Origin of the sequence: Comamonas koreensis (genome assembly GCF_014076495.1) — a bacterium.
Classification (GTDB): Bacteria; Pseudomonadota; Gammaproteobacteria; order Burkholderiales; family Burkholderiaceae_C; genus Comamonas; species Comamonas squillarum.
In genome coordinates, this window is record NZ_CP043575.1 from 4,523,325 (window position 1) to 4,633,471 (window position 110,147).

General features: G+C 64.2%; 111 protein-coding genes and 1 tRNA gene (1 of these 112 only partly in view). 32 read left to right on the forward strand and 80 right to left on the reverse strand.

All coding sequences use genetic code 11. From position 1 onward, the window contains the following. The 8 genes from F0Q04_RS20645 to F0Q04_RS20680 form a co-directional block, all read right to left on the reverse strand. Window positions 1-570, reverse strand: partial view of an electron transfer flavoprotein subunit alpha/FixB family protein gene (locus tag F0Q04_RS20645; protein WP_182343248.1) — the 5' portion only. 363 nt of this gene lie to the left of the window's left edge; 570 of the gene's 933 nt are visible here — the first part of the coding sequence; its start codon is at window positions 568-570; its stop codon lies off the left edge, out of view. 43 nt (window positions 571-613) lie between these two features. Beyond that, window positions 614-1,363, reverse strand: a complete 750-nt coding sequence (locus F0Q04_RS20650; protein ID WP_116927872.1) for an electron transfer flavoprotein subunit beta/FixA family protein — start codon at window positions 1,361-1,363, stop codon at window positions 614-616. 68 nt (window positions 1,364-1,431) lie between these two features. Continuing rightward, on the reverse strand, window positions 1,432-2,658 hold the full coding sequence (locus F0Q04_RS20655; protein ID WP_116927791.1) for a CaiB/BaiF CoA transferase family protein: 1,227 nt from the start codon (window positions 2,656-2,658) through the stop codon (window positions 1,432-1,434). Window positions 2,659-2,727: 69 nt separating this feature from the next. Next, complete coding sequence (locus tag F0Q04_RS20660; protein ID WP_182343250.1) at window positions 2,728-3,537, reverse strand: oxepin-CoA hydrolase, alternative type; 810 nt, start codon at window positions 3,535-3,537, stop codon at window positions 2,728-2,730. Continuing rightward, window positions 3,537-4,694, reverse strand: coding sequence for an acyl-CoA dehydrogenase family protein (locus F0Q04_RS20665; protein ID WP_116927789.1), 1,158 nt, complete (start codon window positions 4,692-4,694; stop codon window positions 3,537-3,539). Before F0Q04_RS20665 ends, F0Q04_RS20660 begins: the two co-directional genes overlap by 1 nt. 156 nt (window positions 4,695-4,850) lie before the next feature. Then, on the reverse strand, window positions 4,851-6,047 hold the full coding sequence (locus tag F0Q04_RS20670; RefSeq protein WP_116927788.1) for an acyl-CoA dehydrogenase family protein: 1,197 nt from the start codon (window positions 6,045-6,047) through the stop codon (window positions 4,851-4,853). Window positions 6,048-6,187: 140 nt separating this feature from the next. After that, entirely contained in the window at window positions 6,188-7,384 is a 1,197-nt protein-coding gene (locus tag F0Q04_RS20675) for an acetyl-CoA C-acyltransferase (protein ID WP_182343252.1), read from the reverse strand. Between the two features lie 166 nt (window positions 7,385-7,550). Next, window positions 7,551-9,671, reverse strand: coding sequence for a 3-hydroxyacyl-CoA dehydrogenase NAD-binding domain-containing protein (locus tag F0Q04_RS20680; protein WP_116927786.1), 2,121 nt, complete (start codon window positions 9,669-9,671; stop codon window positions 7,551-7,553). A gap of 121 nt (window positions 9,672-9,792) precedes the next feature. Between F0Q04_RS20680 and F0Q04_RS20685 the strand changes: the two genes are divergently transcribed. From F0Q04_RS20685 to F0Q04_RS20705, 5 genes are all read left to right on the forward strand, one after another. Next, the gene (locus F0Q04_RS20685; RefSeq protein ID WP_116927785.1) at window positions 9,793-10,704 is read left to right on the forward strand and encodes a LysR family transcriptional regulator; all 912 of its coding nucleotides are present in this window, start codon (window positions 9,793-9,795) and stop codon (window positions 10,702-10,704) included. Between the two features lie 188 nt (window positions 10,705-10,892). Beyond that, window positions 10,893-11,330, forward strand: a complete 438-nt coding sequence (locus F0Q04_RS20690) for a tripartite tricarboxylate transporter TctB family protein (RefSeq protein WP_116927784.1) — start codon at window positions 10,893-10,895, stop codon at window positions 11,328-11,330. A 24-nt stretch (window positions 11,331-11,354) separates the two neighbouring features. Continuing rightward, window positions 11,355-12,899, forward strand: coding sequence for a tripartite tricarboxylate transporter permease (locus tag F0Q04_RS20695; protein ID WP_182343254.1), 1,545 nt, complete (start codon window positions 11,355-11,357; stop codon window positions 12,897-12,899). A gap of 92 nt (window positions 12,900-12,991) precedes the next feature. Continuing rightward, window positions 12,992-13,693, forward strand: a complete 702-nt coding sequence (locus F0Q04_RS20700) for a response regulator transcription factor (RefSeq protein WP_116927782.1) — start codon at window positions 12,992-12,994, stop codon at window positions 13,691-13,693. Next, on the forward strand, window positions 13,690-15,120 hold the full coding sequence (locus F0Q04_RS20705; protein ID WP_182343256.1) for a sensor histidine kinase: 1,431 nt from the start codon (window positions 13,690-13,692) through the stop codon (window positions 15,118-15,120). Before F0Q04_RS20700 ends, F0Q04_RS20705 begins: the two co-directional genes overlap by 4 nt. On the opposite strand, the gene F0Q04_RS20710 is transcribed toward F0Q04_RS20705, so the two are convergent. The 5 genes from F0Q04_RS20710 to F0Q04_RS20730 all read right to left on the reverse strand — a co-directional run bounded on the left by F0Q04_RS20710 (window position 15,083) and on the right by F0Q04_RS20730 (window position 21,415). Beyond that, window positions 15,083-15,994, reverse strand: coding sequence for a bestrophin family protein (locus F0Q04_RS20710; protein WP_116927780.1), 912 nt, complete (start codon window positions 15,992-15,994; stop codon window positions 15,083-15,085). The two genes, F0Q04_RS20705 and F0Q04_RS20710, sit on opposite strands and share 38 nt — an antisense overlap. A 79-nt stretch (window positions 15,995-16,073) precedes the next feature. Further along, on the reverse strand, window positions 16,074-17,714 hold the full coding sequence (locus F0Q04_RS20715) for a GMC family oxidoreductase (RefSeq protein ID WP_182343271.1): 1,641 nt from the start codon (window positions 17,712-17,714) through the stop codon (window positions 16,074-16,076). Continuing rightward, window positions 17,711-18,304, reverse strand: a complete 594-nt coding sequence (locus tag F0Q04_RS20720; RefSeq protein WP_198424338.1) for a sugar dehydrogenase complex small subunit — start codon at window positions 18,302-18,304, stop codon at window positions 17,711-17,713. Before F0Q04_RS20720 ends, F0Q04_RS20715 begins: the two co-directional genes overlap by 4 nt. 5 nt (window positions 18,305-18,309) lie before the next feature. Further along, window positions 18,310-19,749: a cytochrome c gene (locus F0Q04_RS20725; RefSeq protein WP_232539704.1), complete on the reverse strand. Its 1,440-nt coding sequence runs from the start codon at window positions 19,747-19,749 to the stop codon at window positions 18,310-18,312. Between the two features lie 358 nt (window positions 19,750-20,107). Next, the gene (locus F0Q04_RS20730; RefSeq protein ID WP_116927777.1) at window positions 20,108-21,415 is read right to left on the reverse strand and encodes a replication-associated recombination protein A; all 1,308 of its coding nucleotides are present in this window, start codon (window positions 21,413-21,415) and stop codon (window positions 20,108-20,110) included. A 392-nt stretch (window positions 21,416-21,807) separates the two neighbouring features. Here F0Q04_RS20730 and brnQ point away from each other — a divergent pair, with 392 nt between their 5' ends. Both brnQ and mqo read left to right on the forward strand, forming a co-directional pair. Next, window positions 21,808-23,127 (forward strand): branched-chain amino acid transport system II carrier protein, encoded by a 1,320-nt coding sequence (gene brnQ / locus F0Q04_RS20735; RefSeq protein ID WP_182343273.1) that lies wholly within the window; start codon window positions 21,808-21,810, stop codon window positions 23,125-23,127. 225 nt (window positions 23,128-23,352) lie between these two features. Beyond that, the gene (gene mqo / locus F0Q04_RS20740) at window positions 23,353-25,080 is read left to right on the forward strand and encodes a malate dehydrogenase (quinone) (protein ID WP_182343275.1); all 1,728 of its coding nucleotides are present in this window, start codon (window positions 23,353-23,355) and stop codon (window positions 25,078-25,080) included. Window positions 25,081-25,192: 112 nt separating this feature from the next. Here mqo and lolA read toward each other — a convergent pair whose 3' ends face one another. Both lolA and F0Q04_RS20750 read right to left on the reverse strand, forming a co-directional pair. Continuing rightward, window positions 25,193-25,825 carry an outer membrane lipoprotein chaperone LolA gene (lolA, locus tag F0Q04_RS20745; RefSeq protein ID WP_182343277.1) on the reverse strand — a complete coding sequence of 211 codons (633 nt, stop codon included), beginning with the start codon at window positions 25,823-25,825 and terminating at the stop codon, window positions 25,193-25,195. 145 nt (window positions 25,826-25,970) lie between these two features. Beyond that, complete coding sequence (locus F0Q04_RS20750; protein WP_182343279.1) at window positions 25,971-28,379, reverse strand: DNA translocase FtsK; 2,409 nt, start codon at window positions 28,377-28,379, stop codon at window positions 25,971-25,973. Window positions 28,380-28,894: 515 nt separating this feature from the next. On the opposite strand from F0Q04_RS20750, the gene trxB reads away from it, so the two are divergent. The 3 genes from trxB (at window position 28,895) to rpmG (ending at window position 30,529) form a co-directional block, all read left to right on the forward strand. Then, window positions 28,895-29,848, forward strand: a complete 954-nt coding sequence (gene trxB, locus F0Q04_RS20755; protein WP_021026860.1) for a thioredoxin-disulfide reductase — start codon at window positions 28,895-28,897, stop codon at window positions 29,846-29,848. A gap of 265 nt (window positions 29,849-30,113) precedes the next feature. After that, the gene (rpmB, locus tag F0Q04_RS20760) at window positions 30,114-30,347 is read left to right on the forward strand and encodes a 50S ribosomal protein L28 (protein ID WP_021026859.1); all 234 of its coding nucleotides are present in this window, start codon (window positions 30,114-30,116) and stop codon (window positions 30,345-30,347) included. An 11-nt stretch (window positions 30,348-30,358) separates the two neighbouring features. Beyond that, a complete protein-coding gene (rpmG, locus tag F0Q04_RS20765) occupies window positions 30,359-30,529 on the forward strand; it encodes a 50S ribosomal protein L33 (RefSeq protein ID WP_021026858.1) in 171 nt (56 codons plus the stop codon). A gap of 118 nt (window positions 30,530-30,647) precedes the next feature. On the opposite strand, the gene F0Q04_RS20770 is transcribed toward rpmG, so the two are convergent. Next, a complete protein-coding gene (locus tag F0Q04_RS20770; protein ID WP_420093965.1) occupies window positions 30,648-32,183 on the reverse strand; it encodes a PLP-dependent aminotransferase family protein in 1,536 nt (511 codons plus the stop codon). A 258-nt stretch (window positions 32,184-32,441) separates the two neighbouring features. Between F0Q04_RS20770 and F0Q04_RS20775 the strand changes: the two genes are divergently transcribed. Continuing rightward, entirely contained in the window at window positions 32,442-32,822 is a 381-nt protein-coding gene (locus F0Q04_RS20775) for a hypothetical protein (RefSeq protein ID WP_182343281.1), read from the forward strand. A 64-nt stretch (window positions 32,823-32,886) separates the two neighbouring features. Here the strand turns inward: F0Q04_RS20775 and F0Q04_RS20780 are convergent, their stop codons facing one another. Next, window positions 32,887-34,158, reverse strand: coding sequence for an RsmB/NOP family class I SAM-dependent RNA methyltransferase (locus F0Q04_RS20780; protein ID WP_182343283.1), 1,272 nt, complete (start codon window positions 34,156-34,158; stop codon window positions 32,887-32,889). Between the two features lie 45 nt (window positions 34,159-34,203). After that, entirely contained in the window at window positions 34,204-36,168 is a 1,965-nt protein-coding gene (locus tag F0Q04_RS20785) for a M48 family metallopeptidase (RefSeq protein WP_182343285.1), read from the reverse strand. Between the two features lie 125 nt (window positions 36,169-36,293). Here F0Q04_RS20785 and F0Q04_RS20790 point away from each other — a divergent pair, with 125 nt between their 5' ends. Next, complete coding sequence (locus tag F0Q04_RS20790) at window positions 36,294-36,539, forward strand: DUF1653 domain-containing protein (protein WP_116927002.1); 246 nt, start codon at window positions 36,294-36,296, stop codon at window positions 36,537-36,539. 16 nt (window positions 36,540-36,555) lie between these two features. Here the strand turns inward: F0Q04_RS20790 and purN are convergent, their stop codons facing one another. After that, window positions 36,556-37,137 (reverse strand): phosphoribosylglycinamide formyltransferase, encoded by a 582-nt coding sequence (gene purN, locus F0Q04_RS20795; protein ID WP_116927003.1) that lies wholly within the window; start codon window positions 37,135-37,137, stop codon window positions 36,556-36,558. A gap of 120 nt (window positions 37,138-37,257) precedes the next feature. On the opposite strand from purN, the gene F0Q04_RS20800 reads away from it, so the two are divergent. Beyond that, on the forward strand, window positions 37,258-38,577 hold the full coding sequence (locus F0Q04_RS20800) for a methyltransferase (protein WP_116927004.1): 1,320 nt from the start codon (window positions 37,258-37,260) through the stop codon (window positions 38,575-38,577). Window positions 38,578-38,661: 84 nt separating this feature from the next. Here the strand turns inward: F0Q04_RS20800 and F0Q04_RS20805 are convergent, their stop codons facing one another. Beyond that, entirely contained in the window at window positions 38,662-39,219 is a 558-nt protein-coding gene (locus F0Q04_RS20805) for an HNH endonuclease (protein WP_027010515.1), read from the reverse strand. A 202-nt stretch (window positions 39,220-39,421) separates the two neighbouring features. Here F0Q04_RS20805 and F0Q04_RS20810 point away from each other — a divergent pair, with 202 nt between their 5' ends. The 6 genes from F0Q04_RS20810 to F0Q04_RS20835 all read left to right on the forward strand — a co-directional run bounded on the left by F0Q04_RS20810 (window position 39,422) and on the right by F0Q04_RS20835 (window position 47,383). Then, window positions 39,422-40,462, forward strand: a complete 1,041-nt coding sequence (locus F0Q04_RS20810) for a bifunctional riboflavin kinase/FAD synthetase (RefSeq protein ID WP_116927005.1) — start codon at window positions 39,422-39,424, stop codon at window positions 40,460-40,462. A 149-nt stretch (window positions 40,463-40,611) separates the two neighbouring features. After that, window positions 40,612-43,467, forward strand: coding sequence for an isoleucine--tRNA ligase (gene ileS / locus F0Q04_RS20815; protein WP_182343287.1), 2,856 nt, complete (start codon window positions 40,612-40,614; stop codon window positions 43,465-43,467). Further along, a complete protein-coding gene (gene lspA, locus F0Q04_RS20820) occupies window positions 43,467-43,985 on the forward strand; it encodes a signal peptidase II (RefSeq protein WP_116927007.1) in 519 nt (172 codons plus the stop codon). The genes ileS and lspA overlap by 1 nt, the downstream gene beginning before the upstream one ends. Window positions 43,986-44,188: 203 nt before the next feature. After that, window positions 44,189-45,847 (forward strand): Na/Pi cotransporter family protein, encoded by a 1,659-nt coding sequence (locus F0Q04_RS20825; RefSeq protein WP_116927008.1) that lies wholly within the window; start codon window positions 44,189-44,191, stop codon window positions 45,845-45,847. Window positions 45,848-45,915: 68 nt separating this feature from the next. Continuing rightward, window positions 45,916-46,003: transfer RNA gene (locus F0Q04_RS20830), tRNA-Ser, on the forward strand. Window positions 46,004-46,180: 177 nt separating this feature from the next. Continuing rightward, entirely contained in the window at window positions 46,181-47,383 is a 1,203-nt protein-coding gene (locus F0Q04_RS20835) for a tyrosine-type recombinase/integrase (RefSeq protein WP_182343289.1), read from the forward strand. Here the strand turns inward: F0Q04_RS20835 and F0Q04_RS20840 are convergent. The 17 genes from F0Q04_RS20840 to F0Q04_RS20920 form a co-directional block, all read right to left on the reverse strand. Next, entirely contained in the window at window positions 47,373-47,591 is a 219-nt protein-coding gene (locus F0Q04_RS20840; RefSeq protein WP_182343291.1) for a helix-turn-helix transcriptional regulator, read from the reverse strand. The two genes, F0Q04_RS20835 and F0Q04_RS20840, sit on opposite strands and share 11 nt — an antisense overlap. Before the next feature lie 78 nt (window positions 47,592-47,669). After that, window positions 47,670-48,149, reverse strand: coding sequence for a hypothetical protein (locus F0Q04_RS20845; protein WP_182343293.1), 480 nt, complete (start codon window positions 48,147-48,149; stop codon window positions 47,670-47,672). A gap of 223 nt (window positions 48,150-48,372) precedes the next feature. Further along, complete coding sequence (locus F0Q04_RS20850) at window positions 48,373-49,164, reverse strand: hypothetical protein (protein ID WP_182343295.1); 792 nt, start codon at window positions 49,162-49,164, stop codon at window positions 48,373-48,375. Window positions 49,165-49,166: 2 nt separating this feature from the next. After that, window positions 49,167-50,087 (reverse strand): DNA cytosine methyltransferase, encoded by a 921-nt coding sequence (locus F0Q04_RS20855; protein WP_182343297.1) that lies wholly within the window; start codon window positions 50,085-50,087, stop codon window positions 49,167-49,169. Between the two features lie 3 nt (window positions 50,088-50,090). Further along, window positions 50,091-50,297 carry a hypothetical protein gene (locus F0Q04_RS20860; protein WP_182343299.1) on the reverse strand — a complete coding sequence of 69 codons (207 nt, stop codon included), beginning with the start codon at window positions 50,295-50,297 and terminating at the stop codon, window positions 50,091-50,093. Between the two features lie 21 nt (window positions 50,298-50,318). Beyond that, complete coding sequence (locus tag F0Q04_RS20865) at window positions 50,319-50,540, reverse strand: hypothetical protein (protein ID WP_182343301.1); 222 nt, start codon at window positions 50,538-50,540, stop codon at window positions 50,319-50,321. 18 nt (window positions 50,541-50,558) lie between these two features. Continuing rightward, entirely contained in the window at window positions 50,559-50,771 is a 213-nt protein-coding gene (locus tag F0Q04_RS20870) for a hypothetical protein (RefSeq protein ID WP_182343303.1), read from the reverse strand. 10 nt (window positions 50,772-50,781) lie between these two features. Continuing rightward, complete coding sequence (locus tag F0Q04_RS20875; protein ID WP_182343305.1) at window positions 50,782-51,000, reverse strand: hypothetical protein; 219 nt, start codon at window positions 50,998-51,000, stop codon at window positions 50,782-50,784. Between the two features lie 17 nt (window positions 51,001-51,017). Beyond that, entirely contained in the window at window positions 51,018-51,287 is a 270-nt protein-coding gene (locus F0Q04_RS20880) for a hypothetical protein (RefSeq protein WP_182343307.1), read from the reverse strand. 5 nt (window positions 51,288-51,292) lie between these two features. Beyond that, window positions 51,293-51,556 (reverse strand): hypothetical protein, encoded by a 264-nt coding sequence (locus tag F0Q04_RS20885; protein WP_182343309.1) that lies wholly within the window; start codon window positions 51,554-51,556, stop codon window positions 51,293-51,295. Then, complete coding sequence (locus F0Q04_RS20890; RefSeq protein WP_232539425.1) at window positions 51,553-53,460, reverse strand: replication endonuclease; 1,908 nt, start codon at window positions 53,458-53,460, stop codon at window positions 51,553-51,555. The genes F0Q04_RS20885 and F0Q04_RS20890 overlap by 4 nt, the downstream gene beginning before the upstream one ends. 73 nt (window positions 53,461-53,533) lie before the next feature. Further along, window positions 53,534-53,998, reverse strand: coding sequence for a hypothetical protein (locus F0Q04_RS20895; RefSeq protein ID WP_182343313.1), 465 nt, complete (start codon window positions 53,996-53,998; stop codon window positions 53,534-53,536). 10 nt (window positions 53,999-54,008) lie between these two features. After that, window positions 54,009-54,161: a hypothetical protein gene (locus F0Q04_RS20900; protein ID WP_021025320.1), complete on the reverse strand. Its 153-nt coding sequence runs from the start codon at window positions 54,159-54,161 to the stop codon at window positions 54,009-54,011. Window positions 54,162-54,272: 111 nt separating this feature from the next. Next, entirely contained in the window at window positions 54,273-54,710 is a 438-nt protein-coding gene (locus tag F0Q04_RS20905; RefSeq protein ID WP_182343315.1) for an ogr/Delta-like zinc finger family protein, read from the reverse strand. Between the two features lie 52 nt (window positions 54,711-54,762). Then, a complete protein-coding gene (locus tag F0Q04_RS20910) occupies window positions 54,763-55,233 on the reverse strand; it encodes a hypothetical protein (RefSeq protein ID WP_182343317.1) in 471 nt (156 codons plus the stop codon). Next, window positions 55,208-55,444: a hypothetical protein gene (locus F0Q04_RS20915; RefSeq protein WP_116927382.1), complete on the reverse strand. Its 237-nt coding sequence runs from the start codon at window positions 55,442-55,444 to the stop codon at window positions 55,208-55,210. Before F0Q04_RS20915 ends, F0Q04_RS20910 begins: the two co-directional genes overlap by 26 nt. 36 nt (window positions 55,445-55,480) lie before the next feature. After that, entirely contained in the window at window positions 55,481-55,696 is a 216-nt protein-coding gene (locus tag F0Q04_RS20920; protein WP_182343319.1) for a hypothetical protein, read from the reverse strand. Between the two features lie 109 nt (window positions 55,697-55,805). On the opposite strand from F0Q04_RS20920, the gene F0Q04_RS20925 reads away from it, so the two are divergent. Together F0Q04_RS20925 and F0Q04_RS20930 are read left to right on the forward strand one after the other, a co-directional pair. Continuing rightward, a complete protein-coding gene (locus F0Q04_RS20925) occupies window positions 55,806-56,558 on the forward strand; it encodes an XRE family transcriptional regulator (RefSeq protein ID WP_182343321.1) in 753 nt (250 codons plus the stop codon). Window positions 56,559-56,584: 26 nt separating this feature from the next. Then, the gene (locus F0Q04_RS20930) at window positions 56,585-57,124 is read left to right on the forward strand and encodes a zinc ribbon domain-containing protein (protein ID WP_182343323.1); all 540 of its coding nucleotides are present in this window, start codon (window positions 56,585-56,587) and stop codon (window positions 57,122-57,124) included. 72 nt (window positions 57,125-57,196) lie between these two features. Here F0Q04_RS20930 and F0Q04_RS20935 read toward each other — a convergent pair whose 3' ends face one another. The 29 genes from F0Q04_RS20935 to F0Q04_RS21075 form a co-directional block, all read right to left on the reverse strand. After that, window positions 57,197-58,276 carry a contractile injection system protein, VgrG/Pvc8 family gene (locus tag F0Q04_RS20935; RefSeq protein ID WP_182343325.1) on the reverse strand — a complete coding sequence of 360 codons (1,080 nt, stop codon included), beginning with the start codon at window positions 58,274-58,276 and terminating at the stop codon, window positions 57,197-57,199. 8 nt (window positions 58,277-58,284) lie between these two features. Continuing rightward, window positions 58,285-58,785 (reverse strand): phage tail protein, encoded by a 501-nt coding sequence (locus F0Q04_RS20940; RefSeq protein WP_182343327.1) that lies wholly within the window; start codon window positions 58,783-58,785, stop codon window positions 58,285-58,287. Window positions 58,786-58,797: 12 nt separating this feature from the next. After that, the gene (locus F0Q04_RS20945) at window positions 58,798-61,323 is read right to left on the reverse strand and encodes a phage tail tape measure protein (RefSeq protein WP_182343329.1); all 2,526 of its coding nucleotides are present in this window, start codon (window positions 61,321-61,323) and stop codon (window positions 58,798-58,800) included. Window positions 61,324-61,336: 13 nt separating this feature from the next. Next, a complete protein-coding gene (locus F0Q04_RS20950) occupies window positions 61,337-61,477 on the reverse strand; it encodes a GpE family phage tail protein (RefSeq protein WP_332839214.1) in 141 nt (46 codons plus the stop codon). A 14-nt stretch (window positions 61,478-61,491) separates the two neighbouring features. Beyond that, window positions 61,492-61,818 (reverse strand): phage tail assembly protein, encoded by a 327-nt coding sequence (locus F0Q04_RS20955; protein WP_182343331.1) that lies wholly within the window; start codon window positions 61,816-61,818, stop codon window positions 61,492-61,494. Window positions 61,819-61,942: 124 nt separating this feature from the next. Next, a complete protein-coding gene (locus F0Q04_RS20960) occupies window positions 61,943-62,452 on the reverse strand; it encodes a phage major tail tube protein (protein WP_182343333.1) in 510 nt (169 codons plus the stop codon). A 47-nt stretch (window positions 62,453-62,499) separates the two neighbouring features. Next, complete coding sequence (locus F0Q04_RS20965; protein ID WP_420093990.1) at window positions 62,500-63,690, reverse strand: phage tail sheath subtilisin-like domain-containing protein; 1,191 nt, start codon at window positions 63,688-63,690, stop codon at window positions 62,500-62,502. 191 nt (window positions 63,691-63,881) lie between these two features. Then, window positions 63,882-64,415, reverse strand: coding sequence for a hypothetical protein (locus F0Q04_RS20970; RefSeq protein WP_182343337.1), 534 nt, complete (start codon window positions 64,413-64,415; stop codon window positions 63,882-63,884). Beyond that, window positions 64,415-64,933 (reverse strand): hypothetical protein, encoded by a 519-nt coding sequence (locus F0Q04_RS20975; protein ID WP_182343339.1) that lies wholly within the window; start codon window positions 64,931-64,933, stop codon window positions 64,415-64,417. The genes F0Q04_RS20970 and F0Q04_RS20975 overlap by 1 nt, the downstream gene beginning before the upstream one ends. Window positions 64,934-64,935: 2 nt before the next feature. Further along, entirely contained in the window at window positions 64,936-65,409 is a 474-nt protein-coding gene (locus F0Q04_RS20980) for a hypothetical protein (RefSeq protein ID WP_182343341.1), read from the reverse strand. Between the two features lie 10 nt (window positions 65,410-65,419). Further along, a complete protein-coding gene (locus F0Q04_RS20985; RefSeq protein ID WP_182343343.1) occupies window positions 65,420-66,469 on the reverse strand; it encodes a virulence-associated protein in 1,050 nt (349 codons plus the stop codon). Then, complete coding sequence (locus F0Q04_RS20990) at window positions 66,459-68,630, reverse strand: DUF4815 domain-containing protein (protein ID WP_182343346.1); 2,172 nt, start codon at window positions 68,628-68,630, stop codon at window positions 66,459-66,461. Before F0Q04_RS20990 ends, F0Q04_RS20985 begins: the two co-directional genes overlap by 11 nt. 16 nt (window positions 68,631-68,646) lie before the next feature. After that, on the reverse strand, window positions 68,647-69,150 hold the full coding sequence (locus F0Q04_RS20995) for a hypothetical protein (protein WP_182343348.1): 504 nt from the start codon (window positions 69,148-69,150) through the stop codon (window positions 68,647-68,649). Window positions 69,151-69,155: 5 nt separating this feature from the next. Beyond that, a complete protein-coding gene (locus F0Q04_RS21000; protein WP_182343350.1) occupies window positions 69,156-70,118 on the reverse strand; it encodes a phage tail protein in 963 nt (320 codons plus the stop codon). Between the two features lie 2 nt (window positions 70,119-70,120). Then, window positions 70,121-70,972, reverse strand: coding sequence for a baseplate J/gp47 family protein (locus F0Q04_RS21005; protein ID WP_182343352.1), 852 nt, complete (start codon window positions 70,970-70,972; stop codon window positions 70,121-70,123). After that, window positions 70,969-71,325, reverse strand: a complete 357-nt coding sequence (locus F0Q04_RS21010; RefSeq protein WP_182343354.1) for a GPW/gp25 family protein — start codon at window positions 71,323-71,325, stop codon at window positions 70,969-70,971. The genes F0Q04_RS21005 and F0Q04_RS21010 overlap by 4 nt, the downstream gene beginning before the upstream one ends. Then, a complete protein-coding gene (locus F0Q04_RS21015; RefSeq protein ID WP_182343356.1) occupies window positions 71,325-71,921 on the reverse strand; it encodes a phage baseplate assembly protein V in 597 nt (198 codons plus the stop codon). Before F0Q04_RS21015 ends, F0Q04_RS21010 begins: the two co-directional genes overlap by 1 nt. A gap of 85 nt (window positions 71,922-72,006) precedes the next feature. Then, on the reverse strand, window positions 72,007-72,483 hold the full coding sequence (locus F0Q04_RS21020) for a phage virion morphogenesis protein (RefSeq protein ID WP_182343358.1): 477 nt from the start codon (window positions 72,481-72,483) through the stop codon (window positions 72,007-72,009). A gap of 6 nt (window positions 72,484-72,489) precedes the next feature. Then, window positions 72,490-72,864, reverse strand: coding sequence for a hypothetical protein (locus F0Q04_RS21025; RefSeq protein ID WP_182343360.1), 375 nt, complete (start codon window positions 72,862-72,864; stop codon window positions 72,490-72,492). Window positions 72,865-72,877: 13 nt separating this feature from the next. Beyond that, complete coding sequence (locus F0Q04_RS21030; RefSeq protein ID WP_182343362.1) at window positions 72,878-73,393, reverse strand: phage tail protein; 516 nt, start codon at window positions 73,391-73,393, stop codon at window positions 72,878-72,880. A 1-nt stretch (window position 73,394) separates the two neighbouring features. Then, window positions 73,395-73,955, reverse strand: a complete 561-nt coding sequence (locus tag F0Q04_RS21035) for a DUF2514 family protein (RefSeq protein WP_182343365.1) — start codon at window positions 73,953-73,955, stop codon at window positions 73,395-73,397. Then, entirely contained in the window at window positions 73,952-74,503 is a 552-nt protein-coding gene (locus tag F0Q04_RS21040; RefSeq protein ID WP_021024760.1) for a lysozyme, read from the reverse strand. The genes F0Q04_RS21035 and F0Q04_RS21040 overlap by 4 nt, the downstream gene beginning before the upstream one ends. Beyond that, window positions 74,496-74,939 carry a hypothetical protein gene (locus tag F0Q04_RS21045; RefSeq protein WP_182343367.1) on the reverse strand — a complete coding sequence of 148 codons (444 nt, stop codon included), beginning with the start codon at window positions 74,937-74,939 and terminating at the stop codon, window positions 74,496-74,498. The genes F0Q04_RS21040 and F0Q04_RS21045 overlap by 8 nt, the downstream gene beginning before the upstream one ends. Further along, window positions 74,936-75,604, reverse strand: a complete 669-nt coding sequence (locus F0Q04_RS21050) for a hypothetical protein (RefSeq protein WP_182343369.1) — start codon at window positions 75,602-75,604, stop codon at window positions 74,936-74,938. The genes F0Q04_RS21045 and F0Q04_RS21050 overlap by 4 nt, the downstream gene beginning before the upstream one ends. Before the next feature lie 7 nt (window positions 75,605-75,611). Beyond that, a complete protein-coding gene (locus tag F0Q04_RS21055) occupies window positions 75,612-75,833 on the reverse strand; it encodes a tail protein X (protein WP_182343371.1) in 222 nt (73 codons plus the stop codon). Continuing rightward, window positions 75,830-76,318, reverse strand: a complete 489-nt coding sequence (locus F0Q04_RS21060; RefSeq protein ID WP_182343373.1) for a head completion/stabilization protein — start codon at window positions 76,316-76,318, stop codon at window positions 75,830-75,832. Before F0Q04_RS21060 ends, F0Q04_RS21055 begins: the two co-directional genes overlap by 4 nt. A 126-nt stretch (window positions 76,319-76,444) precedes the next feature. Further along, window positions 76,445-77,152, reverse strand: coding sequence for a phage terminase small subunit (gene gpM / locus F0Q04_RS21065; RefSeq protein ID WP_182343375.1), 708 nt, complete (start codon window positions 77,150-77,152; stop codon window positions 76,445-76,447). Window positions 77,153-77,243: 91 nt separating this feature from the next. Continuing rightward, complete coding sequence (locus F0Q04_RS21070) at window positions 77,244-78,275, reverse strand: phage major capsid protein, P2 family (RefSeq protein WP_182343377.1); 1,032 nt, start codon at window positions 78,273-78,275, stop codon at window positions 77,244-77,246. A gap of 67 nt (window positions 78,276-78,342) precedes the next feature. Beyond that, window positions 78,343-79,170, reverse strand: coding sequence for a GPO family capsid scaffolding protein (locus F0Q04_RS21075; protein ID WP_182343379.1), 828 nt, complete (start codon window positions 79,168-79,170; stop codon window positions 78,343-78,345). A 141-nt stretch (window positions 79,171-79,311) separates the two neighbouring features. Here F0Q04_RS21075 and F0Q04_RS21080 point away from each other — a divergent pair, with 141 nt between their 5' ends. Next, window positions 79,312-81,300 carry a terminase large subunit domain-containing protein gene (locus F0Q04_RS21080; protein ID WP_182343381.1) on the forward strand — a complete coding sequence of 663 codons (1,989 nt, stop codon included), beginning with the start codon at window positions 79,312-79,314 and terminating at the stop codon, window positions 81,298-81,300. Further along, window positions 81,297-82,370: a phage portal protein gene (locus F0Q04_RS21085; protein WP_182343383.1), complete on the forward strand. Its 1,074-nt coding sequence runs from the start codon at window positions 81,297-81,299 to the stop codon at window positions 82,368-82,370. Before F0Q04_RS21080 ends, F0Q04_RS21085 begins: the two co-directional genes overlap by 4 nt. A 450-nt stretch (window positions 82,371-82,820) precedes the next feature. Here the strand turns inward: F0Q04_RS21085 and F0Q04_RS21090 are convergent, their stop codons facing one another. The 4 genes from F0Q04_RS21090 to F0Q04_RS21105 form a co-directional block, all read right to left on the reverse strand. After that, window positions 82,821-83,150 carry a hypothetical protein gene (locus F0Q04_RS21090; protein ID WP_182343386.1) on the reverse strand — a complete coding sequence of 110 codons (330 nt, stop codon included), beginning with the start codon at window positions 83,148-83,150 and terminating at the stop codon, window positions 82,821-82,823. Between the two features lie 299 nt (window positions 83,151-83,449). Continuing rightward, a complete protein-coding gene (locus F0Q04_RS21095) occupies window positions 83,450-86,017 on the reverse strand; it encodes a TonB-dependent siderophore receptor (protein WP_232539426.1) in 2,568 nt (855 codons plus the stop codon). A gap of 116 nt (window positions 86,018-86,133) precedes the next feature. Next, window positions 86,134-87,108, reverse strand: coding sequence for a FecR domain-containing protein (locus tag F0Q04_RS21100; RefSeq protein WP_182343390.1), 975 nt, complete (start codon window positions 87,106-87,108; stop codon window positions 86,134-86,136). Next, a complete protein-coding gene (locus tag F0Q04_RS21105; protein ID WP_116927011.1) occupies window positions 87,105-87,620 on the reverse strand; it encodes a sigma-70 family RNA polymerase sigma factor in 516 nt (171 codons plus the stop codon). Before F0Q04_RS21105 ends, F0Q04_RS21100 begins: the two co-directional genes overlap by 4 nt. Window positions 87,621-87,993: 373 nt before the next feature. Between F0Q04_RS21105 and F0Q04_RS21110 the strand changes: the two genes are divergently transcribed. Together F0Q04_RS21110 and F0Q04_RS21115 are read left to right on the forward strand one after the other, a co-directional pair. Further along, on the forward strand, window positions 87,994-90,450 hold the full coding sequence (locus F0Q04_RS21110) for an IPTL-CTERM sorting domain-containing protein (RefSeq protein ID WP_182343392.1): 2,457 nt from the start codon (window positions 87,994-87,996) through the stop codon (window positions 90,448-90,450). Between the two features lie 159 nt (window positions 90,451-90,609). Continuing rightward, the gene (locus tag F0Q04_RS21115; protein ID WP_133248193.1) at window positions 90,610-90,915 is read left to right on the forward strand and encodes a hypothetical protein; all 306 of its coding nucleotides are present in this window, start codon (window positions 90,610-90,612) and stop codon (window positions 90,913-90,915) included. 34 nt (window positions 90,916-90,949) lie between these two features. Here F0Q04_RS21115 and F0Q04_RS21120 read toward each other — a convergent pair whose 3' ends face one another. Continuing rightward, window positions 90,950-91,873, reverse strand: a complete 924-nt coding sequence (locus F0Q04_RS21120) for a LysR family transcriptional regulator (protein WP_182343395.1) — start codon at window positions 91,871-91,873, stop codon at window positions 90,950-90,952. Between the two features lie 150 nt (window positions 91,874-92,023). Between F0Q04_RS21120 and F0Q04_RS21125 the strand changes: the two genes are divergently transcribed. The 3 genes from F0Q04_RS21125 to F0Q04_RS21135 are packed head-to-tail and all read left to right on the forward strand — an operon-like array spanning window position 92,024 to window position 95,249. Continuing rightward, window positions 92,024-93,208 carry a CaiB/BaiF CoA transferase family protein gene (locus tag F0Q04_RS21125; protein WP_232539427.1) on the forward strand — a complete coding sequence of 395 codons (1,185 nt, stop codon included), beginning with the start codon at window positions 92,024-92,026 and terminating at the stop codon, window positions 93,206-93,208. Window positions 93,209-93,222: 14 nt separating this feature from the next. Then, on the forward strand, window positions 93,223-94,239 hold the full coding sequence (locus F0Q04_RS21130) for an NADPH:quinone oxidoreductase family protein (protein WP_182343399.1): 1,017 nt from the start codon (window positions 93,223-93,225) through the stop codon (window positions 94,237-94,239). Then, window positions 94,236-95,249, forward strand: a complete 1,014-nt coding sequence (locus tag F0Q04_RS21135; RefSeq protein ID WP_116927017.1) for a Bug family tripartite tricarboxylate transporter substrate binding protein — start codon at window positions 94,236-94,238, stop codon at window positions 95,247-95,249. Before F0Q04_RS21130 ends, F0Q04_RS21135 begins: the two co-directional genes overlap by 4 nt. 25 nt (window positions 95,250-95,274) lie before the next feature. Here F0Q04_RS21135 and F0Q04_RS21140 read toward each other — a convergent pair whose 3' ends face one another. Beyond that, entirely contained in the window at window positions 95,275-96,558 is a 1,284-nt protein-coding gene (locus tag F0Q04_RS21140; protein ID WP_182343401.1) for an MFS transporter, read from the reverse strand. 88 nt (window positions 96,559-96,646) lie between these two features. Between F0Q04_RS21140 and F0Q04_RS21145 the strand changes: the two genes are divergently transcribed. Then, complete coding sequence (locus F0Q04_RS21145; protein ID WP_182343403.1) at window positions 96,647-97,234, forward strand: TetR/AcrR family transcriptional regulator; 588 nt, start codon at window positions 96,647-96,649, stop codon at window positions 97,232-97,234. Between the two features lie 111 nt (window positions 97,235-97,345). On the opposite strand, the gene aldA is transcribed toward F0Q04_RS21145, so the two are convergent. From aldA to F0Q04_RS21165, 4 genes are read right to left on the reverse strand one after another with little or no spacing between them, the layout of a single operon-like run. After that, on the reverse strand, window positions 97,346-98,779 hold the full coding sequence (gene aldA / locus F0Q04_RS21150; protein ID WP_116927020.1) for an aldehyde dehydrogenase: 1,434 nt from the start codon (window positions 98,777-98,779) through the stop codon (window positions 97,346-97,348). A 10-nt stretch (window positions 98,780-98,789) separates the two neighbouring features. Then, window positions 98,790-99,590 (reverse strand): HpcH/HpaI aldolase family protein, encoded by an 801-nt coding sequence (locus tag F0Q04_RS21155; protein WP_116927021.1) that lies wholly within the window; start codon window positions 99,588-99,590, stop codon window positions 98,790-98,792. Between the two features lie 59 nt (window positions 99,591-99,649). Then, the gene (rhmD, locus tag F0Q04_RS21160; protein WP_182343405.1) at window positions 99,650-100,837 is read right to left on the reverse strand and encodes an L-rhamnonate dehydratase; all 1,188 of its coding nucleotides are present in this window, start codon (window positions 100,835-100,837) and stop codon (window positions 99,650-99,652) included. Window positions 100,838-100,861: 24 nt separating this feature from the next. Next, a complete protein-coding gene (locus F0Q04_RS21165; protein ID WP_182343407.1) occupies window positions 100,862-102,160 on the reverse strand; it encodes an MFS transporter in 1,299 nt (432 codons plus the stop codon). Between the two features lie 272 nt (window positions 102,161-102,432). Between F0Q04_RS21165 and F0Q04_RS21170 the strand changes: the two genes are divergently transcribed. Further along, on the forward strand, window positions 102,433-103,401 hold the full coding sequence (locus F0Q04_RS21170) for a LysR family transcriptional regulator (RefSeq protein ID WP_232539428.1): 969 nt from the start codon (window positions 102,433-102,435) through the stop codon (window positions 103,399-103,401). A 13-nt stretch (window positions 103,402-103,414) separates the two neighbouring features. Here F0Q04_RS21170 and F0Q04_RS21175 read toward each other — a convergent pair whose 3' ends face one another. After that, the gene (locus F0Q04_RS21175) at window positions 103,415-104,308 is read right to left on the reverse strand and encodes a dihydrodipicolinate synthase family protein (protein ID WP_182343411.1); all 894 of its coding nucleotides are present in this window, start codon (window positions 104,306-104,308) and stop codon (window positions 103,415-103,417) included. Between the two features lie 125 nt (window positions 104,309-104,433). Here F0Q04_RS21175 and F0Q04_RS21180 point away from each other — a divergent pair, with 125 nt between their 5' ends. Further along, on the forward strand, window positions 104,434-105,924 hold the full coding sequence (locus F0Q04_RS21180) for a PLP-dependent aminotransferase family protein (RefSeq protein ID WP_182343413.1): 1,491 nt from the start codon (window positions 104,434-104,436) through the stop codon (window positions 105,922-105,924). Here the strand turns inward: F0Q04_RS21180 and ygiD are convergent, their stop codons facing one another. Continuing rightward, window positions 105,925-106,812: a 4,5-DOPA dioxygenase extradiol gene (gene ygiD, locus F0Q04_RS21185; protein WP_182343415.1), complete on the reverse strand. Its 888-nt coding sequence runs from the start codon at window positions 106,810-106,812 to the stop codon at window positions 105,925-105,927. A 138-nt stretch (window positions 106,813-106,950) separates the two neighbouring features. Further along, a complete protein-coding gene (locus tag F0Q04_RS21190; protein WP_182343417.1) occupies window positions 106,951-107,994 on the reverse strand; it encodes an NAD(P)-dependent alcohol dehydrogenase in 1,044 nt (347 codons plus the stop codon). Between the two features lie 652 nt (window positions 107,995-108,646). Between F0Q04_RS21190 and F0Q04_RS21195 the strand changes: the two genes are divergently transcribed. Then, window positions 108,647-109,444 (forward strand): hypothetical protein, encoded by a 798-nt coding sequence (locus tag F0Q04_RS21195; RefSeq protein ID WP_182343419.1) that lies wholly within the window; start codon window positions 108,647-108,649, stop codon window positions 109,442-109,444. On the opposite strand, the gene F0Q04_RS21200 is transcribed toward F0Q04_RS21195, so the two are convergent. Further along, entirely contained in the window at window positions 109,441-109,923 is a 483-nt protein-coding gene (locus F0Q04_RS21200; protein ID WP_182345836.1) for a GreA/GreB family elongation factor, read from the reverse strand. The genes F0Q04_RS21195 and F0Q04_RS21200 overlap by 4 nt on opposite strands. Window positions 109,924-110,147: the final 224 nt, after the last annotated feature.

A 110,147-nucleotide genomic window follows, 5' to 3' on the forward strand; every position in this document is an offset into this window, starting at 1 on the left:
TTCCGGGCGGTCGTTCTTGGTCACTTCGCGGCCCACAAAGCTGCTCTTGCCGCTGTCAGCAACGGCTGCCGCGTTCTCGACCGCGGCCGAGCCGCCGGTGGCCGCTGCGGCATCAAAGCCGGTGCCGCGCACGGTGATGACCTTGGTGGCATCGATCGATTGCACGGTGGCAATGGCATTGCCCGCGTAGATGGGGCGCTCGAAGGTGTCGGCGCTCACCACCTTGGTGATGTCGCTGATCTGGGCGACGTCGAGCTTGGCTGCCACGCGTGGCGCCACGTTCTTGCCCGAGGCGGTGGCTGGCGCCAGGATGTGGCTGTAGTTGCCGGCAATGGCCAGCACTTGCGCGGCCAGGTTTTCGGCCAGGCCGTCTTTCAGCGCCGGGCCATCGGCCAGGATGACTTTGGCAACGCCTGCGATCTGGGCTGCGGCCTGGGCTGCGGCTGCTGCCCCTTCGCCCGCTACCAGCACATGCACATCGCCGCCGCAAGCCAGGGCTGCGGTGACGGTGTTGAGCGTGGCGGTCTTGATCGTTTGGTTGTCGTGTTCTGCAATAACGAGAGCGGTCATGTCTATCGTCTTTCCATTCAATGTGTCAGGTGTCGGGTCAAGGTCAGATGACTTTGGCTTCGTTCTTGAGCTTGTCGATCAGGGTCGCCACATCGGGGACCTTCACGCCGGCGCCGCGCTTGGCGGGTTCCTGCACCTTCAAGGTCTTCAGGCGCGGGCTCACGTCCACACCCAGGTCTTCGGGCTTGACGGTGTCGAGCTGCTTTTTCTTGGCCTTCATGATGTTGGGCAAGGTGACGTAGCGCGGCTCGTTCAGACGCAGGTCGGTGGTGATGACAGCGGGCATGGACAGAGACAGGGTCTCCAGACCGCCGTCCACTTCGCGCGTGACGCTCACCTTGTCGCCAGCGACCTCGACCTTGGAGGCGAACGTGGCCTGGGGCAGATCAGCGAGCGCTGCCAGCATCTGGCCGGTCTGGTTGGCGTCGTCGTCAATCGCTTGCTTGCCGCAGATCACGAGGCCCGGCTGCTCCTTGTCCACCAGCGCCTTCAGGAGCTTGGCGACCGCCAGCGGCTGCAGCTCTTCGGCCGTTTCGACCAGGATGGCGCGGTCCGCACCAATGGCCATCGCCGTGCGCAGCGTCTCCTGGCACTGGGTCACGCCGCAGCTCACTGCGATGATCTCGGTGACCACGCCCTTTTCCTTCAAACGCACGGCCTCTTCCACCGCGATTTCATCAAAGGGGTTCATCGACATCTTCACATTCGCAATGTCCACTCCCGAGCCATCGCTCTTGACGCGCACCTTGACGTTGTAGTCCACCACGCGTTTGACGGGTACCAGTACTTTCATAGTCTCAGCTTTCTAACAATAAACTCTGGGCCCGCTGCGGCGTCGCTTGCCGCCTGCAGGCCACGGTATCAATCGGGCAAGGTCAGCACGCCTTGCGTCTGGAGTGCTTGCAGTTGCGAATCACTCAAACGCAGCAGATTTTGCAGCACTTCGCGTGTACCTTCACCGAGTGTGGGCGGCGCGCGGCGAATCGGCAGGCGCTCGCCATCCATGCGGATGGGCGGCGCCAGCACGGCGGTGTGGCCGGCCACCGGATGGGGCATGTTCTGCACCAGGCCGGCTTGCTGCACGCGCTCGGAGGTCAGCGCCTCGTGCAGGCCCAGCACCTCGCCACATGGCACGCCGCAGGCATTGAGCCGCTCGATCAGCAGCGCACGCGGGAAGCTGCGGATCGTCTCGATCATCAGCGGCAGCAAGAGCTTGCGGTCCTTGGCACGCTCCACATTGGTCGCGTACTTGGGGTTGTCGGCCAGGTCGGGGCGCTCGATGACATCGCGGCAGAAGCGCTCGAACTGCGAATTGTTGCCCACCGCAATGATCAGCGGGCCATCGGCCGCCTCGAACATGCCATAGGGCACGATCGAGGGGTGGGCATTGCCAAAACGCTCCGGGTCCTTGCCCATGAACAGCGCATCGAGCCCGTAGTAGCCGGTGATGCTGACGCCGTTGTCAAACAGCGCCATGTCGATCTTGCGGCCCTGGCCGGTGCGCTCGCGGGCAAACAGCGCGGCCAGCACGGCCTGGGCGGCGCTCATGCCGGTCATCAGGTCCACGACGGCCACGCCAAACTTCAGCGGCGGCTGCGAGGCCTCGCCGTTCATCGCCATCAAGCCGGCCTCGCCCTGCACCAAGATGTCGTAGCCCGGGCGGGCCGCCTCCTCGGTGTCGGTGGCATAGCCCGTCACGCTGCAGTAGATGATGTCCTGCTTCAAGGCCTTCAGTGCCTCGTAGCCCAGGCCCAGCTTGTCGGCGCCACCATGCTTGAAGTTGTGGATCACCACATCGAACTGCGGCAGCAGCGCCAGGATCAGCGCCAGCCCTTCGGGCTTTTGCAGGTCCACCGTGATGGACCGCTTGTTGCGGTTCATGCTGTTGTAGTAAGTCGTCTCGGTCTTGCCAATGCGCAAGCCCCAGTCCCGCGTGTCGTCACCCCGCTTGGGGTGCTCGACCTTGATCACCTCGGCCCCCAGATCGCCCAGCACCTGGCCGCACAGCGGGCCGGCAAAAACACGGGACAGGTCCAGGACCTTGACACCCGCCAGCGGCAGGGCCGCGGCGTTCTCTTGCTCACGCATACTTGTCTCCTCGGATCACCAGGGCGGCCGCAACACGGGCCCGCCCGGCGTCACTTTTTTCGATCCATCTCAGCGGCGCAGCGCCAGGTAGTTGGCGGAGCGCTTTTCCAAAAACGCGGCAATGCCCTCGGCCGATTCCGGTGTAGCCTGCGCCTGCACCATCAACTCGGCCTCCATGTCCAGCTGCGCTTCCAGGCTGTTGTCATAGGCGGCGCGGCACAGCGACTTGATGCTGGCCATGGCTTGCAAGGGGCCATCGGCCAGTTGCGCGGCCAGCGCGATGGCCTGCGCCAGCGCGTCGCCCGGCTCGGCCAGACGGTTGACCAGGCCCAGCTGCTGCATGCGCTCGCCGCTGACCCGGTCGCCCGTCAGGCACAGCTCGGTCAGCAGCTGGCGCGACAGGTGCTCGGCCAAAAAGGCCGTGGCGCCGCCGTCGGGCGACAGCCCCACCTTCACATAGGCCACAGAGAACGCCGCATTGCGCGCGGCGACCAGCATGTCGCAGGCCAAGGCCAGCGACAGGCCGGCACCGGCGGCTGCGCCCTCCACCGCTGCCACTACGGGCTTGGGGCAGTCGCGCAGTGCACGCACCAGGTCATGCAGGCCTTCGAGCAGCTCGCGGCGCTTTTCCACGGGCTGGTCCCGGCGCGTTGCAATGCGGCGCAGGTCACCGCCCGAGCAAAAATGCCCGCCGGCACCGGTGAGCACCATCGCGCCCACGGCCGGGTCGGTCGCAGCCTCCTTGAGCGCTGCGGTCAGGCCCAGGTAGAAGTCGGGCGAGAGCGCATTGCGCGCCGCCTCGTTGTTGTTGGTCAGCACCAGCACGCCGCCTTCGCGGCGCGCCAGCAGCGCGGGGGTGGCGGTGCTGGCGGTCGTCATCAGGCGGCCTTGGCTGCGGCGCGTTCCTGGGCCTGCAACGCCATGTAGCGCGCCAGGTGGTGGTCCATGTCGCCCAACTGGTGGTCAATCATGATGATGCGCTTGGCGTAGTGCGCCAGCGGCAGCTCCCAGGTCACGCCAATGCCGCCGTGCATCTGGATCGCCTCTTCGGCCATCAAGGTGCCAATCTGGCCCACGCTGTACTTGGCAGCCGACAGCGCTTTCTCGCGCTCAAGGTAGTCGGGGTTGTCAATCGCCGCTGCCGCGTTGATGACGGCCGAGCGCGCCTGCTCGGCTTCGAGCAGCAGATCGGCCATGCGGTGCTGCAGCGCCTGAAAGCTGCCAATGGGCACGCCAAACTGCTTGCGCGTGCGCAGGTATTCCAGCGTGTGGTTCTTGGCCACATCCATCGCGCCCAGCGATTCAGCCGCCAGCGCCAGCAGGCCAAAGCCGCAGATGCGTTCGAGCAGCGCATGGCCTTCACCCAGCGTGCCCAGCAAGGCATCGGCACCGACCTTGACGTTGGCCAGCACCAGCTCGGCGGCATGGCCGCCATCGATGCGGCCATAGCCCCGGCTGCTGATGCCTGCGGCATCGCCCGGCACCAGGAACAGCGAGATGCCGGCCTCATCGCCCACGGCGCCTGCCGTGCGGGCGGAGACCAGCAGCAGCTGCGCCTGGTCGCCAAACAGCACCACCGCCTTGCTGCCGTTGATCACCCAGCCATCGCCCTGGGTTTGGGCAGTGGTGGCCACGCGGCTCAGCTCATAGTGGTTCGCGGGCTCGTCATGCGCCAGCGCGGCAATCGTCTCGCCGCCGATGATGCCTTCGAGCTGCGCCTTTTGCGCCTCGCTGCCGGCCTCGGTCAGCGCGCGGCCCACCAGCAAGGCGCCCAGCAGCGGCTCTGCCACCAGGTGCGTGCCCAGTGCCTCGAACACCACGCTGATATCGACGCCATCGCCGCCAAAGCCGCCATCGGCCTCCTTGAACAGCGCGCCAATCGCGCCCAGTTCGGCCAGCTTGGCATAGGTCTCGGCGCTGAAGCCCTGGTCGCCATAGGCGGCCTTGTTGCGGTACTCGGTGCTGTACTGCTCGCTCAGGTAGCGGCCCAGCGCATCAGCCAGCATGCGGCGGTCTTCATCCAGTTGAAAGTTCATAAAAAATCTCCTTATCTAACCATGGCGCTTGCTGAGATCGCAGCGCCTGGAACCTGCAGGGCACAGCTGCGAGACGCCAGCAAGGGCCGCCCCGCAGCATAGGCGTCGTCCCCCTTCCAGGGGGAAGGCGCGCAGCGCCTCAGGGGGTGGCTTATTTCATAGGCCGAGAATCATCTTGGAGATGATGTTGCGCTGGATCTCGTTCGAGCCGCCGAAGATCGACAGCTTGCGGTAGTTGAAATAGGCCGCAGCGGCGGTGGCCGCTTCCTTGGGGCCCACGGGCGCGTCGGCGTATTCGGCAAACTGCGCCTCTTCGATAAAGGGCAGCGCGTACGGCCCCATCGCACGGCGGATCAGCGACAGCAGCTCCTGGCGCACGACAGTGCCCTTGATCTTGAGCATCGAGCTCTCGGCGCCCGGCACACCGCCGCCCGCGACCGAGGCGATCACGCGCAGGTTGGTGGTGGCCATGTTCAGCAGTTCGATTTCGACCTTGGCCATGCGGGTGGCAAACTGCGGGTCTTCGATCAGCGGCTTGCCGTTGCGCTGCACGCGCTGGGCAATCACCTTGAGCTTTTCCAGCCCGGCCATCGAAAAACCCACGCCGGCAATGCCGGTGCGCTCATAGGTCAGCAGGTACTTGGCATAGGTCCAGCCCTTGTTTTCCTCGCCCACCAGGTTGTCCAGCGGCACCTTCACATCGGTCAGAAAGACTTCGTTGACTTCCTTGTCACCGTCCAGGGTGCGGATGGGGCGCACTTCGACGCCAGGCTGGTTCATGTCGATCAGCACGAAGCTGATGCCCTGCTGCGACTTCACCTCCTTGTTGGTGCGCACCAGGCAGAACATCATGTTGGCGTGCTGGCCCTGGGTGGTCCAGGTCTTTTGGCCGTTGACGATGTAGTGGTCGCCCTGGCGCACGGCCGTGGTCTTGAGCGAGGCCAGGTCGGAGCCAGCGCCGGGCTCGGAGTAACCCTGGCACCACCAGTCATCGCCATTCAGAATGCGTGGCAGCCAGTGGCTTTTTTGCGCCTCGTTGCCATACTTGATCAGCACCGGGCCGAGCATGGACAAACCAAAGGGCACCAGGCGCGGGCCACCGGCCAGTGCGCACTCGTCGTCAAAAATGAACTTCTGCACCGGCGACCAGCCCGTGCCACCAAACTCTTGCGGCCAGTGGTAGGCCAGCCAGCCCTTTTTGTTCAGGATGGCATGCCAGTTTTCCTGGTCAAAGCGCGTCAGGCGCTGGCCGGCCTTGACCTTGGCGGCCAGGTCCTGGGGCAGGTTGTCTTTCAGAAACGCACGCACTTCGGCGCGGAACGCTTCTTCTTCGGGACTGAATTGCAAGTCCATGGCTATCTCCTCATTAACGTGGGCGGGCAAGGCCCGCACATCTCAAACTCTGCGCTGCGCGATCTGGGTGACGCCCAGCCAGGGCCGCCCCGTAGCGGCGGCTGCGTCCCCGGGGGGAAGGCGCGCAGCGCCTCAGGGGGTCAGAAAATCTCAAAGAGGCCTGCAGCACCCATGCCGCCGCCCACACACATGGTCACCACGCCCCACTTCACTTTCTCGCCCCGGGCCTTGCGGCGCTGGCCTTCGAGCAGGATGTGGCCGGTCAAACGCGCGCCGGTCATGCCAAAGGGGTGGCCGATGGAGATCGCGCCGCCGTTGACGTTGAGGCGCTCCATCGGGATGCCCAGCTTGCGCTGGCAGTACAGTGCCTGCGAGGCAAAGGCCTCGTTCAGCTCCCAGAGGTCGATGTCCTGCACCGTCAGGCCGTGGCGCGCCAGCAGCTTGGGCACGGCAAACACCGGGCCAATGCCCATCTCGTCGGGCTCGCAACCGGCAATGGCCAGGCCGCGGAAGGCGCCCAGCGGCGCCAGGCCCAGCTTGGCCGCTTCCTTGGCTTCCATCAGCACGCAGGCGGCCGAGCCATCGGACAGCTGCGAGGCATTGCCGGCGGTGACAAAGTTGCCCGCGCCCTTGACGGGTTCGAGCTTGGCCAGACCCTCGAGCGTGGTCGTGGGGCGGTTGCAGTTGTCCATGGTCGCGGTGACGTCCTTGTAGCTGACTTCACCGGTTTCCTTGTTCTTCTCGGCCATGCGCGTGGCGCAGGGCACGATCTCGTTGTCGAAGGTGCCATTGGCCTGGGCCGCTGCGGTGCGCTGCTGGCTCTGCAGCGAGAAGGCGTCCTGGTCTTCGCGGCTGATGCCGTAGCGCTTGGCGACCACATCAGCGGTGTCGATCATCGCCATGAAGAGGTCGGGCTTGTGCTCGACGAGCCAGGGGTCGGCATCCGAGGGGTTGGTGTTGCTCGAGCGGATTAGCGAGATGCTCTCGACCCCGCCAGCCACCATCGCCGGTGCGCCGTCAACGATGATGCGGCCGGCCGCAAAGGCAATCGCCTGCAGACCCGAGGCGCAAAAACGGTTGACCACGGTGCCGCCCACGCTGATGGGCAGGCCGGCACGCACCGCTGCCTGGCGGCCGATATTGCGGCCGGTCGTCCCCTCGGGGTAGCCGCAGCCCAGCACCACGTCTTCGATCAAGGCCGGGTCGATGCCGACGCGCTGCACCGCTGCGCTGATGGAAAAGGCCGCCAGCTGCGCACCGGGCGTGACATTGAACTCCCCACGGTGGGATTTGGCCAGCGGCGTACGCGCTGTCGAAACGATGACGGCTTCACGCATGCATGTCTCCTTGGGTCTGAGCGACCGTTGATTGTGATTTTTGCGGCCGCCAGCGCTTGTCACCCAAGCGCTAACAGCTATTTTTTATGTAGCAACCCGGGGTTTGGCTGTGCGAAAGCCCCGGGCTGCACTGCCGGCCCCGAGGGCCGGATGGGCGCGATGGCGCTCAGGCCGCCTTGTTCAGGCTCTCGAAGTTCTCGCCCTTGTCCACCAACTCCACCAAGAGGGGCGACGGCGTCCAGAACAGCGCGTCCTCTTTTGCAAACTCGCGGATGTCGGCGAGGATCTTGTCCAGGCCCACCATGTCGGCCCACTTCATCGGGCCGCCCCGGAAGCGCGGAAAGCCATAGCCGTAGAGGAAGGTCACATCCACATCCAGCGGGCGCAGCGCAATGCCTTCGCGCACCACATTGGCGCCTTCGTTGACCATCGCGGCCATGTAGCGGCGCATGATCTCGGCATTGCTGAAGCTGCGCGGCGTCACGCCAGCGCGCTGGCGCTCGGCATCCACAATGGCCAGCACTTCGGGGTCTTGCTCGCCCACGCGTGCGCCTTGCGGGTACAGGTAGTAACCGCGCTGGGTCTTCTGGCCAAACCAGCCCTTTTCGGCAATGCGGTCGGCAATCTGCACATAGCGGGCCTGGGGGTTGCGCGTGGCGGCCTTGCGCTTTCGCGTGGCCCAGCCAATGTCGCCACCGGCCAGGTCGGCGACCTGGAAGGGGCCCATGGGGTAGCCAAACTCGCGCACCGCCTCATCGATCTGGTAGGGCGAGGCGCCATCTTCGAGCAGGTAGTTGGCCGCCTCGCGGTACACGGCCAGAATGCGGTTGCCGATAAAGCCATCGCAGACACCGGCGCGCACGGGCACCTTCTTCATGCGGCGGGCCAGCTCGAAAGCGGTGGCCACCACATCGGCGCTCACCTTGGCGGGCACGACGATCTCCAGCAGCTTCATGATGTTGGCGGGGCTGAAGAAGTGCAGACCGATGACATCCTGCGGGCGCGAGATGCTCGCGGCAATCGCATCGATATCCAGGTAGGAGGTGTTGGTGGCAATCACGGCGCCGCTCTTGCAGACCTTGTCCAGCTCGGCAAACACCGCCTTCTTGACGCCCATCTCTTCAAACACCGCCTCGATCACCAGGTCCACCTGGGCGAGCGCGGCGTAGTCGGTGCTGCCGCTGTAGCGCGCCATGATGGCGGCCTTTTTCTCAGCGGTCATGCGGCCCTTGGCGATCAGGCCGTCGTAGACCTTTTCGACATTGGCGCGGCCCCGGGCGATGGATTCCTCATCGCGCTCGACCATTACCACCGGCAGGCCGGCATCGAGTGCCGCCACGGTGATGCCAGCACCCATCGTGCCGCCACCCACCACGCCGATGCTGTTCAGGGCGCGCGGTGCAGCGGCCTTGGCTTCGGGGATCTTGGCGGTTTCACGCTCGGCAAAGAACGCGTGGATCAGGCCGGCACGCTGCGGGCTCTCCAGGCACTGCACAAACAGCTTGCGCTCGTTTTGCATGCCCTGCTCAAACGGCAGATCGAGCGCGCCTTGCACGCATTCGATGATCTTGCCGGGCGAGAACAGGCCCCGGCTTTTCTTGGCCGACTCGGCCTTGGCGGCATCGAGCTCGGCCTGCGAGGTGGCCTTGTCGGCCAGCGCCGTCGCTTCGCGGGTGCGGCGCACCGGGGCGTTTTGCGCCAGCAGCGCGTTGGCGTAGGCCAGGCCTGCCGTGCGGGCATCGCTGCCTGCGGGCTCGACCTTGTCGACCAGGCCCATGGTCAGCGCTTCTTCGGCACTGGCGTGGCGGCCCGAGAGCATCAGATCGAGCGCAGCCTTGACGCCAATGAGGCGCGGCGTGCGCTGCGTGCCACCGGCGCCGGGCAGCAGGCCCAGCTGCACTTCGGGCAGGCCCAGCTTGGCGCCGGAGACCGCCAGGCGGTAGTGGCAAGACAGCGCCACTTCCAGGCCGCCGCCCAGGGCCGGGCCATGGATGGCAGCCACGACCAGCTTGTCGCTGTTTTCCAGCTGCACCAGCACATCGGGCAGGCTGGGCGGCATCGCAGGCTTGCCGAACTCACGGATATCGGCACCGGCGATAAAGGCCTTGCCACTGCCCACCAGCAAGATGGCCTGGACCTGCGCATCGCTGCGCGCCTGGGCCACGGCATCGGCCAGGCCCTGGCGCACGGCCTGGCTCAAGGCGTTGACGGGGGGGTTCTGGATGGTGACGACCAATACCTGCCCTTCGCGGGCAATGTCCACCACCGCAGCGTTCTCTGCGCTCATGCATGTCTCCTGGTTGTTCAATCGAAAACGGGTTGCGAACCATTGTCAATGCAACTAGGCTTATTTGACAATCACATAGAGGATTGACAGACTGTCAAAAGAATTTGGACAATCACACCCCATGGACCACAACGCCCTCACCCTGCTGGTGGAAATCATCGACTCCGGCAATCTCAGCCGGGCTGCCGCCAAGCTCAAGATGAGCCGCGCCAATGTCAGCTACCACCTGGGCCAGCTGGAGAAATCGGTGGGCGTGCAGCTGGTGCGCCGCACCACGCGCCGGGTCGAGCCCACCGAGGTGGGCCTGCGCCTGTATGAGCATGGCCGCAGCATCCGCAACGAGCTGGCCGCCGCCGCCGAGACCATCCGCAGCCTGGGCAAGGGCCTGCAAGGCCGGGTCGGGCTGGCGGTGCCCAGCGGCTATGGCCAGCTGGTGATGAGCGACTGGCTGATCGCCTTCAAGCGCCTCTACCCCGACATCGTGCTCGATGTGATCTTTGAGAACCGGGTCGACAACCTGGTGCGCGACGAGGTGGACATTGCAGTGCGCGTGCTGCCCACGCCACCGGACAACCTGGTGGCCCGCCACATGGGCGAGATGAACTATGTGGCCTGCGCCAGCATCGACTATGCCGGCCAGAACATGCTGCCCCAGCAGCCCGAGGACCTGCGCCATGTGCCGCTGATCACCAGCGGCGTGGTCGGCCAGCAGCTGCTGGTGCGCGCCTACCAGGGCGAGCTGCGCAAGGAGATCCGGCTCGAGCCCAGCCTCATCTCCGAGCATTTTCCGTTTCTGCGCCAGGGCATCATGGCCGGCCTGGGCGTGGGCATCGTGCCCGACTATGTGATCCGCGCCGAGGTCGAGCGCGGCGAGGTCGTCACCACCTTGCGCGACTGGCGGCTGAGCATTTTTGGCAACCACATGTACCTGCTGTGGATGCCCAACCGCCACCAGACCAAGGCCGTGCGCACGATGATCAGCTTTTTGCTCGAGCAGTCGCAGCAGGCCGGCAGCTTGGCTGCGTTGGGCTAAGCGTCGGGCCCCGTTTCAGCGGCCCTTCAAGGCTCAGCGCCGAGTCGCCCGCAGCACGCCTGCCAGCGCGACTTGCGCCCTTCAATCAGGTTCCCGTCAGGTAAGCGCCTTTAAGGTGGCGGCGCCTGCGTGTGTGCCCATCCTGGCTCCACTGCGCGCAGGCATGGAACCACACAGGATTGAACCGAATGAAAATGACAAGAGACATCCATGACATCGTCGGCGGCCTGCTGATGTCAGCAGCAGGCCTGTTCTTTGCGCTGTACGGGCGCGAATACAACTTTGGCAGCGCCGATCGCATGGGGCCGGGCTACTTCCCGGTCGTGCTGGGCTGGCTGCTGTTTGGCCTGGGCCTGCTGCTGGCCCTGCCCGCCTTCTGGCGCCAGGGCAGCCCCATCACGCTGCAGTGGGGCAACCTGTTCTGGTCCGTGGCCAGTCTGCTGGCCTTTGCGCTGCTGCTCTATCCGCTGGGCGTGGCGCTGGCCGCGCTGGTGGCCAGCCTGGTCGCACTGCTGGCCACCAAGATGCGCATCCGCACCCGCTTGCTGGTGAGCCTGGCCGTCGCGGCCCTGACCACCGTGATTTTTCCCATTGGCCTGCGCATGACGCTGCCCATCTGGCCCTGAGCCCGGCACTGACGAAGGATCTGTATGGATTTGCTTGGAAACCTCTGGATGGGCCTCAATGTGGTGGCCGATCCCTCGACGCTGTGGTACTGCTTTTTGGGCGTCTTTTTGGGCACCGTCGTCGGCGTGCTGCCCGGCATCGGTGCGCTCGCTGCCATCTCGCTGCTGTTGCCCTTTACCTACCATATGTCGCCCACGGCGGCCATCATCATGCTGGCCGGCGTCTACTATGGCGCGCAGTATGGCGGCTCCACCGCCTCCATCTTGCTGAACCTGCCCGGGTCACCGTCCTCGGCGGTGACCTGTCTGGACGGCTACCCGATGGCGCGCAAGGGCAAGGCCGGGGTGGCGCTCTTTGTCACCACCATTGCCTCGCTGGTCGGCGCGATGTCGGGCCTCATCCTGCTCGTGTTGTTCTCGCCGGCGATCTCCAAGATCGGCCTGCAGTTTGGCCCCACCGAGTTCTTCTCGATGATGCTGCTGGGCCTCGTCGCCGCCTCGTCGATGAGCGCCGGCTCGGCCACCAAGGGCCTGTGCATGGTGGTGTTTGGCCTGCTGCTGGGCATGATCGGTACCGATGTGAACTCGGGCGTGGCGCGCTACTCGTTTGACATTCCCGAGCTGATGGATGGCGTCAACCTGGTGGCGCTGGCGATGGGCCTGTTTGGCGTGGCCGAAGTGATCCGATGCATCAACCTGGCCGATGCCAACCAAAAGCCCGACAAGGTCACCCTGCGCTCGATGGTGCCTGAGCGCGAGGAGTTCCGCGCCACCGTCAAGCCGATGCTGCGCGGCTCGGCGCTGGGCTCGTTCCTGGGGGCGCTGCCGGGCGTGGGCCCGTCGATTGCGTCCTTCATGTCGTATGCGATCGAAAAGCGCGTGTCCAAGGACCCGAGCCGCTTTGGCCATGGCGCCATCGAAGGCATCACTGCGCCCGAGTCGGCCAACAATGCCGCTGCGCAAACCGCGTTTGTGCCTTCGCTGTCCATCGGTATTCCGGGTGACGCGGTGATGGCCGTGATGCTGGGCGCGCTGATCATCCACGGTATCCAGCCCGGCCCGATGTTGATGACCGAGCAGCCCGAGCTGTTCTGGGGGCTGATCGTCAGCTTTGCGATCGGCAATATTTTCCTGGTGATCCTGAACCTGCCCACCATCGGGCTGTGGGTGGCGCTGCTGCGCATTCCGTTTGCCTGGATGTACCCGGCCATCCTGGTCTTTGTCGCGCTGGGCGTCTACAGCGTCAACAACAACCTGTTCGACATCTACATGGTGGCCGTGCTGGGCATCATCGGATATGTGCTGATGGTGCTGCGCTTTGAAGCGGCGCCGCTGCTGCTGGGCTATATCCTGGGACCGATGCTCGAAGAAAACCTGCGCCGTGCGATGCTGCTCTCGCGTGGCGATGCCTCGGTGTTCTTCAATCGCCCGATCAGCGCCTCCTTGCTGGCGCTGACTGGCGCAATCTTGCTGTGGGCCATCTGGTCGGGCGTGCGCAAATCGCGCAAGGAAGCCCGGGCCTTTGCCCAGGCGCAAGACAGCGCTGTGCCCGCTGCAGCATCGTCTTGACCGTTTGCACTCCAGTGTGCGCCTGTTCTGGCCATCCGGCCTGAACAGGCTTTTTTCTGGCTGCGGTGCTTTGCTTTTGCTAGGCTTGGACCATGCGAATTCTTGTGATTGAAGACGACGCGGTGCTGCGCGATGTGGTGGTCAGCAGCCTGCGCGATGCAGGCCACCATGTGGACCAGGCGGCCGACCTGGGCGCGGCCGAGCACTGGTGGCGGGTGCAGCGCTTTGATGCCATCTTGCTCGACCTGAACCTGCCCTGCAGCGCCGTGCGCGGCAGTGCGATGGGCAGCGGCCTGGCGCTGCTGCAGCAGGTGCGCAGGCGCGGCGACAACACCCCCGTGCTGGTGCTCACCGCCCGCAACCAGACCCCCGAGCGCATTGCCGGCCTGGACAGCGGCGCCGACGACTACCTGGGCAAGCCCTTTGAGCTGGCCGAGGTCGAGGCCCGGCTGCGCGCGCTGGTGCGCCGCGCCATTGGCACGCAGGATGTATCGACCGTGGGCCAGCTCAGCCTGGAGCGCAACAACCGCCGCTTTCGCGTGGGTGCGCTGCCGCTGGACCTGCCCGCGCGCGAGTTCGAAGTGCTCTGGGAGCTGATGAGCCCGCCCGGCCGCGCGGTGAGCAAGCGCAGCCTGTCGGACAAGCTCTCGGACTTTGATGAGGCGCTGGGCGACAACGCGCTCGAAGCCTTTATCTCGCGCCTGCGCAAGAAGCTGCAGCACAGCGGCGCGGCCATCCGCACCCTGCGCGGCATTGGCTACCTTATCGAGGCCGACAGCGGCGATGCCCCATGAGCGCCGCGGCCCCCCACCCCGCCGCGCTGCCATCGCTGCGCATGCGCGTGCTGCGCCATGTGCGCTGGCCGCTGGTCTGGACCTGGCTGCTGGGCACCGTGTTCATGATGGGCCTGGCCAACCATTTCACCCAAAGTGCGTTTGACCGCGCGCTGCTCGACGATGCCTATGCGATTGCCTCGCACCTGCGCGCCGATGACGCAGGCGACGTGGCCCTGCAGCTGACCGACAGCGAACTCAAGGCTGCCCTGTTTGACCAAGCCGAGTATGTGTACTACGCGGTCTACCGCGCCGACGGCAGCCAGCTGGCCGGCGAGCCGCTGCCGCTCTTGCCCTGGGACGAGAGCGAGCCGGTGAGCTACCGCGAGACCCTGTACAACGGCCAGCTGGTACGGGCCGTGGCGCTGCGCAGCGCCGTGGGCGAGCAGCAGCTCAGCATCGTGATGATGCACACCACGCGGGTGCGCGACAGCCTGATCCAGCACCTGTTCCTCTATGCCGCGATCCCGCAGCTGAGCTTGCTGGTGCTGCTGCTGTGGTGGCTGCACCACCGCATTGGCCAGGACATGGCGCCGCTCGCGGCGCTGCAACGGTCGCTGTCGCGGCGCGATGCCCAGGATCTGGCGCCCATCCCCCCCAGCGCGCCGGCCACCACGCGCGAGATCGAGCAGCTGCGCCAGACCACCAATGCGCTGCTCGCCCGCATTGCCGACAACGTCGAGGCCCAACGCGAGTTTGCCGGCAATGTGGCCCATGAGGTGCGCACGCCGCTGGCCGGCATCAAGGCGCTGGCCGACTATGGGCTGGGCCATGCTGACCCTGCGGTGCAGCAGCAGCAACTGCAGCGCATCTCCGACAGCGTGGCGCGTGCCAGTCACCTGGTCGATCAGTTATTGCTGCTGGCGCTGAGCGACGAGGCCAGCGCCGTGCAGTTGCTGCCCGTCGCCCCCGCTGACCTGGTGCAGCAGGCGGTGCTGCGCCACTGGGATGCCGCCAGCCGCGCCCGGATCGACCTGGGTGCCGAGGGCCTGGACAGGCCCGAGTCCGAACAGCTGCGCATTGCCGCCGATGCCAACCTGCTCGCAGCCATGCTCGACAACCTGATCCTCAATGCGCTGCGCTATGGCGGCCAGTCGGTCACCGTGGCCTTGCAGGCTGCTGACGATGGCCGCAGCGTCGAGCTGGCCGTCATTGACGACGGCCCGGGCATGAGCGAGGCGCAATGCCAGGCCGCCATGCAGCGCTGGCAGCAAGGGCCCAGCGGCCAGTCGCTCGGCCAGGGCGCAGGCCTGGGCCTGGCGATCGTGGCCAAACTGGCCAATTTGCAGCAGGCACGGTTTCAGCTGGCGCCGCGCTCAGAGGGCGCAGGACTGCGCGCCAGTCTGGTGTTCAGTGCAGTACAAAATCGCGCACCTGGGGAGCTTTAGCCAACGGCGCCTCGCCCAGCATCTCCAGCACCGAGGACTCAATGCCGTAGACCATCGCATCGAGCGCCAGGTCATTGGCTTCCATGCCAAAGGGGTGCTCCAGCTCGGCGCCCAGCGCCTCCAGTGCAAAGAAGGTGTAGGCGACAAAGCAGACGATCACCGGCGTCATCGTGCCGATGGAGTCCAGCAAGCCAAAGGGCAGCAAAAAGCAGTAGATGTAGATGCTGCGGTGCAGGATCACCGAATAGGTGAACGGAATAGGCGTGCTGGCAATGCGCTCGCAGCCGCCCAGCGCACTGCCCAGGCGCGCCAGCGCCTGCTCGAACACGGGCACCACGGCCGGCGCAATGCGGCCCTGCTGGCATTGCTCACCCACCCAGCGCTGCACCAGCAGCATGGCCATCGCGCCCGGAAAGCGCGCTTCGCTGATCTGCTGCACCTCGCCCGGTGGCAGGAAGAGCGCCAGATCGGCACGCGCATCGCTGGCGCGCAGCTGGTGCTTGAGCGCATAGGCAAAGGCGCACAGGCGCAGCACCAGCACGCGCGCCTGTGCGCGGTCCTGGGTCAGGCTCAGCGCCTGGGCGGCCAGGTGCCGGCTCTCGACCAGGAGCACCCCCCAGAGCGTGCGCGCCTCCCAAAAGCGCGCATACGAGGTGCTGTTTCTGAAGCCCAGAAAGATCGCCAGGGTCAGGCCGATCAGCGAGAACGGCACAAAGTTGAGCGGCACCTTCCAGCTCAGAATGGAGCCATGCAGCAGCGTGGCCACCACCGCGAGGATGGTGATGAGGATCAGCTGCGGCGTGATCGCCGGCAGGATGGAGCCGCGCCACACAAACAGCATGCGCAGCCAATGCAAGGGAGGACGGACGATCATGGCCGGTATTGTCCTGCTCGGGGCTTATCCGAGGGGAATGGCTGGCCTCAGCGCCGGGCAGCGGCTGAGGCCGGGCTGCTTAGATTTCTTTCAGCAGTTGGTGCGCAATACGCACGCTCAAGGCGGCCCCCGTCAAGGTCGGGTTCATGCACGATGCCGAGGGCATCACGCTGGTACCGGCGATGAACAGGTTGGGATGGTCATGGGTGCGGCAGTCGCGGTCCACGACCGAGTTGCTCGGGTCGTCGCCCATGATGGTGGTGCCCATGATGTGCTGGCGGTCCTGGTGGTTGGTGTCCATCTTCAGGATGTCGGCTTGCAACAGGCCAGCCATGCGCTGCAGGTCCTTCACCGCAAAGTCGCGGCCGGCGTTCCAGTAGTCGTTGACGCTGTAGTAGATCTCGGGCACGGGGATGCCGATCGCGTCCATCTTGGTCTTGCTGGGGACCACGCGGTTTTGCGGCAGCGCCTCGGTCTCGAAGTCCACTGCCACGTTGAGCGAGCGGGCCGACTGGCGGCGAATTTCCTCGTCCAGCTTGCTGCCCAGCACGCCCTTGGCGATCAGGCTGGAGGTAATCTGCGAGGTCGTCACCGTATTGCGGAACTTGGTCTTGTAGCTCGGGATGTCCTTGCGGAAGGCGCCATCGCGGTAGTTCAGGTAGACCAGCAGCTCGGTCGGGCCCTGGCCCGGCCACACGTCCTCGTTCATCATGATGTTCATGCTGATGCCGGTGTGGCCCATCAGGTTGCGGCCCACCTGGTCGGACGAATTGGCAATGCCGTTCGGGTATTTCTCCGAGGTCGACATCAACAGTAGCTTGGGGCTTTCGATGCCATAGGCGGCCAGCACAAAGTGGCGTGCGGTGAGGCGCTGCGATGTGCCATCGGGCTTCTTGTAGTGCACGGCCGTGATCTTGCCGTCGTCACCCGCCTCGATCTTGTAGACCACGGCGTTGTCGAGCAGCTTGGCGCCAGCGCGCTCGGCCACATCGATGTGCATGGAGCCGTCGTACTTGGCGCCGATCGGGCAGACCGGGTTGCAGTTGTTGTTGCCGGCGCAGACCGGGCGGTTGCCGTAGGGGCGGCTGGCGCGGCCATGGGGCTCCAGCACTGGGTGGTAGCCACCGGGCTTGAGCATCTCGTCCATGCGTTGCATGAAGTAGGGCACGTTGAAGCCCTTCATCGGGAAGGGCTTGGAGCGCGGCGGATGCGCCTCGCCGCCGTGGCCGCTCTCGTCCTGGCCATCGTAGCCAGTCACGCCCAGTTCGGCCTCGGCCTCGCAGTAGTAGGGTTCGAGCTCGTCGTAGCCAATCGGCCAGTCGCGGCCACGCCCATACAGCGTCTGCAGCTTGAAGTCATTGGGGATCATGCGCCACAGCGCCGAGCCAAAGTGCCAGGTGGTGCCGCCCACCACGCGCAGGTACTTGGTGGGGTATTTCACCGGGCCGGTCTGCTGCAGGTAGTCGCCATAGGTGGAGGGGATATGCGGCGGATTGGGGAACGGCGAGCCCGCACCCTGCAGCTTCATATTGGCCAGCGAGAGCTTGATCGGCGCATTGCGGAAGGTCTCGACGATGTCGGCTCGGCGCACGCGCGGTCCCGCTTCCAGAATGATGACGGACTTGCCGGCCTGCGCCAGCTTGGCACCGATGATGCCGCCCATGACCCCGGAGCCGATAACGATCAGGTCGGCGTCGTATTGCGTTTGCTTGCTGCTCATGCTTGTGGGCTCTTTTTGTTGGGGCTGGCAGGCACGACGGGCTTTTCGCCCCAGGAATCGGGGCCACTGCCGTAGGTAGGAATATCGAGGATGCCGGCCGTGGGGCGGTACATCAGCGCATTGGCATAGCTGATCAGCACGGCGTCTGCGTCTTCGCCGACAACGCCCAGGTACCAGGCCGAGACGATCTGGGTGGCGGTGGCGCGCAGCGCCGGGTCCAGATCGGGCGCAGCGAGCAGGTCGTCGACATGGCTGATCTTCTGGCTGGCCACATGCTGGTGCAGCGCCTGCGCTGCGGCGGCAAAGGCCGCATCGCTCTTGGTCAGTGCCGCCAGGTAGCGCGTGGCCAGGGCTGCCGACAGCGGGCTGCCGCCGGTGACGAACTCCGACAGGCGCAGGAAATCATCGGCTGCCTCGCTGGCGGCAAAGGCATTGCTGGAGCCCAGCACGGCAAAGCCGCCGGCGGCAAGCGCCACACCGGTGGCAGCCGCAGCGCCCAGCAGGCGGCGGCGCGAGATGCCCGCAGGCATCGCAGGCACCAGGGGCTTGGCGCAGAGCACGGCGGATGAGGGGAAAGAGGACGAGGTCATGCGGGTCAGACTCCAGACGAGGCAGCGGCCTTGCGGCGCTGACGGATCACGATGAAGGCCAGCACCAACACCAGCAGCAGCACAGCGGCCGGCACGATGAGGGCGGGCAGCTGGGCGATCAGCGGCGGCTTGCCTCCGGCGCGTGCGGCAGCCACATCGGCGGCCTGCACCTTGACGGACGGGTTGCCGTACTGCGTGAGCACATAGTTGCTGACATCGGCGATCTCCTGGTCGCTGAGCCGGTCGGTGAAGGATGCGGCATCGCCAAACGCAGGCATGAAATGGGCACGCCCCTGCACCGTGCGGTCCACGCCGTGCAGGATGGTGGCGATGAGGTTGTCGGCGCGGTCGGCACCGGTCACGCTGTTGTGGAACAGCGAAGGGTATTCGCCATTGGCCGTGCCGCTGGCATTGGCCTGGTGGCAGTGGGCGCAGCTGCCGCTGAACACCTTCCAGCCGGCATCGGCGCCGTCGACCAGCCCGCGCTGCGTGTCTTCGGACTGCAGGCTGGCCTGGCCATAGCGGTAGCGCGGCTGGGTCTCTCCGCCTGCCACCGCCTTGGTTTGCTTGAGGTAGGACGCCATAGCCTGAATATCGCTGTCAGGCAGGTGCTGCAGGCTGTGCTCGATGGCTTCGGCCATCGGGCCGGCGGCCTGGGCCTTGCCGGGCATGCGGCCGGTCTTGAGGTACTGCACCAGCTCGGCCTCGGTCCAGCCGCCGATGCCATTGACCGCGTCCGACGTGATATTGGGCGCGTACCAGGCGCCCAGCGAGCCGCCCCCCAGGTAGCGGCTGCTGTCTTCGGCCATCAGCGCATTGCGCGGTGTGTGGCAGGTGCTGCAGTGGGCCAGCGCATCGACCAGGTAGGCGCCATGGTTCCACTCCGGCGGCTTGCTGGCATCGGGTTTGAAGCGCTGGTCCTTCAGGTAGAGCGCATTCCACACGGCCATCGACAGGCGGATGTTGAAGGGGAAAGGCAGGGCCGTTTGCGGCGCGGCCTGGTCCACCGGCTCGACGCCATGCATGAAGTAGGCGTAGAGCGCCTCGGTGTCTTCATCGCTGATCTGGGCATAAGCCGTGTACGGCATGGCTGGGTACAGATGGGCCCCGTCCTTGCGCAGCCCTTGGCGCAGCGCGCGGCTGAAGTCTTCGAGGCTGTAGCTGCCAATGCCGGCCGTCTTGGACGGGGTGATATTGGTGGCATAGATGCTGCCCAGCGGTGAGGCGATGGGGTAGCCACCGGCAAAACTGGCGCCACCCTTGGGCGCCGTGTGGCAGGCCGCGCAATCCGCAGCTACCGCCAGCTTGCGGCCCTTTTCCACCAGCAGCGCATCGCTAGAGGCCGTGGCCGCTACAGGCGCCGTGGCGGCCGACGCGGCTGCCGGCTGCGCAGCCGCTGCCGTCTGGGCCTGAGCCGCATGCATCCCCGCCCACACAGAAAACACCAAGCCGAAGGCAGTCCTGGACCAGGAGACGCCCGACTTTGACTTGCAAAACCGCATCGTGAGAGACCTTTGTTGTCATACGACTCCCGCGCATGCCCGCCATGCTCGCTAGAGTCTTTTGTCGTATCTGCGGCAAATTTTCGACAACTTGTACGACCTCTGCCGAGGTCCTCGGGTGTACCCCGGTGTTTTACTCACACTTCATCCAGCGCAATATGCGTTGCGCGAAGATGTGGTATCGGTTTCATGCGCAACTATCAGAGCGTGCTACGACAGGAGGCAAGGCCTTGGCAGCGGGTGCCCTACCACGCCGCTCAAACCGCCAGCAAGCCAATGAATGCGCTGGAAAAACCGGGCCTCAGTCCTGCCCGGCTTCCTCATCCCAGCGCTTGAGCTGCGCCAGCTTCTCGCCAATCTTGAGCTCCAGCCCCCGGGGCACGGGCTGGTACCAGCCGGGCGGGTCTATCCCATCTGGCAGATAGGTTTCTCCCGCTGCATAGGCATTGGGCTCGTCATGGGCGTAGCGGTATTCATGCCCATAGCCCAGCTCCTTCATCAGCTTGGTCGGGGCGTTGCGCAAATGCACCGGCACTTCGCGGCTCTTGTCCTGCTTCACAAAGGCCTTGGCCTGGTTGTAGGCGTTGTAGCCGGCATTGCTCTTGGCGGCCATGGCCAGGTAGATGACGGCCTGGCCCAGCGCCAGCTCGCCTTCGGGGCTGCCCAGGCGCTCATAGGTCAGCGCAGCATCGTTGGCAATCTGCATCGCGCGTGGGTCAGCCAGGCCAATGTCTTCCCAGGCCATGCGCACAATGCGCCGGGACAGGTAGCGCGCATCGGCGCCACCATCGAGCATGCGCGTGAGCCAGTAGAGCGCGGCATCGGGGTGCGAGCCGCGGACCGACTTGTGCAAGGCCGAGATCTGGTCGTAGAAATTGTCGCCGCCCTTGTCAAAACGGCGGCTGTTCAAGGTCAGCGCGTTCTGCAAGAACTCGGCCGTGATCTCCGCAACGCCTGAAGCCTTGGCTGCTGTGCTCGTTTGTTCAAGCAGGTTCAAAAATCTTCTGGCGTCACCATCCGCATACCCCACGAGGGTATCGACGGCCAGGTCGTCAAACGCCAGATCGTCAAGCGCATGTTCTTCCTGGGCCCGCTGGAGCAAGCGCTTCAGCTCCGCCTCTGTCAGCGACTTGAGGACATAGACCTGGGCCCGCGACAGCAGCGCCGAGTTGACCTCAAAGGAGGGGTTCTCGGTGGTAGCACCGATAAAGGTGAACAGCCCTGATTCCACATGCGGCAACAGGGCATCTTGTTGCGACTTATTGAACCGGTGGATTTCGTCTACGAACAAGATGGTGTTTTTGCCCTGCGCAAGATATTGCCTGGCCTGCTCCATGGCCTCGCGGATGTCCTTCACACCCGACAAGACCGCAGACAGGGCGATGAACTCGCACTGGAACGCCGTCGCCGTCAGCCGCGCCAACGTGGTCTTGCCCACGCCGGGTGGACCCCAGAAGATCATCGAATGCGGTTTGCCGGACTGGAAGGCCAGGCGCAGCGGCTTGCCTTCTCCCAGCAAATGGGACTGACCCACCACCTCGTCCAGGGTCTTGGGGCGCAGCGCTTCGGCCAGCGGCGCGGCCGGTTCCTGGCTGAACAAATCAGCCATGCAGGGCTCCGGAACCACGGCCTGGTGCCTGGCCAGGCGCCAGCCGCTGCGCCTCGGGGCGGGGCAGGTGCTTACTACGTTTGTGCGCTGCCACCCCACTAATCCCTGGGGTACATATGCCTTTGCTGATATGGGTCACGATTTTTCGCAGAAAATAAGGGTTTATACGGATTTGCGCCGCTTCAGATGACAGGGCTCTTATTGGCCCAGCCTATAACACCAGCCCGACATGGACGCCACGCGCTCCAGGCCTTTGCGCCGAGCCCGCAGCCAACGCTTTGCACAGCGCATGTCCCCCATGGGGCGATTTTTCTGATGCGCGTCTGCGCGAATCCATTCGCTGACGGCATCCACTACAAGTGGGCGCTAACCAGCAAGAACCAAGAGCCATTATGAAATCACTGAAAACCAGGGACATTATCGCCCTCGGCTTCATGACCTTTGCCCTGTTCCTGGGCGCGGGCAATATCATTTTCCCGCCGCTGGTTGGCCTGGCCGCTGGCGAGAACCTGGTGGGCGCCACCACCGGCTTCCTGCTGACCGGCGTGGGCCTGCCGCTATTGGGCGTCGTTGCACTCGCGCGCGTCGGTGGCGGCCTGGACCAGCTGACCCATCCGATTGGCCGCATTGCCGGCCTGGTGCTGGCCACCACGATCTATCTGACCATTGGCCCCTTCTTTGCCACGCCACGCACCGCCACGGTCTCTTTCGAGATGGGTATTGCCCCCTTTGTCGGCAATACCTCGATTGCGCTGCTGGTGTTCAGCATTGTCTATTTCTCGCTGGTGCTGCTGCTGTCGCTGTTCCCCGGCAAGCTGATGGACACCCTGGGCAAGCTCATCACCCCGCTGCTGATTGCCGCGTTGCTGGCTTTGGGCGGCATGGCGGTGCTGGCCCCTGTGGGCGGCTACAGCACGGCCAACCCCGACTATGGCACGCAGCTGGCCGCCTTTGCCCAGGGCTTTGTGCAGGGCTACCAGACCATGGACGCCCTCGCCTCGCTGGTGTTCGGCATTGTCATCGTCAACGCGATCAAGGATGCGGGCGTGACCGATGCGCGCCTGCACACCCGCTACGCCATCTATGCCGGGCTGATTGCTGCGGTGTGCCTGAGCCTGGTCTACATCTCACTGTGCTACCTGGGCGCCACCAATGGCGAGCTGGCACAGAACACCGTGACTGGCGTGCAGATCCTCAGCGCCTTTGTGCAGCACCGCTTTGGCAGCGCCGGCATCTGGCTGATCGCCGCCGTGATCCTGCTGGCATGCCTCACAACCGGCGTAGGCCTGGTGAGCGCCTGCAGCAGCTTTTTCAGCCAGCTCACCGGTTTCTCCTACCGCAGTGTCGCGCTGTCCTTGTGCATCTTCAGTGCCGCCGTGGCCAACCAGGGCCTGGCGCAGCTGATCGAGATCGCCGGCCCGGTGCTGGTCGCCCTCTACCCCCCCGCGATTGCGCTGGTCTCGCTCAGCCTGCTGCAGCGCTGGCAGCAGCCCGCTCGGGTCTACATCCCCGTCATGCTGGTGGCGCTGGTGTTTGGCCTGGTCGACGGCGCCAAGGCGCTGCAATGGACTGCTGCCCTGCCCACCTGGCTGGACCACCTGCCCGGCGCCGCGCTGGGCCTGGGCTGGGTTACGCCAGTGGCCGCCACCGTGGTCTGCGCGGGGCTGGCCGACTGGTTTTTGGCACGCCGCCAAATACCGGTGCGTCCTTGATGGCTGATTAACCACTTCCTGCTTAATGGATATGCAGAGCCACCCTTAATATCGGCCTCGGATATTCATTGACACCCTCATTCAGAACCGCCTACGCCAAGCAGCTCAATACCGTCAGAACAGGCACCCCAGAATCGGAGAGACATTGAGCCTGCTTAAACCATGGTTATTCATGGTCTTTTACGACAACACCGTCAAAATCCAAAAATTTGTGGAGTTTCAGCAATGACGAATCCAACAGAAAATCCCCAAGCGGCCTCCGCTGCCAAAGCGCCCAAGAAGGGCTTCACCCGCCGCAAGTTCGTCGCCTCGGCAGCGGCCGTCGGTGCGGGCGTGGTCGGTTACCAGTATTTCTTCGGTAGCCAATACCGCGCAGAAAAAGCAGACCGCCAGGTCGATGTGCTGCTGATTGGCGGCGGCATCATGAGTGCCACCTTGGGCGTTTATCTGCAGGAGCTCGAACCCGGTTGGAGCTATGAATTGTTCGAGCGCCTCGACCAGGTTGCCGAAGAAAGCTCCAATGGCTGGAATAATGCCGGCACCGGCCACTCGGCGCTGTGCGAGCTCAATTACACGCCGATGGATAAAAATGGCAATGTGCAGATTTCCTCTGCCATTAACATTAATGAAAACTTCCAGGTCTCGCGCCAATTCTGGTCGCACCAGGTGCGCGCTGGAGTACTCGGCAATCCGCGCGAGTTCATCAACTCCACGCCGCACATGAACCTGGTGTTCGGCGAGGAAAACCGCTCCTTCATCCAAAAGCGCCTGAAGGCCTTGGAAGCCTCGCCGCTGTTCACCGGCATGGAGTCGTCCACCGACCCAGCACAGATCAAGGAATGGATCCCGCTGATGATGGAAGGCCGCGACCCGGCCGAAGTGGTGACCGCCACCCGCTCGCCGCTGGGCACCGACGTGAACCTGGGTGAAATTACCCGCCAGTTCTACAAGAACCTGTCGTCCAAGCCCAACTTCAAGCTCAGCACCGGCCAGGAAGTGCGCTCCATCACGCGCAACAGCGACGGCTCCTGGCGCGTGTCGGCCTTCGACATGAAGGACAGCAGCAAGATCCAGACCGTGGATGCGCGCTTTATCTTTATCGGCGCCGGTGGCGCGGCGCTGCCGCTGCTGCAGTTGTCGGGCATTCCCGAGTCCAAGGTCTACGGCGGCTTCCCAGTCGGCGGCGAGTTCTTGGTCACCGAAAAGCCCGAGATCACTGAGCGCCACCTGGCCAAGGTCTATGGCCTGGCCGATACCGGCTCGCCTCCGATGTCGGTGCCCCACCTGGACACCCGCGTGCTGGACGGCAAGCGTGTGCTGCTGTTCGGGCCGTTCGCGACCTGGTCGAGCAAGTTCCTCAAGAACGGCTCCTACTTTGACCTGGCCAAGGCCACGACCTTTGCCAACGTGATTCCGCAGCTGCAGGTCGGCGTCAACGAGTTTGCGCTGGTCAAGTACCTGGCCCAGCAGCTGAGCCTGAACAAGGAGCAGAAGATGGACGCGCTGCGCCATTACATGCCCGAGGCCAAGGATGCCGACTGGCGCCTGTGGGAAGCGGGCCAGCGCGTGCAGATCATCAAGAACGACCCCGAAAAGGGCGGCATTCTCAAGCTCGGCACCGAGGTCGTCGTGGCCCAGGACCGTTCGCTGACCGCGCTGCTGGGCGCGTCGCCCGGGGGCTCGACCTCGCCAGCGATCATGCTGACCCTGCTGGAAAAGGCCTTCCCCGAGAAGGTAAAGAGCGCCGACTGGCAAGAGAAGATCCGCCAGATCGTGCCGAGCTACGGCGTCAAGCTCAACGAAAACCCCGCCATGCTGCAGCAGGAATGGCAGGCCACCGAGCAGGCGCTGAACCTGGCGATTGCCTCGCCCAGCCTGCACGGCGTGGAAGCCGGTGTGCAGCCCCAGGAAGACAAGGGCGCTGTCAAGAAGGTGCCGGACATGGCGCTGTAAGCCCTAGCTAGCTGCAGCCGTCCACGGTGGCTGCACAGCACAAAAGGTGTTCACCTATGCGTGAGCACCTTTTTTTATGTCCGCGCGGTTGGCATCACCGCTGGAATGCTGCTTACTGGCGAATCACTTCCGCACCGGACGGAATCGCAAACTCGAACGCCGAGCCTGGCAGCGAAGGCAGGGCCTTGAAGCCGACAAAGCGCAGCACCGAGCGCTGGCCAAAACCGTCCTCGATCTCCAAGGTCTGCAGCTCATCGCCCTTGAAGCCGACCTTGACCTGCTTGATCTGGCCGTCCTTGTTCTTCGGAATGGCCTGGGCCCATTGCTGGCCATCGGCCTCGGGCAAGCTGCTCACGTCGAACTCGGCCTTCAGCGCCTGCAAGCTTGAAGCGGACGCGAGCAGCGCGGCAGGCGTCTGGCCCAGGGCCTTGCTCTGCTGGCGCTGGGTGACCTGGTTCAGGTCGGCGTCATAGACGGTCAGCACCGCGCCATCGGCGACGATGGTCTGGTCAAACGGCTTTTGGTAGATGAACTTGAACTTGCCCGGCCGCTGGAAAGCAAAGCTGCCGCTGGAGGTCTTGACCCTGCCTGCCTGGCCCTGCTTGGCGGGCGAGGTGACCGTCTGCGTGAACTGGGCTTCACCGGCCTGCGAGCTGGTCATGAACTTTTCCAGGCTTTGCAGGCCATCGGCCTGTGCCCAACCGGTCAGGCTGACCAGGGCGGCTGCTGCGATCCATTGTTTCATCGTGAATCCTTTCGTGCTTTGCGAACAAAGCCAATGCATGGGCCACTTTCGGGCCAACAAGGGGTTTGGAGTGCGGCAGCGGGCCACAAGTGCCCGCTGTGGGCCGCCAAGGCGCTGGCTTTGCGAATGTTTACCCGCCGCTACGCTATTCTTCACCGCCGGGACGGTGGGCCACCAGCACTTCGCGCTGGCCGCTGCCGGTCAAGGCGCTCACCAGGCCGGCGCGCTCCATCTCTTCGAGCAGGTTGGCCGAGCGGTTGTAGCCGATGCGCAGCTTGCGCTGCACGTAGGAGATGCTGGCCTTGCGGTCCTTGAGCACGATCTCGACGGCCTGGTCGTACATCGGGTCCTTCTCACCGCTGCCGCCGCCCTCCTCATCGCCAAAGCCGGAATCACCCTCGCCGGTGCCGCCTTCGAGCACACCGTCGATATAGTCGGGCTCGCCCTGCTCCTTGAGGTAGCTGACCACGCGGTGCACTTCCTCATCAGACACAAAGGCGCCATGCACCCGCACCGGGAAGCCCGTGCCGCTGGCCATGTAGAGCATGTCACCCATGCCCAGCAGCGCCTCGGCGCCCATCTGGTCCAAGATAGTGCGGCTGTCGATCTTGGAGCCCACCGAGAACGCGATACGCGAAGGGATATTGGCCTTGATGAGGCCAGTGATCACATCGACGCTGGGGCGCTGAGTGGCCAGGATCAGGTGGATACCAGCAGCGCGCGCCTTTTGCGCCAAGCGTGCAATCAGCTCTTCGATCTTCTTGCCGACAACCATCATCAGGTCGGCCAGCTCGTCGATCACCACGACGATATGCGGCAGGCGCTGCAGGGGCTCGGGGGATTCGGGCGTCAGGCTGAACGGGTTGGGAATGCTCTCCTCGCGCGCCTTGGCCTCGTCGATCTTGGTGTTGTAGCCCGCCAGGTTGCGCACGCCCAGCTTGCTCATCAGCTTGTAGCGGCGCTCCATCTCAGCCACGCACCAGTTCAGGCCGTTGGCCGCCTGCTTCATGTCGGTGACCACCGGGCACAGCAGGTGCGGAATGCCTTCGTAGACCGACATTTCCAGCATCTTGGGGTCGATCATCATCAGCCGCACATCCTTGGCTTCGGCCTTGTAGAGCACGGACAAGATCATCGCATTGATACCCACCGACTTGCCCGAGCCGGTGGTACCGGCCACCAGCACATGGGGCATCTTGGCCAGGTCGGCCACCACGGGCTTGCCGATGATGTCCTTGCCCAGACCCATGGTCAGCAGGCTCTTGGCGTCGTGGTACTCGTGTGAGCCCAGGATTTCGGTCAGCCGAATGGTCTGGCGCTTGGCATTGGGCAGCTCCAGCGCCATATAGGTCTTGCCGGGGATGGTCTCGACCACGCGGATCGACACCAGCGAGAGCGAACGGGCCAGGTCCTTGGCCAGGTTGACGATCTGCGAGCCCTTGACGCCGGTGGCCGGCTCGATCTCGTAGCGGGTGATCACCGGGCCGGGTGCGGCCTCGACCACGCGCACCTCGACGCCAAAGTCCTTGAGCTTTTTCTCGATCAGGCGGCTGGTCATCTCCAGGGTTTCGTAGGAGACGCTCTCCTGCGTCTTGGGCGCCGCATCGAGCAGGTCCACCTGGGGCAGGCGCGTGTCGCGCAGCTCGTTGAACAGCGGCTTTTGCCGCTCCTTGACCACGCGGGCGCTGGGCTGCGCCTGGGGCTTGAGCGGCTGGGCGATATGCAGGCCCGAATCGACCGCTGCGCTGCGCGGCGCAGCGGGCAGCATGCTGTCCATGCCATCACCGGTTGGAACCAGGCGTGAGGCCATCGGCACAGGGGCTGCACTGCTGACCTCGGCCTCACGCGCCAGCGCTGCCTTCTTGCCCACGGCCTTGTCGGCAGCGGCTTCGCGGCGCAGCATCAGCTTTTGCAAAGTACGCTCGATCCCGGCACCGACCTTCTCGGCGATCTGGCCCCAGGAGAAGCCCAGAATCCAGGAAAGGCCCAGCAGCAGCAGCATCACGCCGACAATGCCCGAGCCGGTAAAACCCATCCAGCGCTCGGCCAACGGGCCGAGCAAAAAGCCCAGCACGCCGCCAGCAGCGCCGGGCAGGCTGGCCTCAAAACGGTAGAGGCGCGACCACTCCAGCGCAGCGCTGGCCAGCAGCAGCACCACCAGGCCGCCCCAGAACACCATGCGGCGCAGCCACAGCGGGCGCGGATCGTTGGGTGGCGCCTCACCGGCGCGCAGCCAGCGCGCCAGCGACGAGAACCAGGCCAGCACGGCGGCCACCACCAGCCACCATACGGAAAAACCCACCATGAAATAGCCGCCGTCAGAGACCATCGCACCCAGGCGACCCATCCAGTTGCTGACATGGCCAGCCATCTGCGTGCCCGAGGTGGACCAGGCCGGGTCCTTGGGCGAGTAGCTGACCATGGCCGCCACGCAAAACGCCATCAGCACAAAACTGACGATGAGCACCAGCTCGTGCCCAAAACGGCGAACCCCCATCACCAGCGAATGGCCGGTCTGGGGTGCTGTCTTTGATTTCTTTGATGAGTAAGCCATAACCTAAGAGCCAGAGCTTACCCTAAGCGGATTGCAAATTCGATAGCAGGCCAGGCGCCTGGGGCCGGGTGATGCCTTGGTGCGACGCGGTAGTTCAGGCAAAGTGCGGGCCTCCCTGCGGCACAGAGCGGGGCGCCCACGCAGCGACAGGCCGTGGCCATCAGCACAAATACCCAATAAAAACATAAATCTGATGCACGAAAAGCATGGCTCGCAACCGGTGCTAGGCCCCTGTCACCTGGCAATACGCAACATTTTGTAATCTACCTATCTTCCTACAATCCCACCCCTTGCGCCAGCACGCCGCAACGATTGTTGTCATTGGCGCGCAAATGCAGCGCCGGGCGTCCTCAGGTGCTGTGATGGCTTGCGACAATCAAGGACATTGACACAAGCCATCCACAGAGGGTGGCCAGTGTTTGATACTCTTTCATGTTTTGCTGAGCGCCATGCGCCAGCCTGCTCACTGATTCGCGGCTGCCCCGCAGCTGCCCCCTGAATGCGATAGGAGTTCTATGTCTGCCATCCACCAACATGCCAAAGTTTTGATCCTGGGCTCGGGCCCTGCGGGCTATACCGCCGCCATCTATGCGGCGCGTGCCAACCTCGATCCCGTCTTGATCACCGGCATGGCCCAGGGCGGTCAGCTGACGACCACCACCGAAGTGGACAACTGGCCCGCCGATGTGATGGGCGTGCAAGGCCCGGCGTTGATGCAGCGTTTTTTGGAGCATGCCGAGCGTTTCAAGACCCAGATCATCTTTGACCACATCAACCAGGTCGACTTCAGCAAGCGCCCCTTCACCTTGAAGGGCGACAGCGGCACCTACACCTGCGACAGCCTGATCATCGCCACCGGCGCATCGGCCAAGTACCTGGGCCTGCCCACCGAAGAGGCCTTCATGGGCCGTGGCGTGTCGGCCTGCGCGACCTGTGACGGATTCTTCTACCGCGAGCAGCCCGTCTGCGTGATCGGCGGCGGCAACACCGCCGTGGAAGAAGCGCTCTACCTGTCCAACATCGCCAGCAAGGTGACGCTGGTGCACCGCCGCGACAAGTTCAAGGCCGAGCCCATCCTGGTCGACAAGCTGATGGAGAAAGTCCAGGAAGGCAAGATCGAGCTCAAGACCCATTTCACGCTCGATGAAGTGCTGGGCGACCAATCGGGCGTCAACGGCATCCGCATCAAGAGCACGCAAGACGGCCACACCGAGGACATCGCGCTGCAAGGCTGCTTTATCGCCATTGGCCACCACCCCAATACCGACATCTTCCAAGGCCAGCTGGAGATGGAAAACGGCTACCTGGTGACCCAGATGGGCCGTGGCGGTTTTGCCACACAAACCAGCGTGCCCGGCATCTTCGCGGCTGGCGACGTGCAAGACCATGTCTACCGCCAGGCCATTACCAGCGCGGGCACGGGCTGCATGGCTGCGCTGGATGCCCAGCGCTTCCTGGAACAGGAATAAGCCCGCAAGCCAGGGGCATAGCCCGAATTTTGCTTTCAGGCTATAATCCTTGGCTTTGCTGCTTGCCGCCTTTTGCTAATTCGCAATCTTCGGCGCGTGAACAGGAAACTACGGCAGGTTTGCCAGCGGTCTTGCACCACTGAGCCGACCCGGCTGTGAACATGGGCTACCGCCACCCTTTGATTGGCGAGGTGAGGCTGCAAGCCGCGCTGCTTTTAACGAGGCGGACAGGGCAAGCAGCTGTTAAAACTTTCGGAGTGTCCTGATGGCACGCGTTTGCGAAGTAACGGGCAAGAAGCCCATGGTGGGAAACAACGTTTCCCACGCCAACAACAAAACCAAGCGCCGGTTCCTGCCGAACCTGCAATATCGCCGTTTCTGGGTGGAAACTGAAAACCGCTGGGTTCGCCTGCGTGTTTCCAGCGCCGCTCTGCGTCTGATCGACAAGAACGGTATTGATTCTGTGCTCGCAGACCTGCGCGCACGTGGCCAAGCTTAAGGAGTATCACCATGGCATCCAAAGGCGGACGCGAAAAAATCAAGCTGGAATCGACAGCCGGCACCGGTCACTTCTACACGACCACCAAGAACAAGAAGACAATGCCTGAAAAGATGTTGATCACGAAGTTCGATCCCAAGGCTCGCAAGCATGTGGATTACAAGGAAGTGAAGCTGAAGTAATCAGCCTGTACGCCGCCATTGACTTGGTGGCATGCAAACACCACAAAGGACACCTCGGTGTCCTTTGTGTTTTTTTGCGTCCGGTTTTTCTAGGCAGCACGCCCACGGCGCCTCGGCATCAAGCCCTGGGCGGCAGCCCCAGCTGCGCATGCATCATGCGCCCCAGGCTGCGATAGGCCTCGTCCACTGCGTCGGTAAACGGCATGCCGCAGCTCAGCCGCAGAAAGTGGTCGTAATGGCCAGTGTTGCTGAACATGTCGCCAGGCGCCACGCGGATGCCCACGGCCAGCGCCTCGTCGTACAGGCGGCTGGACGAGATTTGCTCGGGCAGCTCCAGCCAGATGCTCAGGCCGCCCGCGGGCAGGCTCAGGCGCGTGCCAATCGGAAAATAGCGCGCCACCGCCTGCGCCGCGGCCTGGCGCTGCACGCGCAGCTGCTGGCGCAGGCGCACCAGGTGCCGCATGTACGACGGTGACCCCACCGTGCGTGCGCCCAGCAGCTGGGGCCAGACCGGCAGGTTGCGCGAGCGTGCAAACTTGATCATCTGCACCCGCTCCTGCCAGCGCCCGGCATTCATCCAGCCCAGGCGCAGGCCCGGCGCATAGCTTTTGGACAGCGAGGAGCAATAGATCACCGAGCCATCGGTGTCCCAGGCCTTACAGGGCTTGAGCACCTCGTCGGATTCGACAAATTCGCGGTAGATATCGTCCTCGATCAGCGCGACCCGGTACTCGCGGCACAGGGCCACCAGGCGCCGCTTGTGGCTGTCAGGCATGGTGGCGCCCTGGGGCATCTGCAGATGGGGCACGACAACAACGGCCTTGAGGTTGGGGTGGGTGCGCAAGGCCAGCTCCAACGCCTCGATCGACATGCCCGTGTGCGGGCTCGACGGGATCTCCAGCGCCTGCAGCTTCTTGGCCTCGATCGCCTGCAGGATGCCGTAGAAGGTGGGCGACTCAATCGCCACCATATCGCCCGGCTGGGTCAGCGCATCGAGCGCCAAGTTCACCGCCTCGGAATTGCCAAAGGTCGCCGCAATGTCCATCGGCGCCAGGCGCACGCCAAAGCCCAGCGCGTAGCGCGCCATCGAGGCCTGAAAATCCGGATGGGTGAAAGGCGCCGAAGGGCCATGGACCAGGATCTGGGGCTGCTCGCGCAGCAAGGCCACGGCCAGCTGGTTGAGCAGTTTGGCATCGAACAGCTCGGGCGCGGGCATGGCGCTGCCCAGGTCTACCTTGAGCGGCCCTTTGAGGCGCGCCTTGTTCAGATACTCGGCCGCGCGCTCGCCAATGCCTTCAAAGCGGTGGTCCTGCATCGGAAAAGGGCCCAGCTGCAGCGGCTCGCGCGCCGCGGGCATCTGCAAAGCCCTGTCGCTGACAAAGTAGCCCACACGCGGCCGCGCCTCGATCAACCCGCGCGACTCCAGCACGCGCAGCACCTGCAGCGCCGTGCTGTGGCTGACATGGTGCTGGCGCCGGATATCGCGTACCGAGGGCATGCGCGCCCCCACACCCAGGGTCTGCTGGGCAATCGCCTGCTCAAAATGCGCGGCGATGCGCTCGTACAAAAACGCATCGTCTGCGGGCGGGCTGCCTGCCGCGTCTACGGAATGGCTCTCGGGGATGTCACACAGACTCTCATCTAACAGCTGCACAGCAGGACTCCTGGTTCCGGGAACCTGTCCATCACCCTTGTGCGCCACCGCAGTGGCCAGGGCCAGGTTCCCATTCGCAGCGCTATGGTCTCAGGTTCAACCCTGACAGAACAGATACAGAAACTGCGATTTTGAACCAGAACAGACCCTTTGTGCTTGCGCTGTTCCGCCCGACCCTGGTGCAGACTGTGTCTGTTGCGTTGCACTGCATTTTTTTACGCTAGAGCCCTGTTCTGCCACGCTCAGGAAAGCGCAAAAATGACCACCAGCACCACCGCCCGCCTCACCTCCGCCCTGCCAGGCAGCGCCGCCTCCCAGGCCCAGACCAGCGCCCCCGCGCAGCCAGGCATCCACAGCAGCAGCCTGGCCTTGCGTGCAGGCCAGGGCCAATGGTTGTATCTGGAGGCGGGCAGCAGCCTGTACTGCCGCGCCGGGCAGCTGCAGATCAGCTCGCCCTGGCACAGCGCGCTGCGCCTGGTGGCCGAAGACGCCCCGCACTGCAATGGCGCCCATGCGGGCTGGTACTGGCTGCAAGCACAAGGCGTGCAGCCCGCCCAATTGCTGGTGCAGGTGCAGGCCTATGCGGGCTGGCGCGCCGGTTGGCGCAGTGTGGCCGACTGGCTGGGCTGGAAAGGCTGACAGCTGAGGCAGCCTGCCAAGGCGCAATCGCCTTGGTGGCCTATGCCTTATTGGACTGACTGCCTTACTTGCGCTGCCAGACGGCGGCAAAGAAGCCGTCGGTCTGGTGCAGGTGGGGCCACAGGCGCAGGTAGAGGCTGCCGCTGTCGCCGCCGCTGCACAGGCTGGCGGCGTGCTCGACCTTCAGGCCTGCCAGCAGCTCGCCGGCATCCATCGGCACAAAGTCCGGGTGGGCGGCGGCAAAGGCCTCGGCAATCGCCTCGTTCTCTGCGGGAAGGATGCTGCAGGTGGCATAGACCAGGCGGCCGCCGGACTTCACCATGCGGGCACTGCTGGCCAGAATGGCGGTTTGCTTGGCCGTCAGCTCTTCAATCGCCTTGGGGCTTTGGCGCCATTTCAGATCTGGATTGCGGCGCAAGGTGCCCAGGCCCGAGCAGGGGGCATCGACCAGCACGCGGTCCATCTTGCCGGCCAGGCGTTTGACCCGCTCATCGCGCTCATGCGCAATCGCAGCCGGGTGCACATTCGACAGGCCCGAGCGGGCCAGGCGCGGCTTGAGCGCCTCCAGGCGGTGGGCCGACACATCAAAGGCGTAGAGGCGGCCGGTGCTGCGCATGGTGGCGCCAATGGCCAGGGTCTTGCCGCCGGCGCCGGCACAAAAATCGGTCACCATCTCGCCGCGCTTGGCGTCCAGCAGCAGGGCCAGCAGCTGCGAGCCCTCGTCCTGCACCTCGACCCGGCCTTTGACAAAGGCCTCCAGGCGCGAGAGCGCAGGCTTGTCGGCCACGCGCAGGCCCCAGGGCGAATAAGGGGTGGGCTCGGCCTTGATGCCCGCTTCCTTGAGTTCTTTTTGCAGCTCGCTGCGCTTGGTCAGCAGCGCATTGGCGCGCAGATCCAGCGGGGCCGTCTCCAGCATGCTGGCGGCCAGCTGCTCGAACTGCTCACCCACCTGGGCCTGCAGCGGCTCGACCAGCCACTCGGGCAGGTTGTGGCGGTGCTGGGGCATGAGGCTGGCCGGCGCAATCGCGTCGCAGTCGTCGAGCCATTGCACTTCCTGGTCGCTGAGCGCGCTTTTGACAAAGCTGCGCGGGCCGGCAAAGCCCAGGATGGCCAGGCGGCGCGCGCGCGCGCCGCTGCCCGAGCGGGCCAGCGATTCAAACAACGTTTTCTTGCGCAGCACGGTGTACACCGTCTCGGCCAGCGTGCCACGCTCGCGCGGGCCCAGGTTGCGGTGTTCACGGAAATAACGCGACACCACGGCGTCTGCCGGGTGTTCAAAGGTGAGGGCCTGCGCGACCAGCTCGGCGCAGGCATCTAAAAGGGCTTTGGGGTGCATAGCCGCTATTGTCCCACTGCGCCAGTATCCGGGCGCCAGGCCCGGCTAACCGGTGAGCGGCGCTGTGCCGCTGCTGGGCGCGCCACCGGGCTGCTCGGTGCGGTCATAGACCAGCCCCCAGGGCATGGCCGCCAGCTGGCGCAGCGCGGTGGGGCCCAGCTCCTCGACATGCGTGATCCATAGCGGCACTAGCTTGCACAGCAGCAGCTCGCGCTCCAAGTAGCCGCGCCACTGCAGCTCCAGACGCTTGTTGTCCTGGTAGTGCACGCCGGGCCGGTCGAGCACCAGCACCAGCGCATAGGCCCCCGGCAAGCTGCGCAGCGGCCGCGCCAGCAACCAGGCACGGCGCAAGCGCGGGCAGTGCTGCAGATGCAGCTGCAGTGCCGCGAGCTCCGAGGCCCACAGCGGATGCGGCAGCGCGGTGCAGGCGCGCGCGCCCAGCAGGCTGCCCTGCGCCAGGCGCTCATCGCGCAGCGCCTGCAGCTGCGTGCGGGCCAGCGCCTCGCGTGCGCGCCAGTCGCTGCGCAGCTGGCGTACCGAGGCCTCGTCAAAGTCCTCGTCTTCCAGCACATCGAGCACGCCCGAAGCCAGCTGGCACCAGGCCGCACCCATGGCCGGCAGCTGCGCAAAAGCCTGCGCCAGGTACTGCAGCTGCGCCTCCCAGTCCATGCCCATGTGCAGGCTGGCGCAGGCGGCCAGCGCACGGGCATTGCCCGGCTCCAGCTCCAGCGCGCGCTGGTAGATCGGCAAGGGGGCATCCTGGTGCTGCAAGGCGGTGCTTTGCAGCTGCCAGCCCAGCTCCACCAGCTGGTCGGCATCCAGGTAAGGCTCGCGCGGCATCAGCGCGGCCACGCGTGCGGCCGAGGCGCTCAGGATCTGGCGGTAGGCCACCCAGTCATGGCCATGGCGCACACACCAGCGCTGGTCGAGCAGCTCGATCCAGCGCTCCGAGCGCTTGCCCAGCCAGGCCAGGCAGTTGCTGCTGGACATGGGCGTGAGGCCCGGGGGCACATCCAGGCCCCGCAGGCGCTCGCGCAGGCTGGGGGGCGTGTCCTGGTAGCTGGCGGGCGCATGGTATTCCTGCTTCCAGCCCTGGTAGACCCAGTTGACATCCATGCTGTGGTTCATCACCCCGGCCATCAGGCTGAAGGGCCCGATCGGCGAGGCCAGCTCTCGCGCGCGCAACCAGTGCATGGTCCAGAACTGTTCGCGGAACCAGCGCCCGCGCACCGCCACCTCGGACAACGCCTCGCCCATCAGCGGCTTGCTGACCCAGCGGGCCGCCATGCGGTCGGCAACGGCCTCGTCCTGCCGCGCCACCACAAAGCTGGCCGCCCACCAGCGCGGCAAATACCAGCGCATGAAGCGCTCATTGGCCCAGCCCAGGTGCGTCATCTGGCGCGCATCGGCGAGGCGCTCATGCAGCCCCTGCAGGCGGCGGCGGGCGCGGTAGACCGCAGCCTGCAGCCAGCCCTGGCGGCGGCGCAGATGGCTGTATTCCTGCGCAATCAGGGCCACCAGGCGCGGCCGGTCAATCGCCATCGCCAGCGGCAGGCCCAGCAGCAGGTGGTAGCGCGCCGGCAGCAAGCCGCCCAGCCGCATCTGCTGCGCAATGCGCAGGCCATAGTCTTCGGTGATCACCAGCTGGGAGATACGGGGGCCGCGCACCTTCTGGCGCACGCGCTCGAGCGCCTCAAAGAGGCGCGGGCATTCAGCAGCGGGCACGGCGATGCCCTCGGGCGCGACCCAGTCGGAGCGCGTCAACCGCAATACGCTCAGCAGCAGTGCCAAGCCGGCAAACAGCCCAAAGATCTGCAATCCATGGAATCCAAGGTAGACAAAGGACAGCACTGACCAGGCCAGCAAGACCAGGCCCAGCAGCAGACCGCCCCAGATCCACAGCCCCGCTAGCAGCAGCATGCCAAAGACATGGCGGCGGAAGACCGCCGGCTCTGATGCAGCGGCGCGCGTATAGGCATCGACCCGCTGCACAAAATCTATCTGCTCCACCCCACCCTCCGAACAGGTTCTGGCCGCGCAGCGCTGGTACCTGGCGCGCACGGGCCATGTCGGCATGTGCAGGCGGGCGCATCTGCTAGGCTTGGTTATTTTTTCAGATTATGGAACAGCACCCGATGCCAGCACCAGCTATTTCGCCCGGACTCTACCGCCACTACAAAGGCCGGCTCTACCAGGTCTGGCAGCTGGCCCGGCACAGCGAGACACGCGAGTGGCTGGTGGTCTACCAAGCGCTGTATGGCGATTACGGCTGGTGGGTGCGGCCAGCGGCCATGTTCAGCGAAGAGGTCGAACTAGGCGGCCAGCGCCAGCCCCGGTTTGCGGCTTATACGCCACAGACCGAGACGCCTGACCAGGTGTGACCGCGTTGCGCAGCGCTCAGCGCGCCTGCAACAGCGCGCGCACCGCCTTGGGGTAGATCTGGTGCTCTTGCACCAGCACGCGCGCGGCCAGCAGCTCGGCCGTGTCGCCCGGCAGCACGGGCACCAGGCCCTGCTCCAGGATGGGGCCGGCATCCAGATCGGCGGTCACCTGGTGCACCGAGCAGCCGGCAAACTTGCAACCCGCATCGATCGCGCGCTGGTGGGTGTGCAGCCCGGCAAAGGCTGGTAGCAGCGAGGGGTGGATGTTGATGAGCCGGCCGCTGTAATGCGCAACAAAACCGGGGGTCAGAATGCGCATGAAACCGGCCAGTACCACCAGCGAAGGGGCATGGGCATCGATGCACTGCATCAGCGCTGCGTCAAAGCTCTCGCGGCTGTCATAGGCCTGGTGGTCTACCACGGCAGTGGCAATGCCCTGCTGCTGGGCAAACTGCAGGCCGCCGGCCTGCGCCTTGTTGCTGACCACCGCCGCCACCCTCGCCCCCAGGGTCTCCTGCCAGCGCTCTTGCTGCGCGGTTCGCACGATGGCTGCCATATTGGAGCCGCTGCCGGAGATCAGGATGACGATGTTTTTCATGGAGGCGGCATTATCGCAGGGCGGCGAACGTCCCGAAACACGCCGCGGCCTCAAATGGCGGATAATCAAAGGCTTTACTGAATTCACAGCCACGTTTACGGGCTCGCCCGCAGTTACTCCATGAGCGCAAAAGCACCTGTCGATCCGATTCGCAAATTCCTCGAAACCGCCCGCCACCAGATTTCTGTGGGCAACCTCACGGGTGCAGCCCAAACCCTTAACGACGCACGCCAGCGTGCGCCACGCGATGCACGCCTTTTTGTGCTCGCCAGTTTGATGGCAGAGAAATCGGGCAACCTCCAAGGTGCCTTTGATGCAATGCAGCGCAGTGTGACCTTGGCTCCCGACTGGGCGCCTGGCCTGCTGGAGCAAGCGCTGCTGTATGCACGCCATAACCGCGAGCACGAGGCCATGGCAGCGGCAGAGAAGGTCATTGCGCTGGAGCCCAACAATGCCCAGGTGATTGCCGGCGTCGTCGACATTGCACACCGCATTGGCAATACCGAGATGGCCATCCGCCACCTGCGACGCGCACTGCAGCTGATTCCTGGTGACCGCACCTTGCGCCGCCATCTGGCGGTTGACCTGGGCACCGTGCGCCAGTACGACGATGCGCTGGCCGTGTTTGGCCCGCTGATCGACGAAGATCCGAAAGACCACCTGGCCCGTATCGGCCGGGTGCAGATGCTGCAAGCGCGTGGCACCATGCAGGACGCCCTGCCCGATACCACGGCACTGCTGGCGCTGCAGCCCGATGACAAGATCTACCAGTACTACCACCAGTTGGCCCAGGGCCAGGTGCCCGCGCATGTGCCGGTCGAGCTGACCACCCACATGTTCGATGGCATGGCCTCGGTCTATGACATGCATATGGTGCGCCATCTGGCCTATAGCCTGCCCAAGCAGGTGGCCGACCAGCTGTTGCAGATCTTCCCGGACCGCCGCTTCAACCTGCTGGACCTGGGCTGCGGCACCGGCCTGCTGGGTGCGACGCTGGGCGCGATCGACGGCTACATCCTGGGTGTGGACATGTCGGCCAAGATGCTCGAGCAAGCGGCCAAGCACAAGGTCTACTACAAGTTCCACCAGGTCAACCTGCTCGAAGCGCTGGCGGCCACCCCGGCCAACACCTTCGAGGCCATCACCGCGCTGGATGTGCTGATCTATGTCGGCGACCTGCAGCAAACCCTGGCCGATGCCTACCGCGTGCTGACCCCCGGCGGCGTGCTGATCTTTTCGTGTGAGCACGGTGATGTCACCGGCCCGGACAGCCAGCTGCAGCCCTTTGGCCGTTACACCCACACCTTGAGCAGCACCGTGCGCCTGGCCAAGGCTGCCGGCTTTGACCGTGTCGACACGCGCGATGTGGAGCTGCGCATGGAAGCGGGCCAGGCCGTCGATGGCTTTGTGGTCACCGCCTACAAGCCCAAGGAGGCCTGATAGCCCACCGCTCTGAGAGTCCGCCAAAGGAAAAGGCCTTGTCTTGCGGCAAGGCCTTTTTGCTGGGGGTGGCGAAGACAGCACTCAAGCCGTCAGACGTGAGCTCTTGGGCACATGGGCCATCAAGAACTCCATCTGGTCGGTCAGGATGCGGCGGTTGCGCAGGATGAAGTCTTCCCAGAGGCTGGGGGTGTAGGGCGCATAGAGCAGCGGCATATGCGCCTGCTCGGGCGTGCGGCCGGCCTTGTGGTGGTTGCAGGAGGCGCAGGCCGTCACCACATTCATCCAGGTATCGGGCCCCTTTTGGGACACCGGAATGACGTGTTCACGGGTCAGGTGTTCTTCGTCAAAATGCTCGCCGCAGTAAGCGCAGATATGGCGGTCACGGCCAAACAGCTTGCTGTTGGTGAGCGTCATGCGCATCGCAAAGGGGTCGATACCAGGCTTGCCACGGGTGCCGATGATGCTGGCCACCTCGATGCGTGACTGCAGGCCGGTGATGGCGTTATGCCCGCCGCGGAAGCAGGCCACACTCGAGCCCGCCTCCCAGCGCACATCACCTGCTGCGTAGTGCGTCACCGCCTCCTGCAACGTGATCCAGGATTGCGGAACGCCACTTGCCGATAACTTCAACACCTTCACAATGGGCCTCCTGCGCATTGGGAATTGAACCGAAATACCGTTGACCCGCGCGGCGCCTGGCCACGAAAAATGCCGCGACCCACGCACATGCTGCACGCAGACCCGGGCACCAAGTCATAATGGTCAATATACACTTTTATTGTGAAATTGCACACCAGCGCGCGGCTCGAAAGCGCAAGCCGCTACAAAAAACAAAGCAAAGATGAAAATCTTCAGAGGACTTGACCACCCCGAGGTCACCCGGCACTGCGCCCTGACCATTGGCAATTTTGATGGGGTGCACCGGGGCCACCAGGCCATGCTGGCGCTGCTGCGCAGCGAAGCGCAGCGCCGGGGTCTGGCCAGCTGCGCGCTCACCTTCGAGCCCCACCCGCGCGACTACTTTGCCCAAGTGCTGAACAAGCCCGACCTGGCGCCCGCCCGCATCTCCACCTTGCGCGATAAGCTCGACCAGCTCGCCCAATGCGGCATTGACCAGGCGATTGTGCTGCCCTTCAATGCGCGGCTGGCTGCGCAGGCCCCGCAGGCCTTTATCGGCGATGTGCTGCTCAAGGGGCTGGGCACCGGCTACCTGCTGGTGGGCGATGATTTCCGCTTTGGCCACCAGCGCGCGGGCGACTACGCGATGCTGGTCGAGGCCGGCCGCAAACAGGGCTTTGATGTGGCGCGCATGAACAGCTACGAGTCCGATGGCCTGCGCGTGTCCAGCACGGCAGTGCGCCAGGCGCTGGGCCAGGGCGAGATGACGGCGGCGGCCAAGCTGCTGGGCTACCCCTATGCGATATCGGGCCATGTGGTGCACGGCCGCAAGCTGGGCCGGCAACTAGCCGAAAGCCGCGCGGGCGCGGGCGACGGTTTTCGCACCTTGAACCTGCGCTTTGACCATTGGAAACCCGCTGCCAGCGGTATCTTTGTGGTGCTGGTGCACGGCCTGTCGGCCCAGCCGCTGCCCGGCGTCGCCAACCTGGGCGTGCGCCCCTCGCTAGACCCCAACGATGTCAACGGCGGCCGCGTGCTGCTGGAGACGCATTGCCTGCAATGGCCCGCGGAACTGGGTGGAGACGGGGCATACGGTAAAATCATCCGAGTGGAACTTCTACACAAACTGCACGACGAGCTTAAATACGACAGTCTGGACGCCCTGACCACAGGGATTGCCAAGGACTGCGCGGATGCCCGTGCCTTCTTCCATACGGCGAGCCACGCCGAAACCCGTCGCCAGACCACGCGCGACCGAATTTGACGCTGACTTGACTGCGCCGTGCCGCGCAGAAGTCCGCACTCGCCTGCACCACGTGCACGTCAGACAACGCTTCTGCGCTATACATTTTTCCACTGACCGGCATGATCACCCCGCCCGGATCAGGACCATGTTTTGCTTTGAAGGTATTTATGTCCGACAAATCGTCCCCCGCAGAAAAGGCCTCTGCGTACCGCGCCACCTTGAACATGCCCGACACCCCGTTTCCGATGCGCGGCGATCTGCCCAAGCGCGAGCCCGGCTGGGTCAAGGACTGGGAGGACCAAGGCATCTACAAGCGCCTGCGGGATGCGCGCAGCGGTGCGCCCAAGTTCATCCTGCACGACGGCCCGCCCTACGCCAACGGCAAGATCCACATCGGCCACGCCGTCAACAAGATCCTGAAGGACATGATCGTCAAGAGCCGCCAACTGGAAGGCTATGACGCGCTGTACGCGCCAGGCTGGGACTGCCACGGCCTGCCGATCGAGAACGCGATCGAAAAGCTCCATGGCCGCAATCTGCCCCGTGACGAGATGCAGGCCAAGAGCCGCGCGTTTGCGACCGAGCAGATCGGCCAGCAGATGGCGGATTTCAAGCGCCTGGGCGTGCTGGGCGACTGGGACCACCCCTACAAGACCATGAACTATGCCAATGAGGCGGGCGAGCTGCGCGCACTCAAGAAGGTCATGGAGCGGGGCTTTGTCTACCGGGGCCTCAAGCCCGTCTACTGGTGCTTTGACTGCGCCTCGTCGCTGGCCGAGTTCGAGATCGAATACGCCGACAAGCAAAGCCAGACGCTGGATGTGATGTTCCCGGCGGCCGACCCGGCCCGGCTGGCAGCCGCCTTTGGCCTGGCCAAGCTGGACAAGGAGGCCTTCATCGTCATCTGGACGACCACGGCCTGGACCATCCCGGCCAACCAGGCCCTGAACGTCAACCCCGATCTGGAATACAGCCTGGTCGATACCGAGCGCGGCCTGCTGATCCTGGCCAGCGCGCTGGTCGACAAGTGCATGGAGCGCTGGGGCATCGAAGGCCAGGTGATCGCATCGGCCCCCGGCAAGATGCTGGACCACATGCCCTTCAAGCACCCGCTGGCCCATGTGGACAAGGGCTATGACCGCATCTCGCCCGTCTACCTGGCCGACTATGCCACGGCCGACGACGGTACCGGTATCGTGCACTCGGCGCCCGCCTACGGCCTGGATGACTTCAACTCCTGCGTGAACAACGGCATGGACTACAAGGACATCCTCAACCCAGTGCAGGGCAATGGTGTCTATGAGCCCGAGCTGCCGCTGTTCGGTGGCCAGCACATCTGGAAGGCTGTGCCCGTCATCCTGGACGCGCTCAAGGTTGCCGGCCGCCTGATGGACACCAAGACCATCACCCACAGCTACCCGCATTGCTGGCGCCACAAGACGCCGGTGATCTACCGCGCCGCCGCCCAGTGGTTCATCCGCATGGACGAAGGCGAAGGCGTGTTCACCGACCCGGCCCAAAAGCCCGCACAGACCTTGCGCCAGATCGCGCTGGACGCCATCGAGCACACCAGCTTCTACCCGGAAAACGGCCAGGAACGCCTGCGCGCGATGATCGCCGGGCGCCCCGACTGGTGCATCTCGCGCCAGCGCAGCTGGGGTGTGCCCATCCCCTTCTTCCTGCATGTGGACACCGGCGCGCTGCACCCGCGCACGATGGAGATCCTCGACCAGGCCGTCGAAATCGTTGCCAAGGGCGGCATCGAGGCCTGGAGCCGCGTGACCGGTGAAGAGATCCTGGGCGCCGACGAAGCCAAGCTCTACACCAAGAGCACCGACATCCTCGAAGTCTGGTTCGACTCGGGCTCGACCTTCTGGCATGTGCTGCGCGGCACCCACGCCGAGCACCACCATGACAGCGGCCCCGAGGCCGACCTGTACCTGGAAGGCCATGACCAGCACCGCGGCTGGTTCCACAGCTCCTTGCTGCTGGCCTCGGCCATCTTTGGCCGCGCGCCTTACAAGGGCCTGCTCACCCACGGTTTCACTGTTGACGGCCAGGGCAAGAAGATGTCCAAGTCGGTCGGCAACACCGTGGCACCGCAGGATGTGAGCAACAAGATGGGCGCCGAGATCATCCGCCTGTGGGTGGCCTCGACCGACTACTCGGGTGACCTGGGTATAGACGACAAGATCCTCGCCCGCGTGGTCGATGCCTACCGCCGCATCCGCAACACCTTGCGCTTCCTGATGGCCAACATCAGCGACTTCGACGCCGCCAAGGATGCGGTGGCCTACGAGGACATGCTGGAGATCGATCGCTGGGCGCTGGCCCGCTCGGCGCAGTTCCAGGCCGAGCTGCTGGCACACTACAAGGTCTATGAGTTCCACCCGGTGGTGGCCAAGCTGCAGCTGTTCTGCTCCGAGGATCTGGGCGGCTTCTACCTGGATGTCCTCAAGGACCGCCTCTACACCAGCGCCGAAGGCAGCCTGGCGCGCCGCTCGGCCCAGACCGCGCTGCACCAGATCACCCAGGCCATGCTGCGCTGGATGGCGCCCTTCCTGTCCTTCACCGCCGAAGAGGCCTGGAAAATCGTCGGCAGCAGCGAGACCATCTTCCTGGAGACCTTCTGCGACCTGCCCGCCGGCGACGAAGCCCTGCTGGCCAAGTGGGCGCGCATCCGCGAGATCCGCGATGTGGTCAACAAGGACATCGAAACCCTGCGTGCCGATGGCAAGGTGGGCGCATCGCTGCAGGCCGAAGTGGCCATCAGCGCCCAGCCCGAAGACCTGGCGCTGCTGCAGACCCTGGCCGACGACCTGAAGTTTGTGCTGATCACGTCGGCCGCCACGGTGGCCGCCGGTGATGCGCTGAGCGTGGCCGTCAACCCATCGGACAAGGCCAAGTGCGAGCGCTGCTGGCACTACCGCGACGATGTGGGCCAGAACCCGGCCCACCCCACCCTGTGCGGCCGCTGCGACAGCAACCTCCATGGCGCGGGTGAAACCCGCCTGATGGCCTGATGAACGCCGCCGCCACCCCTGCTGTGGGCAGCGCCGGCAAAGGCCGGTTTGTGCTGTGGCTGGTGATTGCTGCGGTGATTTTCTGGCTGGACCAGTGGAGCAAGGAATGGATCCTGGCCCACTACCAGCTGGGCGACTACACCACGATCACTGGCTTTTTCAACATCGTGCGGGCGCACAACCCTGGCGCGGCCTTCTCGTTCCTGGCCAGCGCCGGCGGCTGGCAGCGCTGGCTGTTCACCGGCATTGGGGTGGTGGTGACGGCCGTCATCGTCTGGCAGCTCTACCGCCACAGCCACAAGGCCCTGTTTTGCCTGGCGCTCAGTTGCATCATGGGCGGAGCCATCGGCAATGTGGTCGACCGCATGCGCCACGGCTATGTGGTTGACATGCTGGACTTCCACTGGATGGGCAGCCATTTCCCAGCCTTCAACCTGGCCGATTCGGCCATTTGCCTGGGCGCCTTCTTGCTGATTCTGGACGAGCTGCTGCGCATGCGCCGGGGCGAAAAGGGCTGATCAGGCTTTCCGCCGCATCTATAGTCAATACCCAGGCACCGCCCTCGCCATGCGACGGCGGTGTTTTTTATCGGGGGCCTACCCGCCTCCGCAACAGCCGCTGCCAGGCGCCCATCACCGCCTGGCCTGCATAAAAAGAGACACATTGGCATTCGCCCTACAGCGCAGCGCGCTTATCAGGGGTATAGTGTCCGGTTCGCCTTATGAAACACTTGCTCAATCTTCTTGCCGCCATTGCGCTGCTGGTGTGGGGCTCTCATATGGTGCGCACAGGGGTGCTGCGCGTCTTTGGCGCCAACCTCCGCAACCTGCTGGCGCGCAGTATGAGCAACCGTTTTACCGCGATGCTCTCGGGCATCGGGGTCACGGCCCTCGTCCAGTCCAGCAGTGCCACCTCCCTGATGACCGCGTCCTTCGTCGGCCAGGGCCTGATACCGCTCACCGCCGCCTTGTCGGTCATGCGCGGCGCCGACGTGGGCACCGCCTTGATGGCGGTGCTGTTCTCCACCGACCTGTCCTGGCTCTCGCCGCTGCTGATTTTCTCGGGCGTCGTGCTGTTCATCTCCAAGCAGGATTCCACGCCCGGACGGGTGGGCCGCGTCTTTATCGGCCTGGGCCTGATGCTGCTGGCGCTGCGCCTGATCGTCGAGGCCACCGAGCCGCTGCTTGCGTCCGAGGCCGTGCGCACCCTGCTGGTCAGCGTCAAGAGCGACTTCTTCATGGAGCTGCTGCTGGGCGCGATCCTGGCTGTCATCGCCTACTCGAGCCTCGCCATCGTGCTGCTGATCGCGGCCATGGCCGCGTCGGGCGCCATCACCGGCGATATGGCCCTGGGCCTGGTGCTGGGTGCCAACCTGGGCAGCGGTGTGCTGGCCGTGCTGCAAACGGCCAAATCCAGCATCGAAGTGCGCCAGGTCACCATTGGCAACCTGGTCTTCAAGATCATGGGCGTGGCCATCGTCGCGCCCTTCGTCGGTCTGTGGTCTACCTATGCGATGCCCTACATCAATGATGCGGGCCGCTCGGCGGTGCTGTTCCACCTGGCCTTCAACATCCTCAACACCCTGGGCTTTATCTGGTTTACCGGCGTGATCGGCGATTGGATGCGCAAGCTGCTGCCCAAGGAAGAAGCCAACAAGGGCCCCCAGCGCCCACGCCACCTCGACGCATCGGCCCTGTCCACCCCGTCGCTGGCCATCTCCTGCGCCGCGCGTGAAGCGCTGCACCAGGCCGATGTGGTCGAATCCATGCTGATCGGCCTGCACAACGTCGTACAGACCGACAACCAGCAGCTGTCGCAAGACCTGCGCAAGCTCGATGACACGGTCGATGAGCTGTACTCGGCCATCAAGTACTACATGACCAAGATCTCGCGCGCCGAACTGGACGAACGCGAGAGCCAGCGCTGGACCGAAGTGATCAACTTCACGATCAACATGGAGCAGATCGGCGACATCATCGAGCGCGTGCTGACCGACGTCGAAAACAAGAAGATCAAGAAGCGCCGCCAGTTCAGCAAGCAGGGCATGGAAGAGATCAACGAGCTGCACGCCCACCTGCTGGACAACCTGCGCCTGGCGATGAGCGTGTTCCTCTCGGGCAATGTGCGCGATGCGCAAAAGCTGCTCGAAGAAAAAGCGCGCTTCCGCGACCTGGAGCTCGCCTATTCCGCCTCGCACCTGGAGCGCCTGTCGCACAACACCGTCCCCAGCATCGAGACCAGCTCGCTGCACATCGACCTGATCAGCGACCTCAAGCGCATCAACTCGCTGCTGTGCTCGGTCGCCTACCCGATCCTGGAAGCCGCTGGCGCGCTGGCCCACAGCCGCCTCAAGGACGACCCGGAGCCCGCCCGCCACTGAGGCGGCGGGCCGGAATTCGCATACAATCCCTGATGCTGCGAGGCGACCACTCCGCCCAGCAGCCTCCAGGAAGTTTGGCAGAGTGGTCGATTGCACCGGTCTTGAAAACCGGCAACCCGAAAGGGTTCCAGGGTTCGAATCCCTGAGCTTCCGCCAGAACAGCAAAAGCACCCCAGCGAGGGTGCTTTTTTCTTGCCCATTTTCGGGCTCTTGCTCTATATTCGGCAACGTGTTACGCTGTGTTTACTGTTGTTATATCCAGTACCCGCACAAATCCTGTAACCGCTCAATCTAAATTTTTATGGCCTAGATGTTGGCCTATAGATTTGCCTCATGCCGAAAAGAATTTTAGAAAAGACTGCCCTCGAAGTGTCTCGCTTGCGAGAGGAAGGTGCCCACGCCGTTGGCGGTGTGATGGGTCTATACCTGCAGATCATTGGCGGGTCGCGCGTATGGGTCTATCGGTACACGCACCAGGGCTCACGCCGGCGCATGGGCCTGGGAAGTTATCCCGCAGTGGGCCTTGCTGCAGCCCGCGAAGCTGCGCGCGCTGCGCTGAACCTGCGCATGGGCGGCAGCGATCCACTGCAGGCACGCGCAGAGTTGCGCGAATCCGCTCGGCTCGCCGTTGCCCGACAGATGCCATTCGCTCAAGCTGCCGATCTTTTCATTACCGAGCATGAAGCCACCTGGAAAAATATCAAGCACGGGCAGCAGTGGCGCAACACCCTTGAGAAGTACGCTTTTCCCATTTGCGGCCAGCTCAACGTGGCGGATATCGATCAATCTCATGTGCTGAAAGTTCTGGCCCCAATCTGGCACACGAAGACAGAGACCGCCAGCCGTGTGCGGGGCCGCATCGAGCAGATCATGGATTGGTCAACTGCGCATGGCCACCGGTCCGGCGCCAATCCTGCACGGTGGCGTGGGCAGCTGGAACACATCCTGGCCGACCCCAAGAAGATCGCCCCGGTTCAACATCACCCGGCTGTTCCATTCGCCGAGCTTCCGGTTGTGTATCAACGCATCTGCGGTGTGAAAGGGGAGAGCGCACGCGCACTGCAAATGCTCATATTGACGGCCACCCGATCCAGCGAACTGCGCGGCATGCGTTGGGGCGAACTAGACCTTTCTACCGGCATATGGCAGTTGCCAGCCGCCCGCATGAAAATGGATCGGCCACACCGGGTGCCACTGCCTCGCCAGGCGGTTGCGCTGCTGCAGCAGCGGAAGCCGGGCGCGCCGGATGATCTGGTGTTTGCGTCCAATCGAGGGGGGATGCTCTCTGATATGGCCCTGACCGCAGTCATGCGCCGGCACCATCCCGAGGCGGTGCCGCATGGTTTCCGCTCGACCTTCCGCGACTGGGCGGGCGAATGCACCCAGCACCACCGGGATGCTATCGAGCTTTGCCTTGCGCACTCCATCGATACAAAAACAGAAGCCGCGTATAGACGCGGCGATATGCTGGAAAAAAGGACGGTGATTATGCAAGAGTGGGCCGACTATGCGGCCCCTGCGCAGCTCAACCTGTAGTGCTGCCCGCTTCTGCCCCCTCCCCACCCCAAGCCTTAGGGCAGCTCTCCAGCCAGGTCACAATCTCGCTGACCAGCCAGAACAGCTTTTGGGGCCCCGCCTTGCGCGGGTGTGGGAAGCCGTGGTTTTCGATCAGGTTGCGCAGCGTCATTTCGGCTACGTCCATTTCTGCCAGTACTTCTTCTTTGTTCATGCGGTAAATGCCCATGGCCATTTCTCCCTAATTGCGCTTCGTTGATCCCGCTGGTATTCCCGAGCGGGAATATTCAGCGGCCAGGCCTACCACTTAGACCATTTCATTCCCGCTCGGGAATTCCACAGGCCTGATTACATCGGCGCTCACCGTGCCGGCCATCACCTGCTGCGACAGCAGGCGCGCACCAGGCTCAAACCTTCGGGCCAGGTTGGAGTAACTGCAAAACAGGTCAATGCTGATATCGGCGGCCAGCGACAGCTGGGCGCCCCAGCTGGAATCCCAGCGGTGCCCGTCCACCGCCATTTCCACCACGGTGGCCAGCGCCTGGTGCAGGCCTGGCCGGTTGTCGCCGGCCACCGGAATGGCTCGCGCAATTTCTGCGCCCATCCCAAGCAGGTAGGCCAGGCGGGCCAGCAGCTCAGTCTGGTTTGATTGGTGATCGGCCTGCACGCAGTGCAGCCCCACGCTGGTGTATTCGGCCTCCATGTTCTTGCGCACCATCAGCGCCATCATCGGCGCCGCCTTGCGGTAGAGTCCGCTCTTCATGGCGCGGCTGTGCAGTTTCGTCATTGCTTGCTGCCTTCCTGGGCTGCAGCCATGGCGGCGTTCTCTATATCCGCGACTGCCTGGGCGGCTGCCTGCGATCTCCAGCAGCGTGCGTCCCCGCCTTTTCCGAGCATTACCTCTCGGCTTCGGAAGAACACGCTGTTATGGCGAATGAGCTGCCAGCGTTCACCACTCCGTGTGCGGTGCGAGACAGGCTCCCAGGCACTAATTTTGGTTTGCACTGTATTCATGCTTTGCCGCCTTCCTGGGCTGCAGCCATGGCGGCGCGGTGTTCCCGGTCGCGGTCGGCATTGGTTTTCAGCGGCAAAGATGGGTTTTGGTGCCAATAGTGCTCATGCACCCAATAGCCAAACATCGTGACGCCATACCGCCCGAAGCCGCAGCTCTCAACTACGCCAAGGTTTGCCAGCCGCTTTACGGCATCCTTGCCGATATCGAAGCTCTCGTCGTCTTCTGTCGTTTCTATGAAGCGGTGCAGCAAGTGCTGGTCGGATTGCTGCAGGTACGCAATGGGCGCATCAGCGGGCTGGGCCTTGGGTGCTGTGTCGGCATCGCGTTCTGCGTACATGCGACCATCAGCCACACCGGCAAGGTATGCGGCCTTTTCAGATTCCGAGCGCGGCTTGAGCTCGCTGCACATCTGTAGCGCCACCTGCTCGGCCTGCGCCTCTGCCGGTGCTGCGGAAAGGGTCGCAAGTGCAGCTCTAGCATCGGCCTCACTGGAGTATGCGGCCATCACGCAATACGCTGGCCGTTCGCCGCCGTCGTCAATCATGAGGCTGGCAGTGATCGCTTTTGGCGGCTTTCCCAGGGCTACAGTCGTCAGGACAGCGATGGCCTGGGTTTCTTCCCTACCAGCCCAGTACCCAGTCCGGAACTGCTCCCCGTTGCCAGTCCAATACATGATGCCGCGCTGCTTGGTTTGACGGGCCAGGCCCAGAGAGACTGCGGCCCGGTCGGCTACCTGCTCTCGCGCCCAGCGAGCTTTCATTTGCTCTGTGGTTTCATTTTTTTCCATGATTAGATCCGCTCCATAAGTTCTTTGATGACCTTGGCCGCTACTGGGGGGCAGACTGCATTGCCCAGCATATGCACGGCTTGCTTGTGTGTTTCTGGCAGCTGGTAGTCGGCGGGGAAACCCATAGCTGCGCGGCACTCATGGCGCGTCAGCATGCGCATGCGCTTGCCATCGACAACGGCCCAGCGGTCGCGCGTTGTGATGGTGCCGATGGGTCGGCGCAGGCTTCGCCCGGTTTCTCCGCTGCCGCTGCCGTAGTACGGCGCCAAAAACCTGTCACCGTGGCGCGTCCGGCCTGATGCGATGCGGGCCAGGGTGTTGATGGATCGGCCAGGACGGTCTATTGCGCTCCAGCTGCCTGCGCCGAAGTCCACAAAGGTTTCAGCGTGAAGTGCGTCTTGGGCGGGCAGCGACAGCCGCAGCGGTGCCTTGCTTCGCGTTCCCACCAAGAACAGCCGCACACGGTTCTGCGCAACGCCGTGGTCTGCTGCATCCAACACATGGGGGGCAAGCGAGTAGCCCAGAGTGGCCAGCGCAGCAGCCCAAGCAGGGTAAAGGCTCCACTCCAAGAACTCCGGCACGTTCTCAACAACAAAGGCTGCAGGTCGGTGAACCTCTGCGGCGCTCACTACCGCCCATGCAGTACTGCGGCTGGCATCGTGCTGCGGGTTTCCATTGGCCTTTCCCCTCGCCTTGCTATGCCCCTGGCAGCAAGGACTGGCAAGCATCAAGTCGTGCGCCGGCACCAGCTGCCAGTTGGCTTGCTGTAAGTCCTGGCAGATGTGCGCAGCATGAGGGTGGTTGGCTGCGTGGTATTGCACGGCCAGGGGCCAATGGTTCGCAGCCCACACAACAGGGACTCCAGCCATAGCCGCGCCAGTGCTGAAACCACCCGCGCCTGAAAACAGATCGATGGCGTGCATTGCTCAGTCCTTTCGCTCGACACGCAGAACGGCCTTGCCGGTCACATGGCGGGCCTTGTCGGCTGCGTCCTCGCTGCTCGCGGCTTTGAGGTGGATGCTGTCTACCAGCTTGCTGCCTTCCTCCCCCTCCAAGTCCCAGGTGCTGGCGGTGCGGGGATAGACGAAGGCGCGGTAGCTGCGCATGGGTTGGATTTCGGTGGTGTGTCGCATGGTGTTGGTCTTTCGGTGGTTTCAGGCAACCAGGCGCAGCTGGTTGGGGTTCTCGTCCGGGTTGGCCACGGCTTCGGTCTTGGGCTTGCGGCGGCGCTTGGCCTTGGCGGCGTCGGTGGCCAGGCGCTCGCGCTCGGCCGCAAAGACTGCGGCCAGATGGCTGGCGTCGTGGCCGGTGCCCACGTAGGTGCCGGGCTTGCGCTGGTAGGTGTGGGTGCGGGGCTCGGTGCGTTTTGCGTTCATGGCTGTTGCTCCTAAAAATCAAATCCACAGCCCATAGCGGCCATCGTTGCCCCGGGCTTGTTGCTCTTGAAAATCCTTGGCCAGCACGGCGCTGCGGCCTGCTACCTTGGGGTGCTTGAGATAGGCGTCTACCCACTCGCCACCGCGCGCATCCTCGCGGCTGGCTGCCAGCAGAAAGCGCACCTCGCACTGGTGGCGGTGTCGATCGGATTGCGCGCGGTCGGTGTTCATCTGTCGGCCCTTAGAGATTCATGAATGGATGGCGCGCTTGGGCTGCGCTCACGCTTTGCAACTCCAGGCCCAGCACCTTCTTTTTCAAGGCATGGATTTCCGCATCCTTTGCAGCAATGGCGCCGGCCATTGCCACCACGTCGCGCGCCTGTTGGTCGCGTACTCGTTTAAAGCCGTCCACCACCTGCTTGGCTCGGTCGTATGCGGCTGCGATCTGTTCTTTGTTCATGGCTGTTGCTCCGCTGGTCAATGCTGCTTATCGCAAGCCGCTTTGCGCTTTTCATCGAGCGCTTCTTTGTTGGCGGTGATGACTGTTGCCAACTCGTCGGCATAAGCTGCCCCTGCCTCGGAACCCATCGCCGCACACATATCGAACAAGGTGTACGCGGTGAATTTCTTCAACACTTCTAGGCCCTCGACCGATGGTTGGGGGTATGCCTTGATGAAAACAGCCTGAGCTGCATCACCCATTGCTCGCACGATTTCGATTGCTTTGGTATCTGGCTTTTCTGACATTTGCTTTACTCCTGTGGTTGCTGGTTGCGGGGGGAAAAATCGGCGCGCTTTAGGCGCGGGTGGGTCAGGCCGGCGATCAGGCCGACAAGCAGGCGCTCATCTGTGTCGGCAATCTCCAAAATCTCGCGCTTCATGGCCTGGCGGGCCTCGGGGCCGTCTTGCATGTCGTCGCACACGCGGCGGCCTGCATCCAGGGCCTGCTGCAGCAGCGGGCTGACCGCGCGCATGCGGCGGCCCGCCTGGGTGGTTTTGGCGGTGGTGGTTTTCACTGCTGGGCCTCCATTTGCCGTAGGCGGCGGAAGTAGTCCAAGGTTTCCTGGGGATAGGTGGGCGCTTTTTCGCGCTCGCTGACGCCCAAAATGGTTCGGCGCAGCTCGCCGGTGATGCGGGCCGTACAGTTATTGAAACCAGTCCAAGCGCGCGCCTGCGGCGCGCGGGCCTGTGCCGTGCCAGAGCCCTGCGCTTGTTCTGCTGCATCGCCGTTTTCGGCGGCGTCAAAGTCATGGGATGCATGCGTGCTGGACTCACCAGCAACGGGCACCCAGGCAATGCGCCGGCTCACCAGCCAGCGGCCCGACATACGGCCCTTGCGCGGTGTCAGGCCGACGATGCGGCCCACCATGACTTCTTCGCCATATTTGTTGACCTGGCCGTCTTCGACCATGCGGTTGACGGTTTTCAGGTGCCAATCGTCGCGGCGGCGTGCGTGGCCGCCCATGGCCTCCATGAACACGCGCCAATCAGCCTTGATATCTCCGTGGCGGTGGCAGGCACGGTATGCGCGCATGGTCAGCTGATCACCTTCTTTGGCGAACAGCTCCAGCTGGTCATGGCTCACACGGCGCAGCTCACGCCATGCCGTCACGCTGGGCATGCCAATGGTTTGGAACTGGCGGATGCCCCAGCAGGCAGCCCATGCGTCCACACGCTGGTGGCCCTGGCTTTCCTCGGCGCCAAAATCCATCGCGATCTGTTGGCCGTTTACCAAGTCTTGGTGTTCGGCCAGCGCAATGTGCCCAACGCTCTTGGCGATGTACTTAGCCACATAGCCAGCGGCCCCGCCCCTGTCCATGCGCTTTATGTCGACACGGTTCTCCTGCGCGCCTCGTTCGCTTCCATCTTCCTGCAGCCAGTACTGGCGGATAGTGCTTTCCAGCAGCTGCGCATGTTCTTGCGTCTCTGTCCACAGCAGTGCATGCCAGTGCGGCGTGCCGTCGTGATGTGGCTCAGCAACACGCAGGCCGTAAATCTTGACGCCCTTGCGCCCGAGCTTCGCCCGCACCTTGGCCCAGGTGTCACACAGCCAGCTCTGGCCATCGCGCGGGGTGGCGCCTTTGTACTTCTTGTTGTGGCGTGCTTTGCCATTGCGCAAGGTCACTGGGTGGAACTTGCTGGGTAGGGTCAACGTCAGGAACAGACCCACATGCTGATGGCTGTCGGCGTATTCCTCAGCACCGCGCACTCGCGTCATCAGCTCGCCGCCGCGCACAGCGGGGTTGGCCGTGCCCAGGGCCGCCAGCTCGGCCAGCGTGTACACCTGGCCCGCCTCATTGCGGTACAGGCTGCGCGCCAGGGCCTCTGCGTTGCGCTTGATCTGGGCTTGTCGGCGCACCAGTCCGCCGTGGCTGATGTAGCGGCCCCTGGCCAGGTTCACCAGGCCCAGGCGAATGGCGCCGGCCTCCACCACACGCGCAACGCGCCGGCGCAACTTGCGGCGCCACCACGCGTCATCGCACGCGCGCTTGATGGCCGCCTGGATCTTCTGCTTTACCAGCTCTTGGCTGGGGCACTTCTTGAGCTTGAATAGCGCCTCAACGTCTTCTTCGTTCAGGGCGCCGCTGGTGTTCAGCATCATGCGCAGTGCGTGGCCACGGTCAGCCAGGCTAAAGCCCGCGGACTCGCAGCCGTCCATGAATTCATCCACCTGCGCGGCCAACCGCTTAGCCCAGGCGCATATCTCGAAGTCGCTCAGGTTCAGGCGCGCCGCATCGCCATACTCGTCGTCAAATTCAGCGATCTGCTGCAGCTTGTCCCACGCCTGCGCCCACTCGGGTGGGGCTTCCAGGCTGTGGTCAACGGCCGTGCCTACGCCCAGGTGTGCCCGAATCGCATCTTTCCAGCCATCGGGCGCAGCCTCCACCACACGCTGCACATGGTGTTGCACCATGTGCATGCGTGGCTTGTTGGCCTCCCAATCAGAAAGTCCAGCAGTGGGCAGAGTGCGCAGGATGGCCGGCATGGTGTGCTTACTCCACCGTGCGCAAGGTGAGCGCGTGCAGGCGGCCAAAAAGGGATTTGGCTTCGCGGATGGTGAACTTGACCGCCTCGCGCTCGGCGGGCGGTATCTCCTGCCAGCTGCGACCGGCCAGGTAGTCGATGGTTTCCATGTTGCCCATGCCGCCCGCCATCATCAGGATGACGCGCCAGGACACGGGGATGCTGGCCCACTCCGCGTGGTCGGCGCCGGCGTACATGCCCCGGCTGGCCTTCTCCACAAAGAAGTCCCGGTTCTTCATGAAACGCGCACGCTCACGCCGTGGAATGCCCTTTTCAGGCGGGCCGACGAATTCAGCGCGCGCAGGCGCCTTGGGGAACAGGTCAAGCTCTGGCGCCAGGTATTCCACCTGGGTCGCATCCACCACGGGCAGCTTTCGCAGGCCATAGGGCAATGCGGCGGCTACTGCGTTGGCTTCGTCCTTGTCTTGCTTCATCCCGCAGACCTCAAGCCAAATACACCGTGCAGCCGCCGCGCAGGCAACCAATGCGCTCCAGGTAATCGAATGCGCGGTCGTAGGCGGCACCAATGCCGGTAGCCAGAATGCAGCGGGCCTTTTGCTCGCCGTCTTTTAGGTAGGTCATTTGGAAGGTACGCATTTGCTGATCCAAGGTTTTTTTGGGCAAAAAAGCCCCTGCCAGGCCCGCAGGCCTTGCAAAAATTGATTGGTTTGGGTGTGTGGTGGTGGCCGCTATTGAGCGGCTTTGGCGCTAGCTGCTAGCGCCTGCCGGCTTGTCGCCTGCGAACAGATCGCCGGTCACCGGCTGGGTGTACATCGCGTCATGGGCTGCCTCGCCTGCGTTGTCGAGTACCACGCGCATCATGTCGCGGCGCACATGGGTGGATAGCGGCAGATTCACAGTGGGGTCAGGCGTTGCGCTGGGGCTCAGCGTGCGCACAATCTCAGTGGTGGCCACAAAGGTGTGACCGCATTCCACATTGGTGCATTGGTAGATGGTTTCGCGCATCGTGGCGCTGACCGGCTTGCTGGTGCGGATTTCGCACGTTGCCTTGCAGTGGGGGCACTCCATGCGGGTGCCCTCCATGCGCAGGCGGCGGCCCGTGTGGTTTCCGCGCGGCTTGCGCAGCTCGGCCTTTTTCAGCTCCGCCTTGTGCAATGCCTTTTGTTCTGCTGTGGTGTGCATCATGGTGTGCCTTTGTGCAGTCGATTTAGCCACTTTTGAGCCGCTCAATAGCCGCTCATTGCTTGGCAAAGAATTGCACCTGACCGCGCTGCTGCTTGTACTGCTGCAGGCCCAGCAGGTAGACAAAGCGCAGGAACGGCGCGGCATGCTCCAGGCCCAGGCTGTGGGCCATTTCCATGGCCTTCTGCTGCTCAGACGGGAAAATGCGCAGACCGGCCAGCACGTTGGGGTGCTTGGCCGCTTCACCTTGGGGCTTCTCGTCAACGCCGCTAGCGAAGAAGTACTGCAGCTGGTCTTCTTGGGCCTGCAGCTTTTGCCAGCCCATCAAAAACACGGTGCGCAGGAAAAAGCCACGGTTCCAGCACTTGGCACCGGCCAGCGCGTCGGCCTCCTGCATTTCGCGCTCAAACAGACGCATGCTGGTCAGTTTCTTGACCGGCTGCTCTGCCTTTGCCACCAAGGCGCCCGGCTTGCGGACGCGCGCCAGTTGCGTCAGGCGCTCACGTTGGATTGTTGCTGTTGTCATCTGCGCTCCCGGCTTTTGCCGTTGTGTTGTTAATTGCCAGCTGCGGGCCTGGCCGCTTGCCGGTCATGGCCGCCACCATGGCGTCTAACTGCCTGCGGTTGAGCTGCTCTATAGCCGCTTCAATGCTTGGCAGCTGCATCGCCTGGCGGTACAGCTCCAGCTTTGCCAGCTGGTCTTTGCTGTAGCCGATCTGCTCGATGGAAAGCTGCATGGGTCATTGCCGCTTGTGTTGTGCGCGTGCCGCCAATTAGCAGGCGGCGCCGGCGCTTTGTTGGTGGTTCATGTCGCCCAGGCCCAAGGCCTCAAGCTCGGTATCCACCCGGCGCATGGTCATGTCGTAGACCAGCGTTGCCGGTTCGGTTTTCAGGCGCAGGGCCATCACTTCCAACATGGCCCAGTCCTCTGGGCGGAATCGCACGGTCTTCTTGGCCGTGCGTGCGTGATCCGGGTTCTTGTATGCCATTTGCCAAGCCTCCCCGCCTACGGCGGTGTCGTGTACTATCCCCAGAAGGGACGTAATTTGGTGTTACGGCTGCATGATATTTCTAAATTTAGAAATTGGCAAGAAATTTATGGAATCTAGCAATGATGATTACGATATTTCGTCCATCAAGACGGAAATTGGTAATCGCTTGAGGGAGGAACGGGAGCTGCAGAACATGAAAGTGGCTGATCTGCAACGCCCCGGCCTATGGCCAGCGACCACCATCTACGGGTGGGAGAAGGGCATAGCGACCCCGAAAGCCGAATACCTTGGCCACCTCCAGAATCTGGGATTTGATGTTGCGTACATCATCACTGGCAAGCGCACGAAGAACACATCTTCCCAAATTCAGGACGTATTAGCCCTCAGGCGCCCCGGGCTCACAGGCCCCGCGCCCACCCCCGCCCATTCAGAAGACACGCTATATGTGCCTCTTCTCAGCGCCACCGGAAGCATGGGCCCAGGCACCGAAGCGCTGGCCGCCGATGTTGTGATGGGAGATGTGCCTGTATCCCTTGTCTGGGTGCAGATGAACTTACCCCGCAGCCGGCCCGAGGCCTTGCGCCTGGTGCACGCCTACGGCGACAGCATGCGCGGCACCCTGGAAAGCGGCGACTTTGCCCTGGTGGATACCGATATTCACTCAGTCGATATCGATGGGGTATATGTGCTTGAAGCCCATGAACGACTGTTCATCAAGCGCGTGCGTCAGCGCATGGATGGCAGGTACGAGATCAGCAGCGACAACCCGGCAATCAAGCAGACCGACATTCTGAACGGCGGCCACGAAGTGCGGATCTGCGGCATGGTGGTGTATGGGTGGAACGGGCGCCGTTTCTAAAATCAAAAAATCTTCAAGGGGAATCTATGGCTATCGTTTTTTGCAGGGAGTGCAAAAAGGAAGTATCAGACGCAGCGGCAACTTGCCCTCACTGCGGAATCACCGAACCAGGCAAGGGGGCAAAGCCAAAGCCAACCACCAAAGACACAATGGTGGGCTTGCTGGTTGTGTGTGCAGTAGTCGGCGGCCTAGTGTTCGCTTGCTCAGACAGCAAAGAGGAAAAGGCAGCCGCTGCTGCGAAGGTTGAGGCAGACTCCGCCGCTTGCAAAAAGGATCTGCAGTGCATTGGAGACAAGGCAAGCATGGTGGCTGCGCGCCCTTGCGCTGCTGCGATTGAGCGCCTGGCCAGAGGAGAGGTTACCTGGACTGATGGAACGCTAGGCACCAAGTTTCCTAATTTCCGTTGGCTTAACGACAGCAAAGCGCAGGTCACCCTCTTGGGCGACAAGGTGCAATTTGTGAATGGCTTTGGAGCCAAGATCAATATGAAGTACTTTTGCCAAGTCGATATGTCTGGCAGCACCCCCGTCGTGCTGAATGTGAACGCCGCAGAAGGTCGGTGGTAGAAGCCCGCCAAACAAAAAGCCACTCAAGAGTGGCTTTTTTCATGCACGGCCACTTTCAAGGCGCATTAAGCACTATTCATCATCGTCGTCATCCGGGTCGGTTGTGCGCGTAGGCGCGTCATCTTCCCCGTTCCGCTCCATCTCCAGCTTGGTGGTAAAGCCGCCATCGCCGCTCAGTTCGCTGGTCACCGTTTTGATCAGCCAATCTTCGCCATCGATCTCGGGTTTAAAGCCGCTGACCTTGACGGGCGTCTGCACCGCCAGCGCCGGCTGGCCGATGGCCAGGCTGATCTGCAGCGTGGCCTTGCCGCGCACAATGCGGCCCATCTCTGCCTGCGCAGCGGCCAAGGCGTCGGCCTCGGTGGCGTAGGTGTCTTTGAGGGTTTTCAGGTTCGTTTCAGTGCCTGCGATAGAGGCCCGACGCTGGCTTTTGTTGGTGTCCCCCCAGTAGGCCCGCACACCGCTGTAGCTGTCGCGCTCGGAACTGTTGTAGCTGTGCTGGTCGCCGGCGCGGCGGGTCATCACCACAGCGGGCATGGCCTTGCCGCTGGCGGTCGCTGCGCCGTTGATCGGCAGGAACAGCAGCACGCCCTTTTTGACCGTGGCCACGGCGTCGTGCTGGCGGCCAATGCGGGTCAGAAAATGCACCGGGCTTTCGTTGGTCTGGTCGATGTGCTGTACGCGCTTGCTGGCCAGGCTTGCGCCCACCTTGGCCTCCATCCCGTTGGCCTTGGCAATGTCCTGCACGATCTGGCCCAGGATGGTGTCGTGCCAGCTGTTGCTGGTGCGGCTGCGCAGGCCCTTGCCCAGGTTGGCACTGCGGGCGCGGATGTTCAGCACATCTGGCGTGCCGTTGTGGCTGATTTCGTCCACGGTGAATTCGCCCTTGTCCACCAGGCCGTGGCCCACCCAGCCCCAGCGCAGCGCCACGATGGCGCCCTTTGGGGGAATGGCCAGCTTGCCATCATGATCGCTCAGCTCCACATCGAGCTGGTCAGCCTCTTCGCCGCGGCTCTCCGTCAACGCAATGCGGATCAAGCGCCCGTTGATCTTGGGCGTTATGTCCTTTCCGTTGATGGTCAGCAGGTACGTGGGCTGGCGGTAGTCGCTGCCGGCGTCCAGCGCTTCGGGTTGTTGGGTCGTGTCTGCCATTGTGGCCATCACCATTTATCGTCGTCGTCTTCGTCACTGAGCCACCAGTCCCAGGGGTCGCCGCCATACCAATCGTCATCCCCTGCACCGCTGTCTGGCCCGGTGTCCAATCCGCCAGATGGGTCAACCTGCTGTGCATCCACGCGGGCCAGCGATAGGGTGAACTCCACCTTGCGCGCAGCACCTTCGCGGATGAAAACGCTGCGCGTCGTGTTCAGGCTCTCGATCACCCATGCCCCCAGCGCCTCGCCGGTTCCGGTGCACAGGTTGTAAGCCTTGCCCGCATCAGCCATATCAGCCAGGCGGTCAAGGGCCTTGCGGTCGCCCATGAACTCGGGCACCTGCAGGCCGGTCAAAGTGATCTTGTCTTCGCCTGGCCCCACATACTGGCGCGCTGGCCGGTCGCCCACCCGGCTGCTGCTGGGGTGGCGCCATTCCTGGCTGCGCTGCAGATCGTTGTATGCCAGGGTCGAGAGGCCAAATACAAATTGGCCCAGGGCTGCCATCATGCTGCGTTACTCCTAGTCAAGGTCGGTCAGGCTGCTGCCACGTCGGGCGGCCTTTTGCCGTTCCAGTCGCTCAATCTCTGCCCGCACAGCGGCGCCGATCTCGTCGCCCTTGGCGTTGCCCTGCACGGTGATGTTGATGATGTAGGTGCTGGCACCGCCGCCCGAAGCTGTGCCACCCACAGGGGCTGGTGCCGCCATGCTCGCCATATCTGGCATGGGCAGCATGCCGCCCATCGGCAAGGCCATGGCGCCCATGGGCACCAGGGTGGCGGCGGCCATGCCCAGCGCGGCATTGCGCACCAGGCCGGAACTGCCAGCAATGCCCTGCGCGGCGCCCTCGCCCACGTAGCCGCCCAGCTCAGCAAACACCCGGCTTGGACTGTGTATGCCCAGCCTTTCTTTGAACCAGCCAATGCTGCTGCTGGCCACTTCGCCCACGGCATCGCGCACGGCCGCAATGCGGCTGGTGATGCCGCTGACCAGGCCCTGAATGATGTTGGCGCCCGCGTTAAAGAACTGGCTGGTAAGCCCCATGACGGCCTGCAGGCCACTGCCAATGGCAGAGGTCAGGTCGGCCCACAGCAATTTTGCGCCACCCACCACATCGTCCCACCGCTGGTAGAGCATGGTGGCCGCCGTAATGACTAAGCCGATAGGCCCTAACAGGCGGAGAAATACCGCGCCAAATCGCAAGATTGCCGGTATGTAGAGGGCCACGCGGGCACCAAAGGCCCCCAGCCACTGACCACCAAAAGTAAAGGCACTGCCCACCAAACGCATCGCTGTGCCAATGTTGGCAAAGGACAGCCCCAAGCGCGCAAACATAAACCGAAGGATCGCGCCTTTGGCAAGCATCAAGCCCAGCGGAATCAGCAGCGCACCCATTGCCCCCATCAAAAGGCCCGCGCCCACCACCAGCTTTAGGACGCCGCCCACGATAGCCGGATTGGCTTGCATCCAGGCGGTGAACTTCTCCAATAGCGGGTTCAGCGTCTTGTAGATCTCCAGCAGCGGCGTCTTTAGCTGCTCGCCTGCCACTGCCATGCTGTTGAAGAGGCGGTTCTGCTCCGTCAAGGTTTGGGCCGACAAGGTGGAGTTCCTAGCGCTGGCCTCCTTTGCCATGCTGCCCTTCCCCTCAGGCCCATTAGCCAGGTTTCTCTGGCGCCTCAATTCCTCAGGCTGCTGCACCAGCTTGGCCAGCGTGTCGCTATGCTCAAGTCCCACCAGCTCGGCCATGACGCCAATTTGGTTCTTCTTGGGCAGCTTGGCGATGGCAGCCGACACCTTTTCCAAGGTGCCCGCAGCGTCTTTGGCCATACCGTTCTGAATCTGGGCAGGCGTCATCCCAATCTCGCCCACCGCCGCCTTGAACTTCTTAGTTCCCTTGGTCGCAGCTGCGAACTTGGTGAATATCGCATTGATGGCCGTGCTCGCAGTTTCCGCGCGCTCGCCCAGCGTCAGCAAGGTGCTGCCCAGCGCGGCGGTGTCCTCGGCAGAGATGGCCACGGTGGACGCCACACCACTGGTGCGGTTCAGCACATCAATGATGTCAGCACCTTTGCTGATGGCGTTGTCATCCAAGTAGTTGATGGCGTCGGCCAAGCCCCGGATCTCCGTCACCGGGCGTTTGAAGTTCTTCGCCACCTTGCCCATGCTCTCGGCGATCTCGTCCGGCACGGCGTCAAACGCCGTCGCCATCTCGCTGGCCAACTCCACAAAGGTGGCCAGCTCGCCGGTGGGCACCTCCATGCGCGCGGCGGCGGTCATCATTTCCGCAATCTGCACGGTGGTCTGCGGCAACCTGGTGGATAGGTCGCGCACCTGGGCTTCGGCCTTGCGGTAGACCTCGGTCAAGTTGCCCGCTTCGTCGCGCGCACCCTGCACCTGGCGCGCAATGCCCAGCATGGCGTCTTCGTGCTGCATGAAGGCGCCCACGGGCTTGAGTCCCATGTCCATCACCTTCTTGCCGCCATACATCGCTGCACCGCCCGCTGCGGCCATGGTCGCGCCCTTGGCAGCCATGGCAGAGGCTTTGCGCTGGGCTTCTGCCAGGCTTTTGAGCCGCTCGCGCTGCTTGGTGATTGCCGCTGTTGATGCCTCCATGCGCGTGCGTAGGTTGCGCTCCTGCTCGGCCAGGCCCGATGTGGCCATGCCCGCCTGCGCCATCTTGTCGCGTAGGCGCTGGGTGGTCTGGGTTTGATCCTGCAGGCGGCTTTTGAGCGCTGCAGCTTCGGCCTTGGCCTTCTCAAACTTACGCGCCATGCCGGCAGTGACATTGCCCGCCGCGTCATGCTCCAGCGCCATGGCCTTGACCTTGGCCTGCTGGCTGGCCAGCTCGGCACGCAGGCCTGCGGATGCCTTGACGCTGTTGCGGAAATTGTTGATAAGCCCGTGCTGCGACTCCATGGCCTTGAAGTCGCTGTGCAGCTGCTTGATCTTGTTGGATGTGGCAGCGCTTCCCGCCATCACACGTTTAAGCGGGCCAGTCACCTTGTCCACTGCCTGCAGCAATACCTCTAAGCGCAGTTTGTTGACCATGCTGCCCCTCTTTTCATCGTTTACCGGCCTTGGCCTCCTGCTTTTCGTTGTAGCGCTTGATTGCTCGATTGCGCCATTCGCTAAGCTCGGCCGCGTCCATGTCCCACATATCTGCTGGCCGCCAGTTCCACAGCTCGGCCAGGTCGACCATCATGTCTTCGACCGTGTTTACTCCGGCTCGGTCGGCGCCGTTGCACCAGTCAAAAAATAGCCAATCTCCGTCGCCATCGTGATCAGGTCAGCGATATCCATTTGGTAGACCTCGCTCTCCATCAAGGTGGGCACGGTGATGCGGGGAAAGATTTTCGCCAGCGCGTCAGTCTTCATGTTCATCACTTCAACCAGAAGCAGCCCGCGCAGGTCACCCACGCTGGGCTTCATAACCTGCACTTCGGTGATGGTCTGGCCACTGCGAACAATCGGTACCATCAGTTTGACGGTGGACGACTTACGCGCGGTTGTGATGGCGGGCTTGGTTTGCTCAGCTGTTTGCATGTTCTTCTCCGGGTTATCAAAAAGACAGCGGGCGCACGGTTTGATGCGCGGCCCGCTGTTGGAACTGGGCGGCCCCTAACGAGACACGCCCAGCAGCTTGGCAAAGCTGCGTTGGGTTGCGGGCTTAGATGGTCAGGGCCGCTCGCACAGCGGCCAGGTTGTCCACGCCGTCAATGATTTCGATCATGTTCACGAAGTCGATCTCCACAATGGTCGTGCCGTTCAGCACTTCCTTGTAGTAGCTCAACTCCATCTTGTAGGTGTGTTCGGTGGTCTCACCCACTTTGGCAGAGCCCTTGTCAATCTCGCTGATGCGGCCGCGCGCAACAACTTCGACAGCGTCCACCTGGCCGGTGTCCTCGGCGTCGAGCGCACCGGCAAAGCGCAGCATGGTGCCGTCATGGCGGCCCGAGCCAAAGCCACTGTGGCTGCCATCGGCCCAGCCGCCCATCTTGTATTCCATCGACATGGCTTCCATGCCAAAGTCTTGTTTGACAGGGCCACCCATGCCGCCTGCTTGGTAGTCATCCATCTTGCGGGTGAGTACGGGCAGATTGAGCTCGGGCACCTCGCCCAGGTAGCTGATACCGTCTTTGAAGACAACGTAGTTTTTGAGTTTGCGGGGCAATGCCATGGTGTTGCGTCCTTATGCGTGGTGGCGTTGTGGCGTTCTGGGTGCGCTTACAGGCCCGTGGCCACGCGCTGGGCGAAGTCGCCCCAATACTTGTCGGTGATGCGCTGGACAAAGCCCAGATCCTCCAGCGGCGGGATAGGCGTGTAGTCGTAGTCGATGGTGAGCTTGCCCACCTTCAACGTCTCGGTGGCATTCACCTCGGTATCGAGCCACGCAGAGCCGCCCAGGATGTAGCCACCGTTCTTGAGGCTGCGCAGGCGGCTGCTAATGCCCTCGATGATGTCCTTGGCCAGGCTCGGATGCATGGGCTTGTCCACCGCCCAGAAATGCCCCTCGGCCATGGTGTCGGCCAGCACATGCGCAGTGCGCACCGCGCTTTCAAAGGTGAATTCGGTTTCAATCGAGCAGGTGCGGCTGCCCCACAGCCGGTAGCCATCCTGCGCAATCCAGGTGGTCACCTTGCCTTCATTGAGCAGGTCGGTATCAGTGGCAGTGCTTTGCAGGTCAAAGAAGACAGCATGCTCCAGGCCGGTGATGCCGTTCAGCGGCACATTGGAGATGGTTTTGTGCCAGCCCTGCTCTGTGTCAATCTTGGCGCGGGCGCCCAGCGCAAACGCCACAGCGGGCACCACCACGCTGGCCTTGGCGGTCGAGTCCCAGCGCATCACGTTGGGCCAGATGGCCATGGTTTCTCGCTTGCCGAAGCCTTCGGCGTAGGCAATCGCCTCGCTCACATCCTGGCAGCCATCGCAATACACATAGGCCATGGCGCGCAGCTTTTCAGCGGCTGCGGTCAGCGCCTCGGCCACGGGCTTGGTGTCCAGGCCTGGGGCGCCCAGGATGCGCGGCTTTACCTTGAGCTGGGACTGTGCATCCAGCAGCGCCTGAATGCCGGTGCGCTTGCCGCCGATGTAGTCGCCCACCACCTTGCTGGTCTGGTCAGCCATTTTCTCTTCGTCGGTTTCGCCCACACCCTCGGCCACGCGCACCACGATGATGACGGGGCGCACTTGGTCGGCGATGATGGCCAGCGCCTGGGGCAGCGTGCCGGTGCTGCCCGCTGCTGCCTGGGCCTTGCTGATGCTGCTGAACAGTACGGGCTTATCCAGCGGGAAAACAGCCGGGTCTGCATCGGGGCCGGTGGCCACCAGGCCAATGACCGCGGTCGATGGAATGCGCAATTCAGCGGTGCCGCCCGAGACTTCGACAACGCGCACGCCGTGGTGGTAATTGGCCAGGTTTCCTGTCGCCATATTCGGATACTCCAAAGGGTGAATGGGTGCGCAAGCCGGTGCATGGGCGCGCTTGATTTCTCTGTAGCCGTCAGTGTCTGCCGCGCGCGCGCGAAACTCCAGCAGCGGGCGCTGTGGCTGCGCCAGGCACAAAAAAACCCGCCTGGGCGGGTTGTGGGTTGGGTGGGAAGCGGGGCCTAAATCTCAGCGGCCACCACGCGAAGACCAGCAAAGCGCATGTGCTTTTCAGGGGGCAGGCTGCTGTTGATCATTTCTTGGCTGACGTTCCAAATGCGGGCTTCGGTCATTGCGACAGAAAACAGCGCGCGGCCATTTTCAAACATCACCCGCACTGGTCGCACGCGGCCATCGCTGCTGCTGAGCGGCATATCGAACGATTCATTGATCGGGTACAGCTGGCCCGCCACATCCATGCGCACGGCCAGGGTCAGCGTGGCGCCCACCACCGTGCGCACCTCGCTCAGGGTGTCAGCCACGATAGTCTGGGTGTCGTTGGCGTGGTCAGCAGTAATGCTCTCCAGCACGATAGTGGGTTGCACATCACCAGGCTTTGGCACGCTCACCCATTTTTTGCCCGTCCAGCGCTGGCCCAGGCGGCTGTCGTCATCGCCGATCGGAATCGCGTTATCTGGCACAGGATCGAGGGCGGGCATATAGCTGCCCTCCCCACCGCATACGCCGGCCGCGTCAATGAATGCATATTTCGCCATCAGACACCCTCCACTACACAAAATCCATAAGCACCGGGGTTGTTGGCGTTGCTATAGGCCAAGCACCGCACTGTCGATGCATTTATCAGCCGATAGGACATAGGCACCGGGCCGGCCCCGCCCATCCAAACTGTGCGGATGGGAATGATGAAAGTCTTTGCCGGATTAACCGCAGAAATCGGAATGTCCAGATATCTGGCCGTACCCGTCCCCTCATCCCCATTTGCCCATGCCGAATATGTACCCACCACGTGCTGCACATTCTTGATGCCGCCAATGCCAGCGACTGCCGCCGACACATGCGCCTTCACGTTATCGCGGGCCGCGTTGGTCACCGCATTGATGTTGTCACGCGCCGCATTGGTGTTGCCGTTGATGCTGTCGCGGTTGGCCGTAGCCTCTGCCCGCGCCGTGGTGATATCGCCCTTGACTGCAGCAATATTGGCAATGGATGTGGCCACCTGGGCGGCCACCGCCCGCAGTTCGCCGTAGATGACGGCTCCTAAACTTCCACTCATTTTTAAGCCTCGCTTGCAGTAATGGCCTTGATGCGCCCGCCTTCGTACTCAAAGGTTTCGGTGCGGGTGCGGCCCTTGTAGGTGGTGGCAATGGTCTTTACCGTGCCCTCGGCGTTATAGGTGTAGTTGCCCACCGCCGCATTGCCGTCGATGGTCTCGGTCACCTTTTCAACCTGGCCCTGGGCGTTGTAGATGAACGAAACCAGCGTGGCGCCATTGGCGGGGCCTAGGGATAGATCCTCGCGCCGCAAGGTGATGTCTGGCCCGGTCTTGCCGTTGACCGTTTTAACCATGTCGGCGTCCAATTCATTGATCGCCTGCTGCTGGCTGGCCAGGGCCTGCTGCTGCTCATACAGCACGTCATCCACGCCGGCGCCCAGATCGGCCAGGCGCTGCACATCGGCGCGCAGCTTGTTGCCCGGGCTGGGCAGCGGAAAGCCGAAGTTCTCGGTAAAAACGCTGGTGTCTTGCGTCATGCTCTGCCCCTTATGTCAGCACTACGGCGCGCAGGTTGCGGATGTAGGGCCGCGCGGTGGGCGTGCCGGAGGGCGTCAGCCGCACGCGCAGTGCCGCAGCATCGATGCCCGTGAGCTTGTGGTGAATTTCCACCACCCCCACGCTATTGGTGCCACTGGCCACCGGATCAATGGGCACCTCCACCCAGTTGGCTTGGCCGTCAATCTGCATATGCACCTGGCAGGCTGCCCCACTGGGTATGTCGGCCTCATAGATCACGCGCAGCTCGGTGCCGCCGTTGCTGCTGATGGCCGGATAAATGCAGGTGCCGATGCTTTGCAGCACCCCCACCAGCAGCATGGTGCCCGGCTCCAGCACGGCGCCCAGGCCGGTATCGCCCACGCGCAGGGTGGCGCTTACCCGCACCTGGCCAGTAAACGCAGTGTTGAGCCCCACGGGTTGCATGGCGTCCACGCTGTAGCTGTCCACCACTTCCGATTTGATCGGGTCGATTAGCTCCAGCAGGTAGGTGATGCGGGCCGATGCCTCGGGCGAGGCGGCACCGGCGTTAATGGCCAGCATGGTGGCGCCCTCCACCTCTTCGGTGCCCAGCACAATGGTCTGCGATGGCTGCGCATATTGCACGGCCAGCAGCTCAAAGCGCAGCATGCTGCCCGCGATGGGTGCCACGGCGCCGGCTGGGGTGATGCGGGCCAGTTGCCCCAGCGCAGGGGATGCGGTCACCAGCTGGCCCGCGCTGGCGGTGTTGGCCTTGCCCACCTGGGCGGTGTGCAGCGCGGTGCCGGTATCGTTGCACTGCACGCAAATGGCATATTCCATGCCCTCGGTCAGCAGCACCGGTGCGGGCCATACCGCCTTCACGGCCTGGCCGTTGGTCGGGATGGCGTTTTTTTCTAGATGGCATTCGGCCAGCACTTCACCGGGGCCGCCCGTCGCGCTGTCCACCTGGGTCAGGTAGGCAATGGCTTTGCTGCCCACCGCAGAGAAATAGAGCTTTACGCCACCGTCCTGGTGCGTGGCCGGGCTTTTGAAGGTCTGGAAAAGCGTGTTAAACGACATGGGTAATTACCTCAGGGCCAAACCCCCGGCCATTGAGCCCGGAGTAGGTGGTATTGACGCGGATCTGCAGCTGCACTTCGCCCGTGAATGCGGTCATGCATGAGCCTCCCTGGTTGCCAGAGAAACCCACCATCTTTTTGCCGGGTGGCAGGTTGGCCGGCACGGTGAAGGTGCCGCGAATCTGGCCCGCCGCATCGGCCACCAGGCTGCCGCCCGGCACGGGCAGCGGCTGCAGGGCTATGCCATCAAAGCCCAAGGTGGTCAGCAGCTCCCCAGGGGCAAAGCCGTCGATGGTGAACTGCACCGGGATGCTGCGCATAAAGATGGCGCCGCCGCTCAGCTTGGACAGGTCAAGGCTTTCCAGGAACTTGTCGCGGGCTTCGTCGCGGGCTTTGAGTACCTGGTCGCCTGGCGTCATGCCCAGAATGTTGTAGTAGTAGCCGCCCGGATAAGTGCGCTCGGTTTCGTTGATCCAGCGGTCAACGCTTGGAGACAGCACGACCTTGGAGGGCATGGGGGTGGGCGGTGGTGGGTTGGGCACCACGGGCGCCGGCGCTGCCACGGTGGTGGCCTCACTGGTGGCCAGCTGCGCCCACAGCGTTACCAGGCTGTGCGCCATGGTGTGGGTGGTGGCCCCATCGTCCAAGGGCATGGCCTCCATGGGCTCGGCCAGCTGCAGCGCGCCGCCTGCAATGAGCGCGGTTTGCTCCATGCCTTGATCGCGCATGCTGTTGTCCAGCATCGGATCTGCAAAGCTGCCGCGCTTGAGGCCCGCATAGCGGCCAGACACATCCACCGCCAGGCGCAGCTCGGCCAGCTCCAGCTTGTGCTGGTTGTGCTGCCGCTGGTAGCCCTGCAGGGTGGCCATGCTTACCTGGCGCACCTGGTCAACGATCACGCCGCGCGTGCTGTCCCAGCTTTGCCAGATGCTGGCCAGGGCCAGCAGGCCAGCGGGCACCGATGGCGTTACCGGGTTCCACTGCGCCGGCACGCCCTTGACCACGTTCAACGCCCCCTTGGCATCGATCACGATGACGTCGATGCGGCGCAGCGCCGGGGTGTAGTCCACCAGCATGGTGGTGTCCTTGACGGCGCCAGTCACTGCAAAGTCATAGGGCGTCTGGTCTTGCACCGCCTCAGTGCTCATGTATTCAAAGTCGCACACGTATTTGCTGCCCGGCGCCACCTCGGCGCCCGGCAGGCTCCAATCGACTTGATCGGCGTTCAGTCGGTAGTCCACATCCTTGGTGTAGGTGGTGCCGCCTTGCGTGACGCTGTTGATTTTTACCACGCTGTTTTCTGGCAGCAGATCGGAGGCGCCCACCACCGGGCCATGGGTCAGCTCTACCGTGCGGCGGCGTTGCACCCGCACCGTGGCGGGCTTGAGCACCGGGCTACGGTTGAAGCGCACCCGCTGGGTTTCCAATGTGGCGCTGCTGTGTGGCTCGCTGCTGATCTGCATCACATCGGGCACTGCAGCAAACACCAGGCGGCGCGCGGCGCCACTGCGCACAACCACGCCGCCCACACGCGCCGCGCCCGCCGACAGGCTGAATACCTGGCGGCCTTCGACGTCATCGTCGAGCATGGTGGTTTCCATGCCCTCGATCACGTAGTAGCCGCCGCCCGTGCTTTCGCGGTCGTAGTTCTCGATGGCCTTGGTGGTGGCTGCCAGCTGCGGCGCTGCCTCTCGGGGCGTTACCACCCCGTCAATGATCTGCCACACGGGGTAGAAGTCGCCCGCCAGGCCGCTGCCTGCCTGGCCCCAGGTGCAGGTGGTGCGGGTGCGATCTGCGCCCGCCTCGCCGCGCGTGGGGCTGGCCAGTTCGTTGTCATACAGGTCAGGGTCTTGCAGCGCGGTCACCGTCTCCTGCAGCAGGTAAACGCCCACGCTGACTTCGCCCACCATGGCCACCACCAGGCTGGCTGCGGGCACGTCACGCACCTGGCCCGCCAGGTAGATTCGGCCAGCATCCAGGGTGCACGCGCCGGTGCTGCTGACTGCGCAGGCGGCGCCTGCTGCAATGTCGCCCTCGGCAAACAGCACATCGGCCACGCCGCGCAGGGCGCTCGCCGCGTTGTCCTGCACCTCGTCCAGCTCACGGGCCTGCACTGGGCGGCCCAGGCGAAATTGCAGCCCGGTGTAGTTCTTGTCGTTCATTTTCTGGTTGCTCCCCTCACAGCGGCAGGATCAGGAATTCGGCTTCTTGCTTGCGCTCGCGCGGCGATGGCTTGCGGTATTCCAGCGTGTACATGTCGCCAGGCGTTGCCACCTGGTCGGCGGTGATGTAGCGATGCCCAGGCGGCGTGTCGGGCGTTACCGTGGTGCCAAAGAACAGCGCGCATTCGCGCACGGTCTCGCCGTCCGCATCAAAGAAGCCAAAGTTCGCCTGCAGGTACAGCCACTGCGATGGCTGGGCGCTTTTCTTGTAGTAGAGGATGTTGTCGCCAACTCCTTCTGGCACCGAATACTCCCGCTCAGGGTCGGTTTCGGTGGTTGGCACCACGTATTCCACGATGGTGGCCAGGCTTCGGCCAATTTCATCCACCATCTGGCCAGCGATGGGCACGGCGGGCGGCTCCTGCCAAGCGCCATCACCTCGGCCCCACGCAAAGTAGGCGGGCATGGCCGCCAGGGCCTTGGCCAGGGCGATGCGGCCCGTGTCTTGCAAAACAATCATGTCTGTCACTCCTGAATAACAATGTTTCCACCGGCAATGTCGGTGGTCTGCCAGGTGTCGCCGTCCCACCCGCCCGTCTCCCAGGTGCGGTCTGGCACCGTGCGGGGTAGGTCGCGGCCCGCCTGGCTGGCTGCTGTTCCCAAGGGCTGGCCCAATGGCGATGCAATGGCCCCGGTAGGTGCCTGGCCGTGCAGGGTGTCGCCATAGCACGCCAGGCGCACATAGGCGGGTGCTGCGCCGCCATGCGTGGCTGCAGCAGTGCCTGCCAGAGGCCTGCGCACCGGGCTGCCCAGCCGGTAGAGGTTGAGCAAGAGCCAGTCGGTGCGGCGCATGCGGCCACCCTTGGCGGTGCTGTGGCCGCCCGGGATGCGCGCACCCGTCAGGCGCGGCGCGGTGCCGCCATTGAATGCCCCTTGGCTCACGATGATGGTGGTGCCGTCGCCCGCGTCCATGGGCGTGCCGCTGTCGGCCTGCAGCAGGCCGTGATTTAGGCCCGGGCGGCTGTTGGTGCGCAGCACGCGCCGGTCAAGGCGGTGGAACACCCGGTAAAAGCGCACATGCAGCGGCAGACTGGCCTTGACCACATGCGCCAAGTAGCGCAGGTCGGCTGCGGTGATTTCGCGGCCCGGATCGATATGCAGCAGCGCGCCGTCTTCCTCGATCTTGACCCCGCGATAGCCCAGCCAGCCCATGGCACGACGCACAGAGGCCGCGCTGCCGCGCTCACGCAGCCAGGGCAGACCCTGGGCCAGCAGCTCGCGCGGGTCGGCAAAGTAGCGGTCAAACTGGCTGAGTTGCCAATGTGCAACCACCCAAGGCTGCAGCGCATCAGGATCGGCGGCGGGCTCGGCCTCGTCGGCCAGGCTCCCCCAGTCTGCTGGGAAATTGCCGTCTACGGCGCGTTCCAGCAAGCTGGCATTGGGGGGCAGCACACTCCGGTGGCGCTGGGAGACTTTGGGGCCTGCCATGGCTATGCCACCCCCATGTCCACCAGCAGCACCTGGCCCATGGCCGGAAAGTAGCCCACCGGGATGGTGGTTACTTCGGCAGGCGCGGCACTGTCGGGGTATTCCACCCGGGCCACGCCTTCCACATGCAGCAGCGTGGTGATATAGCTGCGGCCCACCGTCGCGGACAAGTCAGCCATGCTCGCAAAGGCATTCTGCAGCCGGCTATTGAGCAGCTGCAGCAGATTGGCCGGCGCGGTGCGCGCGCGGTAGATGTTGGCCGTGATGCTGATGGCCATGGGCTGGGCCACGGCCACGGTTATGGGCACACCGAGCATGCGCCCGCCGTCGCTGTTTACCAGTGCGTCAACGGCCTGCAGGGTAACTGCTGCCTGCGCCTGGTCTACGCACCACAGCATCAGCTGCACCCTGCCAGCGGTGGGACTGGTGGCCATGGCCGCGCGCACGTTCAGGCTGGCGGTCATCGCTTGATACTCGTAGTACTCCCGCGTGCCCTGGCTGGCCAGCGCCGCAATGCGCAGCTGCACACGGGTGCGCAGCCGGGTGTCTGCCTCGCCACCCATGCGCGTGACGCCCACCATAGCCGCAAGGTGGTCAAGGTCGGCGCCCCTGGCAAAGCCCAGCAGATGGGCGCGGGCGGCGTCGTTGACGCGGCCGCGAAACACCATTTCTCGTTTGGAAAAAGCCTCCAGCAGCTTGGTCAGTGGCTCGCTCTCCAGGACCAGCACGTCGTCGATGGCGGGCAGATACGGGCGCAGCAGGTTGGCCAGCTCGGTTTTGCTGGTGGCCAGAATCGTTTCGTAGTTGAGCGCTTCGACAACATCAGGCGCGGGCAGTGTGGCCAGGTCGATCATGCGGACGCCCCCCACGCAATGGGCACCGACAGGCGCAGCGGCTGGCTTGCGCCAAAGTTGCTGTTGTAGGTGCCCAAAATCTGATACTCGGCATAGCCGGGGCGGCTTGGGTCGCGCAGGCTTTTGATCTGCTTGACTTCAATGCGCGGCTCCCAGCGCATCAGCGCCGATTGGATGGCAGAGAAAACGCGGGTCTGCGCAATCAGGTTGTCGGGCTGGTCGACCAGCGCCTGCAGCAGGCTGCCATAGTCGCGGCGCATCACCCGGCTGCCGATGGGCGTAGTCAGGATGTCCATCACCGATTGGCGCAGGTGGCTGATGGCATCCATGCGGGCGCCGGTCTGAGCGTTCATCATGCTGGCACCGGGCCTTCCGTCAATGCCTGGCCCTTTTGGACGCCCTTGTGCGGGTGGTTCACCAGGCTGATGCCCTGGGCGATCACATCGACGTTGGCAGTGATCTGGTCAGGGCCAATGCTCAGCGTGGTGCTACCGGCCTGCAGGGTGATGTTGTCCCCCTCCATGGTGATGCTGCAGCCCTCTGCCACTTCAAAGCGCACGCGCTTGTCCAGGTGCAGCAGGTGTTCACCCTTGGCGGTTTCGCTGTAGTCCTGTTTGCTGAACTGGGTGCGGCAGGTGTCAGCCTGCTTGCTGGGCGCGGCCATGCGGTCGCTGTACACGCCCAGCAGCACGCAGCCCTGGCCCATGTCGCCGCCCGTGGCCAGCACCATGCACTGCTCGCCCTTGACAGGCGGCCACCACTGGCTGCCCTTCTCGCCTGCGGCACGGCCTGTAAACCATGGCAACCAATCGGTTTCGTTGTCGCCGGTCTTGACGCGGCAGCGCGCGGCGCCCAGGTCAACAGCCGCAATCGTGCCCAGGCGCGCCACATTGGCGAGTTGGCGGGCAAGCTCTAGCGGGTTGGTGTCTGGGCTGGTGTTTGGGGGCATGCGGCCAGTGTCGGCCGCGCGCGCGCGGAAGGCCAGCAGCGGGCGCTGTGGCTGCGCCTCGCACATTTTTTGCAGCGGGTGGCCGCTACTTGCTCAGGTAGTCCAGCAGGTATTCGCGCAGCCAATCGATGTCATCTTTGCTGATTCCAATCAGCTCGCGGGCTGGGTAGTCGTAGCTTGGGCCGCCAGGGTTCACCAGATCGGTTTCGCCGTAGTGATGCACGCGGGCAATGCGCTGGGCGCGGCCCACGAACTCCACCACCGCCGCGTTGCCGCCCTCGCTGCGCGCCCGGATGTTGCGCTGCATGCGCAGCTTGGCAAACATGGGCTTGCGCTGCTGGGCCTGTTGGCGCACCTGGGCGCGCTTGCTGCGCAATGCGCCGCTGGGGGCCTTGCGCGGTTTCCAGGCGTTGCCATCGGGGTCAGTCTGGGCGCGCATGCGCTGGGTGTTGGCCGTGCGCAGCTTGCGCGCAATGTCCACCGCCAGGCGCCGGCGTGCGGTGCCGTCGAGCTTGGCCAGCAGGTGGCCGGCCCAGTCTTCAATGGCGCGAAAGTCTGCCATTGCCGCTTACTCGCAAATCACGCTGTTGTCGTTAAAGCGTCTGGTTCGGCAAGCCGCATATTCAGCGCGGGGCTTTGCATCTCGCACGCCGCAATCGTCCAACACTTCCCCTGCCCTGATGTACCACCCCTCGGCAAAGTCTCCCTCTTGCAAGGCAATGTCCAGAAGTTCGCAGTACCGCGCCGCCGTATTGGCCGGCACCACAGTACAGCCAGCCAGCAGCATGCCGGCCAACACTATGGACAGGGTGACAGCTGCCAGACCCTTGCATTTGCGGGCCAATGCACGCCACTGGCGCCTGCGCCACGCGCCGCGCACCTGCCGGCACCAGTCCCAGGCCAGGACAAAGAACGTGAATGCGTATTTCTGGATGGTTTGCATGCGGGCTCCATAGCTATAGGACAAATCGGCCTTCATCTGGCGGGGTGGGAATGTCCCATTCGGCCAGCAGTTGGTCTTTGAGCCACAGCTGCCAATGCTCGGGCAGGCGGTTGGTGCCCACCACCTGGGGCTCGGCGGGGTGGTCGCAAATCAGGCGCGTGGGGTGGCTGGGGTCGGCGGTGACAATCACGCGCTCGGTGACGGGCACACGAATGCCGATATCGGCGGCTGCGGTGTTGAGCAGCTCCACCCGAAACTGCAGGCCGCTGGCCTGGCTGGTGGGGTTGAGCAGCAGTTCAGGCTGGTGGACGCGCAGCCAGGCCATCAGCGGCACAAACAGCGCATCGGTGTGGCCAGTGAAGTCCAGCACCGCCACTTCGATGGTGTAGGCATATTCAAACGACAGGCTTTTTGCCATCGTGCCCACCGCCCGGCCCGAGGTGGCCACCACTTCGAGATTTTCGGGGTTGGCCTTGAGGTCAGGGACTGCGGCCTCGATAAGGGTGCGCAGGCTTTGCAGCTTCCACATGCTATTCGTCCTTGGGTGGGCCGGCGTTAATCATGTCCGCTACGGTTTGGTAGGCTCTTTCGCAGGCCAGGCCTCGGACTCGGCATTGGTCAGCCTGGCCCGCGTAGATTCCCGCTCGTTCATCAAGTCTTGCGTGCAGGTCGGCAAGCACTCCGATGGCGGCGGCAGTTGCTTGGCGCTCGCCGTCAGTGCTGGCACGCCTGGCCACACCTTGCCAATAACCGATGCTGTCGGTGTAGGTTCGCTGGTCGCGCAAGCGGCTAGTGCGCTCGCGGCCAGCAAGATCAGACAGCGCCTCAATCTTTGCATTGGTTTCCCCTTCTTGCGTTTGAATCTGTTGCGCGAGCGCGCGGCCCGCAGTGTCCACGGCTGCGCGGTAGCGGTCGAGCGCTTCATAGGCCTTGGCATTGGACTGCGCGATGCCGGTCAGCGTGTCGGCGTGCTGCAGCCGCAGCTTGCTGATGCGGTTTTGCTGCACCAGGCCCACCACCAGGACCAGCACTACCAGCCCGGCCACGATGGCCGCCTTGGATAGATCCAGCATTCCGCGTTGTTGCTTCATGGCTTGAGGTCTTTCAGGCACATGGCCATTTCTCGATCACGGCGCAAGGCCAGGCCGCGCAGCTTGCGCCCCTTGGCCATTGCCCAATTCGGCAGTTGGCGACAAGCGGCAGCCACATCGCCCGCGCGCAGCAGGCGCAGCATGGTGCTGTAAGTGCCTTTTTCCAGGTAGACAAAGCCATCCTTCACACCTGGCGCACCCGGGCCGGTGTTGTAGATGAATGAGAGGAACGCGGCCACGCTGGTGGCCGGCATGCTGTCGCGCACCTCAGCAGGCACCCAGCGCTCAAAAATCTGCCAGGCTTCTTGTATGCCCTGCAGGGTGAGTGCATCGCATTCGGCATTCGTGGCCACATCGCCCAGCTTTACGCCGCGCGTCCAGCCCTCGCAAATGGTGGGGATGGCCACCGGGTCGAGGTAGGCAGGCAGCACCCGGCCCTCGTCCACCGGCAAGGTGGTGAGCAGGATGGCCGCAACGGCGCCCGCCACAGCGGTGGCGCCCTTGGCAATGATGGTGTTCTTGGGAACGTATGGCAGGGGTCTAGTCATCGGCCAGCCCCCCGAAGTCGGTAGAGGCATTGCCAGGGTGGCGCTGAATCTGAATCGCACGCTCGCGCCAGTTCTGGCCAAAGGTGCTCACCATCTTTTCTTCGCCGTGCTTCTCCAGCATTTCCATCACCCATGCCATGCGGTTGCGTTCTTCGGCCCGGTCGCTGCGGCGCTTCTCCGCCTGCTTGGCTTTCACGCCTTGGCGCTGCGCCCAGATGGAAACCAGGCCGGTGGCCACCGTCATAGCTGCGCCGATAATCAAAAGCACTGTGTCCACCGTGATAGTTGGAAACCACGCCGGCACCACATTGGCGTCAGTCGCGGCCTTCGCCGCACCGCCCGCAGTCGTGAGGCTGCCAAAAACATAGGTTGCGCCTGCGCTGATGCGCCCTACAACAAACGTGCGGCTTTCAACCCAAAGGGCCTTGATGTTCATTTTTTAGGCCCCTTCCAGCTCCATGCCGTCCATGTGCATGTGGCAAAGCGGTCGATAGTGTTTGCGTTCAGGACTTCAAACCCGTAGTTCTCGGTCTTGGTGCCGCCCCACAGCTTGCTGGTGCGCACCAGCTGCCAGACGCCACCGGCGCAGGCCACGCGGATGCCCATCACCTGGCGGCCGATATCGGGGTTGCCCCATTCGCCATCCAGCACCGGCAGCCCAGCGCGATAGGCGATGCCATCCAGGGGCTGCCCCCACTTCTTGGCCAGCCAGCCGCAGCGGTTGCGGATGCCGTTGAAATTCCAGCGCGGCAAGAAGCTGCGCGGGCTGTACGGCGGCCAGTAGCTCACATGCTGGCCATCGTCATGCACCACATCTTCGTCGGGCGCGGGCATGCGCACATGCCGCCCATCGATCAGCGCCCAGTCAGAGCGGTCCCCGTTGATACTGATGTTGTTGTCGTACCAGCGCAGCCAGCGCGGCAGCTGCTCGGCCTTGCGGGGCAGCAGTGCAGCGATGAACAGCCACACGATGGGCGCAGTGAGGCCCAGCCAAAAGCGGATCAATGCAGGCTTGCGCGCGCTTTGCAGGCTGGCCAGCGCCTGGGCGTGCAGCTCAGCGGGCACACCGGCTTCGGTCAAATAGGTTTGCAGCTTGTTCATGGTGTTGTCAGTCCCAAAGGTTGATGCGGTCTTGCACGGGCTGCACGGCCTTGACCAGGCGCACGGGCATGCCCATGGGGATATCCATGGCCACCTTGGCCAGGCCCGGGTTGGCGGCAAGCGTGGCCTCTACGTGGCCCGCTGTGCTGCCCAGGTGGCGATTGACCAGCGCATCGAGCACATCGTTTTGCAGCGCCCGCACGGTGATGGTGTTTTGCACGCCGGTCATAGCAGCTCGGCAATCACGCGGGGCAAGCCCTGCAGGTCGGCAATGGCGTGGCGGGTGCGGGTGTCAAGGCTGTCTTGCCGGATCTCCAGCGCGCTGCGCACCCGGCTTTCTTTGCCCGCGCCATCTGGCAGCGTGTCAATGTCGCGGTATGCGCTGGCCAGCTGCGACTGCACATGCGATTGGATGGCCCGCAGATAGTGCTTGAGCTTCACGCTCTGGCCGCCCAGCTGGGTGGCAGGCACATCAGCCAGGCTGGTATAACCCAGCACCACCTGGGCCGCCTGCCAGTCGGCCAGCTCTCTGTTGACGCTGAGCATGGCCTCTTCCACGGCCAGCAGCAGGCGGGGCGGCGTCACGGTGCCATCGAGCCTGGCGTCTTCGCGCAGCTTCTCGCAGTTCACATCGGGCCACCAGCCGTCATTGGCCACCGATGGCTCGGCGCCCTTGATAGGCGGGTTGGCGACAGCGACAAATGGCGAATTCACAGCGTCAGGCTTTCAGGGTGTTAGGTGTGGCGGTGGCCCAGGGCATCAGGCGTTGGCAAATCAATGCTGCCTTTGCCCTGGGGCCGCCACGGCTCGCGGGGTGCGACTGGTGCGGCGATTGGGGCGCTACTTTTTAAGGCGCGCTTCCAATCGCTCAATGTCTTTTTTGACGCCTGCGCGCTGTGGATCAAGCTCCATGGCGCGTTGCAGGTACGGAAGGGCTGCGCTGCACACCTGCAGCGTGCGGCCCTTGGCATCCATGGCGATGTCCTGGCTGTTGGTCTTGCCCAGCAGCGCCCAGCCTGCGGCCTTGTTCAGCTTGGCCTTGATCTGGTCATGCATGTCGGCCTCGGCGGTCAGCTCCAGCACGCGCTGGGTGACAGATACGGCCTCGGGGCCAGCAAGACGGCCAGCCAGTACGGCTTCGGCGATTTCCTCGGCCACCACGCTGGCCATATCGCGGTTGTAGTTGTCGGGCGGATTGATGCCAGCCGCCAGAGCGTATTCGGCCAGGAGCATGGCGCGCGAATAGTCACCCGCGTCGATGGCCCAGATCAGGATGGTGGCCACCACTTCGTCCTGCGTGCCAGGCTTGGTGTCAAACACCCCGGCCAGGTAGGCGTCGTATTCGGGCAGCATGGCGCGCTTGGCCTCGGCCTTGCGCTCATTGCTCTTGAGGTCTTTCAGCGCAATGCGGTGTTGGTGCAACTGCACAAGCTGCAGTTCGTAGGCGGTGCCGATGGTCTGGCCGTAGGCGTCGGCGGCACTGCCAGCGCTGGCCGCCAGGGCAGCCATGGTGCGCATGTAGTGCGCTTGGGCTGGTGTCTGTCGCATGTGGATGTTCCCCGCTTGGTGTTGGTGGGCACCGGCCCGCTAAAGAGCGGCCTATTTTTTTAGCCGCCGATGGCAGGCCGGTGCGCTGGGCTTAGGCCAGTTCGATGTTTTCGACCAGGCAGGCCTTTTCCAGGTTCTCGATCACGAATGCATCGTTGGACGATTCAAACGTAGCGATGCGGTCTTTTTCCGGCTGGTCTTTGACCATGCGCCGGCGTGCGCTGGCCTGGTAGTAGATAGACAGGTTGTCCAAGCTGGTGACCATCACAGCATTGGGCGGGAAATTGGGCACCGTGACAGCCTGCAGACCACCCAGGCGCTTTTGGCTGACGACCAAGCTGCCGGCCAGCATCTCGGTGGGTGCGTCCTGGCCGTCCACGATGGGGAACAGCTTGTCATGCATCAGGTCGCGGCCCACGATAGCCACCAAATCAGCGCTTTCCGAGAACGTGGGGGCAATCAGGGCATGGCGAGCGTCATACACCAAGCCGTCCAGGCTTCCATAGTCTGCATCGGCCAGCTTTTCGCCGTCTTTATCAGCGCCGACCTTAACTTTGCCAGCGGTAATGCCGCCAGTCATCACGCCTTGCGGGCGGTTCTCGCGCAGATCCTGCAGCCAGCCCTTGTTAACGTCCTGCAGCAGGGGATTGGCTACACGATTGGTGTTCGCCGCCACGCTGGTGCCGTTGAAGCCGATCATGATGCGGTCGAGTGCGCAACGCTGGATGATGGAAGCCGACAGCAACTTTTGGAAGTTCGGGAACTTGGCCCACATATCCAGCTTGGCATAACGAATGGCCGTGTCGTAGTTGGTCTTGGCGCACTGGTAGCTGTACTGGCTCATTTCGGACACATCGACCGGCTGACGTTCTTTGTCGCCACTGGTATCGGTGCGGCTTGCAATGGGGCCGTCGACGCCCAAGCCCAGGCGTTCGCCCATCATCTCGTCCACCGGGACGATATTGATCTTGCCCAGGAACGAACTGGATTCTTGAATGCGTTGCTCCAAGGTTTGCTGCACGCTGGGCGCGATGGCGAACTTGACGGCGGCGTCTTGCACGTTGGACAGCGCGGCTTGCCGTGCCACGTAAGCGGTGTATTTCAGGCGGGTATCGTTGCGCATGGTTGCGTCCCTATAAAAACTGGTGTCGGTTGTTGGTGAGAGCGGCTATTGAGCGGCTGTAACTTGCTTAGCAGTCGGCCAGCTCCGAAGCATCCTTGCCGGTGGCAGCGGGGCGCTGGCCGGTGTGGTTCTCGGTGCCTTCGAGCTTGGCTTTCAGGGCGGCGAAGTCCTTCTTGAGCGTTTCCAGCTCGGTGCCCTGGGCGGTGAACTTGCCCAGCAGCTCGGCGTTTTCCTTGGCCATGTTCTGCAGCGCGGTGCCAGTCACGCCCATTGCTTCCATGACCTTGGTTGCAAAGGCGGTGTCGCCCGCTGCGGGCTTGGTGGCTGCCAGGCCCTTGATGCTGTCGATCACATCGTTGAACTTCTGCAGCATTGCGCTGGCGATGCCCTCGGCGTCACCTTCCAGGCCCAGATCGGTTTCGAGGGCAGCAGTGAACAGGGTGGACGGGTTGGTTTTGCGCTTGGCAAAGGGGTTGGCTTCTGGGTGCTCAGCAGAGAATGCAAGCACCTCCGTTCCCAGGCTTGCGGGGCTGTCCGTGACAGCCAGGCCGACCATGTATGCCTGGCCGGATTTCGCAAAGTCGGGGTCGATTTCAATGCTGGTGAAGATCTTTTGCTTGGCCTTGTTCATGGCCACCAGCGCGGGCAGTGCTTCCACCTGGGCAAACAGTTCCATCTTGCCCTCGGCATTGGCCACCGCCTTGAGGGCGGTCACATCGCCCAGCGCCGCAAAGGCGCTGTCGGCCATCACGCCGCGAATGTGTTCCAGCCAGACGCGGGCCTGGTACTTTCCGGTGTTGTAGTTGGCGGCAGCCTGTTCAATCCAGCTGCGCTGGATGGTGCGGCCATCGGTGGTAGCGCCTTCAGTGGCAACTCGAAAGAATTTGCTTGGCATGGTGCGGCTCGGTTAAGCGGTTGTTGATCTATCGCTATGTTCCGCGCACCCTGTTTTTGTAGCAATCACCGCGCGCTGTGGCTGCGTTTCGGACAATTTGCACTTGTCGATTTCCGCGCGCGCGCGGCAGACACTGGCGGAATGAAAGTAGCACCGCAAAAGCCGCCAGTCATCCCAGCGCCCACCGGCACCGCCGACAGTGGCGCGCCGGCGCGCGCCGTCAAACGCCTGGCCAAGAAGCGTGGCAAATGCGGGCCGCACATCACCACGGTGACGCCCGAGCAGGCGTTTACAGCTGCTGTCCTCAAAGAGATATCGCCCGATGGCAAGGGCCTGCCGTTCGCGCTTGACGGCTGGCCCGCTGGCGAATGCTGCGCCATCACCGATGGCGGGGCAGGCCAGCGGCGCCAGGCCCGTGACCTGTATTGGCAAGGCTGGAAGCTGACCCACATCGCGGAAAAGCTGGGCGTGGCCCGCGCCACACTGCACGGCTGGCACAAGGCAGAGCGCTGGGCAGAGGCGAGCCCCACCGAGCGCGCCGAGGGCGTGACGGAAACACGCTACGCGCAGTTGGTGGCCAAGGAGGAAAAGACCGGCAGCGATTACAAGGAAATTGACCTACTCGGGCGGCAAATGGAGCGCTTCGCGCGCATCAGCAATTACCGCCAGTCGGGCCGCGAGCGCGATCTCAACCCCAATATCGATGCGCGCAACGCAGCCGCCAAAAAGCAGCCCGTCAAAAACTTCCTATCGCAGGAACAGATCGAGCAGCTGCGCGATGCCTTCATTGAATCGTGCTTCAAGTACCAGCTGACCTGGTGGCAGAACAGCCACCAGCGCACGCGCCAGATTCTCAAAAGCCGCCAGATCGGCGCCACCTGGTACTTTGCCCGCGAGGCGCTGATTGATGCGCTGGAGACGGGCCGCAATCAGATTTTCCTGTCCGCCAGCAAGGCCCAGGCTCACATCTTCAAGCAGTACATCCAGGCGTTTGTCTTTGAGGTCTGCCAGGTGGAGCTGAAAGGCGAACCGATCATTCTGGCGAACGGCGCGCAGCTGCACTTCCTGGGCAGCAATGCGCGCACAGCCCAGGGCTACCACGGCAATTTCTACTTCGATGAGTATTTTTGGACAACCGACTTCGAGCGCCTGAACAAGGTGGCCAGCGGCATGGCCATTCACAAGAAGTGGCGCAAAACCTATTTCAGCACCCCATCGAGCATCCAGCACGCGGCCTATGACCTGTGGAGCGCGAAGAAGTTTGCGCGCAAGTTCAAGACCGATATCGACATTACCCACGGCAAGCTGGCGGGCGGCTTCACGGGCGAAGACAAGGTGTGGCGCCACATCGTCAACATCTTGGACGCCGAGGCCGGGGGCTGCGATCTTTTCGACCTGGACGAACTGCGGCTGGAGTACTCCGACCCCGAGTTCGAAAACCTGCTGATGTGCGGCTTTGTGGATGACTCGTTTAGCGTCTTCCCGCTGACCAACCTGCAGCCGTGCCGGGTGGACAGCTGGGAGGTGTGGAAAGACTTCAAGCCATTCACCCAGCGGCCCTTTGGCTGGCAGCCGGTATGGGTGGGCTATGACCCCAGCCTGAATGGCGACAGCGCGGGCCTGGTGGTGCTGGCCCCGCCTGAGACACCGGGCGGCCCGCTGCGCGTGCTGTACACCCGCCAGCTGCGCGGGCTGGACTTTGAAGCACAGGCAGCCGAGATCAAGAAGATTTGCGCCACCTACAACGTGCAGCAGATCACTATCGACCTGACCAGCATCGGCAATGCCGTCCACCAGCTGGTGGTGAAGTTCTTCCCGTCTGCACGGGGCATCAACTACAGCGTGGAAAGCAAAACACTGCTGGTGATGAAAGCTCAGCAAGTTATCAAGGCCCAGCGCCTGCAGTGGGACGCCGGCAACAAAGAACTGGCCGCTTCATTCATGGCCATCAAGCGCGAGATGACGGCCAGCGGCCGCAGCGTGACTTACGCGGCGGGCCGCAGCAAAGACACCGGCCACGCCGATCTGGCATGGGCGTGCATGAACGCGCTCAGCAACGAAGCGCTGGAAGTGGGCACCGGCCTGGCCACGCCGCAAACGCAATCCTTTATCGAGGTCTATTCCCAATGAGAAAACGCAAACCCGCGCAGCCCCAGCGCACGGCGGCAATGGCCGCACCATCGCCCGCGCCAGTCACCCAAGCGGGCCAGCATTCCAACGTGGAGGTGTTCAGTTTTGGCGATCCCGAGCCGGTGATAGGCGGCATCAGCGCGCTGATGGAGTATGCCGAGTGTGTGCAGAACGGCGAGTGGTATGAGCCACCCGTGAGCCTGGCCGCCCTGGCGCGCCTGCTGCGCGTTGGCGCGCACCACGAATCGGCGCTGCGCTGCAAGGTCAACATCTTGGCCAGCACGTTCATCCCCACCCAGTGGCTCAGCGCCGCAGACTTCAAGGCCATGTCCTTTAACTTTTGCGTGCTGGGCAACGGCTATCTGGAGTGGCGAGAAAACCAGCTGGGTGACAAGCTGGTACTGCGCCACGCCCTGGCCAAATACATGCGGGTGGGCATCGATCCGGGCCGGTTCTTTTTCGTGACGGATCTGCAGTCGCCGCACGAATTCAAAGCTGGGTCTATCCTGCACCTGCGCGAGCCCGATCTGCATCAGGAAATTTATGGTGTCCCCGGCTACCTGGGCGCCATGCAGTCGGCCCAGCTCAACGAGAGCGCAACGCTGTTCCGCCGCCGCTATTACAACAACGGTTCGCACGCAGGCTTCATCCTTTACGCGACTGACCCGGCCCAAAGCCAGGGCGACATTGACGCCCTGCGCAAGCAGCTGACCCAGACGAAGAACGGCGGCAACTTCCGCAACGTCTTCTTCTATGCGCCAGGCGGCAAGAAAGACGGCCTGCAGCTGATCCCTATCAGTGAGGTGGCGGCCAAAGATGACTTCTTGAACATCAAGAACAGCAGCCGCGACGATGTGCTGGCCGCGCACCGGGTGCCGCCGCAGCTGATCGGCATGCTGCCAAACAACACGGGCGGCTTCGGTGATGTGGAAAAAGCTGCAATGGTTTTTGCGCGCAATGAGATCACCACGCTGCAGACCGACATAGCCGGCTCGATCAACGCGCAGGCGGGCCGGGAGGTGGTGCGCTTCAAGCCCTACAAGCTGGACGAGGGCCAGGCCGCCGAGTAGCCCCAGCTCCACACGCCACCCAGCACAGCGCGGCCCCCGCAGCAGGCCGGGCACAGGCCCGGCACCAGGGGCCAGCCCGCGCCGCACGCCCCGCCCGCCCCCACGCCCCTGCACCACAGGCCCGCCACAGCGCGGGCCTTTGCATGGGCACCCCACCCCCTTACCCCAGTGCCCGCAGCCCCACAGCGGCCCGCAGGCGCGGCCCCTGGCCCACGCACGCACCCCAGGGGCACCCCCGCCCCCAGCCGCCCTGCCCGCCACCCCCTGCATATCCCCGCTGCGCGCGGTCGAGACCCCGCCGCGCCCGCTCGCTTAATAGGTCGCAATCGTCGGCACTGCCGACCATGCCGCTATCCAGCACTGGCGGGGCCTGGCGCGGCATTTTTACCCCCTGTTTAAGTGTCGGGAAACGTCGGTTTTCGTAATGCGGGAAGAACGGCGCCGCGCGGACTAGAAAGGTATTTCCTTTTCCAGCGATGCAAGCAGGTCTGCGGGTATGCCAACGGTGGACTTCAAGCCGTGGGTGGCTTTGGCTTCTGGCGGCTCAGTCTGGGAAATAGACGGTAGGTGGTTCATCAGCGCGCCTCCGGTCGAGCTTGTCCGGTACCGCTCCCACATCTCTTCTTCTGTCTCCGGCACCGACAGCTCAACAAGCGACTCAGGTATGCATATCGCTTCTGGGTGATCGTCTTTGATGTGTTCTTCAGTGCAACGGAATCGGGTTGTCTTCCACTTCCCAAAGACCTGGATCTTCCAAAAGTACTGTTTTTCAAGCTTCATGATGGCCTCCTATAACACTGTTTATTTATACAGTATTTCCGAAGACCCCGAAGTGCGCACTAACAGCTATTCACTGCTTGCGGCCAGTGTTTTGAGGTGATCCAAAAGACAGCTTTCCGCCAAAAAGCAAGCGCTGGCGAGCCTCTCAATCGTTGGCCTATACCTAGGCCTATAGAGATAAAAACCCGCCCGCAGGCCGCATGCTCATTGGGTCTAAGGCTCCCTGAGCTTCCGCCAGAACAGCAAAAGCACCCCACCGAGGGTGCTTTTTCGTTGGCGGCTTCTGCCACGCCCCAAGATCACCAGTTATGCGTATAGCTCGCCGTCAAGGTCGCCCCCGCCGCTGGCAGGCGGCTGTCGTTCTTGCCGCTGCGCATCAGCTGGCTGTAAAGCGGCAGGTAGTAGCGGTTGAACAGGTTCTGCACACCGACAGTGACCTGGTTCTTGTTGTCGAACTGGTAGCGGCCGACGACATCGACGCTGTAGTAGCTTTTCACATCCGCGCGGGCAAACTGGGTCTTGCCATCGGCCAGGCGGTAGTCGCGTGCGCCAAACCAGTTGAACTGGCTGCGCAGGCTCCAGCGGCTGCTGGGGTTGTACTGCAGATAGCCCGTGATCTTGAGCGGCGGGATGCGGTAGCCCGTCATCGGCTGGTCGCTGCTGGCGCCGGGCGGCGTCTCGCGCCCCTGCATCCAGGTGATGGTGCCTCCGGTGGACCAGTGATCGGCATAGTGGTCGGCGGTCAGCTCCACGCCGCGGATGCGCTCGCGCGTGCGGGTCAGGTGCAGGCCGTTGTTGAAAGATTGGACAGCGCCCAGGTCCGAGCGTGACTGGAACAGCGCCAGGGTCGCCATGGTGTTGCCGAACGTGCCGCGCCAGCCGATTTCATAGTTGTCGGTCTTGACCGGCTCCAGATCGGACGCATTGATGTCGAACTTGGCACCGGCATTGCGCAGCTGCAGGCCCACATCGGGCAGGTCAAAGCCCTGGCTGAACGAGGTGTAGAACTCATGGTCCTTCCATGGCTTGAAGGCCAGGCCCAGGTTGTAGAGCACCGCGTCATACGAGACCTTGCCACCGGCCACGGTGGCCGGGTTGGGCAGGCGCGACTGCGACAGCGGCTGAAAATCTGCAAAGCTGGCCTGCGATTTCTCATAGCGCAAGCCGCCTTCGGCCGACCACTGGTCGTTGAACCTGTGCTGCAGCTGGCCAAAGGCGCCCGCGCTTTTGACGGTGACCCAGGGCATGTAGATGCGCTGCCCGGTGGGCTGGAAAACCAGGCCGCCGCTCGCGTCGTAGGTGGCGGCATCAAAGGTGTCCAGCGGCATATTGCTGCGCTCCTGGATGTAGTCTGCGCCCCAGACCAGCTTGGCGCGCTTGTCGTCGCCAATCGGCGTGGTGATGGTCAGGCGCCCGCCAAACACCTTGTTGTTCTGCATCACCTGGTCGACAAAGTTGCCCCGGTTGCTGTTGCTGCGCGCATCAAAGGGCGCAAAGCGCACGAAATTGTCACGGCCGTAGACCATCGCGCTCAGCAGGCTGCCGCCCAGGTCTTTGTGTCCGTAACTGGCGCTCAGCAGGCTGTTCTCGACCTGGTTCTGCTCGGCCAGCTTCAGGCCCCGGATCGCGCGGGCCGCCAACGAACCCAGCGGCGCCTGGTTGACGCTGGGGTCGTTGGCGTAGTCGGTCTTCTGGTGCGCACGCAATTGGCTGGCCGCCAGCTGGATGCGCTGGTTGCCATCGATGCGAAAGCCGATCTTGCCGCCCAGGCTGTAGGTGTTTGAATCGAACAGATCGCCCTGGCTGGCATCGGGCGCAACGCGGTCGCCATGCCCATCAAAAGCGCCACCCATGCGGCGGGCCGAGATATCGACCTCATAGTCGACCACCTCACCCGCGCCCGACAGGTAGTGCTGCACCTGGCCGCCCAGGCCGTCGCCGCTCAGGCGCGAGAGCGCGCTGTCAAAACCCAGCGTCGTGCGCGCCACCGGCTGGCCGCCGACCGGGCGGGTGGTGACCGAGATCACGCCACCTGTTGCACCACTGCCGTAGATCGCATTGCTGCCGCGCAGCACCTCCACCCGCTCGATGCGGCTCATCTCCACATTGACCAGATTGCGCGCCGTGTCGCGGTTGGTATTGAGCGGAATGCCATCGACCAGCACCAACACATTTCGGCCGCGCAAGGTCATGCCGAAATCGCTCATGTTGCGGCTCGAATCGGACATGCCCGGCACGCTCTTGGCCAGCAGGCTGTTCAGATTGGCCGAGGTGGCGCGCAGGTCATCGAGCTCCTCACCCTCGATCACCGTGACCTGGCGGGTGGGCTGCATCAATGAGCTGTCGGAACGCTGGTCAGTCACCACCACGGTGGGCAGCTGGTGGCTGGCATCTGCAGGTGACGCAGGTGCCGCCGCTGCCTCGGCAGGCGTGGCAGCGGCTGCTGCGGGCGCGGCCTCTGCCACCGGTTGCTGCGGAGTTGTTGGCTTACGGATCTGCAGCGCGCCACCGTTCAAGGTCTGCACCTGCAGCGCCGATCCCTCCAGCGCCTTGCGCACCGCCTGCTCTGCCGTCCAGTGGCCCTGGATCGCGGCACTGCGCTGGCCTTGCAGCACAGCGGGGTCGGCAACGATGCTGCGCCCGGTCTGCTGGCCAATGCGGGTCAGGGTATCGGCCAGGCTGCCCGCAGGAATGTCGAGCTGCACGGCAGCGGCTGGGGGCGCATCGGCAGCCCGGCTGGCGGCAGGGGCCAGCGCAGAGGTCAGCAAGGCAGCCAAGGCCAGCACATGGAGGGGCGAGCGTTCAGCACAGCTGCGCACGGTCGATGGAGCACCGGCATGGCGGCGCTGGAGGCGGGAAGTGGTCACGGCAGAAGTTCCTTTTCGTTGGGTACTACTTAACCAGTGCGCCGAAACCGAAAAACCCCTCATCTATTTGCATAGGGTCGCGCGCATGTGGTCGCGCAACAGAGGGGGTTTTGCCTTCAGCGCCCACCTTGCGCGCCAATCGTGATCAACGGCCCCCAACGCTGGATCTGCAGCGGCAGCATCTGGCCCAGCGTGCCCAGCAGCTCCTCCACCTCCAGCCTGAAGATGCCAAACACACGCAGATCCGCCACCGAAGGGGCCACGCGGATATAGCCAGAAAAATAGGCCTGCAGCGCCTGGGCCACATCGGCCAGCGGCCAGTCATCGACGGCGAGCATGCCTTGCTGCCATGCCGCGCGCTGCACCGCGTTGCCCGCCAGGGGCTGGAGCTGCCGGGCGCTGAAGCGCGCGCCTTGCCCTGCATGCAGCAAGGTCTGCGCCGCCTCGCGGGGCTGCAGCGTCAGGCGCTGCTCCAGCGCCACCATGTCCGTGCGCTCCGCATGTACCCGGGCCATCATGCGGCCGGCGTCGAAGAGCGCCATCCCATCGCGGGTCTGGATCTGCAATGGAGCGGCTCCGGCATAGCGCCGTGTGGCGATCAAGGCCCCGGCGCGCAGCTGCAGCGCGGGCCTGCCCGCGGCATCGCGCACATCCACCGCAGAGCGGGCATCGAGCAGCACGGTGGTGCCATCAGCCAGCGTGAACTCGCGCCGCTCGCCGGTGCCGGTGTGCCAATCGGCCATCAACTGGCCCAGCGGCGTCAGCCGGTCTGCGACCAGCGCGGTGGCCACACCGATACCGCCCAGCGCTAACGCGCCGCGCAGCACGCGGCGGCGGCGGGTCTGGAACAGCGCCTGCATGGCGGCCTGGGCATGCAGGCCGTCGGTATGGGCCTGCAGGCTGCGCACCGCCGTCAGCGGCTCGGCCAGCGCCGAGCCCACGCGCGCCCAGGCCGCCTGGTGCTGCGCATCCTGCTGCAGCCAGTGCGCAAAAGCCTGGTGGTCGGCCGCGCTCATCGTTTCCGCCTCATGGCGCACCAGCCAATCCACGGCGGCGCGCAACGCGGCGCTGGGCAGGGATGCACCACTCATGGCGCGCAGCTGAGGCACTGCAGCAGCGCGCGCCGCATATGGCGCTCGACGGTGGCCTGCGAGATGCCCATGTGCGCTGCAATCTGCGGGTAGCGCATGCCTTCCAGCCGCGACAGCAGAAACACCGTCTTGACCGGCAGCGGCAGCGCGGCCAGCGCCCGGTCGATCTGGCAGATGGCTTCGACCAGCATGGCATGCGTCTCGGGCGACAGCGCCACCGCCTCGGGCATATGGCGCAGCGTGTCCTGGTAGGCCACCTCCAGATCCTGGCGCTGCCAGAGCTTGATGAGGATGCGTTTGGCCACCGTCGACAAAAAAGCGCGCGGGTGCCGGATATCCAGCTGCTCGCCTTCTGTAGAAGTGCCCTTTTCGGTCAACTGCAAAAAGGTCTCCGATGCCACATCTTCCGCCTCGCTGTGGCTGGATGCGCGCAGCATCAGGCGCCCACGCAGCCATGCGTGGTGCTGGCGAAAAATAGTCTCCACCTCAGGATGGAGCGGGTGCTGTGGCATGGGCGGGGCCGTTGAGGAAACACAAACAACCGCAAGATCATAATTGATAATGATTCTTTTTTCACAAAGGTCTGAGACCCTTGTGCGACGGTCTGCGGCGAGCGCCCTGCACCGACCGGCCTCCCCCGCATCACCCCCTTTAGCCACCAGCTGCCTTGATGCACCTCAAGCATTGCACTGCATCAACTGCATCGCCCGCATTCGTAAAGATTGTCAAACAATCTCCAGCCTGAAGATGTTTGACATTGCCGCATTCCTGCCGCTTGTTCATCCTACTACCATGCATAACAGGATTGAATAAACTTATTTACAAAGGAATGCAATGAAAGGCTTCAGAATAGCGATGGCCCATTATGTGGGCCTGGGATGTGCGGTGGCAGCACTTCTGCATCCCCTGGTGGGCCAGGCCCAAACTGCGCCTGTTATTTCATGCAGCACGGACCCGGCCATCTTCAATACCGGCATTGACGGCAGCAATGGCTACAGCATCAACAGCCCCAAGCTGGCGCTGGGCAGCCTCGATGCGCATTGGTCCATTGCCTCAGCCTTGGGCGATATCACCACGCCGGCCGCCGCTGCCGCCTTGAGCTATGCCCAAGGCCCGGTAGACCGCCCCGGCGCCGGCAATGGCGCCTGGGTGCAGTCGCCGTTTGGCAATGCCCAATGGATCGGCGTGCAATACGGCAGAAGCTATTACGTCTACCAATACCAATTCAGCCTGGACCCGTCCGTTGACCCCGACAGTTTCAATCTGAGCCTGAGCCTGTATGTGGATAACCAGGTCAAGCGCATTCTGGTCAATGATGCAGTATTTGATTACACCAACAACGGCAGCAGTTTAGGCGTTGGCGGCTTTGGTGCCGGCGGCAATGTACCGGTGGTGCTCAACCATGGTTTTAGAACCGGCGCCAATACGATCTATGTCGTCGTCGGCAACCAGGGCGACCCCTCGGGCCTGCTGGTGCAGTCGAGTGGCACGGCCTCGTGCTCGCCGCCGCTGTCGGTGGCCAAGCAAGCGGTCAACAACGATGGCAGTGCCTACACCGGTCTGGCCAGCGCCAACGCCCCCGTGTTCTACAACATCACGGTCACCAATGCCAGCACGCGCGACGCCAGCGGCACGCGCCTGCGTGATACCCTGCCCGATGGCCTGCAAACGGCCGGCAGCACCTGGAGCTGCAGCCGCCCCGCCGGCAGCGCAGCCGTCTGCCCGGTGCCCGCCACGGGCGGCTTTCCGCTCGATAGCGTCTTGCCAACCCTGCCCGCTGGCAGCGCCCTGGTGTTCCGCGTCAATACGCGCTTCAGCAACCCGCTGCCCGCAGGTGCCACGGTCATCACCAACACGGCCACCATCGAGCCGCCTGCCACCAGCACCCTCAGCTGCGCTGCCCGCGATGGCTTTCCCACGCCTTGCAGCGCATCGGCATCGGTGGCCACCAGCCCGCTGCTCAGCGTGACCAAGACCGTGGACGCGACCGGCCCGCTCTATGCCGGGCAAACCGCCACCTACACGGTGACCGTCAAGAACGAAGGCGCGGCCGAGCTGACGGGCGTTGCCCTGTCAGACAGCTTGCCCGCCGGCTTTGCCTCAGCCACCTGGAGCTGCCAGTCGCCCGTCGGCAGTCTCGCAGTCTGCCCTCAAGCCAGTGGCAGCCTCGCCGCGGGCGGGGTGCTGAGCCAGACCATCGCCAGCATGCGCGCCAATGCCAGCCTGGTCTACACCGTGGTCGCCACAGTGGACAGCATCGCCACCCGCATGGACCAGGTCAGCAACACCGCCAGCGTGGCGGCCAGCAATGCCGAATGGCTGTGCTACAACCCGGCCACGGCCCAGACCCAGGCCAAGCCCTGCAATGCCTCGGTGACGGTCGATCTGTGGCCCAACCCCTTGCTGCAACTGAGCAAGACGGCACAGGCGACCGGCACGGTCTATGCCGGCCAGCCGATGAACTACACCATCACCGCGCACAACGCCGGCCAGGTGCCCGTCACCCAGGCCCATATCACCGACCCCTTGCCTGCCGGCCTGGAAAATGCCAGCTGGACCTGTAGCAACAGCGGCGCTGCGCCCTGCGTGCCCGCCAGCGGCACCGGCGCAGTGGATGTGACTGTCGCCTCACTCGCCGCCGGTGACAGTGTGGTGATCCAGCTGAGCACCACCGTCAGCGCGCAGCCCCCCGCCAGCCTGGTCAATACCGCCTCCTTGGCGGTGGGCGAGCCAACAGCCCAGTGCGCCCCTGCCAGCGCGCCGACCGCTGCACCCTGCCAGGCGCAGAGCACCGTGGCGGCCTCCGATCTGCCCATCCTGGGCCTGAGCAAGACCGTCAATGCCACCAACGCGGTGCGGCCCGGTGACAGCCTGGTCTACACCATCACCGCCAGCAATGCCGGCCCGGTAGCCATCACCCAAGCAGTGCTGGCCGACCCAGCCCCTGCCAACGTGGTGCTGGGCGCCTGGACCTGCACGGCCAGCGGCGTGGCCTGCCCAGCTGCAGCGGGCAGCGGCCCGCTCAATGAGACCATTGCCAGCCTGCCGGTAGGCGCCAGCTTGACCTATGTGCTCCAAGCCCAGGTTGCAGCCACGGCGCCGGGCAGCAGCAGCCTGACCAACCAGGCTAGCCTGCGCAGTGCCGAGCCTGCCGCCCAATGCACCGGCGGCACCGCACAGCCCTGCACGGCCAGCGCCACCGTCACCACGACGGCCGCCGAAGTGCCTGCCGGCGTCAAATCCGTCCCCAGCCTGCAGCAATGGAGCGTCGTACTGCTGACGCTCTTGACCGCAGTCATCGGCGCCTGGCGCATGCGCTCACGCGGCCAGCGCATCGGCTAAGCGCTTGATCGCTGGAGCCAGACCCAGGGGGCGCAGGCGCAGCGCCCCTGGGTGTCCGACTTGTGCTGCGACCGGCAGTGGCCCGGCGGCCTACCGGCATTGACACAAACTGCCATAGTCCGACAAACCGGCTCCATGTTTCCATGCCAGCATGCGCAGATGAATAATGACCACGCACTCCGCAAGGCAGCGCCCGCCCTGCCCGCTGCCCACTGGTTCAAGCGCAGCCGCCTTGTGCGCATACGGCCCACGCCCGCGCGGCTGCGGGTGCTGGAGGCCATCGTCCAGCTGGGCCGCTCCAAGGTCAAATGCGCAGACATCTCCTTGCACCTGGCGCAAAGTGGGGCTCCACTGCCCGCAGCGACGATCTACTGCGTTGCCAAGGAAATGGCCCAGGCTGGCCTGCTGATGCGTGACCGCGAAGACGGCGGCTTGACGGTCTACAGCCTGGCCGCTGGCGTGTAGTGGTCCGCCCCAAGCAATGGGCAGTTCAACGGATTTAAGCCACCGTGCCCAGGCGCCAGCCAGGCGCCATCTGCCGGATCGATGAGACCAGCAGCTCAATCAGCGCCAAGGTCGCTGCCGATGGCTGGCGGTTGGGTGCACGCACGATGTAGAGCGCATCGCCCACGCCTTTGACGCCAAAGCCGCCCAGCACCTGCACCAGGCTGTCTTGGGCGATGGCATCCCGCACAGCATAGTAGGGCAGCAGCACCACGCCCAGGTCTGCCATCGCGGCGTTGAACAGGAACTGGTAGTCGCCCGACTGGATCGACGGCGTGCTCTGCACCTGTTCATGCAGGCCATCGCTGTGCCGCCAAAACTCCAGCCGGTGGTGGATATTGAGGGGCGCCAGCAGCCGGGCGTGCTTGATGTCCTGCGGGGTTTGCAGCGCCAGGCCCAGGGCCCGCAGATACGCCGGGGTGGCAAACAGCCCCCACTCGATGCCGCAGACGCGCGTGGCCACATGGTCTTCCAGCGGCGCCGAGGTGATGTGGATCGCCAGGTCCACCTTGGAGGCCACCAGGTCATGGATCTGGTCGTTGATAACGAGACGCAGCAGCAGATCGGGGTGCGCCTGGCAAAAGTCCAGGATCAGCGGCTTGAGGTGGAAATGTCCCAGGCCGGTGGGGATGCGCACGCGGATCTCGCCACTGATGGTCTGGTGGATCTGGTCGATCTGCAGCTGGGCGCTTTGCAGCGCATTGAGCGCCTGCAGGCACTGGCCATGCAGGATGCGGCCAGCCTGGGTCAGCTCCATATGCCGCGTGGTACGGCGCAGCAGCTGCGCGCCAAACTGCCGCTCCAGCAGCGCCAGCCGGCGCGACACATTCGAGCGCGTCACGCCCGAGCGCTGGGCCGCATCGCTCAGGTTGCGCGACTCGGCAATCGCCACAAACAAACGCACCAGGTTCAGGTCCATGGCCGGCCTCCCTTTTGATTGTTGATTCTGAATCACCACTGATGGCTGTGCTTTGGCAGTTCCCAAAGCGGCCTCATGTTTCTAACATGGGTCTCACAACAAACGTCCGGGCTGCTGTCGCATAGCCCGGGCCATGCAAGGAGACAATACGTGACGCCAGAGTCAACACTGGGGTTTACCCCGCTCGCCGGTTTCAAGGTCCTGGATTTGAGCCAGGGCGTGGCCGGCCCCTACTGCGCCCAGCTGCTGGCCCACCAGGGGGCCGAGGTCATCAAGGTCGAGCCCGCCCAGGGCGACTGGGGCCGCCATGTGGGCGTAGCCCGCAATGGCCACAGCACCTTGTCCAGCACCTACAACGCCGGCAAGCACAGCCTGGCAGTCGATGCCAAGCACCCCGAGGGCAAGGCGCTGATCCTGCAGCTGGCGCGCAGCGCCGATGTGGTGGTGCAGAACTTTCGCCCGCAGGTGGTGGAGCGCCTGGGGCTGGACTTTGCCGCGCTCCAGGCGCTGGGCCTGGAGCCGGTCTATGTGTCGATCAGCGGCTATGGCGCGGACGGCCCCTTTGCCGACAACCCGGCGACTGACTCGGTGATGCAGGCCGACACCGGGCTGATGAACAGCAACCGCGATGCGCAGGGCGCGCCGCAGCGCATCGGCTTTTTGCTGGCCGACATTGCCACTGGCGTTTATGCCGCGCAGGCCTGCACGGCGGCGCTGCTGCAGCGCCTGAAGACCGGCAAGGGCCAGCATGTGGAGCTGAACCTGTTCAATGTCTGCTGCGCGCTGCAATCAACCGCGCTGTCGGAAGAAGTGCTGGGCGGCCAGACCGTCAAGGCCGCCGTCAGCGCGCCCAATGGCATCTTTGATGCGGCCGATGGCCGCCTGACGATTCTGGCGCTGAACAACGATCAGTTCCTGCGCATTGGCAAGGCGCTGGAGCTGGCCGGCTGGGACAGCGACCCGCGCTTTGCCAGCAATGCGCTGCGCCTGCAGCACAAGGCGGTGCTGCATGCCGACCTGGCCTGCGCTGTCGCCAGCCGCCCGCTGGCCGAGCTGCGCGCGCTGTTCAACCAGCACAGCGTGCTGCATGCGGTGGTGCATAGCGCGGCCGATGTGGTGCAGCACCCGCAGGCCCGGCACCTGGCCACGTTCAAGACCGTGCAGCAGCCCGATTTTGGCGAGGTGTTGATGGCAGCCACCCCCTGGCCGGCCAGGCCCGATGCACCGCTGCCCGCGCCGCGCATTGGTGCCGACAGCCAGCAGATTCTGCGCAGCCTGGGACTGGCGCAAGATGAGATCGACGCGCTGGCGGCCCGCCAGGTCGTGGGCCTGTGAAAGGAGCTGCAGCCATGAAAGCCATTGTCTGCCGCAGCTTCGGCCTGCCCCGCGATGTGACCGCCGTCCAGACCACCGCGCCCCCCACCGCCTTGGCTCCTGACGAAGTGCTGATCGACGTGCACCATGCCACCGTCAGCCACGCCACCGGCCTCTTGATCGAGGGCAAGTACCAAAAGACCCCGCCGCTGCCCTTTGTGCCGGGCACCGAGGGCGTGGGCCAGGTGCTGCAATGCGGCAGCGCCGTGGCCCATGTAAAGGTGGGCGACCAGGTCGTGTTTATCTGCGACTGGGGCGCCTATGCGCAGCAGGCCAAGGTGCAGGCCAGCACCGTGTATGCGGTGCCGGCGGCGCTCGATCCACTGCGCGCGCTGGCGCTGCCGATCTCCTACGGCACGGCGTACACGGCCTTGCACTGGCGCGCGGCGCTGCGGGCGGGCGACAGCCTGCTGGTGCTGGGCGCGGGCTCGGGCGTGGGCGCGGCCGCCGTGGAGCTGGCCGCCCAGGTACCCGGTGTGCAGGTGATTGCCTGCGCCAGCAGCGAAGATAAACGCCAGGCCGCCTTGCGCCATGGCGCGCAGCATGCGGTCGATCCGCAGCACTTGATCGAGCAGGTCAAGGCGGTGACCGGCGGCAAAGGCGCGAGCCTGGTGTTTGACCCGGTAGGCGGTGACTTGCTGCTGCAGGCACTGCGCTGCACGGCGCAGAACGGGCGCATCGTCATCATCGGCTTTGCCAGCGGCACGATCCCCAAGGTGCCCATGAATATCGCACTGGTCAAGAACCTGACGATCCACGGCTTCTTCTATGGCCAGTACATCGGCTGGACGCCCGCCAACGAGCGCCAGCGCCATGCCGCAGCCATGCAGGCCATGATGGCCGCGCTGTTGGAGATGGCCCAGCGCGACGCCATCCATCCCGACATCTCGCGGGTCTATGCCATGGACGAGCTGTGCGAGGCGCTGGACGCGCTGCACAGCCGCGAGGTGCTGGGCAAGGTCGCCCTACAAATACAAGGAGACAAGACATGACACAACGCCACTCCGCGCAGCGCCGCCAGGCCCTGCAATCGCTGCTGCATACCGGCTTAGGGCTGGCCCTGCTGGGCAGCGGCTTGCCCGCCGCCCACGCGGCATCGGCGGCCGATTACCCGGCCTCAACCATCAAGCTGGTGATCCCCTACCCGCCCGGCGGCCCCACCGACCTGGTCGGGCGCCTCGTCGCCATCTCGATGGGCGAGAGCCTCAAGCAGACCATCTTTGTCGACAACAAGCCCGGCGCCAGCGGCATGGTGGGCGCAGCCCAGGTCGCCAAGGCCCAGCCCGATGGCTACACCTTGCTGGCGAACGCCTCGCTGCAGGTGATCAACCCCTCGGTCTACGACAAGGTGCCGTATGACTCGTTCAACGACTTCGCACCGATCACGCAGATCGTCGATGTGCCGCTGGTGCTGGTGGTCAACAGCGAGCTGCCGGTGTCGAACGTGCAGGAGCTGGTGGCCTACCTGAAAAAGAGCAAGGCCAGCATCAATTTTGGCTCGGCCGGCAATGCCTCGTCGCAGCACCTGTCGGGCGAGCTGTTCAAGCTCAAGACCGGCATCGCGATGCAGCATGTACCCTACAAAGGCAGCTCGCCGGCGCTCACCGATTTGATGGGCGGCCAGATCCAGCTGATGTTTGACTCCATGCCCTCGGCCATGCCCTTTATCACTTCGGGCAAGCTCAAGGCGCTGGCCGTGACCACCGCCAAGCGCTCGAGCTCGCTGCCGCAGATCCCGACCATGCAGGAATCGGGCATTGCCGACTACGCCACCAGCACCTGGTATGGCCTCTGGGCCCCGAAGAACACGCCGCCCGAGATCGTGGGCAAACTGGCCCAGGCCGCGCAGCAGGCCTTGCGCAAGCCCGAAGTGGCCGCGCAGTACCAGCGGATGGGCGCCGAGCCGGTGGGCTCGAGCCCGCAAGAGTTTCTGGCCTATATGCGCAGCGAAGAAAAGAAATGGGCCGAGATTGTGAAACGCTCGGGCGCAAGGGCCGATTGAGCCAGGGCGCCCGGCGCTGGACCGGTCAGCCCACGGCGCGCATGGCCACCACCGGCTTGCGCACCCACAACACCGCCGCTGCCGCCACCAGGCAAGCGGCGCCTGCGACAAACAACGCGGGCGAGTACGACGACAGCACCGAGCGTGCCAGGCCCGCGCCATAGGCAGCAACGGCCGCGCCCAGCTGGTGGGCGGCAAACACCCAGCCAAACACCAGGGCTGCGCGCTCGGGGCCAAACTCGCTGGCCACCAGCTTGACGGTGGGCGGTACCGTCGCAATCCAGTCCAGGCCATAGAACACCGCAAACAGCGACAGGCCGGCGATCGTGAACTCGGAGTACGGCAGCCAGAACAGCGACAGCCCGCGCAGCCCGTAGTACCAGAACAGCAGCTTGCGGCTGTCATAGCGGTCCGACAGATAGCCCGACAAGGTCGTGCCCACCAGGTCAAAAATGCCCATCATCGCCAGCACCGAGGCGGCTGGCACCGGACCCAGGCCATAGTCACCGCAGAGCGAGACAAAGTGGGTCTGGATCAGCCCATTGGTGCTGAGCCCGCAGATGAAGAAAGTGCCCGCCAGTATCCAGAACGCCGGCACTTTGGAAGCTGCAACCAAGGTGCTGAACGGCAGGCTCCAGCTGGCGCGGGGCGCGGGGGCCACGGGCGCGGCAGCGGGGTCTGCGCCATAGGCGCTCAGCTGCATTTGCGCCGGGCTGTCGCGCATGAACAGCAGCACCAGCACCAGCACCACGGCCGATGCCGCGACGACTGGCAGCAGCGCCCAGCGCCAGCCGTACTGCGCAATCAGCCAGGCGGCGGCGGGCAAGAACAGCAGCTGGCCGGTGGCACTGCTGCCCGCCAGCAAACCCATGACCAGGCCCTTGCGCTGCACAAACCAGCGGTTGGCCACCGTCGCGCCCAGCACCATGGCCGTCAGGCCCGTGCCCATGCCCAGCACAATGCCCCACAGCACAAAGGCCTGGCCCAGGTTGCGCATGATGAGGCCCAGCAGCAAGGCGCCGGCAATCACCGCTGCGGCCAGCGCCACCACGCGCGATACGCCATAGCGCAGCAAAATGACCGCGGCAAAGGGCCCGAGCAGGCCATACAGTGCAAAGCGGGTCGCAAACACCGAGGACAGGTCACGCACGCTCCAGCCAAACTCGACGGCCAGCGGCTGCATCAGCACCCCCGGTAGGCCCAACGCCGCCGAGGTGACCAGCATGGCCAAAAAGGTGATGGCGGCAATCACCCAGGCGTAATGGACGCCATGGCGCTGGAGCAGCACGGCGAGTCGGGAAGCGAGCATGTTATTTGGAGGTTATCGACGGAGGAGTTACAATGATAGCGATCACAATCAAAAACTGTCAAGCACAGCTTCAAGCAGGGTATTTGCGATGAAAGTCACCAAGGAACAAGCGCAACAGAACCGCCAGGCACTGCTCGATGCCGCCGCTGCCCTGTTCAAGGAACGCGGCATCGACGGCACCGGCGTGGCCGATATATGCCAACAGGCGGGCCTGACGCAGGGCGCCCTGTACAAGCATTTCAGCGACAAGCAGGACCTGGCAGCCCAAGCGCTGGCGCATGGTTTTGGGCAAGGCTTTGGCCGGGTCAAGCAGGCCAGCGAGCGGAGCGACCACGCGATGGCCACCTACCTGGACAGCTACCTGAACCCCAAAGTGCGCGATGACATGACCCGGGGCTGCCCGCTGGTCTCCACCGCCTGCGATGCCGGGCGCCAGAGCGAGGCGGTGAGCCGCAGCTTTCGCGATGGCTTTACCGAGCTGCGCGCCGGCATCGAGGCCGCCTTGCCGGCCGGCAGTGACCCGCAGCAACGCCAGGCGCTGGCCAGCACGCTGGTCGCCGCACTGGTGGGCGCGATGGCCATCTCGCGCGGCGTTGTCAAGGCCGATCAAGCGCTGGCCGATGAGGTACTGCAGCAGGTGCGCGCGGTGGTCGAAGGGCTGAGCGCCAAGCGCTGATCGATCGCCGCAACGCCAACAACAAAAGGCCGCCAACCCGGGTCACCTGGGTTGGCGGCCTTCTTTTAAGGCGGATCGCGGAGGCTGCATCACCTCAGCGGCAGAGCCCCATCAGGACTGCAGGTACACCACATGGCTATGGGTGTACTCGTAGAGGCCATGCTTGCCATCGGCGCCGCCCACGCCCGACTTGCGCACGCCGGCATGGAAGCCTTGCATCGCCTCAAAGTTCTCGCGGTTGATGTAGGTCTCGCCAAAGTCGATCTCGCGCATCGCCTGCATGGCTTTGGACAGGTCGCGGGTGTAGAGCGAGGACGTGAGGCCATATTCGCAGTCGTTGGCCAGCGCAATCGCCTCGTCCAGGTCCTCAACCACTTGGATCGGCAGCACCGGGCCAAAGATTTCCTTGCGCATGATCTCCATGTCGGCGCGGCAGCCCGCCAGCACCGTGGGCTGGTAGTGAAAGCCGGCACCCAGATCGGCGACCTGCCCGCCAGTGACCAGCTGCGCACCATCGGCCAGCGCACGGCGCACCTTCGCATCGACGCTGTCCAGACCCTTCTGGTTGATCAGCGGTCCCATCTCCACATCGGTCTGCGCAATCGGGTCGCCATAGCGGGTCGCGGCCATCGCCTGGGCAATGCGTGCGGTAAATTCATCGGCCACCTGGCGCTGCACATAGACGCGCTCGGCACAGTTGCAGACCTGGCCAGTGTTGATGATGCGCGAATCGCGGATGGCCTTGACGGCCAGGTCCAGGTCGGCATCGGCCAGCACAATGGCAGGGGCCTTGCCACCCAGCTCCAGGTTGAGCTTGGTGATATGGGGCGCAGCGGCGGCAGCAATGCGCTCGCCGGTGCCCACGCTGCCGGTAAAGCTGATCATGTCCACGCCCGCATGGGCCGACAGCGCACCACCGGTGCCGCCCTGGCCATAGACCACGTTGAACACGCCAGCGGGCAGCTCGCACTGGGCCAGCAGCTCGGTAAAGGCATGGCAGTTGATGGGGGTCTCTTCACTGGGCTTGATGACGATGGTGTTGCCGGTCAGCAGCGCCGGCGCCATCTTGCGCGCGATCAGGAAGAAGGGGAAGTTCCAGGGCAGGATGCCCGCCACCACGCCCATCGGCTTGCGCAGCAGAAAGATCTGCTCGTTGACCCGGTCGCTGCTGATGACTTCGCCCTCAATGCGGCGCGCCCATTCGGCCATGTAGTCCAGGTAGTCGGCGGTGAAGTTCACCTCCACCTCGGCCAGGCCCAGCACCTTGCCCTGCTCCTCGGTGATGGTGCGCGCAATGCGCGCCACGTTCTCGCGCAGGCGGGCGGCAATGCGGCGCAGGAACTGCGCGCGCTCGATCGCCGGGCGGCGCGCCCAGGCTTTTTGCGCGCCGCGTGCCGCTGCAATGGCGCGGTCCACATCGGCTTGGGCTGACAGCGGCGACTGCGCCAGCAGCGCGCCCGTGGCGGGGTTGCGCACCTCGTGCAGCTCGGCGCTGTCGCTGAACGCACCGGCAATGTAATTGCGCAAAACAGGGGTGGTTGGCATGGGGTCGTCCTCAGTAGGTGGTAGAGACAATGGCGGGCTGGGTGGGCGCGCGGTAGCGTGCCAGGTTGGCCACGGCGGCCTGGCGCATCAGGCTGATATCGATGGCGACGGCCACAAAGCGGCAGCCCCAGTCGGTGTAGCGGCGCGCATCTTCTTCGCGCGGCGCCAGAATGCCGCAGGCCTTGCCATGGGCCAGGGTGGTCTCGATGGTGCGGCGTATGCAGTCCTGCACCTCGGGCTGGCTGGCATCGCCCGCATGGCCCATGCCGGTGGACAGGTCTGCCGGGCCGATGAAGACGGCATCGACGCCATCGACGGCCGCAATCTCCGCCGCATTCTCCACGCCCAGGCGCGACTCGATCTGCACGATGAGGCAGAGCTGCTCATGCGCAGTGCGGATGTAGTCGGGCACCGCATCCCAGCGCGTGGCGCGGGTCAGGCCCCCACCCACACCCCGGATACCATGCGGCGGGTAGCGCATCGCCTGCACCAGCGCGCGGGCCTGCTCAGCCGTCTCGACCATCGGCACCATCAGGGTCTGCACGCCAGCGTCCAGCAGCTGCTTGATCAGCACCGCATCGCCATGCACCGCCCGCACCACCGGGTGCGTGGCATAGGGTGCCACCGCCTGCAGCTGCGCCAGCAGCGTCGGCACGGTGTTGGGCGCATGCTCGCCATCCACCAGCATCCAATCGTAGCCGGTGGTGGCGATGATCTCGGCCGCATAGGGCGTGGCAAAACCGGCCCAGATACCGTAGAGCGGCTCGCTGCGGCGCAGCGCGGCCTTGAAAGGGTTCAATGGCAAATCCATGGATAGGTCTCCTGGGTGGGCAATCAGCGTTGGCCCACCGGTGTGTGATCAATGGGTAATCAATGCGTGTAGGGACGGTGCAGTTCGCAAGCCGGGTTCAGCTCCACACCAAAGCCGGGCTTGTCCAGTGCCGACAGGCGCATGCGGCCTTGCACAGGCACCGGCTCGCCCAGCAGCTGCGGGTGGAACATCGGCACAACCTCGTCGGCCTTGGGCGCCATCATCAAAAACTCGGCAAAGGGGCTGTTGTGGCGCGTGGCCACAAAGTGGTAGCTGTAGACGCTGGAGCCATGCGGAATCACCAGCGCCTGGTGGGCATCGGCCAGTGCCGAGATCTTCAAGAGCTCGGTGATTCCGCCGCACCAGCCGACATCGGGCTGGATGATGTCGCAGCAACCCATCTCCAGCAGCTGGCGAAAGCCCCAGCGTGTGGCCTCATGCTCGCCGGTGGTCACCAGCATGCCGGTGGGCACGTTCTTCTTGAGGGCCGCATAGCCCCAGTAGTCATCGGGCGGCAGTGCCTCTTCAATCCATTTCAGGCCGTGGGCCTGGGCACCCTGGGCCAGGCGGGTGGCGTAGTTCAGGTCCAGGCTCATCCAGCAGTCCAGCATCAGCCAGAAATCGGGGCCCACGCGCTCGCGCATCGTGGCCAGCTCCTCCAGGTTGCGGCGCAGGCCTTCCTCGCCTTCGGCCGGGCCATAGTGCAGGGGCATCTTGCCGCCGATAAAGCCCATCTTCTGCGCCAGATCGGGGCGCGCGCCGGTGGCGTAGAACTGCAGCTCATCGCGCACCGCGCCGCCCAGCAGCTGGTGCACCGGCTCGCCGCGCACCTTGCCCAGCAAATCCCACAGCGCCAGGTCCACGCCGGAGATGGTGTTGATGACAATGCCCTTGCGGCCGTAGTACAAGGTGGACCAGTACATCTGGTCCCAGATGCGCTCGATGTCGGTGACCTTGGCGCCTTCCAGAAAGCGTGCCAGGTGCTTCTCGACGATATAGGCTGCGGGCTCGCCGCCGGTGGTGACGGCAAAGCCGACATTGCCTGCGCTGTCCTCGATCTCGACCACCAGGGTGCCCAGCACATTGATGCCAAAGCTGCGGCGGCTCTGGCGGTACTCGGGGTACTTGGCCATTGGCGTGGCGATGTGGTCGTCGATCCAGTGGCCATCGGCCTGGTCGTGGTAGTCGGCACCGCCCCCTTTGAGGGTATAGGCGCGCACTTGCTTGATGGTGGGGATCTGGCTCATGGTGGTGTTTGCTCCTTATGCAATTTAGGCAGCGGCCCGGGGCTGCAGCGCAGCGGGCGCCATGCGGGCCCGGATGCCCAGCACCAGCAACGCTGCCAGTACCGTTGTGCCTGCCAGCAGGTACAGGCCTGCGGCGGGTGAGTGGAAATGGCCTTCGGCCCAGTTCTTGACGATGGGGGCGACAAAGCCGCCAACCGCACCCAGCGAATTGATCAGCGCAATGCCGCCCGCTGCGGCAGCACCTGCCAGCGTGTTGGCTGGAAAGGTCCAGAACACCGGCTGCACCGCGATAAAGCCGGCCGCCGCAAAGCACAGCGCGGCAACACCCAGCAGCGGGCTGGAAAAACTCACCGATGCGGCCATGCCGATGGCGGCGACGAGCAAGGTCATGCTGGCCACACTGCGGGGCTTTTGGCTGCGCTGGGCAAAGCCGGGCACCCACCAGGCGGCCAACAGTGCGCAGAGCCAGGGGATGGCCGAGACCAGGCCGACTTGCAGACCCACCTTGGTGCCCAAGAGGCCTGCCACCTGGCTGGGCAGGTAGAACACCACGCCGTAGACGCTGGCCTGGATCAGCAGATACACGAGGGCCAGGTACAGCACGCGCGGCTGGCACATGGCAGCGAGCAGGCTGTGCTGGTGAGCGCCCTTGGCGCGCTCTTCGCTGTCGATGATGTCCTGCACCTGGCGGCGCTCGTCGGCCGTCAGCCACTGGGCATCGGCCGGGCGGTTGGTGAGGTAGAAATACGACCAGATACCGACGGCCACGGCCATCAGGCCTTCGACCGCAAACAGCCATTGCCAGCCATGCCAGCCACCCATGCCATCGAGCTCCAGCAGCAGGCCCGACAAGGGGCTGCCAAAGATAAAGGCCAGCGGCGCGCCGAAGTAGAAAAAGCCCATGGCCTGCGCCCGGTGCGCGGCCGGGAACCAGTAGGTGAGGTACAGGATGACGCCGGGGAAGAAGCCCGCCTCGGCCACGCCCAGCAGGAAGCGCAGCACATAGAAGGTGGTCTCGTTATGGGCAAACATCATCGCGGCCGACACCAGGCCCCAGGTGACCATGATGCGGCACATCCAGATGCGCGCGCCGATGCGGTGCATGATCAGATTGCTGGGCACTTCCAAGAGGGCATAACCAACAAAGAACACGCCAGCGCCAAACGCGAAGGCGGCGTCGCTGATGCCGGTATCGGCCTGGAAGGCCACCTTGGCAAAGCCCACATTGGCCCGGTCCAGAAAGGCCATGATGTACATCAGCAGCAAGAAGGGCAGCAGGCGCCAGGAAATCTTGGCGAGCAAGGGAGCGGGGAGTTTTTTCACGACAAATCCTTAAAGACAATGCGCGGCCTGAACGCCGGCCAAATGGCGGGCGCTGCGGGAGCGAGAAAGGAGAAGGCGGCGCTGGCAAGCCAGCGCCGATGGGGCGCGGCTTGCGCTAGCGCCGTCGTGAGGCGGGGGGTCTGAAAAAAGTGTGCGCGAAGGCGTTCATGTTTGTCTCCTGAAAGGTCATTCGTTCTTGTGTGGAGCTGAATGTACGCGCATGATTGATGCCTAACAAATCAAATTTCAGTCATATCCGATACTTTTTATTTATGTCTGTAAAACCTGCTTTAACGGCCGCGCCACCGCTGCAGCGCAGCCTGCTCAACCGCCTGCGCTACAAGCACCTGCACATGCTGGTGGCGCTGGGATCGAGCCTCAATCTGCACCGCGCATCGATCAGCCTGGCGATGTCGCAGCCCGCTGCCACGCGCATGCTGCGCGAGATCGAAGACATGTTTGGCTGCCAGCTATTTGAGCGCCTGCCGCGCGGCATGCGCCCTACCGCGCTGGGCCTGCAGCTGGTGCGCTTTGCCGAGGCCTCGCTCAACAGCCTGGACCGCTGCGCCGAAGACCTGGCGGTGCGCCGCCAAGGCGGCTATGGCTACCTGGCGATCGGCACCATCATGGGGGCAGCGCCCGACCTGGTGATGACGGCCGTGGCCCAAATGAAAGCGCAGAGCCCGCAGCTGCGCCTGCGCATCATGGGCGATACCAGCGACCAGGTGCTGCGCCTGCTGGACCAGCGCCGCATTGACCTGGCCATTGCCCGCCGCCGCATTGCCGGCGACAGCGAGGCCTATGACTTTGAGGCGCTGGGCAACGAGCGCTTGCTGGTGGTGGTGCGCAGCGGCCATGTGCTGGCGCGGCGCCGCAAGCTGAGCTGGGAGGAGCTGGTGCGCGACTGGCCCTGGATCTTGCAGCCGGCCAGCACTCCGGCACGCATCGCGCTGGACCAGCTGCTGCACAGCCTGGAGCTGCCGGTGCCGGCCGATGTCACCGAGTGCAGCTCCGTCTACTCGATGCAGCAGTTGGTGCAGCTGACGGACGCGGTGATGCTGCTGTCGGACTCGGCCTTGAAGGACTATCTGCGCATGGGCCTGGTCAAGACCTTGCCAGTGCAGATCGATATACCGATGGCCCCGTTTGGCATGCTGACGCGCAAGGACCAGGAGGCCTCGCAGGAGCAGCAGAACTTTATGGATCTGCTGCGCGCGCAGGCCAGGCGCCTGGCGGCTTGAACGCTGCTGGAGTTCAGGCCAGATCCAGCGTTTGCAACAGCGCTGCGAATGCCGCGCGATCCGCCCCCTGCAAGGTGTGCAACGGCAGCGGCAGGCAGGGTGAGCGGGCCAGGCCCATCAGCTCGGCTGCGGTGGCAACCGAGCGCAGGCTGCCGCCCTTTTGCTGGAACCAGGACCACAGCGGCGCCAGGCGGTGGGACAGCTCCAGCGCCTGCGCCGTATCGCCAGCCAGCGCAGCGCGCGTGATCGCCAAGGTGGTCTGAGGCCAAAGGCCACCGATGACCGAGTACCAGGCATCGCAACCGGCCACCAGGCCCTTGGCACCCAAGGCATCGCCACTGACGCCAATGCTGACATGGGCGGGCACGACAGCGCGCAGGCGCTGCACACGCGCCTTGGCCTCGGCCGCATCGGCCGGCACGCCGGGGATCTTGATCGAGCCGATATGGGGCAGCTGCGCAATGCGGCCATGCAGCGCATCGCTGAACTCAAAGCGCGTGGCGCCGGGGTTGTCGTACACAACAATGGGCACCGACACCGCACGCGAGACGGCCTGGTAGAGACCATAGACCTCGTCGTCAGACAGCTTTTGGTAGGAGACCGGGGCCAGCAGCAGGCCACTGGCACCGGCCTTTTGTGCGTCGTCGGCCAAGGCCAGCACATCGCGCGTGCGCAGTGCGCCAATGCCCACGACCACCGGCACGCCCTGGGCCTGCTCCACCGCCAGCGCCGCCACCTGGGCCCGCTCGGCACGCGAGAGATAGGCATAGCTGCCGGAGGAGCCCAGCGCGCCGATGGAATCGACACCGGCTGCCACCAGGCGCTGCACCAGTTGCGCAAATGCCGGCATATCGATGCCGCTCTCATCCATCGGGGTCAGCGGAAACGCACTCAAACCTTTGAACATTCTTTTTCCCAGTCAAAACAGATGCCGCGCCCGAGCTGGGTTGCGGCCAAGCCCGGATTGTGCGGCGGCCGCTTCTGGTTAAAAATAGCCAGTTTTCAACAAAATCACTGGTCCAGTTGCCCGCCATGCCAGCACCCTCGTCCACCCGTCCCGGCAGCCGCAGCCTGTACCGCGACCTCCGCGCGCGCATCGGTGATGGCAGCTACGCGGCCGGCACCCCCCTGCCCTCGACGCGGGTGCTGGCCGCTGAGCGGGGCCTGTCACGAGGTACCGTGAGCCTGGTCTATGAGCAACTGGCCTCGGACGGCTTTGTCGACACCCGGCGCGGGGCCGCGACGCGCGTGGCGGCGGGCGCTGCTGACCGCATCCGCACTCAGGGCCGGGCTGCCGACGCTACCGGGCTCCATCGCCAGATGCCCGACAGCGATCGCCTGTCCGCCTTTGCCCAGCGCCTGCAGGCCATGCCCCTGCGCCCGTCCGCGCCCGATCCGGCCGGAGTGATCGACTTTGTCTACGGGCCGCTGGCAGGCAGCGATTTCCCGACCCTGCAATGGCTCAAGGCCTTGCGCCGGGCCGAGGGCCAGCGCAGCCAGCGGCTCGAATACGCGACCCCGCTGGGCGCGCCCGAGCTGCGCCAGGCGCTGCAAAAACACCTGCATCAGACCCGGGACATACGCTGCAGCACGGAGCAGATCCTGGTCGTCAACGGCTCGCAGCACGCGCTCGATCTCTGTGCCCGCCTGCTGCTCAACCCCGGCGACCGCGTGGTGGTCGAGAACCCCGGCTACCGCATGGCGCACCAGGTGTTTGCGGCCTATGGCGCGCAGCTGGTCTGCGCCGATGTGGATGACGATGGCCTGCAGACTGCGCAGCTCGCCGCGCTGACCGCACAGGCGCCTGCCAAGCTGGCCTATGCCACGCCTGGCCACCAGTTTCCGCTGGGCGGCTTTTTGCCGATTGCCCGCCGCCATGCCCTGCTCGATTGGGCGCGTGCGCAGCGTTGCTGGCTGATCGAGGACGACTACGACAGCGACTACCGCTACGGCGTGCGGCCCGAGCCCAGCCTCCTGTCGCTGGACAGTGCGGACTGCGTGATCCATGTGGGCACCTTCTCCAAGACCTTATCGCCCCAGCTGCGCCTGGGCTATATGGTGCTGCCCCCGGCGCTGGCCAGCCTGTTTGCCCAGGCCAAGCTGCTGACCGACCGCCATACCGCCACCGGCCCCCAGCGCGCGCTGGCCCAGTTGATCGACGAAGGCAGCTATGCCCGCCATGTGCGGCGCATGCGGCGCAAACAGCATGCGCGCCAGCAGGCCTTGCTGCAGGCGCTGGAGCGGCATCTGGGCACGCAAGTGCGCATCCAGGGCGCGGCCAGCGGCCTGCACCTGGCCGTGTGGTTTCCCGCGCTGCCCGCCAGCTGCGAGGCGCAGCTGGTGCAGGCGGCAGCGCAGCGCGGCGTGCGCGTCTACCCGATCAGCCCGCTGTACCTGCAGCCCAGCAGCGCGCAGGCAACGCACGCCGTAGCCGGTGTGGTGATGGGCTATGCGCTGCTGGATCTGCCCGAGATTGCGCGGGGCGTGCAGCGCCTGGCCGAGGCGCTGCAAAGCCTGCGCTGATCAGGCATCCCACTGCAGGCAGCGCATGCTGATGGTGCCCGACTGAAAGCCCTCGAACACCTGGCGCGCCGGGCCACTGCCATGGGCGGCGCCCAGCGCATACAGCAAGGGCCAGTAGTGGTCCGGCGTGGGTACGGCCATCCGGGCGGATGCATGCAGCTGCTGGTAGGCCACCAGCGCTTCCCGGTTGCCTGCCAACAAGGCCTGCTTGGCCGCTTCGTCAAACTGCTGGGCCCAGTCGCGGGCGGCCATCAGCCCTTCGGGCGCGCCGCGCACCGTTGCGCGCAGGTTGTGCACGATATTGCCGCTGCCGATGAGCAGCACGCCCTGCTCGCGCAAGGCTGCCAGCTCCTTGCCCACGGCATAGTGGTAGGGGGCAGACTGGTTGTAGTCGATCGAGACCTGGAACACCGGCACATCGGCCTGGGGGTAGAGGTGGTGCAAGACGGTCCAGGTGCCGTGGTCCAGCCCCCACTGGTCCGTCAGCTGCGCCTGGCCGCTGCGCACCAGCGCGGACGCCTTGGCCGCGAGCGCTGGGTGGCCAGCGGCCGGGTACTGCATTGCATGCAGCTCGGCCGGAAAGCCTGAGAAATCGTGGATGGTGGCGGGCTTGTCGTTGACCGTCACGCCGGTGCTGCCGCGCGTGAGCCAATGGGCCGACACCACCAGGATGGCGCTGGGCCGGGGCAGGCTGGCACCCCAGCGTTGCAGGTGCTGGGTAAAGGGGTTGGCGCTGATGGCATTCATCGGGCTGCCATGGCCGATGAACAGCACCGGCATTTTGCGCGGCGGCTGCGGGCTGCGGGCCAGGGCTTGGCCCATCGGCAAAAGAGCGGCCATCACCGCAGACAGACTGCCGGACAGGACCAGGGAGCGACGTGACAACATGGGGCGTGGAGCAAAAACAAAGGGCCGCAGTCTGAGGCGGCAGAGGGGCACAAGTTCCGCCGCAGCCCCCAAAGAAAAATGCAGTGCTTGCCCAGGGCATGCACTGCATTGGCTTTGGAGCATCAGGCGGTCAACACATCAGATGCTGGCGTTGTCGATCACAAAACGGTAGGCCACATCGCCGCGCAGCATGCGCTCATAGGCCTCGTTGATCTGCTCGGCCTGGATCAGCTCGATGTCCGCCACAATGCCGTGCTCGGCGCAGAAATCGAGCATCTCCTGCGTCTCGGGGATACCGCCGATCAGCGAACCGGCGAGGCTGCGCCGCTTCATGATCAGGCCAAACACACCGGGCGAGGGATGCGGGGTGGAGGGCGCGCCCACCAGGGTCATCGTGCCATCGCGCTTGAGCAGGTTGAAGAAGGGATCGAGCTCATGCGGGGCCGCAACGGTGTTCAGGATGAAGTCCAGGCTTTGCGCATGCGCGGCCATCTCATCGGCATGGCGTGAGACCACCACCTCGGCAGCGCCCAACGCCTTGGCCGCATCGCGCTTGGATTCGGACGTGGTGAACGCCACCACATGCGCGCCCATCGCATGCGCCAGCTTGATGCCCATATGGCCCAGCCCGCCAATGCCCACCACGCCCACCTTGTGGCCGGGCCCCACGCGCCAGTGGCGCAGAGGCGAATAGGTGGTGATGCCGGCGCACAGCAGCGGCGCCACAGCGGCCAGCTGTTCCGGTGGATGGCTGACCCGCAGCACATAGCGCTGGTGCACCACAATGCTTTGCGAATAGCCGCCCAGGGTATGGCCCGGCGCATCGGCGGTAGGCCCGTTGTAGGTGCCGACCATGTGGTTGCAGTAGTTCTCCAGCCCCATGCCGCAGTCCACACAGTGCTGGCAACTGTCGACGATGCAGCCCACGCCTACCAGATCCCCGGGCTTGAAATCGCTCACATCGGAGCCGACTGCCGCGACCTCGCCGACAATCTCATGCCCGGGCACACAGGGGTAGAGCGTGCCCGCCCATTCGGAGCGCACCTGGTGGATGTCCGAGTGGCAGACGCCGCAATAGGCAATGCGGATCTGCACGTCCTTGGCGCCCGGCGTGCGGCGCTCGATGTTCAGGGCTTGCAGGGGTTGGTCACCCGCGTGGGCGCCATAGGCTTTGACGGTCATGGTGAAGGTCCTATTCCGTTCGTGGAGGTCAGCGCATGGCGCGGGCAAGGCCACGCCAGCTGGCAGATGCACGGGGTGCTGCCGCCATGCAAAGGCATAGGCAGTCATGCCCGCATGAAGGCGCGTTCATCTTACGCCCCTTGTATGGCAGATCTGCTGGGGCCGGGCAACGGCTTGCAAACCGCTGGTTCTGCCGCCAAAAGCTGATCGCCCTTTTCTTAAAATGGTTTTATGAGAATAATTCTCATTTGCGAATATGATCAACACCAAGGTTCAGCGATTGCCGCCGTTCCTTGTTTCATCGTGGGGCGACCTACTGGGTTTTCACTCCAGTGGTCGTTTTTGCTAGCCAGCGGTTCTCCATGTAGCCAGGCATTTTTTTCACGTTGAAGCGCTCTCGCCGTCTTTGCTGCGCGCTCCGCCCAAGTCCTTCCAATGGACCTTGCCAGGTCAGTGCTCCGGAAGCAGGCATATGCCCTCGCGGCATGGCGATCCTCTCCCCGGTCTCGTTTATTGCTCAGCGGATGCGCTGTCAAGCGCCTCCTTGTACAGCGCTTTCCTGTCGCCCGGTGCTGCTGACGCCATCCGGCTATACCCGATGACATAAAAAGTATGCAAGTGCTAACATCCACTCCAATCATCTGGAGTTGGTATGAGAATATTCATTTCATGGATTGCTAAGTCACTGATCGCTGTGGCTGCCGCGCTGGGCTTGCAGGCCGCGCAGGCACAGGGCCTGCTGTTCACGCCAGGCAGCATCAACTTCAGCAACACGGCGGCAGGCAGCGTATCGGCAGCGCAGAGCGTCACGGTGGAGTACCAGGGACCCACGCCATTCGTACTGAATGTCAGCAGCGTCACGCCGCCTGCAAACTCCGCCTTCACGGTCGTGGACAGCAGCTGCGCTGCAGGCCCCTATCCGCAATTCACGCCTTGTACGATCAGCTTTACGTTCACTGCGCCGGCTGCTGCGGGCCCTGTCACAGATGCCTTCCGCTTTGAAGTCGACAATCTTGGCACCCAGTCCATCACCCTGAACGGCTCCTCGGATGGCGCCACGCCCCAGTCCATCACCTTCAACTCCACCCCGCCCAGTCCTGCCCCTGTGGGAGGCAGCTACGATATTGCAGCCACCGGCGGTGAATCGGGCGAGCCGGTTGTTTTCTCCATCGATCCCTCAGCGGCTGCGATTTGTTCGGTCACGGGCAACACGGTAAGCTTTCTCAGCGTGGGCACCTGCGTGGTCAATGCCAACCAGGCAGGCAATGGCGCCTATTTCGCAGCCCCTCAAGAGCAGCAAAGCTTTGCGGTGACCGCAGCCCCGACCGCCAACCCCGGCACGCCCGAACCTGTGCCCGCACTGGGCGCCTGGGCAGCGGTGCTGCTGTCCAGCTTGGTGGCGGTGGCCATGGTGCTGGTGCAAACGCGGCGCAGGGTTCAGCCAGCTTAACGAACCCATAGCACCTCCAACTTCTGCCTGGCCTGCGCCACCTCCAGCGTCACCTCATCTCCCTCAGCCTTGCCCAGCAGCGCCTGGCCCAACGGCGCTTGGCTGCTGATCACCTGGATGGATTCAGCGCCGATGACCAGCTTCATGTTGCCCCCTTCAGGGCCAAGAAAGATCTGCTGCTGTCTCTCGTCCGCATCCAGCAGGCAAACCAGCGCGCCCAGCTGTATGCCCCTGCCGGCGCTATAGGGCTGCGGGCAAAAAAGCCGCCAATGGACCAGCGCCTGGTGGATGGCCTCAGCGCGCCGCGCCTGGCCCGTCGCCAGGTAGGCCGCCTCCAGGCCCAAGGTGTCGTACTTGTTCTCGGCAATATTTTCCTCGTGGGTCGCCGCTTCATGCGCCGCACTCACCGCCTGCTCGACCTGCTGCAGGTCATCGGCCAGCCGCTCCAGCACCAGCTGCTGCAGCAAGGATTTATCCACCATGAAAGAGGCCTCTTGAACAAGTTGGGGGGATGATTATGAACCGGCATGGGTTGGTCATTGCCAGACTCAGGGGCTGTGTGGAGCCGCTGGACAGAGGGTGCAGCTGCTGCTGCCCAGAATGACCTTCTTGTCATGGGTACATTCGGCAATACACCAAACGCCGCGCGCACCACCGACAATAAAAAAGCCACACAGCATCAAAAATGATAGCTGTGCAGCCA

Excerpts from the sequence above, each read along its gene's own strand:
- F0Q04_RS20650 (WP_116927872.1), bottom strand. The coding sequence starts at position 1,363 with ATGAAAGTACTGGTACCCGTCAAACGCGTGGTGGACTACAACGTCAAG.
- F0Q04_RS20655 (WP_116927791.1), bottom strand. The coding sequence starts at position 2,658 with ATGCGTGAGCAAGAGAACGCCGCGGCCCTGCCGCTGGCGGGTGTCAAG.
- F0Q04_RS20660 (WP_182343250.1), bottom strand. The coding sequence starts at position 3,537 with ATGACGACCGCCAGCACCGCCACCCCCGCGCTGCTGGCGCGCCGCGAA.
- F0Q04_RS20665 (WP_116927789.1), bottom strand. The coding sequence starts at position 4,694 with ATGAACTTTCAACTGGATGAAGACCGCCGCATGCTGGCTGATGCGCTG.
- F0Q04_RS20670 (WP_116927788.1), bottom strand. The coding sequence starts at position 6,047 with ATGGACTTGCAATTCAGTCCCGAAGAAGAAGCGTTCCGCGCCGAAGTG.
- F0Q04_RS20675 (WP_182343252.1), bottom strand. The coding sequence starts at position 7,384 with ATGCGTGAAGCCGTCATCGTTTCGACAGCGCGTACGCCGCTGGCCAAA.
- F0Q04_RS20680 (WP_116927786.1), bottom strand. The coding sequence starts at position 9,671 with ATGAGCGCAGAGAACGCTGCGGTGGTGGACATTGCCCGCGAAGGGCAG.
- F0Q04_RS20685 (WP_116927785.1), top strand. The coding sequence starts at position 9,793 with ATGGACCACAACGCCCTCACCCTGCTGGTGGAAATCATCGACTCCGGC.
- F0Q04_RS20690 (WP_116927784.1), top strand. The coding sequence starts at position 10,893 with ATGAAAATGACAAGAGACATCCATGACATCGTCGGCGGCCTGCTGATG.
- F0Q04_RS20695 (WP_182343254.1), top strand. The coding sequence starts at position 11,355 with ATGGATTTGCTTGGAAACCTCTGGATGGGCCTCAATGTGGTGGCCGAT.
- F0Q04_RS20700 (WP_116927782.1), top strand. The coding sequence starts at position 12,992 with ATGCGAATTCTTGTGATTGAAGACGACGCGGTGCTGCGCGATGTGGTG.
- F0Q04_RS20705 (WP_182343256.1), top strand. The coding sequence starts at position 13,690 with ATGAGCGCCGCGGCCCCCCACCCCGCCGCGCTGCCATCGCTGCGCATG.
- F0Q04_RS20710 (WP_116927780.1), bottom strand. The coding sequence starts at position 15,994 with ATGATCGTCCGTCCTCCCTTGCATTGGCTGCGCATGCTGTTTGTGTGG.
- F0Q04_RS20715 (WP_182343271.1), bottom strand. The coding sequence starts at position 17,714 with ATGAGCAGCAAGCAAACGCAATACGACGCCGACCTGATCGTTATCGGC.
- F0Q04_RS20720 (WP_198424338.1), bottom strand. The coding sequence starts at position 18,304 with ATGACCTCGTCCTCTTTCCCCTCATCCGCCGTGCTCTGCGCCAAGCCC.
- F0Q04_RS20730 (WP_116927777.1), bottom strand. The coding sequence starts at position 21,415 with ATGGCTGATTTGTTCAGCCAGGAACCGGCCGCGCCGCTGGCCGAAGCG.
- brnQ (WP_182343273.1), top strand. The coding sequence starts at position 21,808 with ATGAAATCACTGAAAACCAGGGACATTATCGCCCTCGGCTTCATGACC.
- mqo (WP_182343275.1), top strand. The coding sequence starts at position 23,353 with ATGACGAATCCAACAGAAAATCCCCAAGCGGCCTCCGCTGCCAAAGCG.
- lolA (WP_182343277.1), bottom strand. The coding sequence starts at position 25,825 with ATGAAACAATGGATCGCAGCAGCCGCCCTGGTCAGCCTGACCGGTTGG.
- F0Q04_RS20750 (WP_182343279.1), bottom strand. The coding sequence starts at position 28,379 with ATGGCTTACTCATCAAAGAAATCAAAGACAGCACCCCAGACCGGCCAT.
- trxB (WP_021026860.1), top strand. The coding sequence starts at position 28,895 with ATGTCTGCCATCCACCAACATGCCAAAGTTTTGATCCTGGGCTCGGGC.
- rpmB (WP_021026859.1), top strand. The coding sequence starts at position 30,114 with ATGGCACGCGTTTGCGAAGTAACGGGCAAGAAGCCCATGGTGGGAAAC.
- rpmG (WP_021026858.1), top strand. The coding sequence starts at position 30,359 with ATGGCATCCAAAGGCGGACGCGAAAAAATCAAGCTGGAATCGACAGCC.
- F0Q04_RS20775 (WP_182343281.1), top strand. The coding sequence starts at position 32,442 with ATGACCACCAGCACCACCGCCCGCCTCACCTCCGCCCTGCCAGGCAGC.
- F0Q04_RS20780 (WP_182343283.1), bottom strand. The coding sequence starts at position 34,158 with ATGCACCCCAAAGCCCTTTTAGATGCCTGCGCCGAGCTGGTCGCGCAG.
- F0Q04_RS20790 (WP_116927002.1), top strand. The coding sequence starts at position 36,294 with ATGCCAGCACCAGCTATTTCGCCCGGACTCTACCGCCACTACAAAGGC.
- purN (WP_116927003.1), bottom strand. The coding sequence starts at position 37,137 with ATGAAAAACATCGTCATCCTGATCTCCGGCAGCGGCTCCAATATGGCA.
- F0Q04_RS20800 (WP_116927004.1), top strand. The coding sequence starts at position 37,258 with ATGAGCGCAAAAGCACCTGTCGATCCGATTCGCAAATTCCTCGAAACC.
- F0Q04_RS20810 (WP_116927005.1), top strand. The coding sequence starts at position 39,422 with ATGAAAATCTTCAGAGGACTTGACCACCCCGAGGTCACCCGGCACTGC.
- ileS (WP_182343287.1), top strand. The coding sequence starts at position 40,612 with ATGTCCGACAAATCGTCCCCCGCAGAAAAGGCCTCTGCGTACCGCGCC.
- lspA (WP_116927007.1), top strand. The coding sequence starts at position 43,467 with ATGAACGCCGCCGCCACCCCTGCTGTGGGCAGCGCCGGCAAAGGCCGG.
- F0Q04_RS20825 (WP_116927008.1), top strand. The coding sequence starts at position 44,189 with ATGAAACACTTGCTCAATCTTCTTGCCGCCATTGCGCTGCTGGTGTGG.
- F0Q04_RS20835 (WP_182343289.1), top strand. The coding sequence starts at position 46,181 with ATGCCGAAAAGAATTTTAGAAAAGACTGCCCTCGAAGTGTCTCGCTTG.
- F0Q04_RS20840 (WP_182343291.1), bottom strand. The coding sequence starts at position 47,591 with ATGGGCATTTACCGCATGAACAAAGAAGAAGTACTGGCAGAAATGGAC.
- F0Q04_RS20845 (WP_182343293.1), bottom strand. The coding sequence starts at position 48,149 with ATGACGAAACTGCACAGCCGCGCCATGAAGAGCGGACTCTACCGCAAG.
- F0Q04_RS20850 (WP_182343295.1), bottom strand. The coding sequence starts at position 49,164 with ATGGAAAAAAATGAAACCACAGAGCAAATGAAAGCTCGCTGGGCGCGA.
- F0Q04_RS20855 (WP_182343297.1), bottom strand. The coding sequence starts at position 50,087 with ATGCACGCCATCGATCTGTTTTCAGGCGCGGGTGGTTTCAGCACTGGC.
- F0Q04_RS20860 (WP_182343299.1), bottom strand. The coding sequence starts at position 50,297 with ATGCGACACACCACCGAAATCCAACCCATGCGCAGCTACCGCGCCTTC.
- F0Q04_RS20865 (WP_182343301.1), bottom strand. The coding sequence starts at position 50,540 with ATGAACGCAAAACGCACCGAGCCCCGCACCCACACCTACCAGCGCAAG.
- F0Q04_RS20870 (WP_182343303.1), bottom strand. The coding sequence starts at position 50,771 with ATGAACACCGACCGCGCGCAATCCGATCGACACCGCCACCAGTGCGAG.
- F0Q04_RS20875 (WP_182343305.1), bottom strand. The coding sequence starts at position 51,000 with ATGAACAAAGAACAGATCGCAGCCGCATACGACCGAGCCAAGCAGGTG.
- F0Q04_RS20880 (WP_182343307.1), bottom strand. The coding sequence starts at position 51,287 with ATGTCAGAAAAGCCAGATACCAAAGCAATCGAAATCGTGCGAGCAATG.
- F0Q04_RS20890 (WP_232539425.1), bottom strand. The coding sequence starts at position 53,460 with ATGCACATGGTGCAACACCATGTGCAGCGTGTGGTGGAGGCTGCGCCC.
- F0Q04_RS20895 (WP_182343313.1), bottom strand. The coding sequence starts at position 53,998 with ATGAAGCAAGACAAGGACGAAGCCAACGCAGTAGCCGCCGCATTGCCC.
- F0Q04_RS20900 (WP_021025320.1), bottom strand. The coding sequence starts at position 54,161 with ATGCGTACCTTCCAAATGACCTACCTAAAAGACGGCGAGCAAAAGGCC.
- F0Q04_RS20905 (WP_182343315.1), bottom strand. The coding sequence starts at position 54,710 with ATGATGCACACCACAGCAGAACAAAAGGCATTGCACAAGGCGGAGCTG.
- F0Q04_RS20910 (WP_182343317.1), bottom strand. The coding sequence starts at position 55,233 with ATGACAACAGCAACAATCCAACGTGAGCGCCTGACGCAACTGGCGCGC.
- F0Q04_RS20915 (WP_116927382.1), bottom strand. The coding sequence starts at position 55,444 with ATGCAGCTTTCCATCGAGCAGATCGGCTACAGCAAAGACCAGCTGGCA.
- F0Q04_RS20920 (WP_182343319.1), bottom strand. The coding sequence starts at position 55,696 with ATGGCATACAAGAACCCGGATCACGCACGCACGGCCAAGAAGACCGTG.
- F0Q04_RS20925 (WP_182343321.1), top strand. The coding sequence starts at position 55,806 with ATGGAATCTAGCAATGATGATTACGATATTTCGTCCATCAAGACGGAA.
- F0Q04_RS20930 (WP_182343323.1), top strand. The coding sequence starts at position 56,585 with ATGGCTATCGTTTTTTGCAGGGAGTGCAAAAAGGAAGTATCAGACGCA.
- F0Q04_RS20935 (WP_182343325.1), bottom strand. The coding sequence starts at position 58,276 with ATGGCAGACACGACCCAACAACCCGAAGCGCTGGACGCCGGCAGCGAC.
- F0Q04_RS20940 (WP_182343327.1), bottom strand. The coding sequence starts at position 58,785 with ATGATGGCAGCCCTGGGCCAATTTGTATTTGGCCTCTCGACCCTGGCA.
- F0Q04_RS20945 (WP_182343329.1), bottom strand. The coding sequence starts at position 61,323 with ATGGTCAACAAACTGCGCTTAGAGGTATTGCTGCAGGCAGTGGACAAG.
- F0Q04_RS20950 (WP_332839214.1), bottom strand. The coding sequence starts at position 61,477 with ATGATGGTCGACCTGGCCGAGCTGTGGAACTGGCGGCCAGCAGATATG.
- F0Q04_RS20955 (WP_182343331.1), bottom strand. The coding sequence starts at position 61,818 with ATGCAAACAGCTGAGCAAACCAAGCCCGCCATCACAACCGCGCGTAAG.
- F0Q04_RS20960 (WP_182343333.1), bottom strand. The coding sequence starts at position 62,452 with ATGGCATTGCCCCGCAAACTCAAAAACTACGTTGTCTTCAAAGACGGT.
- F0Q04_RS20970 (WP_182343337.1), bottom strand. The coding sequence starts at position 64,415 with ATGGCGAAATATGCATTCATTGACGCGGCCGGCGTATGCGGTGGGGAG.
- F0Q04_RS20975 (WP_182343339.1), bottom strand. The coding sequence starts at position 64,933 with ATGAGTGGAAGTTTAGGAGCCGTCATCTACGGCGAACTGCGGGCGGTG.
- F0Q04_RS20980 (WP_182343341.1), bottom strand. The coding sequence starts at position 65,409 with ATGACGCAAGACACCAGCGTTTTTACCGAGAACTTCGGCTTTCCGCTG.
- F0Q04_RS20985 (WP_182343343.1), bottom strand. The coding sequence starts at position 66,469 with ATGTCGTTTAACACGCTTTTCCAGACCTTCAAAAGCCCGGCCACGCAC.
- F0Q04_RS20990 (WP_182343346.1), bottom strand. The coding sequence starts at position 68,630 with ATGAACGACAAGAACTACACCGGGCTGCAATTTCGCCTGGGCCGCCCA.
- F0Q04_RS20995 (WP_182343348.1), bottom strand. The coding sequence starts at position 69,150 with ATGATTGTTTTGCAAGACACGGGCCGCATCGCCCTGGCCAAGGCCCTG.
- F0Q04_RS21000 (WP_182343350.1), bottom strand. The coding sequence starts at position 70,118 with ATGGCAGGCCCCAAAGTCTCCCAGCGCCACCGGAGTGTGCTGCCCCCC.
- F0Q04_RS21005 (WP_182343352.1), bottom strand. The coding sequence starts at position 70,972 with ATGATCGACCTGGCCACACTGCCCGCGCCTGATGTTGTCGAAGCGCTC.
- F0Q04_RS21010 (WP_182343354.1), bottom strand. The coding sequence starts at position 71,325 with ATGAACGCTCAGACCGGCGCCCGCATGGATGCCATCAGCCACCTGCGC.
- F0Q04_RS21015 (WP_182343356.1), bottom strand. The coding sequence starts at position 71,921 with ATGCCCCCAAACACCAGCCCAGACACCAACCCGCTAGAGCTTGCCCGC.
- F0Q04_RS21020 (WP_182343358.1), bottom strand. The coding sequence starts at position 72,483 with ATGGCAGACTTTCGCGCCATTGAAGACTGGGCCGGCCACCTGCTGGCC.
- F0Q04_RS21025 (WP_182343360.1), bottom strand. The coding sequence starts at position 72,864 with ATGCAAACCATCCAGAAATACGCATTCACGTTCTTTGTCCTGGCCTGG.
- F0Q04_RS21030 (WP_182343362.1), bottom strand. The coding sequence starts at position 73,393 with ATGTGGAAGCTGCAAAGCCTGCGCACCCTTATCGAGGCCGCAGTCCCT.
- F0Q04_RS21035 (WP_182343365.1), bottom strand. The coding sequence starts at position 73,955 with ATGAAGCAACAACGCGGAATGCTGGATCTATCCAAGGCGGCCATCGTG.
- F0Q04_RS21040 (WP_021024760.1), bottom strand. The coding sequence starts at position 74,503 with ATGACTAGACCCCTGCCATACGTTCCCAAGAACACCATCATTGCCAAG.
- F0Q04_RS21045 (WP_182343367.1), bottom strand. The coding sequence starts at position 74,939 with ATGAACATCAAGGCCCTTTGGGTTGAAAGCCGCACGTTTGTTGTAGGG.
- F0Q04_RS21050 (WP_182343369.1), bottom strand. The coding sequence starts at position 75,604 with ATGAACAAGCTGCAAACCTATTTGACCGAAGCCGGTGTGCCCGCTGAG.
- F0Q04_RS21055 (WP_182343371.1), bottom strand. The coding sequence starts at position 75,833 with ATGACCGGCGTGCAAAACACCATCACCGTGCGGGCGCTGCAAAACGAT.
- gpM (WP_182343375.1), bottom strand. The coding sequence starts at position 77,152 with ATGCGACAGACACCAGCCCAAGCGCACTACATGCGCACCATGGCTGCC.
- F0Q04_RS21070 (WP_182343377.1), bottom strand. The coding sequence starts at position 78,275 with ATGCGCAACGATACCCGCCTGAAATACACCGCTTACGTGGCACGGCAA.
- F0Q04_RS21075 (WP_182343379.1), bottom strand. The coding sequence starts at position 79,170 with ATGCCAAGCAAATTCTTTCGAGTTGCCACTGAAGGCGCTACCACCGAT.
- F0Q04_RS21080 (WP_182343381.1), top strand. The coding sequence starts at position 79,312 with ATGAAAGTAGCACCGCAAAAGCCGCCAGTCATCCCAGCGCCCACCGGC.
- F0Q04_RS21085 (WP_182343383.1), top strand. The coding sequence starts at position 81,297 with ATGAGAAAACGCAAACCCGCGCAGCCCCAGCGCACGGCGGCAATGGCC.
- F0Q04_RS21090 (WP_182343386.1), bottom strand. The coding sequence starts at position 83,150 with ATGAAGCTTGAAAAACAGTACTTTTGGAAGATCCAGGTCTTTGGGAAG.
- F0Q04_RS21100 (WP_182343390.1), bottom strand. The coding sequence starts at position 87,108 with ATGAGTGGTGCATCCCTGCCCAGCGCCGCGTTGCGCGCCGCCGTGGAT.
- F0Q04_RS21105 (WP_116927011.1), bottom strand. The coding sequence starts at position 87,620 with ATGCCACAGCACCCGCTCCATCCTGAGGTGGAGACTATTTTTCGCCAG.
- F0Q04_RS21115 (WP_133248193.1), top strand. The coding sequence starts at position 90,610 with ATGAATAATGACCACGCACTCCGCAAGGCAGCGCCCGCCCTGCCCGCT.
- F0Q04_RS21120 (WP_182343395.1), bottom strand. The coding sequence starts at position 91,873 with ATGGACCTGAACCTGGTGCGTTTGTTTGTGGCGATTGCCGAGTCGCGC.
- F0Q04_RS21130 (WP_182343399.1), top strand. The coding sequence starts at position 93,223 with ATGAAAGCCATTGTCTGCCGCAGCTTCGGCCTGCCCCGCGATGTGACC.
- F0Q04_RS21135 (WP_116927017.1), top strand. The coding sequence starts at position 94,236 with ATGACACAACGCCACTCCGCGCAGCGCCGCCAGGCCCTGCAATCGCTG.
- F0Q04_RS21140 (WP_182343401.1), bottom strand. The coding sequence starts at position 96,558 with ATGCTCGCTTCCCGACTCGCCGTGCTGCTCCAGCGCCATGGCGTCCAT.
- F0Q04_RS21145 (WP_182343403.1), top strand. The coding sequence starts at position 96,647 with ATGAAAGTCACCAAGGAACAAGCGCAACAGAACCGCCAGGCACTGCTC.
- aldA (WP_116927020.1), bottom strand. The coding sequence starts at position 98,779 with ATGCCAACCACCCCTGTTTTGCGCAATTACATTGCCGGTGCGTTCAGC.
- F0Q04_RS21155 (WP_116927021.1), bottom strand. The coding sequence starts at position 99,590 with ATGGATTTGCCATTGAACCCTTTCAAGGCCGCGCTGCGCCGCAGCGAG.
- rhmD (WP_182343405.1), bottom strand. The coding sequence starts at position 100,837 with ATGAGCCAGATCCCCACCATCAAGCAAGTGCGCGCCTATACCCTCAAA.
- F0Q04_RS21170 (WP_232539428.1), top strand. The coding sequence starts at position 102,433 with ATGTCTGTAAAACCTGCTTTAACGGCCGCGCCACCGCTGCAGCGCAGC.
- F0Q04_RS21175 (WP_182343411.1), bottom strand. The coding sequence starts at position 104,308 with ATGTTCAAAGGTTTGAGTGCGTTTCCGCTGACCCCGATGGATGAGAGC.
- F0Q04_RS21180 (WP_182343413.1), top strand. The coding sequence starts at position 104,434 with ATGCCAGCACCCTCGTCCACCCGTCCCGGCAGCCGCAGCCTGTACCGC.
- ygiD (WP_182343415.1), bottom strand. The coding sequence starts at position 106,812 with ATGTTGTCACGTCGCTCCCTGGTCCTGTCCGGCAGTCTGTCTGCGGTG.
- F0Q04_RS21190 (WP_182343417.1), bottom strand. The coding sequence starts at position 107,994 with ATGACCGTCAAAGCCTATGGCGCCCACGCGGGTGACCAACCCCTGCAA.
- F0Q04_RS21195 (WP_182343419.1), top strand. The coding sequence starts at position 108,647 with ATGAGAATATTCATTTCATGGATTGCTAAGTCACTGATCGCTGTGGCT.